Source organism: Nocardia noduli (genome assembly GCF_019038455.1).
GTDB classification, from domain to species: domain Bacteria; phylum Actinomycetota; class Actinomycetes; order Mycobacteriales; family Mycobacteriaceae; genus Nocardia; species Nocardia noduli.
The window spans coordinates 1-114762 of sequence record NZ_JAFMPL010000010.1; the positions used below are offsets into that span (position 1 = coordinate 1).

Annotated in this window: 113 protein-coding genes and 3 pseudogenes (1 of these 116 only partly in view); 63 read left to right on the forward strand and 53 right to left on the reverse strand. The window is 66.8% G+C overall.

The window, feature by feature from the left end:
- Nucleotides 1-223 precede the first annotated feature (223 nt).
- The 4 genes and pseudogenes from JZ792_RS08510 to JZ792_RS08525 form a co-directional block, all read left to right on the forward strand.
- Nucleotides 224-415 (forward strand): hypothetical protein, encoded by a 192-nt coding sequence (locus tag JZ792_RS08510; RefSeq protein WP_216908578.1) that lies wholly within the window; start codon nt 224-226, stop codon nt 413-415.
- 596 nt (nt 416-1011) lie between these two features.
- Nucleotides 1012-3630, forward strand: a complete 2619-nt coding sequence (locus JZ792_RS08515) for an AAA domain-containing protein (protein WP_216908580.1) — start codon at nt 1012-1014, stop codon at nt 3628-3630.
- A 514-nt stretch (nt 3631-4144) separates the two neighbouring features.
- Nucleotides 4145-4603: pseudogene (locus JZ792_RS08520) on the forward strand (transposase); the annotation flags it as partial.
- A 315-nt stretch (nt 4604-4918) separates the two neighbouring features.
- A pseudogene (locus JZ792_RS08525) lies at nt 4919-5267 on the forward strand (transposase); the annotation flags it as partial.
- A 578-nt stretch (nt 5268-5845) separates the two neighbouring features.
- On the opposite strand, the gene JZ792_RS08530 reads toward JZ792_RS08525, so the two are convergent.
- Both JZ792_RS08530 and JZ792_RS08535 read right to left on the reverse strand, forming a co-directional pair.
- Complete coding sequence (locus tag JZ792_RS08530; RefSeq protein ID WP_216908582.1) at nt 5846-6238, reverse strand: hypothetical protein; 393 nt, start codon at nt 6236-6238, stop codon at nt 5846-5848.
- Nucleotides 6235-7137, reverse strand: coding sequence for a sigma-70 family RNA polymerase sigma factor (locus JZ792_RS08535; RefSeq protein ID WP_216908584.1), 903 nt, complete (start codon nt 7135-7137; stop codon nt 6235-6237). The genes JZ792_RS08530 and JZ792_RS08535 overlap by 4 nt, the downstream gene beginning before the upstream one ends.
- Nucleotides 7138-8294: 1157 nt before the next feature.
- Between JZ792_RS08535 and JZ792_RS08540 the strand changes: the two genes are divergently transcribed.
- Entirely contained in the window at nt 8295-8561 is a 267-nt protein-coding gene (locus JZ792_RS08540; protein ID WP_216908857.1) for a hypothetical protein, read from the forward strand.
- A gap of 770 nt (nt 8562-9331) precedes the next feature.
- Here the strand turns inward: JZ792_RS08540 and JZ792_RS08545 are convergent.
- Nucleotides 9332-9529: a hypothetical protein gene (locus JZ792_RS08545; RefSeq protein ID WP_216908586.1), complete on the reverse strand. Its 198-nt coding sequence runs from the start codon at nt 9527-9529 to the stop codon at nt 9332-9334.
- Nucleotides 9530-9659: 130 nt separating this feature from the next.
- Between JZ792_RS08545 and JZ792_RS08550 the strand changes: the two genes are divergently transcribed.
- Nucleotides 9660-12269 carry a hypothetical protein gene (locus JZ792_RS08550; protein WP_216908588.1) on the forward strand — a complete coding sequence of 870 codons (2610 nt, stop codon included), beginning with the start codon at nt 9660-9662 and terminating at the stop codon, nt 12267-12269.
- A 168-nt stretch (nt 12270-12437) separates the two neighbouring features.
- Here JZ792_RS08550 and JZ792_RS08555 read toward each other — a convergent pair whose 3' ends face one another.
- Nucleotides 12438-16691 carry an NACHT domain-containing protein gene (locus JZ792_RS08555; RefSeq protein WP_216908590.1) on the reverse strand — a complete coding sequence of 1418 codons (4254 nt, stop codon included), beginning with the start codon at nt 16689-16691 and terminating at the stop codon, nt 12438-12440.
- 156 nt (nt 16692-16847) lie between these two features.
- Here JZ792_RS08555 and JZ792_RS08560 point away from each other — a divergent pair, with 156 nt between their 5' ends.
- From JZ792_RS08560 to JZ792_RS08570, 3 genes are all read left to right on the forward strand, one after another.
- On the forward strand, nt 16848-17276 hold the full coding sequence (locus tag JZ792_RS08560) for a hypothetical protein (RefSeq protein WP_216908592.1): 429 nt from the start codon (nt 16848-16850) through the stop codon (nt 17274-17276).
- A 233-nt stretch (nt 17277-17509) separates the two neighbouring features.
- Nucleotides 17510-18784 (forward strand): DUF6880 family protein, encoded by a 1275-nt coding sequence (locus tag JZ792_RS08565; protein ID WP_308165208.1) that lies wholly within the window; start codon nt 17510-17512, stop codon nt 18782-18784.
- Between the two features lie 784 nt (nt 18785-19568).
- Complete coding sequence (locus tag JZ792_RS08570) at nt 19569-19991, forward strand: cofilin family protein (RefSeq protein ID WP_216908594.1); 423 nt, start codon at nt 19569-19571, stop codon at nt 19989-19991.
- A gap of 396 nt (nt 19992-20387) precedes the next feature.
- Here the strand turns inward: JZ792_RS08570 and JZ792_RS41895 are convergent, their stop codons facing one another.
- Complete coding sequence (locus tag JZ792_RS41895) at nt 20388-20573, reverse strand: hypothetical protein (protein ID WP_254189516.1); 186 nt, start codon at nt 20571-20573, stop codon at nt 20388-20390.
- A gap of 4 nt (nt 20574-20577) precedes the next feature.
- Between JZ792_RS41895 and JZ792_RS08575 the strand changes: the two genes are divergently transcribed.
- Nucleotides 20578-21072: a hypothetical protein gene (locus JZ792_RS08575; RefSeq protein ID WP_254189517.1), complete on the forward strand. Its 495-nt coding sequence runs from the start codon at nt 20578-20580 to the stop codon at nt 21070-21072.
- A gap of 563 nt (nt 21073-21635) precedes the next feature.
- On the opposite strand, the gene JZ792_RS08580 is transcribed toward JZ792_RS08575, so the two are convergent.
- Nucleotides 21636-21944, reverse strand: a complete 309-nt coding sequence (locus JZ792_RS08580; RefSeq protein WP_216908598.1) for a hypothetical protein — start codon at nt 21942-21944, stop codon at nt 21636-21638.
- A gap of 119 nt (nt 21945-22063) precedes the next feature.
- On the opposite strand from JZ792_RS08580, the gene JZ792_RS08585 reads away from it, so the two are divergent.
- Nucleotides 22064-22420 (forward strand): hypothetical protein, encoded by a 357-nt coding sequence (locus JZ792_RS08585; RefSeq protein ID WP_216908600.1) that lies wholly within the window; start codon nt 22064-22066, stop codon nt 22418-22420.
- A gap of 74 nt (nt 22421-22494) precedes the next feature.
- Here JZ792_RS08585 and JZ792_RS08590 read toward each other — a convergent pair whose 3' ends face one another.
- The 4 genes from JZ792_RS08590 to JZ792_RS08605 form a co-directional block, all read right to left on the reverse strand.
- Entirely contained in the window at nt 22495-22770 is a 276-nt protein-coding gene (locus JZ792_RS08590; RefSeq protein WP_216908602.1) for a GlsB/YeaQ/YmgE family stress response membrane protein, read from the reverse strand.
- A gap of 364 nt (nt 22771-23134) precedes the next feature.
- A complete protein-coding gene (locus JZ792_RS08595) occupies nt 23135-23509 on the reverse strand; it encodes an STAS domain-containing protein (RefSeq protein ID WP_216908604.1) in 375 nt (124 codons plus the stop codon).
- Nucleotides 23506-24816 carry a PP2C family protein-serine/threonine phosphatase gene (locus tag JZ792_RS08600; protein ID WP_254189518.1) on the reverse strand — a complete coding sequence of 437 codons (1311 nt, stop codon included), beginning with the start codon at nt 24814-24816 and terminating at the stop codon, nt 23506-23508. Before JZ792_RS08600 ends, JZ792_RS08595 begins: the two co-directional genes overlap by 4 nt.
- Nucleotides 24816-25613: an alpha/beta fold hydrolase gene (locus tag JZ792_RS08605; protein ID WP_216908606.1), complete on the reverse strand. Its 798-nt coding sequence runs from the start codon at nt 25611-25613 to the stop codon at nt 24816-24818. The genes JZ792_RS08600 and JZ792_RS08605 overlap by 1 nt, the downstream gene beginning before the upstream one ends.
- A 128-nt stretch (nt 25614-25741) precedes the next feature.
- Between JZ792_RS08605 and JZ792_RS08610 the strand changes: the two genes are divergently transcribed.
- The 6 genes from JZ792_RS08610 to JZ792_RS08635 all read left to right on the forward strand — a co-directional run bounded on the left by JZ792_RS08610 (nt 25742) and on the right by JZ792_RS08635 (nt 28295).
- Nucleotides 25742-26146 (forward strand): response regulator, encoded by a 405-nt coding sequence (locus JZ792_RS08610; protein ID WP_308165209.1) that lies wholly within the window; start codon nt 25742-25744, stop codon nt 26144-26146.
- Nucleotides 26147-26305: 159 nt separating this feature from the next.
- A complete protein-coding gene (locus JZ792_RS08615) occupies nt 26306-26740 on the forward strand; it encodes a hypothetical protein (protein WP_216908608.1) in 435 nt (144 codons plus the stop codon).
- A complete protein-coding gene (locus JZ792_RS08620; protein ID WP_216908610.1) occupies nt 26734-26871 on the forward strand; it encodes a hypothetical protein in 138 nt (45 codons plus the stop codon). The genes JZ792_RS08615 and JZ792_RS08620 overlap by 7 nt, the downstream gene beginning before the upstream one ends.
- Before the next feature lie 104 nt (nt 26872-26975).
- On the forward strand, nt 26976-27410 hold the full coding sequence (locus tag JZ792_RS08625) for a hypothetical protein (RefSeq protein ID WP_216908612.1): 435 nt from the start codon (nt 26976-26978) through the stop codon (nt 27408-27410).
- A complete protein-coding gene (locus tag JZ792_RS08630; RefSeq protein WP_216908614.1) occupies nt 27407-27670 on the forward strand; it encodes a DUF4235 domain-containing protein in 264 nt (87 codons plus the stop codon). The genes JZ792_RS08625 and JZ792_RS08630 overlap by 4 nt, the downstream gene beginning before the upstream one ends.
- Nucleotides 27671-27797: 127 nt before the next feature.
- Nucleotides 27798-28295, forward strand: coding sequence for a hypothetical protein (locus JZ792_RS08635; protein WP_216908616.1), 498 nt, complete (start codon nt 27798-27800; stop codon nt 28293-28295).
- Between the two features lie 460 nt (nt 28296-28755).
- Here the strand turns inward: JZ792_RS08635 and JZ792_RS08640 are convergent, their stop codons facing one another.
- The 5 genes from JZ792_RS08640 to JZ792_RS08660 form a co-directional block, all read right to left on the reverse strand.
- Nucleotides 28756-29553 carry a HemK2/MTQ2 family protein methyltransferase gene (locus JZ792_RS08640; protein ID WP_308165210.1) on the reverse strand — a complete coding sequence of 266 codons (798 nt, stop codon included), beginning with the start codon at nt 29551-29553 and terminating at the stop codon, nt 28756-28758.
- A gap of 321 nt (nt 29554-29874) precedes the next feature.
- Nucleotides 29875-30024, reverse strand: a complete 150-nt coding sequence (locus tag JZ792_RS08645; protein ID WP_216908618.1) for a hypothetical protein — start codon at nt 30022-30024, stop codon at nt 29875-29877.
- Nucleotides 30025-30060: 36 nt separating this feature from the next.
- The gene (locus JZ792_RS08650; protein WP_216908620.1) at nt 30061-30903 is read right to left on the reverse strand and encodes an SDR family oxidoreductase; all 843 of its coding nucleotides are present in this window, start codon (nt 30901-30903) and stop codon (nt 30061-30063) included.
- A gap of 112 nt (nt 30904-31015) precedes the next feature.
- On the reverse strand, nt 31016-31354 hold the full coding sequence (locus tag JZ792_RS08655; RefSeq protein ID WP_216908622.1) for a plasmid stabilization protein: 339 nt from the start codon (nt 31352-31354) through the stop codon (nt 31016-31018).
- Between the two features lie 84 nt (nt 31355-31438).
- Nucleotides 31439-32038 carry a flavodoxin family protein gene (locus JZ792_RS08660; protein WP_216908624.1) on the reverse strand — a complete coding sequence of 200 codons (600 nt, stop codon included), beginning with the start codon at nt 32036-32038 and terminating at the stop codon, nt 31439-31441.
- A 259-nt stretch (nt 32039-32297) separates the two neighbouring features.
- On the opposite strand from JZ792_RS08660, the pseudogene JZ792_RS41900 reads away from it, so the two are divergent.
- Together JZ792_RS41900 and JZ792_RS08665 are read left to right on the forward strand one after the other, a co-directional pair.
- Nucleotides 32298-32429 (forward strand): annotated as a pseudogene (locus tag JZ792_RS41900) (microaggregate-binding protein 1); the annotation flags it as partial.
- A 172-nt stretch (nt 32430-32601) separates the two neighbouring features.
- Complete coding sequence (locus tag JZ792_RS08665; protein WP_254189519.1) at nt 32602-32934, forward strand: hypothetical protein; 333 nt, start codon at nt 32602-32604, stop codon at nt 32932-32934.
- A gap of 30 nt (nt 32935-32964) precedes the next feature.
- Here JZ792_RS08665 and JZ792_RS08670 read toward each other — a convergent pair whose 3' ends face one another.
- On the reverse strand, nt 32965-33414 hold the full coding sequence (locus JZ792_RS08670; protein ID WP_216908626.1) for an ATP-binding protein: 450 nt from the start codon (nt 33412-33414) through the stop codon (nt 32965-32967).
- A gap of 352 nt (nt 33415-33766) precedes the next feature.
- On the opposite strand from JZ792_RS08670, the gene JZ792_RS08675 reads away from it, so the two are divergent.
- On the forward strand, nt 33767-34123 hold the full coding sequence (locus tag JZ792_RS08675) for an STAS domain-containing protein (protein WP_216908628.1): 357 nt from the start codon (nt 33767-33769) through the stop codon (nt 34121-34123).
- Nucleotides 34124-34464: 341 nt separating this feature from the next.
- On the opposite strand, the gene JZ792_RS08680 is transcribed toward JZ792_RS08675, so the two are convergent.
- Nucleotides 34465-34749, reverse strand: a complete 285-nt coding sequence (locus tag JZ792_RS08680; RefSeq protein WP_216908630.1) for a hypothetical protein — start codon at nt 34747-34749, stop codon at nt 34465-34467.
- Between the two features lie 316 nt (nt 34750-35065).
- Here JZ792_RS08680 and JZ792_RS08685 point away from each other — a divergent pair, with 316 nt between their 5' ends.
- Nucleotides 35066-35428 (forward strand): VOC family protein, encoded by a 363-nt coding sequence (locus tag JZ792_RS08685; protein WP_254189520.1) that lies wholly within the window; start codon nt 35066-35068, stop codon nt 35426-35428.
- A 7-nt stretch (nt 35429-35435) separates the two neighbouring features.
- On the opposite strand, the gene JZ792_RS08690 is transcribed toward JZ792_RS08685, so the two are convergent.
- Nucleotides 35436-35867, reverse strand: coding sequence for an NAD(P)H-binding protein (locus tag JZ792_RS08690; RefSeq protein ID WP_308165211.1), 432 nt, complete (start codon nt 35865-35867; stop codon nt 35436-35438).
- 52 nt (nt 35868-35919) lie between these two features.
- Here JZ792_RS08690 and JZ792_RS08695 point away from each other — a divergent pair, with 52 nt between their 5' ends.
- Together JZ792_RS08695 and JZ792_RS08700 are read left to right on the forward strand one after the other, a co-directional pair.
- Nucleotides 35920-36831 (forward strand): alpha/beta hydrolase, encoded by a 912-nt coding sequence (locus JZ792_RS08695; RefSeq protein ID WP_216908632.1) that lies wholly within the window; start codon nt 35920-35922, stop codon nt 36829-36831.
- 138 nt (nt 36832-36969) lie between these two features.
- Nucleotides 36970-37377 carry a DUF3592 domain-containing protein gene (locus tag JZ792_RS08700; protein ID WP_216908634.1) on the forward strand — a complete coding sequence of 136 codons (408 nt, stop codon included), beginning with the start codon at nt 36970-36972 and terminating at the stop codon, nt 37375-37377.
- 190 nt (nt 37378-37567) lie between these two features.
- On the opposite strand, the gene JZ792_RS08705 is transcribed toward JZ792_RS08700, so the two are convergent.
- Nucleotides 37568-38662 carry a glycosyltransferase family 4 protein gene (locus JZ792_RS08705; RefSeq protein ID WP_216908636.1) on the reverse strand — a complete coding sequence of 365 codons (1095 nt, stop codon included), beginning with the start codon at nt 38660-38662 and terminating at the stop codon, nt 37568-37570.
- A 244-nt stretch (nt 38663-38906) separates the two neighbouring features.
- Between JZ792_RS08705 and JZ792_RS08710 the strand changes: the two genes are divergently transcribed.
- Genes JZ792_RS08710 through JZ792_RS08720 form a run of 3 tightly spaced genes read left to right on the forward strand, consistent with a single transcriptional unit; the run spans nt 38907 to nt 42402 of the window.
- Nucleotides 38907-40091 (forward strand): glycosyltransferase, encoded by a 1185-nt coding sequence (locus tag JZ792_RS08710; RefSeq protein WP_216908638.1) that lies wholly within the window; start codon nt 38907-38909, stop codon nt 40089-40091.
- A complete protein-coding gene (locus tag JZ792_RS08715) occupies nt 40088-41098 on the forward strand; it encodes a glycosyltransferase (RefSeq protein ID WP_216908640.1) in 1011 nt (336 codons plus the stop codon). The genes JZ792_RS08710 and JZ792_RS08715 overlap by 4 nt, the downstream gene beginning before the upstream one ends.
- Entirely contained in the window at nt 41098-42402 is a 1305-nt protein-coding gene (locus JZ792_RS08720; protein WP_216908642.1) for a glycoside hydrolase family 130 protein, read from the forward strand. The genes JZ792_RS08715 and JZ792_RS08720 overlap by 1 nt, the downstream gene beginning before the upstream one ends.
- 1 nt (nt 42403) lies before the next feature.
- Here JZ792_RS08720 and JZ792_RS08725 read toward each other — a convergent pair whose 3' ends face one another.
- Both JZ792_RS08725 and JZ792_RS41905 read right to left on the reverse strand, forming a co-directional pair.
- Nucleotides 42404-42874: a DUF5994 family protein gene (locus JZ792_RS08725; protein WP_216908644.1), complete on the reverse strand. Its 471-nt coding sequence runs from the start codon at nt 42872-42874 to the stop codon at nt 42404-42406.
- Nucleotides 42871-43275 carry a DUF5994 family protein gene (locus tag JZ792_RS41905; protein ID WP_308165212.1) on the reverse strand — a complete coding sequence of 135 codons (405 nt, stop codon included), beginning with the start codon at nt 43273-43275 and terminating at the stop codon, nt 42871-42873. Before JZ792_RS41905 ends, JZ792_RS08725 begins: the two co-directional genes overlap by 4 nt.
- 631 nt (nt 43276-43906) lie before the next feature.
- Between JZ792_RS41905 and JZ792_RS08730 the strand changes: the two genes are divergently transcribed.
- Nucleotides 43907-44224 (forward strand): ANTAR domain-containing protein, encoded by a 318-nt coding sequence (locus JZ792_RS08730; protein ID WP_216908646.1) that lies wholly within the window; start codon nt 43907-43909, stop codon nt 44222-44224.
- On the opposite strand, the gene JZ792_RS08735 is transcribed toward JZ792_RS08730, so the two are convergent.
- On the reverse strand, nt 44218-44496 hold the full coding sequence (locus JZ792_RS08735; protein ID WP_216908843.1) for a MerR family transcriptional regulator: 279 nt from the start codon (nt 44494-44496) through the stop codon (nt 44218-44220). The two genes, JZ792_RS08730 and JZ792_RS08735, sit on opposite strands and share 7 nt — an antisense overlap.
- Nucleotides 44497-45129: 633 nt before the next feature.
- Between JZ792_RS08735 and JZ792_RS08740 the strand changes: the two genes are divergently transcribed.
- Nucleotides 45130-45573 (forward strand): response regulator, encoded by a 444-nt coding sequence (locus JZ792_RS08740; RefSeq protein WP_216908648.1) that lies wholly within the window; start codon nt 45130-45132, stop codon nt 45571-45573.
- A gap of 467 nt (nt 45574-46040) precedes the next feature.
- Nucleotides 46041-46697 (forward strand): TetR/AcrR family transcriptional regulator, encoded by a 657-nt coding sequence (locus JZ792_RS08745; protein WP_254189521.1) that lies wholly within the window; start codon nt 46041-46043, stop codon nt 46695-46697.
- A 25-nt stretch (nt 46698-46722) separates the two neighbouring features.
- On the opposite strand, the gene JZ792_RS08750 is transcribed toward JZ792_RS08745, so the two are convergent.
- The 5 genes from JZ792_RS08750 to JZ792_RS08770 all read right to left on the reverse strand — a co-directional run bounded on the left by JZ792_RS08750 (nt 46723) and on the right by JZ792_RS08770 (nt 51213).
- Nucleotides 46723-47367, reverse strand: a complete 645-nt coding sequence (locus JZ792_RS08750) for a YdcF family protein (protein WP_216908650.1) — start codon at nt 47365-47367, stop codon at nt 46723-46725.
- Nucleotides 47368-47584: 217 nt separating this feature from the next.
- Nucleotides 47585-48421, reverse strand: a complete 837-nt coding sequence (locus JZ792_RS08755; RefSeq protein ID WP_216908651.1) for a carbonic anhydrase — start codon at nt 48419-48421, stop codon at nt 47585-47587.
- A gap of 455 nt (nt 48422-48876) precedes the next feature.
- A complete protein-coding gene (locus JZ792_RS08760; RefSeq protein ID WP_216908653.1) occupies nt 48877-49173 on the reverse strand; it encodes a hypothetical protein in 297 nt (98 codons plus the stop codon).
- A gap of 109 nt (nt 49174-49282) precedes the next feature.
- A complete protein-coding gene (locus tag JZ792_RS08765) occupies nt 49283-50323 on the reverse strand; it encodes an NAD(P)H-dependent amine dehydrogenase family protein (protein ID WP_216908655.1) in 1041 nt (346 codons plus the stop codon).
- Nucleotides 50324-50475: 152 nt separating this feature from the next.
- Nucleotides 50476-51213, reverse strand: coding sequence for an SDR family oxidoreductase (locus JZ792_RS08770; protein ID WP_216908657.1), 738 nt, complete (start codon nt 51211-51213; stop codon nt 50476-50478).
- Between the two features lie 469 nt (nt 51214-51682).
- Between JZ792_RS08770 and JZ792_RS08775 the strand changes: the two genes are divergently transcribed.
- Nucleotides 51683-53569 carry an AMP-dependent synthetase/ligase gene (locus JZ792_RS08775; RefSeq protein ID WP_216908659.1) on the forward strand — a complete coding sequence of 629 codons (1887 nt, stop codon included), beginning with the start codon at nt 51683-51685 and terminating at the stop codon, nt 53567-53569.
- A 132-nt stretch (nt 53570-53701) separates the two neighbouring features.
- Here the strand turns inward: JZ792_RS08775 and JZ792_RS08780 are convergent, their stop codons facing one another.
- A complete protein-coding gene (locus JZ792_RS08780) occupies nt 53702-54367 on the reverse strand; it encodes a class I SAM-dependent methyltransferase (protein WP_254189522.1) in 666 nt (221 codons plus the stop codon).
- 77 nt (nt 54368-54444) lie between these two features.
- Nucleotides 54445-54648, reverse strand: a complete 204-nt coding sequence (locus JZ792_RS08785; protein ID WP_216908661.1) for a hypothetical protein — start codon at nt 54646-54648, stop codon at nt 54445-54447.
- Here JZ792_RS08785 and JZ792_RS08790 point away from each other — a divergent pair.
- Together JZ792_RS08790 and JZ792_RS08795 are read left to right on the forward strand one after the other, a co-directional pair.
- Entirely contained in the window at nt 54632-55537 is a 906-nt protein-coding gene (locus tag JZ792_RS08790) for an aminoglycoside phosphotransferase family protein (RefSeq protein ID WP_308165213.1), read from the forward strand. The genes JZ792_RS08785 and JZ792_RS08790 overlap by 17 nt on opposite strands.
- A gap of 156 nt (nt 55538-55693) precedes the next feature.
- Complete coding sequence (locus JZ792_RS08795) at nt 55694-56401, forward strand: hypothetical protein (protein ID WP_216908663.1); 708 nt, start codon at nt 55694-55696, stop codon at nt 56399-56401.
- 3 nt (nt 56402-56404) lie between these two features.
- On the opposite strand, the gene JZ792_RS42910 is transcribed toward JZ792_RS08795, so the two are convergent.
- Entirely contained in the window at nt 56405-57190 is a 786-nt protein-coding gene (locus JZ792_RS42910; protein ID WP_216908665.1) for an IclR family transcriptional regulator, read from the reverse strand.
- A 125-nt stretch (nt 57191-57315) separates the two neighbouring features.
- Between JZ792_RS42910 and JZ792_RS08805 the strand changes: the two genes are divergently transcribed.
- The 5 genes from JZ792_RS08805 to JZ792_RS08825 are packed head-to-tail and all read left to right on the forward strand — an operon-like array spanning nt 57316 to nt 63022.
- Nucleotides 57316-57804, forward strand: coding sequence for a flavin reductase family protein (locus tag JZ792_RS08805; RefSeq protein ID WP_157978544.1), 489 nt, complete (start codon nt 57316-57318; stop codon nt 57802-57804).
- Nucleotides 57801-59072: an acyl-CoA dehydrogenase family protein gene (locus tag JZ792_RS08810; RefSeq protein ID WP_254189523.1), complete on the forward strand. Its 1272-nt coding sequence runs from the start codon at nt 57801-57803 to the stop codon at nt 59070-59072. Before JZ792_RS08805 ends, JZ792_RS08810 begins: the two co-directional genes overlap by 4 nt.
- Nucleotides 59072-60460, forward strand: a complete 1389-nt coding sequence (locus tag JZ792_RS08815; RefSeq protein WP_216908667.1) for an aldehyde dehydrogenase family protein — start codon at nt 59072-59074, stop codon at nt 60458-60460. Before JZ792_RS08810 ends, JZ792_RS08815 begins: the two co-directional genes overlap by 1 nt.
- Complete coding sequence (locus JZ792_RS08820) at nt 60457-61596, forward strand: FAD-dependent oxidoreductase (protein WP_216908669.1); 1140 nt, start codon at nt 60457-60459, stop codon at nt 61594-61596. The genes JZ792_RS08815 and JZ792_RS08820 overlap by 4 nt, the downstream gene beginning before the upstream one ends.
- Nucleotides 61597-61609: 13 nt before the next feature.
- Nucleotides 61610-63022, forward strand: coding sequence for an aldehyde dehydrogenase family protein (locus JZ792_RS08825; RefSeq protein WP_216908671.1), 1413 nt, complete (start codon nt 61610-61612; stop codon nt 63020-63022).
- Between the two features lie 15 nt (nt 63023-63037).
- Here the strand turns inward: JZ792_RS08825 and JZ792_RS08830 are convergent, their stop codons facing one another.
- The 3 genes from JZ792_RS08830 to JZ792_RS08840 all read right to left on the reverse strand — a co-directional run bounded on the left by JZ792_RS08830 (nt 63038) and on the right by JZ792_RS08840 (nt 64710).
- On the reverse strand, nt 63038-63331 hold the full coding sequence (locus tag JZ792_RS08830) for a Dabb family protein (RefSeq protein WP_216908673.1): 294 nt from the start codon (nt 63329-63331) through the stop codon (nt 63038-63040).
- Between the two features lie 194 nt (nt 63332-63525).
- Entirely contained in the window at nt 63526-64095 is a 570-nt protein-coding gene (locus tag JZ792_RS08835) for a hemerythrin domain-containing protein (protein ID WP_216908675.1), read from the reverse strand.
- Nucleotides 64096-64251: 156 nt separating this feature from the next.
- Entirely contained in the window at nt 64252-64710 is a 459-nt protein-coding gene (locus JZ792_RS08840; RefSeq protein WP_216908678.1) for a GNAT family N-acetyltransferase, read from the reverse strand.
- Nucleotides 64711-64837: 127 nt separating this feature from the next.
- Here JZ792_RS08840 and ligA point away from each other — a divergent pair, with 127 nt between their 5' ends.
- Entirely contained in the window at nt 64838-66826 is a 1989-nt protein-coding gene (ligA, locus tag JZ792_RS08845) for an NAD-dependent DNA ligase LigA (protein ID WP_216908680.1), read from the forward strand.
- A 221-nt stretch (nt 66827-67047) separates the two neighbouring features.
- On the opposite strand, the gene JZ792_RS08850 is transcribed toward ligA, so the two are convergent.
- The 3 genes from JZ792_RS08850 to JZ792_RS08860 all read right to left on the reverse strand — a co-directional run bounded on the left by JZ792_RS08850 (nt 67048) and on the right by JZ792_RS08860 (nt 68272).
- Nucleotides 67048-67380, reverse strand: a complete 333-nt coding sequence (locus JZ792_RS08850) for a hypothetical protein (protein WP_216908682.1) — start codon at nt 67378-67380, stop codon at nt 67048-67050.
- A gap of 125 nt (nt 67381-67505) precedes the next feature.
- Nucleotides 67506-68009: a hypothetical protein gene (locus JZ792_RS08855; RefSeq protein WP_216908684.1), complete on the reverse strand. Its 504-nt coding sequence runs from the start codon at nt 68007-68009 to the stop codon at nt 67506-67508.
- Between the two features lie 86 nt (nt 68010-68095).
- Nucleotides 68096-68272, reverse strand: coding sequence for a hypothetical protein (locus tag JZ792_RS08860; protein WP_216908686.1), 177 nt, complete (start codon nt 68270-68272; stop codon nt 68096-68098).
- A gap of 177 nt (nt 68273-68449) precedes the next feature.
- Between JZ792_RS08860 and JZ792_RS08865 the strand changes: the two genes are divergently transcribed.
- The 10 genes from JZ792_RS08865 to JZ792_RS08910 all read left to right on the forward strand — a co-directional run bounded on the left by JZ792_RS08865 (nt 68450) and on the right by JZ792_RS08910 (nt 78615).
- The gene (locus JZ792_RS08865; protein ID WP_216908688.1) at nt 68450-70069 is read left to right on the forward strand and encodes a nitrilase-related carbon-nitrogen hydrolase; all 1620 of its coding nucleotides are present in this window, start codon (nt 68450-68452) and stop codon (nt 70067-70069) included.
- Nucleotides 70066-70875 (forward strand): oxidoreductase, encoded by an 810-nt coding sequence (locus JZ792_RS08870; protein ID WP_216908690.1) that lies wholly within the window; start codon nt 70066-70068, stop codon nt 70873-70875. The genes JZ792_RS08865 and JZ792_RS08870 overlap by 4 nt, the downstream gene beginning before the upstream one ends.
- 40 nt (nt 70876-70915) lie before the next feature.
- Nucleotides 70916-71896: a dienelactone hydrolase family protein gene (locus JZ792_RS08875; RefSeq protein WP_216908692.1), complete on the forward strand. Its 981-nt coding sequence runs from the start codon at nt 70916-70918 to the stop codon at nt 71894-71896.
- A gap of 12 nt (nt 71897-71908) precedes the next feature.
- Nucleotides 71909-73051, forward strand: coding sequence for an aromatic ring-hydroxylating dioxygenase subunit alpha (locus JZ792_RS08880; RefSeq protein WP_216908694.1), 1143 nt, complete (start codon nt 71909-71911; stop codon nt 73049-73051).
- Nucleotides 73026-73715 carry a hypothetical protein gene (locus tag JZ792_RS08885; RefSeq protein WP_216908696.1) on the forward strand — a complete coding sequence of 230 codons (690 nt, stop codon included), beginning with the start codon at nt 73026-73028 and terminating at the stop codon, nt 73713-73715. Before JZ792_RS08880 ends, JZ792_RS08885 begins: the two co-directional genes overlap by 26 nt.
- Entirely contained in the window at nt 73712-74629 is a 918-nt protein-coding gene (locus JZ792_RS08890) for a hypothetical protein (protein ID WP_216908698.1), read from the forward strand. The genes JZ792_RS08885 and JZ792_RS08890 overlap by 4 nt, the downstream gene beginning before the upstream one ends.
- Complete coding sequence (locus JZ792_RS08895; RefSeq protein WP_216908700.1) at nt 74626-75420, forward strand: SDR family oxidoreductase; 795 nt, start codon at nt 74626-74628, stop codon at nt 75418-75420. Before JZ792_RS08890 ends, JZ792_RS08895 begins: the two co-directional genes overlap by 4 nt.
- 28 nt (nt 75421-75448) lie before the next feature.
- Nucleotides 75449-76192 carry a maleate cis-trans isomerase family protein gene (locus JZ792_RS08900; protein ID WP_216908702.1) on the forward strand — a complete coding sequence of 248 codons (744 nt, stop codon included), beginning with the start codon at nt 75449-75451 and terminating at the stop codon, nt 76190-76192.
- A 112-nt stretch (nt 76193-76304) separates the two neighbouring features.
- Nucleotides 76305-77372 (forward strand): NAD(P)H-dependent amine dehydrogenase family protein, encoded by a 1068-nt coding sequence (locus tag JZ792_RS08905; RefSeq protein WP_308165214.1) that lies wholly within the window; start codon nt 76305-76307, stop codon nt 77370-77372.
- Between the two features lie 277 nt (nt 77373-77649).
- Entirely contained in the window at nt 77650-78615 is a 966-nt protein-coding gene (locus tag JZ792_RS08910; RefSeq protein ID WP_216908706.1) for an alpha/beta fold hydrolase, read from the forward strand.
- Nucleotides 78616-78655: 40 nt separating this feature from the next.
- Here the strand turns inward: JZ792_RS08910 and JZ792_RS08915 are convergent, their stop codons facing one another.
- A complete protein-coding gene (locus JZ792_RS08915) occupies nt 78656-79300 on the reverse strand; it encodes a hypothetical protein (protein ID WP_216908708.1) in 645 nt (214 codons plus the stop codon).
- Between the two features lie 257 nt (nt 79301-79557).
- Here JZ792_RS08915 and JZ792_RS08920 point away from each other — a divergent pair, with 257 nt between their 5' ends.
- From JZ792_RS08920 to JZ792_RS08935, 4 genes are read left to right on the forward strand one after another with little or no spacing between them, the layout of a single operon-like run.
- Nucleotides 79558-80751 (forward strand): hypothetical protein, encoded by a 1194-nt coding sequence (locus JZ792_RS08920; protein ID WP_216908710.1) that lies wholly within the window; start codon nt 79558-79560, stop codon nt 80749-80751.
- Nucleotides 80748-81374 (forward strand): neocarzinostatin apoprotein domain-containing protein, encoded by a 627-nt coding sequence (locus tag JZ792_RS08925; RefSeq protein ID WP_216908712.1) that lies wholly within the window; start codon nt 80748-80750, stop codon nt 81372-81374. The genes JZ792_RS08920 and JZ792_RS08925 overlap by 4 nt, the downstream gene beginning before the upstream one ends.
- The gene (locus JZ792_RS08930; RefSeq protein ID WP_216908714.1) at nt 81371-81790 is read left to right on the forward strand and encodes a neocarzinostatin apoprotein domain-containing protein; all 420 of its coding nucleotides are present in this window, start codon (nt 81371-81373) and stop codon (nt 81788-81790) included. The genes JZ792_RS08925 and JZ792_RS08930 overlap by 4 nt, the downstream gene beginning before the upstream one ends.
- A gap of 7 nt (nt 81791-81797) precedes the next feature.
- Nucleotides 81798-82364, forward strand: a complete 567-nt coding sequence (locus tag JZ792_RS08935; RefSeq protein ID WP_216908716.1) for a neocarzinostatin apoprotein domain-containing protein — start codon at nt 81798-81800, stop codon at nt 82362-82364.
- 82 nt (nt 82365-82446) lie between these two features.
- Here the strand turns inward: JZ792_RS08935 and JZ792_RS08940 are convergent, their stop codons facing one another.
- The 4 genes from JZ792_RS08940 to JZ792_RS08955 form a co-directional block, all read right to left on the reverse strand.
- Nucleotides 82447-84045, reverse strand: coding sequence for an HD domain-containing phosphohydrolase (locus JZ792_RS08940; RefSeq protein ID WP_216908718.1), 1599 nt, complete (start codon nt 84043-84045; stop codon nt 82447-82449).
- A gap of 69 nt (nt 84046-84114) precedes the next feature.
- Entirely contained in the window at nt 84115-85431 is a 1317-nt protein-coding gene (locus JZ792_RS08945) for a tetratricopeptide repeat protein (RefSeq protein WP_216908720.1), read from the reverse strand.
- Between the two features lie 76 nt (nt 85432-85507).
- Nucleotides 85508-87154 (reverse strand): DUF4331 domain-containing protein, encoded by a 1647-nt coding sequence (locus tag JZ792_RS08950; protein ID WP_216908722.1) that lies wholly within the window; start codon nt 87152-87154, stop codon nt 85508-85510.
- 198 nt (nt 87155-87352) lie between these two features.
- Entirely contained in the window at nt 87353-88138 is a 786-nt protein-coding gene (locus JZ792_RS08955) for a class I SAM-dependent methyltransferase (protein ID WP_216908724.1), read from the reverse strand.
- 309 nt (nt 88139-88447) lie between these two features.
- On the opposite strand from JZ792_RS08955, the gene JZ792_RS08960 reads away from it, so the two are divergent.
- Complete coding sequence (locus tag JZ792_RS08960) at nt 88448-89440, forward strand: fatty acid desaturase (protein WP_308165215.1); 993 nt, start codon at nt 88448-88450, stop codon at nt 89438-89440.
- 12 nt (nt 89441-89452) lie between these two features.
- On the opposite strand, the gene JZ792_RS08965 is transcribed toward JZ792_RS08960, so the two are convergent.
- Nucleotides 89453-89875 (reverse strand): VOC family protein, encoded by a 423-nt coding sequence (locus JZ792_RS08965; RefSeq protein WP_216908726.1) that lies wholly within the window; start codon nt 89873-89875, stop codon nt 89453-89455.
- Nucleotides 89876-90007: 132 nt separating this feature from the next.
- On the opposite strand from JZ792_RS08965, the gene JZ792_RS08970 reads away from it, so the two are divergent.
- Nucleotides 90008-91063, forward strand: a complete 1056-nt coding sequence (locus tag JZ792_RS08970; protein ID WP_216908728.1) for a helix-turn-helix transcriptional regulator — start codon at nt 90008-90010, stop codon at nt 91061-91063.
- Here the strand turns inward: JZ792_RS08970 and JZ792_RS08975 are convergent.
- The 4 genes from JZ792_RS08975 to JZ792_RS08990 form a co-directional block, all read right to left on the reverse strand.
- On the reverse strand, nt 91005-91475 hold the full coding sequence (locus tag JZ792_RS08975) for a YfbM family protein (RefSeq protein WP_216908730.1): 471 nt from the start codon (nt 91473-91475) through the stop codon (nt 91005-91007). The two genes, JZ792_RS08970 and JZ792_RS08975, sit on opposite strands and share 59 nt — an antisense overlap.
- Nucleotides 91476-91659: 184 nt before the next feature.
- Nucleotides 91660-93180 (reverse strand): MFS transporter, encoded by a 1521-nt coding sequence (locus JZ792_RS08980; protein ID WP_216908732.1) that lies wholly within the window; start codon nt 93178-93180, stop codon nt 91660-91662.
- 3 nt (nt 93181-93183) lie between these two features.
- Entirely contained in the window at nt 93184-94647 is a 1464-nt protein-coding gene (locus tag JZ792_RS08985; RefSeq protein ID WP_216908736.1) for a dihydroorotase, read from the reverse strand.
- Nucleotides 94648-94822: 175 nt separating this feature from the next.
- Nucleotides 94823-95716: a DUF4437 domain-containing protein gene (locus tag JZ792_RS08990; protein ID WP_216908738.1), complete on the reverse strand. Its 894-nt coding sequence runs from the start codon at nt 95714-95716 to the stop codon at nt 94823-94825.
- Nucleotides 95717-95801: 85 nt separating this feature from the next.
- Between JZ792_RS08990 and JZ792_RS42825 the strand changes: the two genes are divergently transcribed.
- Both JZ792_RS42825 and JZ792_RS09000 read left to right on the forward strand, forming a co-directional pair.
- Nucleotides 95802-96386 carry a TetR-like C-terminal domain-containing protein gene (locus JZ792_RS42825; RefSeq protein WP_216908740.1) on the forward strand — a complete coding sequence of 195 codons (585 nt, stop codon included), beginning with the start codon at nt 95802-95804 and terminating at the stop codon, nt 96384-96386.
- On the forward strand, nt 96383-97129 hold the full coding sequence (locus tag JZ792_RS09000; protein ID WP_216908742.1) for a maleate cis-trans isomerase family protein: 747 nt from the start codon (nt 96383-96385) through the stop codon (nt 97127-97129). Before JZ792_RS42825 ends, JZ792_RS09000 begins: the two co-directional genes overlap by 4 nt.
- Nucleotides 97130-97271: 142 nt before the next feature.
- Here JZ792_RS09000 and JZ792_RS09005 read toward each other — a convergent pair whose 3' ends face one another.
- Both JZ792_RS09005 and JZ792_RS09010 read right to left on the reverse strand, forming a co-directional pair.
- Nucleotides 97272-98297: an ABC transporter substrate-binding protein gene (locus JZ792_RS09005; protein WP_308165216.1), complete on the reverse strand. Its 1026-nt coding sequence runs from the start codon at nt 98295-98297 to the stop codon at nt 97272-97274.
- Nucleotides 98298-98459: 162 nt separating this feature from the next.
- A complete protein-coding gene (locus tag JZ792_RS09010) occupies nt 98460-101687 on the reverse strand; it encodes an ATP-binding protein (protein WP_216908746.1) in 3228 nt (1075 codons plus the stop codon).
- A gap of 27 nt (nt 101688-101714) precedes the next feature.
- Here JZ792_RS09010 and JZ792_RS09015 point away from each other — a divergent pair, with 27 nt between their 5' ends.
- Nucleotides 101715-102434: a hypothetical protein gene (locus tag JZ792_RS09015; RefSeq protein WP_216908748.1), complete on the forward strand. Its 720-nt coding sequence runs from the start codon at nt 101715-101717 to the stop codon at nt 102432-102434.
- A gap of 18 nt (nt 102435-102452) precedes the next feature.
- Here the strand turns inward: JZ792_RS09015 and JZ792_RS09020 are convergent, their stop codons facing one another.
- A complete protein-coding gene (locus JZ792_RS09020; protein WP_216908750.1) occupies nt 102453-103121 on the reverse strand; it encodes an isochorismatase family protein in 669 nt (222 codons plus the stop codon).
- Nucleotides 103122-103279: 158 nt separating this feature from the next.
- On the opposite strand from JZ792_RS09020, the gene JZ792_RS09025 reads away from it, so the two are divergent.
- Nucleotides 103280-103612, forward strand: coding sequence for a histone-like nucleoid-structuring protein Lsr2 (locus JZ792_RS09025; RefSeq protein ID WP_216908752.1), 333 nt, complete (start codon nt 103280-103282; stop codon nt 103610-103612).
- 22 nt (nt 103613-103634) lie between these two features.
- Here the strand turns inward: JZ792_RS09025 and JZ792_RS09030 are convergent, their stop codons facing one another.
- Together JZ792_RS09030 and JZ792_RS09035 are read right to left on the reverse strand one after the other, a co-directional pair.
- Complete coding sequence (locus JZ792_RS09030; RefSeq protein ID WP_216908754.1) at nt 103635-105332, reverse strand: SulP family inorganic anion transporter; 1698 nt, start codon at nt 105330-105332, stop codon at nt 103635-103637.
- A gap of 48 nt (nt 105333-105380) precedes the next feature.
- Nucleotides 105381-105782, reverse strand: coding sequence for a DUF7144 family membrane protein (locus tag JZ792_RS09035; RefSeq protein ID WP_216908756.1), 402 nt, complete (start codon nt 105780-105782; stop codon nt 105381-105383).
- 215 nt (nt 105783-105997) lie between these two features.
- Here JZ792_RS09035 and JZ792_RS09040 point away from each other — a divergent pair, with 215 nt between their 5' ends.
- Together JZ792_RS09040 and JZ792_RS09045 are read left to right on the forward strand one after the other, a co-directional pair.
- The gene (locus JZ792_RS09040; RefSeq protein ID WP_216908758.1) at nt 105998-106549 is read left to right on the forward strand and encodes a DUF7144 family membrane protein; all 552 of its coding nucleotides are present in this window, start codon (nt 105998-106000) and stop codon (nt 106547-106549) included.
- An 82-nt stretch (nt 106550-106631) separates the two neighbouring features.
- The gene (locus JZ792_RS09045) at nt 106632-108506 is read left to right on the forward strand and encodes an alkyl/aryl-sulfatase (protein WP_438804308.1); all 1875 of its coding nucleotides are present in this window, start codon (nt 106632-106634) and stop codon (nt 108504-108506) included.
- Between the two features lie 51 nt (nt 108507-108557).
- Here JZ792_RS09045 and JZ792_RS09050 read toward each other — a convergent pair whose 3' ends face one another.
- Together JZ792_RS09050 and JZ792_RS09055 are read right to left on the reverse strand one after the other, a co-directional pair.
- Entirely contained in the window at nt 108558-110348 is a 1791-nt protein-coding gene (locus tag JZ792_RS09050; RefSeq protein WP_216908762.1) for an alpha/beta fold hydrolase, read from the reverse strand.
- A 224-nt stretch (nt 110349-110572) separates the two neighbouring features.
- The gene (locus tag JZ792_RS09055; RefSeq protein WP_216908764.1) at nt 110573-111301 is read right to left on the reverse strand and encodes a GNAT family N-acetyltransferase; all 729 of its coding nucleotides are present in this window, start codon (nt 111299-111301) and stop codon (nt 110573-110575) included.
- 366 nt (nt 111302-111667) lie between these two features.
- Between JZ792_RS09055 and JZ792_RS09060 the strand changes: the two genes are divergently transcribed.
- The 3 genes from JZ792_RS09060 to JZ792_RS09070 form a co-directional block, all read left to right on the forward strand.
- A complete protein-coding gene (locus JZ792_RS09060) occupies nt 111668-112882 on the forward strand; it encodes an LLM class flavin-dependent oxidoreductase (protein WP_216908766.1) in 1215 nt (404 codons plus the stop codon).
- Nucleotides 112883-112893: 11 nt separating this feature from the next.
- Nucleotides 112894-114261, forward strand: a complete 1368-nt coding sequence (locus JZ792_RS09065; RefSeq protein ID WP_216908768.1) for an NtaA/DmoA family FMN-dependent monooxygenase — start codon at nt 112894-112896, stop codon at nt 114259-114261.
- Nucleotides 114262-114384: 123 nt separating this feature from the next.
- Nucleotides 114385-114762 carry the 5' end (the start) of an alpha/beta fold hydrolase gene (locus JZ792_RS09070; protein ID WP_216908770.1) on the forward strand. The gene runs 531 nt beyond the window's last position, so the window shows 378 of its 909 coding nt (coding positions 1-378); its start codon is at nt 114385-114387; its stop codon lies off the right edge, out of view.

Consider the following 114762-nt stretch of genomic DNA (forward strand, 5'->3'; position numbering starts at 1 on the left):
CGTCACAACCTCGTCGCCGCCCCCGCCGGTACCGGCCCGATTTCGCCGGGAACACCTGAGCCAAACACCCTCGCCGCCCACGATCACGCCGCTCGCACCGATGCATCGACCGCCACCGGTACCCCCGCAGTACCGGCGCGAACACCTACCGCAATCGCCGCCGCTCCCGGTGCCACCGCAACAGCGGAATGGCCGATCGCGGGCACGCTGGGTGGGGGCGGTAATGCTGCTCGCCCTTATCGGCGCGGGCATCCTGCTATGGGAACGCCACCATTCCGCCACCGAACCGGTCATGTTCCAGAACCTCACGTCCGACCTCACCTGCCCGCTCCTGCCGCACGACACCGGAACAGGTTGCGACATCGATGAGTTTCCTGCACACCGCTGCGGCATCGACCAGTGTCACCCGACATAACTGGCATCACACGGTAGCCCCGACTGTCGCTGTGGTGGGCACCGCTCATACCACTCAGCGGCGACCGATACGACGCGAACACGTGCTGGCTGACGGCGCCTCCACAACTGCGGGCTCTGCAAATCTGCATCCCCGCCGCCGACGGCGTCTCACCGATGCTAAACCTCCAGTGGTGGCACCGATTCGGCTCAGCGAGAGCACCTTCGATCGACTTCAAACCTCAAATGTCCACTGCTTGAACGAAACTACGTCCGATCCTGACACGACCAAGCTCATCGACCACTCCTCCGTCGAGATGACCGGTGAATATACCGTCAGCACAGCGACTTTCGACTGTTGGCGGTAATCTGCGATACGCACGGATGTCGAGCCATCGGCCATAGCCGGAGCGACGCGAGAACCAGATGCGGCACGTTGCCGTGCGGAGGTGAGGGGGTTCGATGTTTGATCCACGGGTTGTCACGGTCGTCATCCGCAGGAAGGAGAACAGCGATCCGGAGGACAAGACCCTGGAGATCACCGAATACGAGCCACAATCCGGACGGGTACGAATACGGTTCGGCAACTCCAAGGACTACCACTTCAGTCGGGAACGAGTGACGATTCTCGACCGCCCCGAACCGATGCCACAGGGATCGCGAACACGCCTCTTCATCGACGGGTCTGTGCACCACGCAAACGAGGCCTACCTGTTCACCGGCCCCGCCGGAGCCGGATCATGGTGGCACGTACTGGACGACAAAGGCGTATGGAAGTCCTACCACGCCAATCGTGTGCAAGCGCAACCGAACGCCCCCATCACCGCCCGCTCCAAGGACGTGCTCAGATACTGGCGCACGGTGGCAGAACGATTGCCCGGCGATTCCGGCGTCCTGCTTCGAAACCATCAGAAGCTGGACTTCATTCACCCCTCCAGCGCATTGGCCCGACTGCTGGAACTAACCCCGATCGAACCCCGACCTGCCGACGATATCCCGCGTCCGGTGTACCCGTTCGGTACCAACATCAGCCAGAGCGAGGCTGTGCTCAACGCATTGCGGTATCCGCTCTCGGTGATCGATGGCCCACCCGGAACCGGGAAGACGCAGACGATACTCAACATCATCGCCTCGTTGATCTGCACACCCGGCACAACTGTGGGGGTGGTCTCGTTCAGCAACTCCGCCGTGGACAACGTCTTCGACAAGCTGACCAAAGAAGGCTTCGGCATGGTGGCCGCCAATCTCGGACGAGCCAAGAAGCGGCAGGAATTCTTCGACAACCAGGGACCACGCAACGCAACGCTCGACGCGATGCTACGCACAAACACCACCCCTACAGAGGATGCCGCACACCAACTCGACAAGGTCAGCCAACGCCTCGTCAGCCTCCTCGAAAAGGATCGCCAGCGCGCCGAACTGCGCCAGCAACTGCACGCCTACGAGCTGGAACAGCAACACTTCCAATCGTTCTTCGACCGACGCGACGTACCGGACCCCGAAGACCTGCCGCTGCTGCGCCGCTACAGCGCCGACAAGCTACTCGACTTCATCGCCGACACCGATCCACTCTGGATACGCGACCACGGCTGGGGGCGCATGGTCGACATGATGAACCGCTACTTCAAGTACCGGGCGCTGCGCAAGGTCGACCCCGACAACATCGACGTCGTGCTACGCATCCAGCGCCTGTATTACCAGAAGAAAATCGGCGAACTCAAGCAGCAAACCGAGAAACTGACAAAAACACTGCAGAGCAAGCAGTTCGACCCGTTGCAGAGCGACCAAGCACGGCTATCTCAACAGCTGCTCCGCGAAACACTACACACCCGATACAGCGCACTGACCCGAACGATCTACACGCCACAATTTCGGCAACAGTTCGAACGGTTCACCCACGACTACCCATTGATCCTGAGCACCTGCCATTCACTCCAAAACAGCATCGCCGCCTCGTCGCTACTGGACTACCTGATCATCGATGAAGCATCACAGGTGGACCTGGTCACAGTGAGCCCAGCACTGGCATGCGCGCGCAACCTCATCGTGGTCGGCGACCTCGAGCAACTCCCACCCGTCACCAAGAACCTCATCGACCCTCCCGCAGCGCCCGATCCGGTCTACGACTACCGACGCAGCGTCCTGTCCTCGATCATCGACCAATACAGCGATCGAGTGCCCCGAGTGATGCTGCGCGAACACTATCGTTGCGATCCGGACATCATCGAGTTCTGCAACCGAAAATTTTACAGTAACAAACTCATTCCCTATACCCACAGCACGCCGGGGTTCGCCCCGATGACAGTGGTTCGGACCGCTCCCGGCAACCACATGCGCCACGTGTACGGCAACGATCCGGAGTCGAAAGGACGGAGCAACCAGCGTGAGATCGACGTAATCCGAAACGAAGTCCTCCCCTGGATATCCGCCGATATCCCGCCGCACGAAGTCGGAATCACCACACCATACCGCCGTCAGGCCAACCGAGTCACCGACGCCCTGATCGAATCCATCGAATCCGACACCGTGCACAAATTCCAAGGAAGAGAGAAGGACGCGGTCGTCATGACCACGGTGCTGGACGACACCCCCAGTGGCAGAGCAGCATTGACCTTCGCCGACGATCCCAAATTGATCAATGTGGCGGTATCTCGGGCCAAACGCTTGTTCGTACTGGTCACACACCCGTCCGAACTCCCGAAAAGCCGACACCTACGCGATCTGATCGGCTACATCCGGTACCGGGACCCGAACACCGCCGTGATCGACAGCGACGTGGTGTCGATCTTCGACCTGCTGTACACCGACTACACGAAACGGCGCACACACCGGCACATCGGATGGGGACGAACCGAGTGGCCGTCGGAGGACATCGCCCTCACAATGTTGGAGGGTTTACTGGCCGAGCCCGACTACAGTCATATGGCGACACACCGGCAGGTGTACCTACAGAACGTATTTCCACACACCCTGGACCCGCTCGATAAACGGCAACGTGAATTCGTCCGACACCGAGCATCGTTCGACTTCGTCATCTACAACCGGATCACCAACGCGAACCTCGGTGCCATCGAAGTCGATGGCCACAGCACTCATGAAGCAAGCCCGAAGCAACTCGCCCGCGACGCATTGAAAAACGAGATCTGCCGACGCTACCACTTCCCCCTACTACGCCTGCCGACCACCGGAAGCAGCGAAGCCACCCATGTTCGCAGATTCCTCGATCGGCTGCCCTGAACACGACTGGGCACTTACCGGCATATCCATCAAGGAGGGACTGCCGTGACGCGAGATTCTCACCTCACAACTGCGCTAACAGTAATTAGCGTAGGTAGCACACTATTCTTCGTAACCCGATGCATGGGCGACGCGCGCATGCACCACAACCGGTGTGGCTGTCTATCACATCTGTTACTGGCGAGGTACTACGGCCTGGTGGATGCCAGCCTGTTTTTGGGGTGTCTGTCACTGTTCTTTCATCTTTGTTGTCACCTATGGACGCCTCCTATCGGACGGACGCCAGGTCACCGGCGCGCGCATGGAGCCCGGCTAACCTGTTCGACATGGTCGACGGTGATGCTGATGCCAATCCGCCACTGGAAGTTCTGCGCTGCACGGAGGGCTGCGCGCACTATCTGGAGTAATGATCAAAACCTGTGAATGACCGGGAGGGAGTACCTTTCCGGATGATCTGGAATCAACGGGTTTGATCAGTCCTGGCGCGCCAACGCCGGGCGGGAAGGTACGTCCCATGCTCAAAATAGTCGACGGCGGCGCCGAGTCCAATCAGGCGGTGCTGCGGTTAGTGGTTCGGGTTCACCAATCGATGAGATCGTGCGTGAGGGCGCCCGGCGGATGCTGGAGGCCGCGTTACGGGCCGAGGTCGCCGCCTATGTCGACCGTTCTCGCCGACCAAGTCGACGAGAACGGTCGAAAGCTCATGGTGCGCAACGGGTAACACAGGGAACGTCAGGTGCTGACCGCCGCCGGTGCGGTGCGGGTGAAAGCGCCCCGGGTCAACGACCGCCGTGTCGATGCCGACTCCGGGACGCAGCAGCGGTTCTCCTCGGCGATCCTGCCCGCCTGGGCACGAATATCACCACAGGTCAGCGAGGTGTTGCCGCTGTTGTATCTGCATGGGCTCTCGACCGGCGATTTCGGGTCCGCGTTGGAGCAGTTCCTCGGCTCTGGGGCGAAGCTCTCGCCGGCACAGCGGAGCTTCGAGATTACCTGCAATACTGTGGGTTTCATGGTCGATCGCGGACCGAGTGGATCGGTGCGGCATCGCCCACGGCGGGCGAAGCCGCCGACGATGCCGCCGTATCCGAGCCGACGCCATTCGTCCGAGCGGATGGCGGTCCGAGCGGATCAGGTGACGCAACACTATTCGCAGCCACCCTGGGCGCGGATGGGACTCGGCGACACCGTCTTTCCGAACCCCGTCATTTCCCACCAAGAAGCCAACCAAACCGACTCCGAAAAACCCGGGGAACATCACCTCTCCGGTTCAGCGGGGGAAGTTCACGCCCGCATCCTGCTCGAAGTCGGAGACGACGCCGCGTTCGACCGCCGGACATCTCGCCTCCTACGCTGGCATCGCCCCGATCACACACCGATCCGGCAGCTCGATCCGTGGCAAGCACCCCCGCCCGATCTAGCAACCACAAACTCAAACGGACGCTGTCCCTTTCGGCCTTCGCGTCGCTGCACGCCCCGGCCAGCCGCGCCTACTACTCGCGGAACGCGACGAAGGCAAGAGGCACAACGCCGCCCTCATCTGCCCGGCACGCCGCCGCTGCGACCTCCTCTACGCCGCGCTCAAAACCAAACAGCCTTACCGAGATTCACACTCCACCACAGCGACCGGTCCCTGAGCCCAATCCTCCCGATCGCCGCGCACCACGATCACCACCGGCCCTTCCGATTGTGGACAGTAGGTGCAACGGCACGGTGAGCACCTTCGACGGCTCTGTACTGACAACGTGACGGTGCTTCGGGCAACAGCGAATTCAACCGGCCTTCGCGACGCCTCTATTCCGGATGTCGTGTATGCGATGGCCTATCACCTCGCCCGCACACCAACCATGCGAGTCCCGACAGGCTCATGGCTTCCGATCGCAACCGAGGGGATCGAGTTATTCATTCCGGCATCGGCGGCGGTCCATCCTTGCCGATACAACGGCTACGGAGTTCCCAACACGTTCCTACAGCTCAAAACAGCCGGACGGCACTCGATCGCGGAAAGCCCGGTGCGATGGACAGGCGCACGCCGAGGGCGGCGAGTGGTCCGGGGAAACAGACCCATTGCCGACACCGTGCCCCGGGCCACATAGACATCGGTGACCGGTCGTGACGTCGGCTGGCCGAATAGCTCGTAAACGCCTTTCCTTCAACGGATCTTTCCTGACCAGCCCTTCCCTCCGCGTATCCGGTACGAATCGCGCACTTCTATTCATGCCAGGCGCCGCAACTCGTCCACGACCCGGGTCAAGGTATCCGAGTCGTTCCGTAGACAGCCGTTGTACCTCGGGTCGGTGATCTCGACCTCGTGGGCGGCGGGCAGCAGCCTGGACGCGACCACTACGGCCCCGTTGTGATCGGGTGTGCGCTTGGGCAGGTCACCAGCCACCTCCGCGATGAGGCGACGCGCGGCCGACTCCGATGGCCCCAGCGCGAGGTTCGTGTGGTTGTGTCGAAGCCTGCGGATGCGTTCGAGCTGGTCGTCGGGAGCCCGGCCGCGCAACAGCCGCGGCCCCTCCTCCCCCAACGACGATCGCTCCAGCAACAGACGTACCAGCGTGATCACCTGCTCGGCATCGGATTCGGCGCGCTCGACCGGGGTCATCCTAGACTCCTCACTGACATTCGCGCACTCTCGCGCAACCGGTACAGACGGCGTTCGACCGCCTTCGTTGTCACCCCCAACAGTTGAGCGATCTCAGCGTGGGAATATCCGTTCACGTTCGCCCACAGAATCAATCGCTCATCGGCGGACAAGGTGGCGAGATAGTCGAACAAAACCACCCGATTCGTCACCACCTCGGCCGGGTCTGCGCCCAGCTGCGTCCCCCACAGCACCGCGCGACCGGACTCGACCAACTCGGTCGCTTCGACGAAGTCCACCGGACCCGCGTGATGGGTGGTCCACCACACCCGCTCCTTATCGAACACCGAGACGAACTCGATCAGACAGCCCGTGATGAAGAACGAACTCAGCGTCGCCCCTTTGCGAGGGTCCCATCCCTGGTCCGTGGACAGGTTGGTGTGCAGCTTTCCCAATGCCCCGACGATGGTGTGGGCGATCATGTCCTGACGGTAATTCCGATCGCCGGCCAACCGTTCGCGTCCAGCCGGCCAATCCGGCAAGCCGATGACCAAGCGCCGCGCCTTCGCATAGATCACACCGTTACGGATCCAAGGATCGAGCACCTGCGAGCCGTAAGCCGACAATTCCTCGACCACCTTCTCCCACACCAGAGCGCTGATGCCATCAGCGGTCAGAAGCTCGTAGAGCTCAAGCTCGGCCTGCATCCGCAGCGCATCCGCAGCAGCGGGACCTGCGCCCCCCATTTCCACCTCGACCATGATGTCGCTGGATTCGGACCGGAGAACAGGCACGTCGATTTCGCCCATCACCGGGTCGAATAGGTCATCGACGGGATTCATCGAAACAGCGGGGCTGACGGACTCAAGATCGGACGACACAGTGTCGCTTGGGAAAACACCGAAGTCCGATGTACCCATCAAAGTTCCTCCTCCATGCACAGAAGCAGCGCGCTGGACCCGCAGCCCAACACCCCCGACGCACAACACCACGCCCGGTCTCGAAGTTATAGGCCCCGCGACGCCCAATCCCCCTGCGGTAACCAAGATTCGAACACCAGCATGCACCCGCACCCACGCGTCCAGGGGGATCTTCCGAACCCGGCCCTATGACTTGGAGCCAGTCTCACTTCCGCACAGCACGAAAGGCCGACGATGCCCGACCTCCCACCGCCGGACCGCACTGCTCGCTCCGTCGCAAACCCACAGCCACAGCGCCCACCGCACTCTGCCTACACGATGATCGCCCTCGGCGCTCTCGCCGGGTGCGTAGTCGCGGCTTTCGTCGACACAATCACCGCGATCAATATTCTCGCCGCGTTGATCGCGGTAACACCTCACCGCCCTGAGCCAGCGAAGTAGGTCTCCGCCAGTAACCGTGCTCGGAGCCGACAACGACGTGATTGGAGTCATGCCCGCTACCGCGTCCCCGTAGTCGCACAAATCATCTGCCAGACGACATCGGAGGACAGTTGGCAGCACGGCGGCGAAGGTCTTGCAATAGGCCCGCAGCCAGTCGACGTCGCACACCGCCAGCAGTATGGACCATCGGTGCGCCCAGGCTGCGACGTGGGGCTGCGGTGACCGAGGCGTGCTCCGGCCGCGCCGTCCGTACCTGCAGTGCACGACCGCTCGACTCGGCTGTGCAGGGGCAGGCGCGAAATCGAGGCGAGCCTGTCTCGCCCGAACGGGCATGTGCAGCAATGTCTGCTGCACATGCCCGTCCAAGTTCTTCACCTCGGCCAAGCGCACAGACTTGTTGTCAACCACCGTCGACGTGGTTGCCTTCTTCAGCCGTGACAGCACAGCCGAATCCGCTCGGGCCGGAATAACCTAGCGCGCTCATCGCGGAATCGCACGCGACCACGATCGCGTTTCCCGCGTGTGACCGTTTGAGCGTGACAGGCTGGTATCTGAGCTGACCTCCAGCGATGACAGAGGCCCCGCACCCGGTATTCCAGGTACTGTCAACAACTCTCGAATCCTGCCCCCGGTCGAACTGACGTGACCCCGGTGGTTCGGTCCGCGTGGTGTGGGAGTCTGAATGCCCCTGTTGTGGGCGGGAAGGCTCGATACTCATGGCAACACGGAAAAGGCATACTCCGGAGCAGGTCGTGCGGAAGCTGACCGAGGCGGACCGGCTGCTGGCCGACGGCCGGGACTATGTCCTCGAAGGTGGAGGGATTGTCGGTGGACTCGACGGTGCGTCGGTGTGGGGCTCGGGACTGATCCGGCTCGATGTGGATCGGCAGTCGATCGAGTTGACATTCCGCGACGCCGAACCAGGGACGTTGGCCGCTATGGTGGCCGCCCACGTCGAGGCCGCAGACGCACCCTATCGATGAGGCTCGACGCACCAGCGCGAAGACAGAGTCCACGCCCTCGGTGCTGGGATTGGATCGGCCCGAAACCTCCTACCGGGGAACTCATAACGGCTGCACACGGTCGAGCTGAACCGTCGGGTGAGGGTGTCGCTTTGGCAGAGCCAGGTGGCCGTGCCCTCGGTACCGGACTATTTCGGGGTGACCCGTTGCCGGAGGTACGTGAGTTGTAGGTTGTCACTGTGGTCAGAGTTGTCTGGCAGTTGGCAGGCGTGCTGACCCGCGTGTTTCTCGACTTCGTCGACACCGGCGGTATCCCGGCCGACGAACGCCAGAACGGTTGGTATGGCATATCCGGGAGGACAACTGCAGCTCCAGGCGACATGCCTCCGCGACCGGAGCAGATCGGGACACCGGTGAGTGGTTCCGGTGACGGCCGATGTCCCCTGTCTCGGCATGGACTGCTGGACTCTGTAACGCTGAGTCGCGATGGGTAGACCGGTGACCGCCCCGAGCTGGTCGGCGATTCGATCGGTACCCACAGGTCCTTTGTGCTCCTCGCTTCCGGCGGTGCCGGAAAGACAATACTGATCGAGGACCTGAAGCGCGGCGAGCCTGGCAGCATTTCCATCGATTTGCGGTTGGACGGCGGGCATGCCTCACCGATCTCCTCAGTTCCCTACGCTCGACTTCGTACTCGGCGTCACCATTCGAGGGGCCTCGAGGCACTGTCTTCATTCCTTCATCGACGCTTCTTGTCGAGGCCACCGAGAAGGCCGGCTTCACGATTCGCTCTACGACAGATCGGTGTCGGTGTCCGCATCGGCCAGGACCGAGGAGGGGTTTTCGATCGCCGCGGCGAGGTCCCGGGTGGCGTGTACTACCGGCAGGCAGGCCCTGATAAGAGCGGCGATGGCGTGTGGGATCTGGGTGGCGTTCTGCAGCATGAGCACGACAAAGGCGATGAGGGCGATGATTTCGGTGGGGCTCATGCTGGTAACTGTTGTTCCCGGAGAGCGTTCGGTGCATCCGGTGCGGAAAATTCCTGCCGGGGCCCAGGTTGGAACACTCGGAAGAGCGAGTTCACCGAACGGTACCGAACAACAGCAGTTGGAGGGGGATGTGTTGGTCGATCCAGACGACATCCACACGCGCGAGGATCTGCAGCGGATGCTGGAGGAGCTCCACACCGCCGCGCGGATCAGCTACGTGAGGCTGGCCGCGCACGAGGGAGTCACCGTTGCCAGCAACACGATCCACGGCTGGATACACGGCGACACGTTCCCGCAATGGGAGAACCTGTCGCCGGTCTTGCGAGCCTGGAGAGTCAGCGACGGTGAGCTGAAGCGATGGAGGAACGCGCACAGGCGCGTCGTCGCCGAGGCCCGGCTCCAGCCAGGATCACCGCTGAACGAGGTGCTCGATCCGTTCGCACTGGGTGTCCACGAACCGATCACCGCTTCTGACAGTGGTGCCGGCACTGTCGAGACTGCGTTGCCGAGGTATGTCCGCCGCGCCCACGACGACCAACTCGCCGAGGCGATACATGAAGCGCTGGCAGGTCACAGCAGAATCGTGGTGCTGATCGGGGGTTCCTCCACCGGCAAGACCCGCGCTTTGTGGCAGGCGTTGGCTCCGTTGCGTCTTCGGCGGGGATGGCGATTGTGGCGTCCCTCGCCCTTCCGCCCGGAGGAGCTGATCGAGCAACTGGACAGGGTCGGACCCCGCACAGTGGTGTGGCTCAACGAAACCCAACGGTACTTCCCACTCGCTGACGAACTCGACCGCGGGCGCATCGCGGAGAAGATCAGCAACGTGCTGGCCGATCCTCGCCGGGCACCGATAGTGGTCCTCGGCAGCTTGTGGCACGAGCACTACGCCGCGCTGAGCGACGACCCCACCTCAGCCACCCGCACGCTACTCGAACCGGTCACTATCACCGTGCCCGATAACTTCACCGGCGCCGCTCTGGACGTCATGCGTGCCGCTGCACGGCAAGATCCGCGCCTACAGATTGCGGTCGAGGGGGCCGAGAACGGTATGATCACCCAATACCTGGCCGGCGGGCCAGAACTGATCCACGTCTACGAAAAGCAGGCGGGGACAGTAGGGCGGGCAGTGATCGAAGCAGCGATGGACCTGGTGCGCATGGGCCATCCCAACGTTCTGCCCTACCTGCTGCTGCGCGATATCGCGGCCGGCTACATCGACGACATCACCTGGGACACCCTGGACGAGAACTGGTTCGAAGCCGCCGTGACTGAGCTCAGCAGAAGATGCAAGGGCGCGCGGGGGCCCGTGACGCCGATCAAAGATCGCCCCCTGTCCCCACACCCCCGCCATGTGAGGGAAGGCCACCGTCGCGGATCGAAGCAACCGGAGTACCAGCTGGCCGAATACCTGGGCCAGCACGGCGGACGTATCCGCGCCGGATCGACTCCACCGCTCGGGTTCTGGACAGCGGCTGCCGCGCATGCAGCACCCGACTCCCAGTACGCACTCGCCGATGCCGCGTCGAAGCGCGGGCACTCCCGTATTGCCGCTCAATTGTGGAAGAACGCCGTCGGCCGCGGGCACGTCCATGCTGCGATCAGACTCGTCAAGGCGCTGTCGACACAGGTCCCCGGTGATCGCCGCCCTGCCGATTGGGCCGTGACCCACGTCCTTCTCGATGCCCCCTTTGGCATCACCAAGCTTGTGAATACCCTGCGGTACCTAGGTGCTCACTCCCAGTTGCAGGTACTCGCCGATCGGGCCGCGGCTCACCTGTCCCCCGACGACCCGCATGGATTGGCTCAGCTGATCGCTGCTCTGCGGGTTGGTGGCGCGCATTCCCAGATGATGGTGCTGGCCGACCGCGTCGTTAGAGATCTCCCGCTCGACCATTGTATCGGCCTGAATTCTCTGATTCACACCCTGTGGACTGTTGGCGCACACACGCACATGCGGGTGCTGGCCGATCGCGCCGCCGAGCATCTCAGCTTGGATCGCGCGACTGAAGTGGCGCTGCTGATCGAGGCATTGTGGGAGGTCGGCGAGGAAACCCCGTTGCAGATATTGGCCGACCGCGCCGCCACAGGTCTCTCTCTCGACAATGCAGGCGAGCTGTTCATCCTGATGCAGGCGTTGTGGAGATTCGGCACCCCCGGCCAGATACAGGTACTGGCAGACCGCGCCGCCGCAGATCCGACCATCAACACCGGTCGTCGCCATTCAGCCGCGCAGCTGATCGAGGTGTTTCGCAAGTCCTTGGCCAGCACCCCGCGGGAGTCACGTGCGAACGCCACCCGAGTCACCTTCGACAGTTCGCCCGAAATCTCCTCGCGGAGCGAGCAGTTGCAGAACCCCGAAGAGCATTCCCAGATACAGGCTCCCCCTCATGGTGATTCCGCCGCGCACATTCCTCTAGACGATGCAGCCGGGATCGCCCTGCTCCTCGGCCGACTGCGGGAAGCTAACGCGTACGCAAAGATACAACAAACTCTCCGACGAGGAATCGCCACGCACGTCTCCCCCGCCGATCCGTTCGGGGCGGCCGAGCTCGTCAGTCAGTTGCGGGCGGTCAACGCACACACCCAAGCTGACATGCTGACCGAACGGCTGTCCGTAGCAGGCTGGTTTTCGATATTGGTTCTTATTTCTGATGATGTGAGAACACGGTTCCGCTTCGGCCGCGAACTGGACGAAGCTCTCACTCCAGCCGAGCCGTGGTACTGGACCGACCTCGAGTAGCTGAAACCGTCACCATCGGCCCCCTGTTTGCCGATTCCGCAGATCTCGGGCGGTGCCCGAGCAGCGCTGATGAATGCCACCGAACAAGGTTGACGTCTAACGGCTTTCAGCGACTCCGGCATATGGCACGACCAGGACGCCTGCTCGTGCAGCGGTCCCAGTCGTACGTCAGTCGAACTCGCTGGGATCCGAGTCGTACATGTCAAGAAGCGCACTCGGGGTAGTTGTCGAGACGGTAAGAACGTACGGGGTGATGGATAGCCCTGTGGTTCGCCTTATTTCGGCCGCCTGCGCCTGCAACGTCGCCAAGAGCTGCGGGGCCGACACATGAGATTCCGTCCTGTTTCGAGAGGCATTGTCTCCGGCCGCGGTCCATTGATCGAGTGGATACCACGCGACCAGGTAGATACCCGAGCTCGAATTTGCCATTCGAAGGTACGGGAGTAGTTGACCTTGCTGTGCAGTGAGAACGTCTTTGTGCCAGATTCCTTTTATCTCGATGGGTGTCGTTATCGTGGCAGCGACCTCGAACTGATGCGAGATGGCATCGACCAGTATGTCGGGGCGTAGTCCTGAGTCTCCCGGACCGGTGGGTTGGATGACGACTTCTCTGTTGACGACTATTGGCCGTTCAGCGAGTCGTAGTTTGAGTTCGTGTGTGATGTACACACCGAAGGACCCTTCCGGTTTCGGACGGAAGCGATCAGTTCGGCTGCCATTTTCGGTCCGTTCCCGTTCACGGTCCCAGAGCAAGAACCCGTGGGTGTGAATGTCTTTTTCTATATCGATGAGGGTCTCGATGACAACGGCTGCGAGTTGTGCTGCGGAGCTGATGATGCGGCGGCGGGGATCAGCCAGTAGGTCTCGTATGTTCAAGGTCGATAGGCTGGCGGTCGCCTTTCTCTGGGCCATTGCTCTCGCGTTGACGAGCGCGGCACGTAGTTCGAGAGCGTCGGGGGCGCTTTCGAGCAGTTCGCGAAGCCCGCGGACGACGGCCGCTGTGCCGCGTCTGGTCGCTTCGGCGAGTACCGCCCTGCGCATGCTGTGCACTTCCTGAACCGGAGTCACTTCCGAGAAACCGACGTGGTGAACCTCGGTGTTCGGCGGATGAACTCGGGCGAGCCACCGGTAGCAGGAAACGATGTCGGAGTCGGAGAGGTGCCGCGCCAGGGCGTCCGCGATGTGGTGCTCAGTACATGCGTAGGCGAGGTCGCGCGCGAACTCGGCCGTCTCGATGATGGCGACGTGAACGAATGGCCATTGACGCCGGGTATCAGTGGCCAGCAGCAAGGCGGCTGACGCGGTGGCGATCTCCTTCGCACGCCCGGTGTTGGATTCTCGTGCAACGGAGAAGACACTGCGTACATGGAGGACAGCTTGTTCATCGTGCAGCTTCAACGACTGTCGTAGCAGCACTGACCAAACCTTCAGTGCGGCAGAGAGATCACTGGCTTGCTCGACCACGCCGCTCCCCTGGTCGCGCTCGGCATCGAAGTCTGGTCCTGCCGCGAACGATCCAGTGCGTTCTTCACTCTGGCGGATCGAGTCAAGGATTGAACATGCCAGAGTGACCATGCGGGGATGTGCCGGGCGGGGAAGTAGAGGCATGGTCTGCACGAAGAACCAGGGCGAGGTCGCATTGTCCAGGGTTGTCCGTGCCCATTCGTCGATGCACTCGGTCAGGGAACTCAGCGCATGCTGGGTCACGAATCCGAGGAGTTCGGTGAACAGATCGGGATCCTGATCGTTGAGTCCCGGCCATCCGGCCAGGATGGCGGCAGTCCACGACGCCCAACTCGTCGGGGACAGGGAGCGAAGGCCACTCGTCCCTTCGGTGCGGTAGAGGAACGCGAGGCCGATCACACCGGCCTCAGCGCGCCGATCGGTTTTATCCAATCCCAACCATGCCTCATGGTGGTCGTGTGCGGACTGGAGGTATGAGATCGAAGCGGTGCGGAAGGACCTGGGAAATTCCGGGGCTGCCCATATCGACACGCCGGGGCTATCAGCCACGTCCAGGGATCGCGCATCCTCGAATCGTCCCGTGGACGGATTGACCCACAGTAGGTACACCAGCGTCCAGAACGCTTCGTTGTCCCCACCGGCCGCTGCTACGAGGCGTTGTCGCTGGGCGGAAACGAAGTCCTCGGCCATGTCCCAGGACGACCTCGTAGTGGTCTGTCTGCGCATTATCCTGGCGTAGTCGTCATCGATCGGCATCCCGTCGAATACCCACCGAAAGTGTTCGCGCTCTGGCGAATTCGGTCGGTCTTCCAGCAGGGCGAAGGTGTCTGGATTGTACGGATCGGCGACAATCGAGACAAGCAGGGCATACGCTTGCACCAGCGAAGGAACGACCATCTCACCGAATGTGTCGATCTGAGCCAGGCACCACACGGTATCGCTGTCATCGAGTAGACGTTGCCGCTCACGCCGCTCGGCTTCGACGGGTGTTCGGATCGGACTCTGCTGGAAGACCTGCTCGTGGCACCACTCCGACACCACAAGGTACGCACCGTAGCGATCGAATGGTTGCTCCGCGGCCGTGAGGCGAAGCACCAACTCGTGAGCCAGTCTCCGACGCAGGTCGGTGGTGGAGGACAGCTCTGTTCCGTTGCGGTCAACGAGTTCCAGCCGAGTGGGCATAGGGATCCTGAACGATGCACGGATCAGCGGAGCGACCATCTCGGCCACCGCAGCGAGCAGCTCATACACTCTGCTCGACGCGAACACTCGATCGAGCACGGGCGCAATGAACTCCCGAAGTCCCCACTCGTCTTCGTCGGAGAGACCGAGCAGCGGAACCCTACGGACAGGATCGGAAACCGTGGTGTCGAGGTCAGCCGTCCCTTCCGGTTCGGCGACAAATGCTCGAACTGCCATGTCGGCGTATACGAGGAATCGATCGAGATCCACGTCGCGAACCTCGCGGGCGAACCGCTCGGCTTCGCCTTGATAGACACCGATGCCCATGGTTTGGCGACGCACGCGGACATGCACGACGGCCTCGTCGAAGCTGAGGTGCTCGGGCCACAACAGCGACAGCAAGGTGCCCACCAGTTCACTCTCGCCCGAGAGATCGTCGAAGTCGTCGTCATTCGGCAGCGCGTGTGCGGACACCTGCGTGATCACCAGCTGCTGAAGCAATCCTCGCAAACGAGGAACAGCGCTGTCAGGCCAGCAATTCATCGCCGCACGCGCTGCACGTTGGCGTACCGACACCGGCAACCCCCGCGACTCGACCAGGTGGAGCAGTGCAGCGGTCGCACCTTCGACCCGTGAGTCATGGGCAATCCGCACAGCCACCCGGACACGAGCCAGGTCAGCCCACTCATACTCGGCATCTTCCGCAGCAGACCGGAGAATGGCCGATAGTTTCGCTGCGATAGCCGGATGATTCAGATCCCACCGGGCCCGCGGCCACTCGGCACCGCCACCGAGTTCGATGCGCTCGGCCAGATTCAGCAATCCCCGCACCAACACCGACCTAATCTCGGAGTCGGGAATCCACATCGAATATCCGGCCAAGGACTGAGGATCAGCTACGGCGAGCCACTCGGCCTGGCGAGGTGCCATACCTGCCATCCAGGCCGCCGTCTCACGCAGGTGTTCGGGAATCTGAGCTGTCGGCTCATCGGGAGCACCGACCAAGAACACACCTGACAGCTGCCGCTCCAGGGCGCGGCTCCCGAGTGATCGCAACCGAGCGACGAGGTATTTGGCGGCGAGGAACGCCGCGACAGAAGAATGAGTGAACTCGGTGCTTTCGGACCCGGGCGCGAACATGTTGGTAGCCAACGTCTCACGGACTTTGACCGGCGTGACGTCGAATTCCCCGAGTCCTGCGGCCTCACGCCCAGAGGCGAGTAGGCCAGGAGTAATCTCTTCGCTGTGCGCCCACGCGCTACTGCCGGTTCGGAGGGTCCGCCGTCCCGACAGCAGCAGGTACGCAGCAATCCGCGACGCGATGGCCATCCGCTCTTCGAGGCTGGACTCCGACAGTCCGATTTCGGCTTCGTGAGGCGAGCTGAGGAGATGACGTGCATTCCGCTCGAAGATGCTCAGCGCAGGGCCGCCACGTTCGGCCCCGGCCGCCCAGTCGCTGATCAACATTCCCAGCGTCAGCGGTGAAGTGGCCAGCGCGCCCGCGCCGCTGCGGCACATCGCTTCGAGGAAGACTTCGGGATCCGAGACATCCTCTGCGGCAACCGCTACTGCTTGATCCCTGGTCAACGGGGCGAGTTCGGCGACAATACACGAACCGAACGATCGCTCGAGTATCGAGGTCACCGACTTCGGATACTCCGCAGCACGACATGCAATGAGCACATTGAGACTACGGGTGTCCTTGCCTTCGAGTGCCGCCCCGAAGTACCGGACAAATTGGTCCAGGTCGGGATGCTCATCGAGCTGATCGATCACTAAGGTGAGAAGCCCAGTGGGCAAAGTTGGGTTGTCGACTACCGATATGCCCTGTAGGTCCGGCAACGCCGAAATATGCTGTCCCACTGCGGAGGTGAATGCTTCGCGATCGATTAGGCCAGGTGCCGATGCCCATACTGTGCCGGGGAACCCGGGATGGTCTGGGGGCGCGCCTCGGTCCTCGACAATGTGACGCAGGGTGGTGGTCTTGCCGATGCCCGGACCTCCGAGCACAACGAGCGCTCGTCCCTGAGCAGCGTCAGCGGGGGTAAGCATCTCCAAGCGGGCTCGGGACCGCTCCAGATCCAAGAATCCGTCGGTATCCAGCACGAATGCCGGATCACGATCAGGCTCTTCAGACAGCACACGCATCCAACGGCCAGATCGCAAGCTCAACTCAACCCCCGTTTCTCAGTTCGAACTCACGCACTTCCGCATGCGCAGCAACTCCCGCAACTCCGCAGACTCGCTGGTGTTGGTTCCCGCCTTTACGCCGTCGTCGACGTCGACCTGGCGCATCCATTTCGTCAGCGTCACCGGATGGATCCCGAAATCCGCTGGATCCCGAAATCCGCCGCGATCTGATCCAGCGTCACGCCTTCGCCGCAGGTTACGGGCGACGCGGACGACATCGTCACGGAACTCGCGAGGGTAGGGCTTGGGCACGATGACATCCTCTCAGGCCTGCTACACGGCAGGCCATCTCGATGACACCTATCCGTGCAGCAGCCCCATTCGCACCGATAAGAACCTTGCTGGCAGTTTCACCTTGCCTTCTTGACTTCTCTACATCGATCCGCTCGAGGCACAATCGCGGGGTGTCCGATCTCGCGAACACCGTATTGCCGTTGATCCGAACTCGTGGCGAGTTGTATCGCCGGGGCGCGGCGAACGCGCACGGCGGGCAGATGCACGAGGCGGTGGACGTCCTCGATGCTGCGGTGGGGACCGAGGATCCCGCGACAGTGTTCGCGGTGACGCAAAAGGCGCTCGCCAGCGCGTTGACCGTCATCGCCCGCGTCGATGATTCCAGCGGCATCATCGGCGACGCTGTTCGTCGACTGCTGTGCTTGCACGCCGCGACGGCCGCCACCGCGAAACCGTCGGTAGCGAGGCTGGTGGCGTGGATGATGAAGTTCCAATTCGACAGCGACGTGGACTATTTCGAACTCGACCCCGTCGCCTACGCTCCCGCGCTCGGCGACGAGGGAATCGCCTTGTACCGCAACGAGCTCGGAAAGGTCGCTGCCGAACTCGGTCTGCGGCCGACGCAGTTCCGGCCGGGCTCGGATGCCGGCCTCCTCGCCGAGGACGAGGACCGACAGCGGCGGGCACACGACCATCACGTCCGATTCACTCTGGGGTGGAACGCTCGCCGGATGGCGGTCCTCGACCGTGACGTGGACGCGATCATCGCCACCCATTCCCGCGACCGGGCGGTCGCGGCGTGGCTCACCGACACCTCCGTGGCCCTGGCCGAGATCGGCGAGTTCAACCTGGCCATCGACTGGGCGAAACAGGCCACCGACTTCGGCACCGGCCACCAGTCGTCGGCCGCCGGTGACCACTGGTGCGCCCTGCTGGCGCGACATCGACCTGACGAGGAACTCGCCGCACGCCTGGAAGTCTTCCGACGCTGGCCTTCCTCGAGCAGCGCCGCGCGCCTCTACGCGTGTGCCGGTGATTCCTGGCCGCAGCATTGTCGGGATGTGCTCGACCGGCTCTCGTCGAATCCCCGAGATGCCGTGCAGTTCACACTATCGACGTTGCGCGATCCAGAACTGGCATGGCAGTTGGCCCACTCGCTCGACCTGCACAGTGCCGATGTCTGGAACCGTCTGGCCACCGCCTACGAGAAGGTCGACCCGCTCGCGGTCTTGCCTGTGCTCACAGACCTGGTCACCACGGAACTCGCCGAAACCGGCGCGGGCCACTATCGGGTCGCCGCGAAATATCTCAAGAGAATGCGTGTACTCGCGGCCGGGACCGAGAAACGGTCCGAGGTCGACCAGTTGGTGATCGAACTCCGCGAGACGCACCATCGCCGCCCCCGTCTCCAGCAGGAATTCGACCGGGCCGGACTGCCACGGTAACCCGACTCGAACGGATGAACCACAAGCCGCTGGTGGTACTACGCATCCCTGACGATCGACCGGCCACTGACCTCGACCCAGATATCAGCACTCTATTTCCGCAGGTCGATCCGTGTGGTTAGCGGATGTGTCCCCCTCCGGACACATTGTTCATATGCTTTGACAGCGGTTGTTCCCTGGCCGCATCAATCACCGTCCATAAAGGACTAGGTCAGGCCGTGGGGGTGCAAGTCCCACCTCGGACACATCCCGAGGGGCTTCGCTATAGGCGAACTCGGCCGCGGAGGTTCACCCGATGACCGGCCCGTTGTTGCCGGGCGGCTCCGGATCGGACCACCCTTCCAAGGTAGGAAGGTGTGGGGTCTGCCGAAGAAGGAGCTTCAACAATGCGTTGGCCGCAGCAGTATTGAGCACAGGCAACTCCGACGGAACCACCACAACGATGCAGGCCCCCGCCCGATAATTCGACGGTTCGTCCTGGTCAGTTTTCGGCCGATGTCCACCAACTGTTCCGAATCGTGGCGCACGACGCGGCTGTGGGCACATCCACTGTGTGCGAACCCGCCACCAGCCGAGGACCGCTCAGGGGTCGACGTCTCGGTCAGCGCTGACGGTTCGACCGTGATCGGGCCGATCTGTTCTACGACACGTGGATGCCCGGTCGACGCCGAAGGCTCCGGGTCGTGACACACCGGGTTCGGCCCGCCTGCGTGCTGGTGCGGTGATGTCGTGTGAGTATGCAGCTCATCCGGTATTTCGAACCGATCCTAAGAGCGGGTGACGGGTGGGATCTACAGCACCGACCCTGGGCGCGACAGCGCGGCGTGCGTGTGTCGATCTCGAATCGCACAGGGCATACCGCTATATCCAGTTACGCCTGTCCGATGACCGGCGGATCGAGGTCGAGCGCACGTGTGTGTCTGCGGACTACGACCAGTTCGTGGCCACCCTTCCACTGAGCCGTTGCCGGTGGGCGATCTACGACGTCCACGACGCGGTGAGCCGGTGCATCGTGCTCATCACCTGGCTTCCGGACCTGGCCACGATCAAGGAACGGCTGCTCTACGCAGCCGCCACACGGCAACTACGCGCCACCCTGCCCGGCATCGACCTGGCCGTGCACGCCGAAACCCACAGAGACCTGTCGCTGGCGACCATCCTGGCTCGCACCGACTGCGCACAGCCGGGACACGGAAAAGATGATTGATCGTTGAACTACGTTTCGATCGAGACGGTCTCACCGACCACACACCGCAAGGAACCGAACTCGATCACCGCCAACACCATGCCCGCCACCGCGCAGGTATCGCATCGAACCCGGTACCGCATGACTGTCGGGCCTGATCATCACACCGCTCACCACCGGCATCGCCGTCCTGTCTGCATCGATCCTGACGGCGGTGTGCGTGGGCATCGCGATCACCGTCGCCCGTGTAATCGGATCGGTCCCACAAGCCCGAGCCCCCCAATCCGGCGAACTCTTGTCCCGCGACGCTTCCCGGCGCCGGTCGAATTCATGCCCAATCTGCATCGTCGCTCGTGACGAACCCCTCTGACAACCAATTCGAAAACAACCACGAAGGGGTTTGAGACTCATGGTCGACTACCGCAAAACCACCGCGATCGTCGCGATCGCCGCCTTGGCGCTGCTGCCGGCGACGGCCTGTTCGAGCGACGACGAATCGAATACCTCCACCACCAGCACGTCTGCCAGCAGTTCGGCTGCCGCCGCTACCAGCACCGCTGTCACGCCTGTCGCGCAGATCGACGGGTTGACCGGCAAAACCACCGCAGTGGCACTGGACAAGGGCTTCACCGACGCATTGAGCACCCTGGGCCTCACGCCGGGTGTGCTGGGCAGCGCCACCCTGGCCGACGGATCGGTCGTCTTCCCCATCACCGGCGGCAACGTGAAGTACTACACCCCCGGCACCGTCAACCCGTATGTGCAGGGCAACATCAAACACACCGGCAGCGGGCTGTCGCTGACCGCTGGATCTACTACGGTCGAGCTGACCGATTTCGATATCGATCCCGGCACCTCGGTTCTCTACGGTGACGTGAAAGTCAACGGCGCCCCCGCCGCGACCCACGCCGTGCTGTTCGACCTCGACGGCAGCACACTGCAACCGCTGCAGAACGGCCCCGAGGACACCGCGGTCCTTCAGGGCACACGGGTGCTGGTGTCGGGCGACGCGGCCGCACTGTTGAACAAGACGTTCAACACCGACGCGGTCAAATCCGGTTTGCTCGTCGGTACCGCCACGATCACCCTCAACACCAAATAGCACTGGTCGCCCCGCCGGGGTTCGGCCGTAACGATCGACCGAGATGTCGGCATCCGTTGCGGTACAACAGGAGTCACCTCGACTCATCCCGGTTCACGTGGTCGATGATCGCGAACAGTCGAAGGCACCCGGCTCACCGCCCCGGGCACCAGCGACGCTTTCAGGTACCGCAGGAGTCACGATGGTTCAACACAGCCAGGACCCGATCGAAGCCAGATACACGAACCCGACCTGCCATCCTCAGCCATGGCCTGCCAACGGCGTCATCTGCGACTACCGGTTCACTGTGACCACCCGTGAGACTGCGGTTGCCCGATGGGAGATGTCCTTTCGGCTCGCGGGAGGCACAGCCCACCTGTATGTCAATCCTGGGGAGAATCCCTGGTACGAGGTCGTCGACACGCGCGATCACGTCGCGGCCGAAGAGGCGGCCGGACGCAGGTTCGTCCTGCGCGCGAAGCCCGGCAATCGGATCGAGCCCGGTCGCGGCCTCCGGGTAGATCTACGACTGCTGTATCGGGGCCCGCAACACACCGATCAGGTCGATCTCCACGAGCTCCACGTCACCGAATGTCGATAGCCGGATTCGGGATCCCGTAGTTGCCGAAGGCAAGAAGAAACCACAGGCCGTGTCGCCCGGTCCTTGAAATCTCATCTGCCGCGACCGGCGAACCGAACATCGAGTGAACGCGGTGCACGACGTCGATGCCGTGACCAGTGGGCACGCCGCCGATGATGATCGACAGGAGCCAGGCCGGTAATTCGATTGACGGACCGGCCCTCCTGCAGCCGGGGTCAGGGACGCGCATCACGCCGGTGGTGGTGATGATGCGGTGACGGCTGCTGAACGGGCGTCCGGTGGCCACGACCATGGCGAGGGTGTCGGCGACCTCGGCGCGGTCGTCGGGATTCGACCGCCGACGCCGGTCGGCCTGCTCAGTGTCGAACCGAACACCGGGCTGGGCTAACTGTCGCGGTGGCGTGCGACGCGGTGGGCCTGGTCGACCTCGAGGTCTTCGCGGAAATCCTCGATCGCGGCGTGGCGGTGCTCGGCACGGCCACCGATCTCAAGATCCTCGTCGCCGATGACGGCGCCGATGGCTTGTTCGGTCTTGGCCTTCGCCTGCGTCACGATGTTCTCGATATCGTCACCGATCCCACTGCCGTGCTCGGACATAGTGACCTCTTCTCCCGGAAAACCGATGTCACCCCCGCTTACCCGCCACCGGGTCGATCAATCCAACGGGGCGTGCGCACCGTTCACGCTGGGTCGGGTCAGTTGCGTTCGCCGGGCGAAAAACAGAAGTGGTCCGAAGCCGACAAGGCTTCGGACCACTTCTCCCCATAGTTCCCGGCGGCTGCTGGAGCTGTAGTCGACCGAAACAACCGGCGACAGTCCCGACCGGGTACGTCTGCGGGCTGTTATCGCAGGGCGTGGTTGCGGCCGGTGACGAGTCGGACCAGGAACAGCAGGATGACAGCGCCACCGAGGCAGGTGAAGAAGCTGAACCACAGCCCACCGCCCTCGACGTCGGTGCCGAGCAACTTCAGCAGGAACCCGCCGAGCAGACCGCCGACGATGCCGACGACGATGTTGAGCAGGATGCCCTGCTGGGCATCGGTTTTCATGAACTTACTCGCGATCCAGCCCGCCAGTCCGCCGATGATGATCCAGCCGATGATTCCCAAACCCAGCATCTCGTTCTCCTCTGCTCACATATCTAGCCGCTCACCGTCCGAGCGTGCTTCGAAGCCCGACATACCCCGTGTTCGCCGGACTAACCGCCACCGCTCGGCAACCCGACCGCTGTGCCGGGTGATCCGCGAGGTCGGGAGCGGGTCTCTCGATGCAGCTCCCGCCAGTAGCTGGCCTACACCGTGAGATAGGCAGCGGTCCCAGCCGGCAGCGGCAGAGCAAGCAGAATCAGCAACAGCGCGATCGGGGAACATCATGGGCCTCAGAGCAGTCGAGGAGGCACGCCGGTCACGATAGCGTTCGGGACCGAGGGTTTCGGGCTGGTCGAGCATGACAGTCATCGCCTGGGCGGTCCCGACCGTGACCTCACGTGCGGGCCTCGGGCGATGCTGCTGCTCTCCAGGCGGTGTGGGCTTGCTCGACGTCGGGGTAGGTGGTGAAGACGCGGTCCAGGCCGATGAGGGTCAGGACCCGCGCCAGGTTCGGCGGTACGGCGACGAGAGCGAACCCGGCGTCGGTGTCGGTAGCGCGATGGCTGGCCGCGATGAGGGCGGAGATGCCGCTGGAGTCGCACAGTCGCAGCCCGGCCAGGTCGATGAGCAGCAGTTGCCCGCGCGACAGTGCCACTCGCTGGATCGCGGCGTAGGCGGTGTGGGCGGTGTGGGCGTCGAGGTCCCCGGTGAAGGCGAGCACCGGCCCCGCCGTGGTGGCGTGGCTGGTGGTGGCGAATTCGGTGTTCACGGTCGCGGGCCTTCGGTCGACGGGATGCTCAGGGCGAGTAGGGCGGTGTCGTCGTCGACTCCGTCGCCGAACGCGGTCAGTAGCTCGGTGAGTGCGGCGATCAGTGTCGACGCGTCCACGGACCCGAGAGTGGTGATGTGGTGGCGGAGTTGTTCCTCGCTGAAGCGTTCCCGCCCGCCGGTGCGGGCTTCGGTGAGTCCGTCGGTGTAGAACAACAGAGTATCGCCCGGTAGTAGCTGTACCTCGACGGTGGTGAAGGTCGCGGTGGGGAACGCACCGACGAGCATCCCGCCCGGCGCCTCGATCAGACTGGTGGTGCCGTCGGCGCGGATCAACACCGCGGGGGTGTGCCCACCGGTCGCCAGGGTGAGCCCGAACCCGGTGTCGGTGGGGGTGAGGGAGCCGTAGACGACGGTGCAGAAGCGGGGCTCGTCACGCCGATACCGGTGGTGCAGCACGGTATTGAGGTTGTCGAGTACCGAGATCGGATCGGGGTCGTAGACCGCGGCCGCACGCAGGGTGTAGCGGGTCAGGGAGGTGACCGCGGCGGCGGTGGCCCCTTTGCCGGACACGTCGCCGAGAAAGAATCCCCAGGCGTCACCGCGCAGCGGGAACAGGTCGTAGAAGTCGCCGCCGACCTCATCGGCGGAGGCGGGGTGGTAGTAGGCGGCGATCTGTAGTCCGGGCACCTGCGGGAGTTCGGGTGGCAGCAGGCTGCGCTGCAAGGTGGTGGCGAGTTTCTGGACCCGGTCGCGTTCACGATCGGCGTCCTCGCGTGCTCGATCCGCGGATTCGCGGGCCTGCTCGGCGTCTCGGCGGGCGCGCAGGAGTTCTTGTTCGTAGGCTCGCCGGTCGGTGGCGTCGAAGAGGGTGGTGCGGATCAGCTGCGCGGTGCCGTCGGGGCCGGTCTTGACCACCGAGGTCACCAGCACGGGGAGCCGAGATCCGTTGGCGCCCCGCAGTTCCAGGGCGAGGCCGCCGACTTCGCCGTGCATGGCCAGCATCGGTGCGAGGTGGGTTTCGTAGTACATTCGCCCGCCGACGCTGAGTAGGTCGGTGACGCGTCGGTGTCCGACGAGTTCCTCGCGTCGGTAGCCGAGCCAGCCCAGCAGGGTGGTGTTGATCTTGGCGATGGTGCCGTCCATCAGGGTGGACAGGTATCCACAGGGAGCGTTCTCGTAGAGGTCTTCGGCGCTGTCCTCGAGCAATGCGGAGAACGCCGGGTTGGTGTCGGTGCCCTCGGGCCGGTGCTCGTCCCCGCAGGAGCCGCCCCCGCCTCCGGTGACGTCACCGGTCGGCGACATCATCACGAGCGCGCGAACGCCGCGATCGCGGCCGCGGTGGCCTGCGGGGCGCTCAACTGTGGGCAGTGCCCGATCGCATCGAGGGTGACCAGCTCACTCCCCGAGATCTGATCGTGCACGAACGCCCCGACCTCGGGTGGGGCGATCGCGTCCTGTGCGGTCTGGATCACCAGCGTCGGGACCGCGACGTCGGGCAGGTCGGCGCGGTTGTCGGACAGGAACGTGGCCTGGGCGAAGACCCGCGCGATCATCGGGTCGGTGCGGCAGAAACTGTCGGTCAACTCCTCACCCAGCTCGGGACGCTCCGGGTTGCCCATGATCACCGGTGCCATCGACGCCGACCACCCCAGATAGTTCGAGTCCAGCGATTCGAGGAGTTCATCGATGTCGGCACGACTGAATCCACCCCGGTAGTCGCCGTCATCGATGTAGCGCGGCGACGGGGTCAGCAGGACGAGTTTCGCGAACCGCTTCGGGGCCTGATTGGCGGCCAGGACCGCGATCATCGCCGAGACCGAATGCCCGACCAGAACCACATCATGGAGATCGAGTTCGTCGCAGATCTCGACGAGGTCCTCGGCATACCCGGTCAGGTCGCTGTAGCGCTCGGGCGTCCACGCCGACAGATCCGATTTACCGGCGCCGACGTGGTCGAACAGCACCACCTGAAACTCTCGTGCCAGTTCCGGGGCCACGAGCCGCCACAGGTTCTGATCACAGCCGAAACCGTGCGCCAGCAGCAACGTAGGCCCGTCCTCGACACCGGTGACGACCACGTTGTTCCTGTCCCGCACGCTCATCGACCTATACTGCCACGTCCGAGAACGACATCGTCCGGTCGCCGGAGCCGCGAAAGTGGGCGTGGAGGCGCGGGTCGGACGGTATTCCGGCATGTCCACCCATCCCGCCGCCGGCCACAACCCGGTCCGTGGTTGCACCGATCACCCGCACCGGCAACACCCTGCACGTCGTGCGCGACGGAGAAGAAGCCATGGACTTCCTCTACCGCGAAGGCGACCACACCGACGCGCGGCGGCCGGGACTGGTGCTGCTCGACCTCAAGCTCCCCAAGTACAGCGGGCGTCAGATCCTCGAACGCGTCGAGTCCGATCCGGATCTGTGCGATATCCTCGTAGTCGTGCTCACAACCACCTCCTCCGCCTCGGAGGACGACATCGTGAGCAGCTACCGCAGCCACGCCAACGCCTACGTCACCAAACCGGTCGACCTGGGACAGTTCCTCGACGCGATCAAGAAGATCGACGACTTCTTCGTCCAGATCGTGCGCCTGCCCGAACAGCCCGGCCACAACCGCAGGCTCGACACGGACTGACGCGCTCACTCGACGGGTCGGCGTTCACACTCGGCGACCTCGGCGGCCAGGCGCAAAGTTCGATATCGAGATCGCGGGCTATTCGGCTGTGCGACAGTCGGTCCCGGCATCCACGGGGATGGATTCGGTAACCGAACCCTCGAAGATGAACTGTGAGATATGAGCACCAACCGAGCACGCTTGCCGATCGCCCTCGCGTCGGCGTTCATCACCACTGTTGCCCTCGGGACACAGCGGGCGGCAGCCGATTCCGGAGTTCCCGCCACGGACTACGGCGAGAACTGTGTCATCGATCCCGGCGACTTCTCGGTCACCCTCGACTCCCTGCGGGCGCGGTGTTCGCTCGAACAGCAGAACGCGATCTTCTCCGACGCGAGCGCCGGTACGGTGCCGAACGGACCCAAGCACGGATGGGTCATCAGTCCCGCCGCGATACAGCCGATCGCCCCGGCGTTCTGGACCGGTAAGACCTTCTACACCGTCCCTGACGGCGGCCATCTGATGAACCAGGTGAGCCCCGCTGGTGCCGAAGGATTCCGCGCCGATGTCAACCTCGCCCCCGCGATCACCGACGGCGCCCCGGCTGGGTGCTGAACTACGACCTGTCGCCGGTCCCGCAGATCTACGACGAGATCCGCGAGATCACTCCCGGTGTGTGGTTCGGCGACTCGTGGCGACGCGACACGGCCCCGCCGACACTGCTGTTGACCTTCGCCCTGGCATGAGCGCCCACAATTGCGCCCGCGCCGCCGGAGTACGGCCAGCGCGCCGGACAGGTCGTTTACCTGCGGTTTCGGCGGGTACGTCGCAGACAGGAAGCGAGGTATCCATGACCCCCGACAAGCACAGCGCCACACCGCGATCCGAGACTCTCGAAGCACCGGAACTGGTCGCCGTCACCACCCCCGAGCTGACCCCGGGCCTGCACGAGGACGAGGCAGTCCACACCGACCCCCGCGCTCACGGTGACAGCTCGCAATCGGAGATTCCTGGCCCCCCGGATCTGGTCGCTGCCACCACCCCGACCATGACTCCCGGTCTGACCGATGAGCGCGACGATCTGCACACCGACCGCGAAATCACCGCGTCGAGGGTGACCGAACTGCCGGGTACCGCGGCGACGCCGTCGTTGTCCGAACCGGTCGAGGACACGGGCAAACATCTCGCCGAATGGACCCGGCGTAACCTCGCTCCGGTCGCCGCGGTCGGCGCGGCGTCGACAGCCCTCCTGACCTGGGCCGCGCTACGAGGGAGGCGATCATGACCACGTCGCTGTACAAACCGTTGGCCATGGTCGCCGGTGTGGCCGGTGGGATCGCGGCCAACGCGGTCTTCACCCGCGTGTGGCGCACCGTCAGCGGCGAAGACCAGGCACCCCGAGCGACCGCGCGGGACTACAGCTGGCGTGAGGTACTGGTTGCGGCAGCCCTCCAGGGGGCGATCTTCGGGCTGGTGAAAGCCGCGATCGACCGAGCCGGAGCCACGGGTTATCAGCAACTGACGGGTAAATGGCCTGACAAGTAGTTCGACCGGATGAGGGCATCGGAGACGGTGTCCTCGTCACCTCCTTGACCTGCACTGTTGTGGGGATCACGCTGGAAGTGCGGGCGGGTCTTCCGCCCTTATTCCCAACGCAGGAGAGGACTCGGTCATGTCTGGCGAACACCTATCCGAGGAGCCGCAATCGCAGCGAGGAGCCCCCGGTTCGCGCGATACCGGCTCCGACGTGCCCGGCGGCGGCACGACCGACCGCCCCGCCGGAACCTTCGACGAGGAAGAAACCACCTCCGCACGCGAGCACAACCCCGAACAGGACAACCTCGGCTCGACCGGCACCCTGCCCCCGGGTGACGCGCAACCGGCCACGCCACCGTATGAAGGCCGCCGCACCCACGCCACGATCGCCACCAGCAGTGCCGGTCAAGGCTCCGGCGCCAACACCGCAGGCGCGGTGCACCCGGTCGCCGATCCGAAGTTCAAAGCCCCCGCTCCCGAAGACACCCCCGCAGGCGCCACCGCCTCCCCCGCCCAGGAGCAGCCCGCAGCCGGAGCCGCTGAGAACGAGTCCAGCGAAGAAGGTGTCGACACCGGCCATCAGCGCGGTGTCCGCCGCGGCGAGGATCGGCCGCGCGAATCGTCTGCGCGATAGGCGCGACCGGCTCATGCCCCACCGGGAGAGACCGAGGGCCGATCCGCGCAGGTCGGTCCTTCGTCCGCACGCCCCTGCCCGATTAGGTCCCTTCACCTGTCTCGGGCCGCCTGTCTATCGACGGGGTCCTCCCTACGCGCATCGGAATCGCTGGCCGCCCTGCCAGTGGGAGCCGATCCTGCTCGGACGAGCCGATCGTCCCGTGCACGCGTTGGCGGACAGATTCATACTCGGCCCCGATACAGACAGGACCTGAAAGCCGCCGATATGCCTTCAGCTTGTTGTGTGACAACGTTTCTGGATCACCAGCCGGGGAAACGGATCGGTCGGTGCCTCACGTCCTTGCCTCGCACAATGACCACCGGGGCGACCGTGTCCGATGAGGCGGGTCCCGGTTCGATCGTCGGTGCGATTGAGCGAGGGCGAGGTTCTTTTTCGTGGTGAAGGTCATCGTCCGAGTTCACCGGTGGCCGCGGTCGCCGCGAATTACGACCAGCTCTTCGGTCTCGGTGGTGGGAGCAATCCGGCCGGTGTGCGCGAGCCAGGCTGCGCGTGCGCGAAGGACCGGGCCGAACGGGACGCTCGCGCGTGCCACGACCGTCGCTTTCAAATTCTGTGCGCGTAACGCGTCGAGGGTGCGGTCGGGATCGGCGAGCGCCGATTGCACGATAAGCGTTGTGCCGCGCGGTGCGAGTGCGGTGGGCACGAGTTCGCACAGTCGGTCCAGCAGGGCGCGCCCGTCGGCGCCCGCGTCCCAGGCGCGGGCGGCGCCGACAGTGGTCTCGTGTGGGGCAGGAACATAGGGGGGATTGGCCACCACCAGGTCGTAGTCGCGGTGGCCGAACACCGAGGCGAAATCACCGCAATGCACCCGCGCGGGCACTCCGCGCAGGCGCAGGTTCAGCCACGCGGCGGCGGCCGCACGCCGTGAGATGTCGACCGCGGTGACGGTGGCCGCTCCGATCCGCGCGGCGGCGATCGCGAGGGCACCGGTCCCGGTAAAGACATCCACAGCGTGCCCACCGCGCGGGATCCCCGCCTCTGTCAGTGCCTCGGCGAGTAGCCAGGTGTCGGCCTGCGGTGCGTACACCCCGGGCGGACGCAATAGTGCCCGGGTGGGGATCCGCAGCCGATTGCGCGGCCCAGCCATCGGCTCAGTTGTTGCCGCCTCATCGACCCTGTCGTGCATGCCCGGCGAGGCCGGATATGCGCCCGGGTGGGTCGACGGCGTCGGTAGCGAGGTGTCGGCAATGGTCACTGAGGTCCCCCGGCAGCGGAAGTTGATCAAGCAAGACGCTGGGGTCATACCCGCCGCGTCCGCTGTAAAACTGTGGGGCAGAGAGGAATTGCGACGTCGCTGTTCCTCACCCCGGAGCAGCGCCCGCTCAGTGGTGGTTCCCCACCTCCGCAGGCGTCGACGGCTCGGTGCCTATGGCGCCCCTCTTGCCGTCCTACGTGACGGACCCGACGTCGTCCTGCCACGGGTCGATATTGAAAGCGTCTGCCGCCGCGCACAACTCGTTCGAGCCCGCGCGGTCGGCTCATTCACTGGCGGCGGGTCGGACCAGTGCGGCCACGCTCAGATGTCGCGGTTGTGTTCGGTAGCCCGCTGCGCATCGACGGCTTCGGCGAGCTCGATGCGCAACCTGTCAGCGGTCGCGTGATCGCCGGCGTCTTCGGCGGTGGTGATGTCCTGATGCAGTTGAGCGATGGTGTCACGGCTGGCCATTGCTGCTCCTGACGGTAGGCGGTGGTATGGACTCGGTCAGAGGATGGGTCGTCCGCCGGTGACGGCCAGGCGCGCGCCGGAGATGTAGCTGCCGTCCTGGCTGGCCAGCAGGACGTAGGCCGCGGCGAGTTCGGCGGGTTGCCCGGCGCGGCCCAATGGGACGTCGTCGCCGAAGTTCGCGACCTTTTCCGGTGGCATGGTCGAAGGGATCAGTGGCGTCCAGATCGGCCCCGGGGCGACGCTGTTGACGCGGATGCCGCGTTCGCCGAGCAGTTGGGCGAGGCTGGCGGAGAAGTTCGCGATCGCGGCCTTGGTCGCGGCATAGGGTGCCAGCGTGGGTGAGGGCATATCGGAATTGACCGAGGAACTGCCGATGATCGAGGAGCCGGGCGGCATGTGCGGCAGCGCCGCTTTCACCAGGGAGAAGTAGGCGCCGACGTTGACCTTGAAGGTGTAGTCGAACTCCTCGTCACTGATCTCTTCGAGCGTTTCGTGGCTCATCTGGTAGGCCGCGTTACTGACCAGCACGTCGATCTTGCCGAACTCCGCCACCGCACGGTCGATCACAGCGCGGCAGTGCGCCGGATCGGCGAGGTCACCCGGCACCAGGACCGCGCGACGACCACAGGCTTGCTCTACCAGGTCGGCGACCTGTTTCGCGTCGTCGTCCTCATCGAGGTAGGAGATCAGTACGTCGGCGCCCTCGCGGGCGAAGGCGATCGCCACCGCGCGGCCGATACCGCTGTCGGCGCCGGTGATCACCGCGGCCTTGCCGATCATTTTGCCCGAGCCGCGGTAACTGTCCTCACCGCAGTCCGGCACCGGCGACATCCGACTCTGCACGCCGGGAACCGGCTGCTGCTGTTCGGGGAAGCCCATGTTCTCCTCCTGTCACTTGCATTCCGACACTGACCAGGGCGCTTGGTCGAACCTGCGACCGCCGGGCCCTCGTGGATCCAGCCGTCCAGTCAGCCTCGTTCGTCGATTCCGTCTACGCGTTCTTCTTGCGGTCCAGAGCGGCGGCGAGCTGGCTCTTGCTCATCTTCGAGCGGCCCTCGATATTGCGTTGGCGCGCTTCGTTGTACAGCTGATCGCGGGTCGGGCCCTTGGGGCCCTTGCGTCCGGAGCGTTGACCGCCGCACTGCTGGGGTGATTTGTCCTCCACCGAACTGCGGCTGGCGGTCTTGGTCTGTCCGGCCCGAGCACGGTTCTTGTTCACCGTGCGGGCAGCCACTTCCTTGGCTCGCTCGGGGCTGGCGCCCTGCTCCTTCTGCGAGTCGGTGATGTGCTCGTACTGACGTTCCTGCTTATCGGTCCATTCCTTGGGCATCTCACACCTCCTGTACCAGCGGATACCCGCACCCGGGGCACACAATCAGCACGCAGCGGCACCGACGGCGGGTGGCCGGGTCATTCATTGGTGGGGCGGGTATTGCGCGGTACGCAGTAGGTGGGCCATGTGGGCGGCGTTACGTGCCAGCGTGGCGGTGGTGGTGGCGACCTGGTCGAGGTCTTTGTAGTGGGTGGATCCCATCGCGTGGTCGTTCCAGTAGGCGCAGCCCTGAGCGGGGACGGTGAAGCCGCTGTCGTTGAGCGCCTGGAACAGGTCAGCGCTGATCTTGTGCGCGCCGTCCTCGTTGCCCACGACCGCGGCCAGCCCGACCTCGCCGACTGTGGACGGGTGCCCGTGTTCATCGGTTTCGGACAGTTCGGCGTCGAGACGTTCGAGTAACCGCTGAGCGACCGAGGACATGTGTCCCAGCCAGGTCGGCGTGGCGATCAGCACGATCTCGGCATCCAGGATCCGCTGCCGCAGGATCGGCCACTGATCACCGTCGCCTTCGTCGGTACTCACCCCCGGATGGACGTCGTAGTCCAGGACACGGACCACCTCCCCCGCGACGTCGTGCGCGGCGAGGTTCTTCAGGACTTGACGGGCGATCAGGTCACTACTGGATTCGGACGGTGATCGACGCAACGTGCACACCGACGCCACAGCGGACAACTCGGACATGAACACAACCCTTCCTCCGACAGCGGTTCGGCAGGGCAGTAGCCCGCTGGAACGGACGGAAACATCGGCGCGCCCCGATGTCGCACCCACCCCCGTCGCACAAGCAAACAGCCGAAACGTCGACAGAGCGTTCGCGGACCAGATCAGCTCGACAACGAGCGGCCCGCCACGATCGCGCCAAGAGGCATCCACCGCCCTTGCGCCCCGAATACGGGCGCGACGGTATCTGGTTGGTCCAGCCGGGCGCGGGTAGGCGACAGAAGACCGAGCCCACCAGAACAAGGCCGAATCCCAACGCGAAGCCGCGAGCAAGGAAGCCGACGCGGAGAAAGCCCGCGCCGAAGCCGACGTCGACGTAGCCCGTCAAGCCGCCCACCAGCAAGGCCGCTGAACGACGCCGCCCGTCAAACCCGACGAAAGGGGCGCGGGGCGACCACTCACCCCGCGCCCCTTTCCCATCGGCGGCGATCGTGAGGAAATTGTTTGGCCGGGACCGGTTTGCCGGCCGGAAAACGGTGAAGTCCGCATCTGCGGGTGGGGAAGATGGACCAAGGAGAACAGCTATGTCGGATCCGGAGATATCCAGTGACCACGGCCGGGCTGCGGCCTATCCGGGCGACGGGAATTTCCCCGACCACGCGCGCACCTCGCGCAGCCACGCCGGTGAAGGAATACAGGACGGTTACAACGTTCCCGGCATCGTGCTGTGGGCGCTGGGCATCGTCGCGTTGGGCCTGGCCCTGACCGCAGCGGCATACGGATTCAACGGGTGGGCGATCATCGCCGCGATCGTGTGCGCGATCGCCTTCCTCACCGGCACAGGATGGCTACTGCTCGAACACCGCCGCATCAAAAACAAAGAAGGACTCGCCCTGACAGACCAAGCAGGGCACTGACCACACCGACCACCGGTCCCCCGCAGAGGCCTATCTACCTGTTGGCGTTGTTTCCGGGTTGGTGAGCGGTGCGATGAGCTCGACCGTGGTGCCCGATTCGATCACGGTGACCGACGTGTCGGGGACCAGTGCCCGGATGATTGCCAAGCCCCGACCTCGGTGTGAATCGGTACGTCCTCGCACGGAATCAGGTTCGTGGTCGCGCGAAAGCCACTGTCCAGTGTCAGCGATAGTGATCCGTACATTTCCGTTTTCCACGGCAGCCTCGAGACGGATCGTCCGTTGATCACCGTGATGGCCGTGTTCGATGGAGTTGCTGCACGCCTCGCCCGCCGCCAGAAGCAGATCGTAGGCTCTGGCAGGATCCGGGATCGTTTGCGCGAGCCACTGCCGCAGCTCGTGCCGAACGGGAGCCAACTCCACAGCAGCCGCGGGGAATTCGGCTACCAGGGCTGCCGGGGTTACACCTACCTCGCCCATGATGTCCTTCGTCTTCGAGGTCGCCGAATACCTCACCCGTAACCTGGGTCGCCAGACCACAAGACCTGGTATCGGACCATGCGTCGGAATAGCACACCACCGGCAACCCAAATAGCCTACGTCATCTGCCGATCCGGACGGCATCGACCTCGGCCGGGTCACGGACAAGCCATCGACGCCGCAAGCACAATCTGGCTGTCCTCTCCGAACGGGGCACCTATCCGGCGGGTCAGCGCGCGGTATCGTGCACCGGCAGATTCGTGGAGACAACTCGTCTTTCGACGCCGATCGAGACACCGACGTGACAATGTCCCCGGGTCCAGACCAGATCACGGAAAGGCGGCGAACATAGATGGCGCAGCAACGGCCCGAGTTCACGGTGCGAGAAGAAGTGACGGACGCCGCCCTCGTTGTCACCGTCATCGGTGAGGTCGATCTCGCGACCGCGCCACAACTGCGCGACGTCCTCGAACACGCCATCACCACCGCGCCAGCTGTCCTGGTGCTCGATATGTCCGAGGTCAGCTACTTCGACTCCACCGGCCTCGACGTCCTCATCCACATCAGCACAGCCCTGGACACCGGGCGCCTGCGCCTGGTTGCCTCTGCCGCGGTCATTCGACCATTGACCCTCACCGGCATCGACAGCCTTATTCCCCCTCACCCCGACCTCGCGTCTGCCCTGGAGCACAATGCGGACAATCGGTGAGGTCCGCGACACGTGAAAGGATCACGCCCGGAACGGATATCGAGCTCGGCGTAAGGCGTTGTCGTTGAGTTACTTTCGTCCGGCGGCTAGGCGGCCGTCGATGGTCGTGTCGAAGGCGTTGAGGGCTTCTTTCCAGCGGTCGGACCAGCGTTTGCGGCCTGCGCCGGTCGAGTCCAGGCTCATGACGGCCTCGTGATCTCCTCCCGGTTCGACGGTTGGGTTCACCCCCTGGTGCAGGGACTATCCGGGGGTAGGCGCGAGGCTGATCCACCCCCTGGACGGCACACTCGGATTTCCAGCGGAAACCGGGAGAGGCTGACAGTGGGGAGAAGACGCGCGAGTCAGCAGGCAAACGGGTAACACGACTGCGGCTGTGTGGTGGCTGCGGGCGCGGCAGGAACCACGGCGGTCTCGGTCGGCTCGTCGGATCCCATGTGGGTCAACGTCAGCACGACCAGCAGCAGGGCCACACCACCGACCAGCGCGCCGAGTACCCACAGGATCACCATGGGCGAGGCACTGGTCTTGCCGTGGAAATTGATGTTGCGGCCACGCCCGCGAACCGGCGCGGGCCGGGCGGGGACACGCCGCCCGCCGATCTTTCTCCCGCGAGAATGCCCCCGCACTTACTCGAACCCCATGGCCTCCAGTATGACCCGTGGGAGCGACGCGACTGGTCGGTCAGCGTGAAGCCGCTGCGCCGTGGGCCTCAGCTCGGCTGCGCGTAACGCTGTTCCAGGTCTACGGGCCGACTCGCCGTCGCCGCGAACCAGCAGGGTCGTCCCTCCGGGGTGGCGGCGCACCAGCGCACACGACCGAGCCCGAGACGAGCGCCGTCCGTCGCCCGAAAAGGAGTGGAGCCGGGCCACGACAGTGCGGTTGGATGACTTACCTGCGCGGCCGCCGCGCGGCCCGCGAATATGGATGACTGAGGAGTGGACGATGCCGATCGCCACGTTGCGAGGCGTGACTCTGGACTGTGCCGATCCCCGGGCTCTGGCTCGGTTCTATCAAGAGCTGACAGGCATGCGGTTCGGCTATGAGTCTGATGAGTTCGTTGCCCTGACCGATGGTTCGGGTTGTGACCTGGGCTTCCAACAGGTCGACCGATACCTGGCGCCGCGGTGGCCCGGTCAGGACGTGCCGCAGCAGTTGCACCTGGACCTCAGGGTCGAGGATCTCGACGCGGCGGAGAAGTTGGCGTTGAGGTTCGGCGCGGTCAGGCCGGACCACCAGCCGGGCGGCGACCGGTGGCGGGTGCTGCTGGATCCGGCCGGTCACCCGTTCTGCCTTGTCGTCGGTTGATAGTCGTTCAGGTCGGCGACGCGAGCAATCCGAACACGGCGACGAACGCGCGGAGTCTGCGGGTGTAGCGATCCTGCCCGTCGAGGGTGATGTGCCAGCCGCACGAGAACACGAGCCGAGCGTCTCGGCGGGCGTGGTCGAGTACCGCTCGGGCGGTTCCCGAGGGATAGTCGCGCATTCCCCACGGGACCAGAACGGTCAGCACGCCGTCGCAGCCCTCGACCGCGTCGGCGATCACGGCCGGGTCGTCGGTCTGGCCGGGCACGATCCTGATCCGGTCGGCGAATCGGTCGAGTTTGGCGACACTGCGTTCCCTGCAGACGCCCACGACGTCGTAGCCGCGGGCGAGTGCGTGTTCGATCATGTACTTCCCGAGTTTTCCCGAGGCTCCGACGATGCAGACCCGCATCGGTCGGGTGGCCACAAGCCGGGCGAACACGACGACCGTTTCCTGCCAGCGTCACTACGTCGCCGGGCACAGACTCGACGTCATGACTACACGCGAGGACTTGACCTTCGCCTCCGGCACCGACCGATGCGCCGCCTGGTGGTATCCCGTGCGCGCCGCGACAACACCCGGCCCCGTGATCGTCATGGCACACGGACTTTCCGGAACCCGCCGCGACCGACTCGGCGCGTTCGCCGAACGCTTCACCGACGCGGGATTCGCCGCGCTGGTGTTCGACCACCGCGGATTCGGCGACAGCGGCGGCGAACCCGACCTGTTCGAGCCCGCCCGCCAACTCCAGGACTGGCGAGCCGCGATCGCCTACGCTCGCACGCGCCCCGACATCGATGCGCGCCGAGTCGTCACCTTCGGCTCCTCGATGGGAGGCGGTAACGCACTGGCCGCCGCCGCCGAAGACCCCCGCATCGCCGCCGCGATCAGCCAGGTACCGTTCCTCGACATCGTCGCCCAAGCCTATCGCGGGCCACTGTCGGTACGACTGCGAACACTGCTGACCGCAGTCAGAGGCGGCTACCTGCCCGCGGTCGGCCAGCCACACGAACCCGCGTTCATCAACGCACCCGACAGTGAGAACGGTTGGCGCCACGTCGTCGCGACCGGCGAAGACTCCCGCTGGCGCAACCGCGTCAGCGCCCGCTGGCTGCTCGGCCGCCCCTTCAGGCCGGCACGCGCGGCGCGAGACCTGCACTGCCCGTGGCTGGTCTGCATCGGCGAACAAGACCAGGTCGCCGCCCCCGGCCCAGCGATCCGCGCCGCCCGCCGCGCGCCACACGCGGAACTCCGTCTCTATCCCGGCGTCGACCACTTCGACATCTACGACGGACCCGAACACGAAGCCCTCGTGACCGACCAGATCACCTTCCTGCACCGCCACCTCGGCGCACACGAGTCGACCTCGACCCGCCACCAATCGCACGACACCGCAACGACATAGACGGCGCCACCTCGAACGGGCTATGGCGCTCGTGGGTCTCGGTTTCGGCGCCGCTGTCGTCGACGAGGCCCCACGCGGGCGGGTCTCGAACTTGTATGCTCTGGTGTGCAACGGTTTTGGGAGGACCACCTCGGGCCGGTGATCGCGATCGGGTTCGGCCTCATCATGATCGCTCTAGGGATCGGAAGCTTCTACCAGACGCTGGGGTGGGTATCGCTGTGGATGCGGGGGCACCGGGCGACCGGAAAGGTCGTGTCGGTCGAGGAGGACGACAGCCCGGTGGAAAACAAGCGCCGCAATTACTGGCTCACTGTCGAGTTCGTCGATGCGACCGGCGAACGCAGGACCTCCCGTTTGGCCTATACGGTGCGCACCGCGCGTAGCTACGGAGACAGTGTGCAGGTGCTGTATCGGCCCGGAGACCACAGCCACGTCGTCGCCCCGGACCTTGCAGGTGGAGTTACCAGCGTGCTGTCATTCCCTCTCCTGGTGGCCGCGGGACTGACGGTCATAGTCATGGCCCTCGGCATCGACCTACCGTTCTAGACCGTCGACTCGACATCCACAGTCAGGCGCGCACCTGATGGCGTGAACTGCGGCAGTGGACAGCCGTCCAACCCCTGCTCGGTCTGCTGAGCCGTTGCATCTTCGTGCGGTCGGGAGCGATGAGGGCGGCCAGCAACCGCTATCCACCAAACCGCTCGAGCCCTTCGGTGAATACTTCGGGTGCCGAGGTTTACATTCCGGCGTGTGAGAACAGTCCAGGTGAACCGATGGACTGTGGCTGCGGCGCGGGCGACGCGGCACCGGTGGATCGTTTCGGTAGGTTCGCGACGTGGTCGAACACGGTCAGGTACGCGTCGATCATTCGGTCGGCGGTGAAGCGTTCGTAGACGTCGTCGCGGCAGGCGGAGCGGTCGAGTCGGTCGAGCGTCGCTACCGCCGCCACCGCGGCCTCGACATCGGAGACGAGGTAACCGGTGGAGCCGTGGCGCAGGATCTCGGGCATCGAACCCAACGGTGTCGCGATCACCGGTGTCCCGGTGGCCATGGATTCGATCACCGACAGACCGAACGGCTCGGCGAATCCGATCAGGTGCAGCAGCGCGCGAGCGCCACCGAGTAGCGCGTCGCGCTGTACCGGATCGACCGCGCCGACGTAGGTGACGTCGGTGCCGGTCAGTTGCGGTTCGACCATGGCGCGGAAGTATTCGCTGTCCTGGATGATGCCGGCGATGATCAATGGCAGTCCGGCCTTTCGGGCCACCTCGATCGCCAAGTGTGTCCCCTTGTCGGGGTGGATTCTCCCCAGGAAGAGTAGGTAATCGCCGATCTCGGGCCTGAATGTGAACTGAGCGAGATCGATACCGTGATGAATCGTCGCGGCATAACGCAGATCCGGGTGTCGATTGGCGTCGCTGATCGCTACATAGTGTCCGATGTCACCGAATTCTCGATACACCGGAACAATATCCTGTGACGAAAAACCGTGAATCGTGGTGACGACCGGAGTAGATACCAGACGACTGTAGGTCAGGGGCATGAAGTCGAAATGGTTGGAGAGTACGTCGAATTCGCCCGCATGCTCGAACGCTGTCGAATTGTGCAGCGCTTCGAACACTTTCGCGTCTGCGCCTGCGGTCTCCTCGTATCCCGACGGGACGGCCGCGACCAGCTGCGCCGATGTCTCGGAGTCCGCCGTGGCGAACAACGTGACATCGTGACCGCGCGCGACGAATCCCTCTGTCAGCGTCGACGCGATTTGTTCCCACGGCCCATAGTTGTTCGGAGGTGAACAGTGGGCGACCGACGCGATAACGCCGATTCTCATAGATTCCTCGATTACTGGCGGTATTGCCGCCGATGGCCCCCCGAGAGACGGGCGAGCAGAATGGAGCGACCATATCACACCAACTGTCGGTGACCTGCGTGTTAGGATCGAGCCTTGGTGGCCGATCCTTCCGTGTATTGATCCGGAGCGGATTCTCAAGCGCTTCAGCGCAACACGATGGCCAATTGAGTGGCCGCAGACAGCGGCACCGGCGGCGCTGACTCGAAGCAGAAAGGCTGACCTCGTGTCAGTTCGGTCCTACGGCGTTCTGAGCACCTATTCTCCGACTCAATGCGGGTTGGCGACCTTCACCGGCGCGCTCGTCGAAGCATTGACCCAGCCCGGCGAAATCGGCCTGGTACCGGTCGATTCCAGCTCTACGGTGGGCAGTGTCGGCGTCGTCGCCGTTGTCGACAGTCCCGACCCGACACCGCCGCCGGAGGTGGCGCATCAGTGGGAGCGCAGCGACCGCGGGGGTGCCACCTCCGCGGCTGCCGCGCTCAACCGCTTCGATATCGCGATCATCCAGCACGAATACGGTATCTACAGCGGACGCGACGGCGTCGATGTCCTGGAAACCGTTCGCGCCCTGCTGATCCCGGCGATCGTCGTCCTGCACACCGTGCTGGTCGCCCCGACTCAGCAACAACGGATGATTCTCGAGCAGCTCACCCGCGCCTGCGCCGCTGTCGTCACCATGACGAGCACAGCTCGCCAGCGACTGATCGACCACTACGCGGTCGACCCGGACAAGATCCGGGTCATTCCGCACGGCGCCACCGACCATCGATCCGGACAGCCCGGTGACCAGCACCAGCCGATCTCTCGGACACCGGTGATCCTGACCTGGGGGCTGCTCGGCGAAGGCAAGGGCATCGAATGGGGCATCGACGCGATGGCGCACCTCGCCGACCTGAGTCCGGCCGTCCAGTATCGCGTGGTCGGCCAGACCCATCCGAGAGTGCTGGCACGACACGGTGAGGCCTACCGCACCGGGCTGCTCGACCGCGCCCGTCGACGCGGGGTGGCTGACGCCGTGCATTTCGACGCCCGCTATCTGTCCAATGTCGAGCTCTACCGGCTGATCCGACAGGCCGACGTGGTGTTGCTGCCCTACGATTCGCGCGAGCAGGTGACCTCCGGAGTGCTGATCGAAGCTGTCGCGGCGGGCAAACCGGTGATATCGACCGCCTTTCCCCACGCCCAGGAACTGTTGTCCAGTGGTGCGGGCCTTCTGGTCGAACGCGAGTCCCCCACCGAGATCGCGTCCGCGCTGCGCCGCGTATTCACCGAGCCCGGCCTCGCGGCACGAATGGGCGCGGAGGCGAAACGCCTCGCCCCCGACCTGCTCTGGACCTCGGTGAGTCGCAAGTACCACGAACTCGCGACCGAAACGCTGCGAGCCGATACGAAGCTGGCCACAGCGTGAACACCGTCACCATTTCCTATACGCACCTGTTCCGGCTCAGCGACACCTGCGGAATCTTCGAACACGCGAAGTTCACCGAGCCTCGTATCGAGAACGGCTACTGCGTCGACGACGTCGCGCGCGCCCTCGTCGTCGCCGTCCGCGAACCCGAGCCGACGCCGCGATTGGTGGACCTCACCCGGGTGTATCTGGACTTCGTCGTCGCGGCGTTCACACCCACCGGCACCTGCCACAATCGTCGGGGGGCGGACCGGAGCTGGCAGGACGAACCGAGTCTCGACGATCATTGGGGCCGTGCGCTGTGGGCGCTGGGCTCCGTCGCGGCCCGCACACCCGAGCACGCGGATATCGCGTTGGCGCAGTTCAGCATCGGGGCACGACAGCGGTCCCGATTCCCCCGTGCGATGGCCTTCGCCGCACTCGGCGCGGCCGAGGTGTTGCGCGCGCACCCCGCGAACCCGGTCGCCGGTGAGCTCTTGTTCGATGCCGCCGCGCTGATCGGAGCGCCGACCCGCCGACTCGACTGGCGCTGGCCCGAACCGCGATTGCGCTACGCCAACGCGGTACTGGCCGAAGCGCTCCTCGCGGCCGGTGCGCTACTGCCCGGCCACGGACGCACACACGCCGACGGACTCGCGATGCTGCGCTGGTTGCTCGATATCGAAACCTCCGGCGACCACCTGTCGGTCACCCCGGTCGACGGCTGGGCCACCGGGGAACCCCGGCCCGGCTTCGACCAGCAACCCATCGAGGTCTCGACCTTGGCCGATGCCTGTGCCCGCGCCTACGACGACACCGGCGACACGGCATGGCAGGACGCGGTACTGCTGTGCGAAGCGTGGTTCCGCGGAACCAACGACATCGACACACCGCTGATCGACCCGATCAGCGGTGGCTGCTGCGACGGACTCGAGCCCAGCGGCCGCAACGAGAACCAAGGCGCGGAATCGACACTTGCGCTGATCTCCACACAGCAGCAGGCCCGCCGACTCACCCGAGCGCCGTAGTGCCCGATCAGGACGTAACGATCTCCGCCGATCTCGTCCGACGAAGCAACGTGGTGCTGTCACCGGACCCACGCCGAGTCCTGGCCAGACTGTTCCTGCCCGGTCAAGAGATTCTCCCGCAAGGCATCTCGCGCGCCGAGGCCATCATCGATCGGGTGATCGGTCTGACCGACGCGGACACTCTCGCCACTCTCGCCACCGTGCGCACCCGATTCGGTGAACGCCACCGCGATATCGACGCCACCTTCGCCGCGCACGCGGCACTCGTCGAGCATCTGCTACCGGTGACGGCGACACCGACACCCGAACGCAGACAACTCATCGGCGCGTGTTTCACCCAGGAGTACGCGATCGAGGCCGCGGCCCTTTTCAATCCATCGATCGTCGCACACCCCGACCAATCCGGTCTGGCCGTAGGCGAATTGCGTTTCGTCATGAGTGTGCGCGCTCTCGGCGAGGGTCACATCTCGAGCATCGAATTCCGGACCGGTGTACTGGGACAACGGGATTCGATCCGAATCGATGATCGATCACCGTTTCTCGAGGTGGGTCGGGTCACCGTCTCGGCGGCGGGAAGCTACACCGTGGCCTTCCCTGCCGATCACCCGATCTCGGAGCGGGTGGTCTTTCCCGCGCACCCCGAGGAGAGCCACGGCATCGAGGACGCGCGCCTGACCCGGTTCACCGAACCGGACGCGACGGTGACCTATTACGCCACCTACACCGCCTTCGACGGCGCCCACGTCGCCCCACGACTGTTGCGCACCACCGATTTCGCCACCTTCGTCAGCACCCGACTGGTCGGCTCCGGCGCCGAAGACAAAGGGATGGCACTGTTTCCACGTCGCGTACACGACCGCTACCTGATGCTGTCGCGATGGGACCGGGAGACCATCAGCGTGGTCAGCTCATCCGACGCACGCGTCTGGCGCGACCCCGTCACCGTGTATCGACCGACCCGGCCATGGGAACTGATCCAACTCGGCAACTGCGGCCCCCCGCTCGAGACAGCCGATGGCTGGCTGGTCCTGACCCACGGCGTCGGTCCGATGCGGACCTACGGAATCGGCGCGATCCTGCTCGACCTGCACGACCCCACACGACTCATCGGCGCCCTGCGCGAGCCATTGCTCAGCCCGAACGATGACGAACGCGACGGATACGTGCCCAACGTCACCTACTCCTGCGGTGCGCTGATCCACCGAGACAACCTCGTACTTCCCTACGGTTGCAGCGACTCCGCCATCAGATTCGCCTTCATCGACCTACCCGCCCTGCTGCGACGGCTGGCCGAGTCCGCGTAGTTCATGGTCGCGGGTGCTCCGCGTCGGCGCTCACGGCCTCGTGCATCTGCGCCTCGGCGTGATCCGCGGTGGTGGAGGGATCGATCACCAACAATCGAAGACGTTCGTGAGAGCCGAAGACATACATCACCTGGGATGGCTGGTCCGGAAGCGGCCCGGTGACCTCGATCCGGTCGGGAGGGTCGATGTCACGTTGGGACACACTCAGCGCGTTCCAGTCGAAGGTGATCCGCGCGGTCGCGCCCAAGCGAGTGGTGAGTGCGGTGATCAGGTCGTGCAGTTCGGTGGTGAGGTTGTCGGTTCTGGGCCACCAAGCACCGTCGATGTCGCCGGATTCCTCATCACGGCCGCGCAGCAGCAGCCGCGGTGTCCTGGTCGGGGTGTCGAACGGTTGCCCACCACCGGCGGTCGCCCGGAATCGGCCCAGGCCGCGATCGGCGGCGCCCCGGTCCTGCGACGGATTTTGTGTCATGCCAGGCCTCCCACAGGAATCGGGGATTTCACGGAGGACGAGCGACAGTCTGCCGGGCGGGTGCGGTCAAGGCCCAGGACGCAGAGTGTGTGGGTCGGCAGATGTCGGTATCCGTCCAGGTGGACCGAACGCCCACCGATCACCGTGCGCCGCGGCGTCGGCTGCCACGCGTCGAGCCTGTACATGATTCGATCGACACCGCCCACCCGACCGGCCAGCAAGACATCCAGGTCAGCGAGTTCGGCGATCAAGTCCGTCGTGCGGGGCCACCACGCCCCATCCACCGCCTCGAGGCGGCGTGCTCGCGGTGTCGGTGACCGCCGGGACATCGACGGAACACCGCTGCGAAGGCAGAAGCGTGAAGACCGGTCCAGCGGGATCGGCTCGAGTTGTCGCGTCATCACGACGCTCCTGACCGGGACCGTGCAGTGGCGGGCCCTGCTCGTTCGCCGGGTGACGACGCGACCACGGATGGTCCCGTACGAAAAGTCCCCGACACGCTCAGCCTACCCGCCGACACCACAGGCCTGAGTTCACGCAAATACCCGGTGACCTGCACCCATTGGGTCAGCGGGCGGCCGAAAGATCAGCTTCTGCGGTCGCGGACTGCCGGGACACCGGAGAAAGTGCGCGCCGGTGAGCCCGCTTGACCGGATGGCTACGGCAGTTGGTCTCCTGCGATCGCCACCGCAGCACAGCGAATGCCTGCTCGGCGGTGTGCCTGTCCGGGATGTGGAGGGGACCGATATCCCGGGCAGGCACACGGTTACCGCGGTGTGGATGCCACGACCAGTCCCATTGCCCGAACACCGGCCGTGACGAGCCGCGACACTACCGGCCCTATCTCTGCGAAGAGAAGATCGCGGCGTCGACGCGGTGTGTCGCGGGCAAGCAGATACCGGTGTCGAAACCCACCGCCGGACCCCGAACGGGCGCGAGGGCGGTGCACGACGATCCCCGCCCACGGCCGATACCGGGATTTTCGGCCTCGTCAGTCGGGTTCGAGTCCGACGCCGGTGGGTAGATGCGGGGATGGACGACACGACACCGCCCGCGGGTATCCCGGCCGATTCCGCCGTGGTCGCCGCCGCGCGAGAGACCATCGAGCAGGCCAAAGGCGCGGTGATGCTCGTCTACAGCGTCGACGCCGATCACGCCTTCGCGATCCTGCGCGCCGCCTCGCAAGCCCTCAACATCGAACTGCGCGTCATCGCGGCCGCGGTCGTGGCCGAACTGCCCGAGATCGGCGGCCCGGAAGACCTCGGCGCGCTACGCGAGGACATGGATCGGGTGCTGTTCGGCACCGACGCACACACCCCCGCGCCTGAATCGGGGATGCGGGGTCAATGATCCGGATGGGCGCCGGTCGGATTCTGTCGGGTCAGTTCGGCGTTGAGTTCCACGGCCACAGCGAGTTGGTCTTCCAACTCGATGATCCGGCACGCCGCTTCCAGTGATGTGCCCCGGTCGAGGAGTTCGCGGGCGCGGGCGGCCAGACGAAGTTGGTAGCGGGAGTAGCGGCGGTGCCCGCCCTCGCAGCGTTGCGGGGCCAGTAGTTCGGCGGCGCCGAGGCTGCGCAGGAACGCCGCGGTGACACCGAGGATCTCCGCGGCCCTGCCCATGCTGTAGGCGCGATAGTGCTCGTCATCGAGCCGATCAGCAGCCGTCGCGCCGCTGTCGGGTTTCGGGTTCGCTGGGTCCACAACACCTCTCGGGGTTTCAACGCCGACGGGCCCCGGCGCACTGTGCGCCGGGGCCCATGAACTTACGAAGGGGGATTCAGGTTTTGCTCTGTTGGCCGACCGGTCGGGTCGGCGTCGAACAAGGTGCCCGATCCTCGGGCACGGAAGAGTCGAGTAACTGATGCAGTAAGCCACCTCCCTGATCGAACCAACCTGCGTCTACGGGGTATTTCCTCATCCCCTCCGGCGGACCGGCCGAGTGCACCGGATTCTCTTCTCCGCCGGAGGGGACGGTCGAACTCTTGGGTCTTCCGGGCAGTTCACCTGCCCGGCCATTCGGCCCTTGTCCTCTGCAACGACAGCGACATTAACCCCCTCCCGGCACAATGTCTACCCTTGCCACTACAGATTTTTTTCGGCTAGTGTGCGCGTTTATCTTCGGGAGTGCTCGGGTGCTTCCGGCTCGATCTACGGGAAGGGAGACCGGTCGATGCGGTACGCACAGCGACAGAATTCGTGTCACGGTAAGCCCGTGATCGGCGGGCTCGGACAACTCGAGCCGGGGTGGTCACCGTGACGGCCCCCGTGCGTCCGATCGTCATCCTGCTCGTCGAGGACGACCCCGGTGATGAGTTGATGACCCTGGAAGCGTTCGCGGACAACACCCACGACAGCACCGTGCACGTGGTGCGCGACGGTGAGCAGGCCCTGGACTTCCTGTTCCGCCGCGGCGAGTACAGCCAGGCGCCGCGCCCGGACCTGGTACTGCTGGATCTGAACCTGCCCAAATACAGTGGCCGCCAAGTCCTGGCCCGGATCCGCGCCGAGGAAGACCTGGCGGATCTTCCGGTGATCATCTTGACCACCTCCTCCTCCGAGGACGACATCATGAGCAGCTACCGACTCTTCGCCAACGCCTACGTCACCAAACCGGTGGACCTGGACCAGTTCACCGACGCCATCAACCAGATCGACACCTTCTTCACCCGCACCGTGCGCCTACCCTCACGGACCTGAGCGGCCACCAGAACCGACAGCACCGCGAAACACCTCGCGGTGTCAGGTGTTGCCCGTCGTGAGGTCAGGTCGGCTGCGGTCCCAGCGCTGTGAGCATGTCCGGGCCGCCCATGATCGAACCGCCGACGGTTCCGCCGACCAGCACACCCAGGGGATGCTGACGCCCCCATCAGGACCAGGCATGCTCCGAGGAGGCCACCCACGATGGCGCCGGGCCCGATCAGACATACAAGTGGATTCAGTCGAGCAGGCCACTCCCGAGCATCACCTCCGCAGAGCCGGTCATTTCCACAGGTCGATCCGTGTGGTTAGCGGATGTAACCCCCTCCGGACACCAGATGGATTTCGGGCAGTGTTCGACCTTCAGAGGTCGGCACTGCCCGAACTCTTTCCGCCGCGGCGCCTGGACTCCGACGATGGCACCCACCCATCCGCGCTCCTGTGGGTAACGCAGTTATCGTAGGGGTATGGAGGGTGAGGCGAGTGTGGATCCGGGTACCAGGATCACCCACGCCGTGTGGGCGTTGCTGGAATCCGACGGGTACGACGCCCTTCAGTTGCGCGACGTCGCACGTGTCGCCCGTGTCTCGATGAGCACCATTTATCAGAGGTATCCGAATCGGGACGAGTTGGTACTCGCGGCGATCACCGAATGGGTGGACGCTCATATCTATCGCGAGCTGGCACCGCCGCATCCGGAAGAGACCCTGGCCGAGGGTTTGATACGGATGCTGCGCTACGTGTTCGAGCCCTGGGAACACAATCCCCACATGCTCGAACCGTATTTCCGGGCCCGGTCGATCCCCGGTGGTCATCGCCTCGACGCGAAGGGTTTCGAAGCGGTATTGCCCGTCGCGGCCCAGATCTTCGCCGGAATTCAGCCCGACTACGCCGCCGACCTCGGCCTCGTGCTCACCAATATGACCTACGCGCTCGTCGGTCGCTGTGCCGCAGGCGATTTGGACAGCGCCGAGATCCTGCCCGCGATGGAACGGATCATCATGCGGATGACGGGCGACAACGTCTCTCTCACCACACCCGTCGCGGAGGCGGCGAACGATCACATCGAGGACTTCCCCGCTTTCGGGATCGGTCCCTCGTTCCATTCGCCGTTCGCCCCCTGACGGCCGCGGACGAAAGGACTCGGGTTCAGAACTGCGACGCGGCCGACTGCGGCATCACGTCGGAGGTGACCGTTCCGATGACGTCGACGCCTGCGGCATGGAAGGTTTCGACGGCACGGTCGAGGTGATCGGCCGAGGTGACCACCACCGCGTCGTGGACGCCGAGTTCGTGCATCAACCGCGCGGAGTGTTCGGCGTTCTGCCGGGTCGAGTCGGCGTCGGGTTCGATGTGCACCCGATCGGCCGGAATGCACTGGCGGCCGAACCAGTCCGCCATCGCCCGCGCCTCGGTGATGCCGTTGTGCGGGTTGCCGCCGGTGACGATGATCGGCGACGCGGGTGCGAGCAGGGCTTGCAGGTATCCCGCCCGGAGCCGGTCGATCAGCTCGGGTCGCATACTCCCGTCCGGGAGCAGACCGTATCCGAGCACCACGATCGCCGTGCGGCTGCCGTGCACGACGGGAAGGGTCTGCGGGGTGACCGTCGCGAGGGAGTGCAGTGCGTCCACGAGGGAACCCACCGTCGTGGGGACCGAACAGGCGTCGTCGGCGAGCGCGGAGGGGGCGTGGACGAGGGTCGCGGTCGTGAGTATCACGGCACCGAGCATGATCTGCGCCGCACCCCGGGGGCGGCGCGCGAGAACGCGGGTGGAGGGCGGCGGTGTCGGCATGGAGCCTCCAGCGATCGGCCACCGGTTGCCCGGTGGCGGGTCCGACGGGTTGATGTCCCATCGTGAGTGCCGCCACCGGCTCCGCTCCAGGGTCCGCACGGTTGTCTGGAGGATCCACTGACGAATGCCGCTACGGTGATTCACAACTCCTGAAAAGCGGACAGGTGCTTGACATGTCGGGCAGAGCCGATCCGTCGGTTCGCTTTTCGGCGCGTCGTCACCCTCCGGCGAGCACTACCGGTCGACCGTTGAGCGCCTGGGCGGGGCGGTTGGTGTGCGGGAATCGCACCAGGTAGCGGTCGAGTTCGTCCTGGGTGACCGTGACCGGGTGACGCAGGACGGTCCAGGCCACCCCTTCGGTACACGGTGGCGTGGTCAGCGAGCCTTCGTAGCGGAACTGGGCGTGGTCGCTCGGCAGGACGGTGCGCAGATCGACGGCGCCGACGGCGCGCGTCGCCCCGGCCTGTGGCAGCTCGGCCAGCACCTCGGTGAAGGCCGATCGCTGCCCCGCTACTTCCAGCAGGACCGCGAGTACGGCGACCGCGCCACTGTCCGCGACGTGGACCAGGTGCAGTTCCATGGCGGCGCCGACTCCGTCGACGATGTGCTCGCTCGGTGCGTGGAAGTGGAACTGGGTCAAGGCGAAACGTCGTCCGTCGACGACGATGTGCCGGCCGGTGCCCGCGGGCAGGTTCGCTTGGATCGTGTGACCGTTGTTGACCAGTTCGAGCGAGGGAACCGATCCGTATTCGATATCGATGTGTTCGGCGGGCTCGACGCGCGTCGGATGGCCGAGGTCGATCGGGGATTGCCTGTCGCCGGAGCCGCAGGCGCTGTATCGGCCGTCGATCACCGGCCAGCGCACGGGACCGTCGGCGTCGTAATCCCAGTGGGGCGCACCGGCTTCGGGATGTCGCTCGATCTCCGGACCGGATCTCGCGCCGATGGCGCCGCAGCCGGGAAGTGCCAGCAGGGCTGCCGCGACGAGTGCGCGGCGGCGGGTGAACCCGGCGCAGGCGCCCGAGGCGGGTGAAGTGTTGGACGGGAGTGACATCGGAGACTCCTAGCGAGGATGCGCGTCGCCGTCTCACGGAGTCGTGGTGTACGTCGGATAGCTCGAGGCGCACGGACGGCACGCGGCGTGACCTGACGCGGATCGCGGAGTCGAATTCTCGAAATCGAGCGAACGAGCTTGCGGAACAAGCTGTTTCGCGATCGCGCCGCAGTCAGATTAACGCGGGGCGCCATGTCTCCGACAGAGGGTCGTAGGGCGACCTACATCACAGCCGATCCCCGTATACCGAATCCTGTCCTCGCGGAAGGCGAGTGGAGTGGCCGCGACGACGTCGGCGCGGCCACCGAGGGCGGGCCACGGTCACAGACCGCCTGTGGCCCGAACTCCATCCGGGAATGCCACGTCGAATTCCCGGGAAATGTTCGATCGGTCACGAGCTCGACGCTTCGCGCGTTCGAGTGCCTCGTCGTACGCACGGCGGTGACCGCACGACGTCAGCTGGGCGGGCCCATCGTGATCGTGCGAATTCTGTTGCGGGCCTGTTCGGCGGCCGCGCTGTTATCGCTGGCGCCGACGACCTCGATGAAGGTCCTCGACCCCTGCGGCAAGCAGGTGACCAGTACCGCGACGCCGGATCCGTCGAGGTCGCCCGCACCGCCGATATGCGGATCGGACGTGAAGGTCACCGCGAGGCCGGTCTCCCGGATCGCGAATTCCGCGTCCCGGAGAGCGTCCGCTTGCGACTTGGCCCGAGTATCGGAACCGACGTGAATAGCTGGAGTTTGCGCCATGATGGTCTCCTCACCAGAGATGTGATCGCTGTTCTTGCGCGAATCCATCGTCCGGTTCGGGGCACAGGTCGAGCTAGGGTATTCCGCTACTCCATTCGCGCTCGTCGTCTCAGTCGTGCTGCCAGATCCCCGCGGGCGCGGTGACCAGGCCGACGTCCTTCAGGCCGAGGATTCCCGCCGGGGCGGCGGCGACATCGAGCACGGCGCTGACCGCGGGCATCGCGGTCATGGTGTCCCACTCGTGGTTGCCCCAGGTGTCGGGCGGGATGAAGCGGATGCGGGTGTCGACTTCGGGTTCGCCCTTGATGACGACGTGGTAGTGATCGTCGAGGAAATCCCAGTCGGCGTTCAGCTGTTTGGTGAGGTACCAGGCGACCTTGGACTGCACCACGGTCTTGCCCTTCACCTTGCCGTTCCATCCGGCGCGGATGGCGGCGATGGTGTCCTTCTCCATGCAGAACCAGCCCAGATCGACCTTTTCCGAGGCGGTCGCGTGCTCGATGAAGAATTCCATGTCGTCGAGTTCGTATCCGAGCGTGACCGCCATCCGTTGGACGGCGTCGTGGAAGGTGCTCAGCCACATCTTGGCGATCTCGATCACCTGGGGTGTCGCCTCGGGCAGCGACATGCCCAGCGCCTGCCAGGTCTCGGCGGATTCGTAGACCGAGACATCGGCGGATTCGGCGATCGAGACCATCTGCACATCGCGGCACACCGCGGTCATCGCGGCGGTCATCGTGTTGATCCACCCGGGGTTGATACCCGAGATGTAGAGCGAACTGTTGCCGCGTTCGCACGCTTGCTCGAGTCGCGCCTTCGTCTCGCCCTGGATCCCGCCGACGTTCAGGAAGAGGTTCGTGCTGATGACGTCGAGACCGCTCTCCAGCAGCCGCACGGCGTGGTCGAGGTCGGCCATGAAGGGGGTGTAAAGGACGGTGTCGGCACCGAGTGCGAGTAGTTCGTCGATATCCCTGGTGGCGAGCACGCCGGTGTCGGGACGACCGCACAGCGGTCCGGCGTCGGTGCCCGCTTTGTCGTCGGAATAGGCGTAGACGCCCGCCAGTTCGAGGCGTGGATCGTCGAGAATCCCCCGCAGACTGAGTTTGCCGACCTTACCGGTGGTCCATTGAATGACGCGTAACGTGCCCATCGATCTCTTTCCGCGCGTTTCGACCGCCTCGATGCGGCCGAGGCCGAGCGGTGACGTAGGTCACCGCTCGCATTCTCGAGCTTTACACATCCGGTCTCATTTGTCACTCCGTGACATTTTTCGACCGATCGCCGGAAACCGCTTCCGCCCGTTCACACTTTCTGGAGCCAGTCCCGGTAGTGGGTGGGTGCCAGGTGGGCGTCCGGGCCCGCGGTGAGCACGTCGCCGGTGACGGCCGCGAACATTCCGGCCTCGTCGTCGGTGACGACGGTCCGGTCGTCGTGGTGCGCCGCCAGGGTGACCCGACCGAGTTCGTCGAGGGGGAAGACGTCGGGGCCCGCGACATTCCTGATTCCCAGCAGCGGCTCGCCCGTCGCGACCTCGATGACCGCGTCGACGATGTCGGCGGCGGCGATCGGCTGGAGGCGGGTGGTCGGCAGGTGGACGGTGTCGCCGTCGGCGGTCCAGTCCATGACCGCGTCGACGAATTCGAAGAATTGGGTGGCGCGGACGATGGAGTACGGGGTCGGCCCCTGTCTGAGCAGTTCCTCCTGCATGGTCTTGGCGCGGTAGTAGTCGAGCTGGGGGACCTGGTCGACCCCGACGATCGACAGGACGACCTGGTGTCGGACTCCGGCCCGCTCCCCCGCCCTGAGCAAATTGTTCATCGAGGTGCGGAAGAAGTCGATGGAGGCCTCGTCGAATGTCGGCGAATTGGCCAGGTCGATCACGACATCCGCGCCGGCCAGCGCCCGGTCCAGCCCCTCGCCGGTGATCAGGTCCACGCCGGTGGACGGCGCCGCGGGGACCGCCTGGTGCCCGGTCTCGGTCAACTTCCGCACCACCTGGGAGCCGATTCGTCCGGTACCGCCGATGACTGTGAGCTTCATGATTCGCACCTTTCACGACGTGCCGCCGGCACGCCGGGGTTCGTGGAGATCGGTTGCGCTGACGTCGGAAGTTCTTTTCGTGGCCCACTCGGACCGAATCCGCTCTCACTCGCCGTCGGGCCCGAGCGGTCGACCACCAGCTGCCGATACAGCATCCCATCGGCCCACCGATGACACCACGGGTCTGCCGGATGGCGACCGGTTCGAGACCTTCCCACCGACCGTCGCACCGCGATCACATCGAGAACCGATCGACGCAGGGCGGGAGCTCCCGAACATCGTTCTGGACATCGGATCAGTAAGTTAATGAAAGTTCACAGCAGGATTACCAATTTCACGCGGCGACACGACGAACCGGACGAACGCTCAAAATGCTCTAAAAGTCGATCTTTCGAGTTCGTTCAGGTCCGGAACGGCCGTCAGTAAGTTACTCTTTGTTCCTTCAAGATTGATCGGACGAAGGGGTGCGATGCGCGGTCGGGAGCGGTTCTTCGCGTTTCAGCACAGCCTGGGTTACCCGGTCTATACGCTCCCGGAGGCCTTCCAGGCCACGCGGTCCGTGCGGCCGGAGGCGATCGCGCTGCGGGTGAGCGGCGGCAGGGAATACAGCTGGCGGGAATACGCGCGCGAGGTCCGGCGGATCACGGCAGGTCTGGCCGCCCTCGATATCCGCTTCGGCGACACCGTGGGCATCATGCTGACCAATCGGCCCGAATTCCACCTCGTCGACACCGCCGCACTCCACGTCGGGGCCACCCCGTTCTCGATCTACAACACACTGCCGCCCGCGCAGATCGCCTACATCTGCGCGAACGCGGGCAACCGGATCATGATCACCGAGCAGCAGTTCCTGCCGAGGCTGCTCCAGTCCGGTGTCGCCTTCGACCACATCGTCTGCGTGGACGGGCTCTCGCCCGGCGTCATGTCACTCGCGCAACTGGTGAGCATGTCGGCCCCAGATTTCGATTTCGAGGCACGCTGGCGTGAGGTCCGCCCCGACGACCTGGCCACCATCAGCTACACCTCGGGAACGACGGGCCCGCCCAAGGGCGTCGAGCTGACCCACGGCAATATCCTCGCCCAGCTCGTCGGCCTCGGCGAACACCTGCCCGCCGATCACGGCGATCGGATCGTGTCCTATCTGCCCGCGGCACATATCGCAGACCGCATCACCGCGCACTACGCCGGAATGGTGCGGGGTATCCAGGTGACCTCGGTCGCCGACCCGCACCTGATGGCCGCCGTCCTCCCGCAAGTGCGTCCCACGGTGCTCTTCGGTGTGCCTAGGGTCTGGCAGAAGGCGCGCGTCGCGATCGAATCGCGTATCGATGCCGAACCGAGTCACGCCAGGAAAGCGCTCGCGCTCTGGGCGTTCGAGATCGGTCGGCGCGCCGCGGACGCGGAAACCCGACGTGTGCCGCGTTACCGGCGGCTGCCGGTCCGCCGCCGGATCGCCGATGCCCTGGTGTTGTCGCGGGTCCGGCGACAGTTGGGTATGGACAGCATTCGGTTCGCGGCATCGGGGGCCGCCCCGGTGTCGGCGGATCTGCTCGCGTATTTCGCGGGTCTGGGCATCCGGCTGACCCAGGTGTGGGGCCTGTCGGAGGCGGCCGGGGTCAGCACGACCACGACACTGGACGATCCGGCCTTCGGCAGCGTCGGCCGACCCGTGCACGGGACCGAGATCGCCCTGGCCGCCGACGGCGAGATCATGGTTCGCGGACCCATGGTCATGCTCGGGTACCACCGCGATCCCGAGACCACCGCGCGCGCGTTCCGCGCCGGGAATTGGCTCGCCACAGGCGATCTCGGATCCGTCGATACCGCGGGGAACCTGTTCGTCGTCGGGCGCAAGAGCGAGATGATCATCAACGACGCGGGAAAGAACATCGCGCCCGCCGCCATCGAGAACGCGATCAAGGCCGCGTCCTTCCTGATCGGGCACGTCATGGTCATCGGCGAGGCCAGACCGTATCTGACCGCGCTGATCACCCTCGATCCGGACGCCATCGCGGCGGACGCGGCCGCCGCGGGCGTGCTCGCCGCCGATATCGACATCCTCGTCCACCGACCCGGAATCCGCGAGAAGGTCGTGGCCGCGGTCCGCGACGGCAACGCCACGGTGTCACGCCCGGAACAGGTGAAGCGGTTCATGCTGCTCGACCACGCCTGGACTCCCGGCGACGAGGAACTCACCCCCAAGATGTCGCTGCGACGCTACGTGGTCGAGCGCAACTACGCCGCCGCGATCGAATCGCTCTACTCGAATCCGCTCGCGCCGGGGGTCGTCAATGTCGCCGTACGACAGTCGATTCCGTCACCTCCCCGTCGGGTCAGGCGTCACAAGCGGCACTGAGGACAGCGTCGCGGGCCGAGTGCGGCCGGTAAGCGAGTTGCGGTGCGACGGATACGGTTCGAGCCACCGCACGTTCGTCCGAGGCGATCGAAAACCCCACCGATGCAAGGGCTGTCGATCGACTCACGCCGATCACCTCGACACGCGCGTGATCATGGCGAGCCAGGCGGGAGCGCCGTTGTCGTGGAATCTGGTGTGGATCCGGTCGCGTTCGATCGTGACGACTTTCCAGCCTCGGTCCTGGGCGAAGGCGGTGTCGAGTTCGTCGCGTCGGACCGGGTGCGGGCCGGTCTCGGGGCCCTCGTCGCTGAAACACAGCACGTACAGCGTGGCGCCCGGTTCGGTCACCGCGGCCAGGCTGTCCACGTACGGCGCGCGCTCGTCCGCGTCGAAGGTGTGGAACAGTCCGGAGTCCAGGACGGTGTCGAAGGTGCGGCCGAGCCGGTGCAGGGCGAACGCGTCAGCGGTCGCGAATTCGACTGCGATACCTCGACTTTCGGCCTGTTCGCGCGCCATCGCCAAGGCGGTTTCGGCGACGTCGACGCCGAGCACCGACAATCCCGAGGCGGCCAGGTGCAGGGCGTTCGCGCCGGTGCCGCAGCCCGCGTCGAGGACGGCGCCGGTGAATCCGCCGTCCGAGGCGATCCGTACCACGGCGGGTTGCGGGCCGCCGATATCCCACGGCGCGGGACCGTCGCGATAGGAGGCGTCCCAGGGCAGGCCGGTCATGCGTTCATGGCCGGTAGGAGTGCGACCGTCGAACGGGTCGTCCGCGAAGGCTCCCGGTTGCTCGGACATCCGACCTCTCTCCGACCGACACCGCCGCCGAATCGCCGGACGCGTATTCGCGGATCTCGGTCTTCTCGTGCACCCGATTATCCACCGCACCCGCTCGGGATCCGTTCGCGGTGGCGGTCACGATCCCGGTGGCTGTCGCGATCCCGGTCGCGGTTCCGATCGCGGTCGCGGTCGCGGTCGCGGTCGCGGTCGCGGTCGCGGTCGCGGTCGCGGTCGCGGTCGCGGTCGCGGTCGCGGTGATCATCGTCTCGGTAGGGTGCCCACGTGGTCGAAATACCCATTCCGCGCGGATTGATCGAGTCCCAGTTCACCTATGCCGGAGCGGGTGGTCGGGCCTTCATCGCGGCGCTGCCGGAACGGATGGACGAATTTCTCCGGCGCTGGGAACTGCGGGTCGACGGTGACCCGATGCACGGAATGGCCGCGCTCGTGTTGCCGGTGGTGCGCCCGGACGGTACCCGCGCGGCGATCAAATTCCAGCACCGCGACGAGGAGAGCGAGGGTGAGCCGGTCGCGCTGCGGGTGTGGGACGGCGACGGAGCGGTCCGGCTTCTCGACTACGACGAGGAGACCGGCACGTTGCTGCTCGAACGCCTCGACTCCGCACGGATGTTGTCGACGATCGCGGCGGGAGGAGCGGCGGATACCCGTCGGGCCGTGCTGATCGTCGCCGAATTGCTCGCACGACTCACCTCGGTCCAGGCGCCGCCGGGAACGCGTCGACTCGGCGACATCGCACGTCGGATGGTGGCGGACCTGCCGAAAGCATTGACCACCGTCGACGACCCCGACGAGCGCCGCCTGCTCGAATCGTGTGGTGGCGCGGTGCGCGAGGTGATGGACGACCCGGGTGATCAACTGCTGCACTGGGATCTGCACTTCGAGAACGTCCTGGCGGGTGATCGCGAACCGTGGCTCGCCATCGATCCGAAACCACTGGCCGGCGATCCAGGATTCGATCTGATGCCCGCGATCGACAACAGTTTCGCTCCCGAGGACGTGCTCTGGCGCTTCGACGCGATGACCGAGATCATCGGGCTCGACCGGGCGCGGGCGAAGGCGTGGACGTTGGGGCGGGTACTCCAGAACTGTCTGTGGGAGATCGAGGACGGGCGGCCGCTCGTGCCGGATCACCTGGAGGTGGCGCGCCGACTTCTGCGATCTCGCTGAGTCCTCGGGTGCGCGGAGACATGCGGCGCACGGCTGGCTCCGGTTGCCGATTGTTTCTTACAGGGATACGTTGTCTCCATTCGGACACCTGCTCCGGCGGACCGGCCTCGTCGCCGCGGCCCCGCCTCACGCCACCTTCGCTCGTAGAGGATTGATATGGGATCGCATCCGCACGGCTGGTGGATCATCGTGCACATCGTGTTGTTCGTCTTCTGGCTCGGCGGCGACCTGGGCGTGTTCTATTCGAGCCGGTATGTCATCGACCCGGCGCTCACGCCAGGCGCTCGGGCGACGGCGCTGCACATCATGAGTGGATTGGATCTCGCGCCCAAGGTCTGCCTGGTGCTGTTCCTGCCGAGCGGGGTCACCCTGATGGCGTTGGACCCGCACGGGGCGACCCTGTTCGGTGTCGCGCTGTTTCCCTGGTGGATCGTGGTCGGCACATGGATATTCGCGGCGGGCTGGCTCACGCTGACCGTCATCCAGCATCGCACGCACGGACGGTTCAGGGCGGTGCTGTGGACCGATCTCGGGATCAGGTACGCGGTGGTGTTCGCGCTCGCCGCGTGCGGTGTCTACACCGTCGCGGTCGACGAACCGTTCGGCGTCACCACCGAGCCGCGCTGGCTCGGCGTGAAGATCCTGCTGTACGCGGCGTCCATCGCCGCCGGACTCGGCATCCGAATAACGTTGCGCCCCTTCGGGCCCGCGTTCGGCGCGCTGATGACGACCGGCTCGACCGACGAGGTGGAACGCGCCATCCGGCGCAGCGTCGACGGCTGCCTGCCCTACGTCTGGACGATCTGGGGCAGTGTGCTCGCCGCCGCCGCCCTCGGCGTGCTCAAACCCGGCGCGAACCTCTGAATATCAACCCGCGTAACCCAATTGCGCCGAGATGGCACGACCGGATTTGAGCAGGATCGGGACGAATTCGTCGATGCGGGGCTCGAAGCGCGACAGCGGGGCACAGACGCTGATGGCCGCCATGACGCCGCCGTCGTGATCCAGGATGGGGGCGGCGATCGACGCCGCGCCGATCTGGCGTTCGCCGAGCGAGATCGCGTATCCGCGTTTGCGGGTCGCGGTCAGTTCGGCGCGCAGAGCGGTGCGGCTGGTGATGGTGTCGTCGGTGAAGGCGACCAGGTCCTGCCTGCGCAGATAATCGTCGATGTCCTGTTTGCCGAGGTAGGCCAGGATCACTTTCGACGAACTGCCCGCGTAGAGCGGATACGGAACACCCAGAGACACTTCCACGCGCAGTTCGTGATCGGGCACCACCTGGTCGACGTACATTCTCGTGTCACCGCGGCGGATCGACAGCGTCACCGTCTCGCCGGTCAGCGACGCCAGGCGACGCAACTCGGGCGCGGCCATGATGCGTAAATCGGTGCGCGCCATGTACGCCCGGCCGAGCGCGATGGCGGCGTGGCCGAGAGTGTAGCGCCGCGTGGACGGTTCGAACGCGATCAGGTCGCGGTTGCGCAGCGCGGTGAGGATGCGATGGACAGCCGCCTTGGTGATGCCGAGTTCGGTGGCGATTTCGGTGACGCCGAGGTCGGCGCGACCGGAGCGGCCGAACAGCAGCAGGACGTCCATGGCGCGCTCGACGGCGGCGATGGATCGACTGGGACTTTCGGATTCACTGACTGCCACCCGGCCAGTGTAAGCAGGAAATTTCCCTATGGGAAACGGACGACACACCCGTTCCCCTTGCACGAACCGGTACCTAGCGTTACGTTGTGGGAGACAGTGTTTCGACTAACGAAACGAGAGACGCGGTGGATCCCACATTCTTCCGGGCGGTCCTGGCACAATGGGCCAGCGGCGTCACCGTGGTGACCACGGTCGGCAACGGTGACGGCCGCAGATACGGCATGACGGCCAGTTCGTTCAGCAGCGTCGCCGTCGACCCGCCGCTGATCTCGGTCTGCCTGGCCTCGGCGGGCACCACGTACCGGATGATCCGGCGCAGCGGCGTCTTCGCCGTGAATATGCTCGGCCACGATCACCGGGATATCAGCGACCGTTTCGCGACCCCGGAAATCGCGGGCAGGGACCGTTTCGCGAACGGCGACTGGGATACCGCCTGGACCGGATCCCCCGTGCTGGCCGATTCGCTGGCCTGGCTGGACTGCGTCGTCACAGCCTGTCATCCGGCCGGTGATCACACCATACTGCTCGGATCGGTGCAGGACGCGGCGACGCCGCGGTCAGCCGCTCCCCTGCTCTACCACGCCCGCACCTACTACGAGGGACTCGTCAGATGATCGGTGAACGACTTGTCGAAGATATGACCGCGGAGGAACGCGACCGCGCGCGGCGGGTGGATTCGATCCTGCCCGTGTTGCGCGCGGCCGCCGACCACGCCGACACCACGGGAACCTTCCCGGCGGGCCACGTCGACCTGCTGCGCGACGCGGGCCTGCTCGGCCTGGTCGTGCCGGAGAAATTCGGCGGACTCGGCGGCGGACTGCGCGACCTGGCCGCCGCCACCTACGCGATGGGCACCGCCTGTCCCTCGACCGCGCTGGCGTACTTCTTCCACAACACCAGCGCCTCGCGCGGCCTGTTACCGCTGGAGGCGATCGACGCCGGACTGTTCGACGCGGACGAGATACCGGTGGTGCGGGCCTTCGCGGAGAAGGTCCTCACGCGTATGGCCGACGGGGTGTGGCTGGCCAATTTCGCCTCCGAATCGGTGAAGACCGAAGCGGCCAACATCACCATCGCCACCACCGCGAGCAAGGTCGACGGCGGCTGGATTCTCAACGGCGAGAAGTCGTTCGGCTGCGCGACCGGCGTCGCCGACTACTACCTCACCTCGGCAAAACTCGACGGCCACGACACCGCCGACGGCATCGCGACGTTCTTCGTTCCGCGCGACGCGCCGGGGGTGAGCGTGCGCGCGCCGTGGAACGGTCTCGGCATGCGGGCAACCGCCAACAACGGCATCCGGCTCACCGATGTGTTCATCGCCGACGACGAGGCGCTCGCGGTGCCGGGCGCGTTTCCCAAGATGCTCACCAGGAGCCGGGGCAGTTTCGTCGGGAATCAGCTCGCGATCGCGGCGGTGTACACCGGCTGCGCGCAGAACGTCTACGACGAGGCATTGGCCGCCGCGACCTCGAAAACCTTCGCCGACACCGGAAAACCGGTGGCTTCCTCACCGGTGCACCAGGTGCTGTTCGGCGAGATGACCCGGCAATTGCAGACCGCCTACCTGTGGCTGCGCTATCAGCTCATGGTCGAGACCGCCGAGCCGGCGTTCAAGTCGAAGCAGGATGTCTTCACCCAGTGGCGCCTGGGCAAGGGCTCGGTCACCGAGGCGTGTTTCCAAGTCGCCCTCGGGGCGCTCAAGGCGGGCGGCACGTCCGCGGCGTCGATGCAGGGTTCGGCCGGACGCGCGCTGCGCGATCTCGCGATGGGCCTGGTCATGACCTTTCCCGCCGAACGCGGCATGCTCGAGGTCGCCAAGATCGCGACCGAGGCGAAGGCCAACGAACTGTTCGCCACCGCACCGGCCGAGGTGGGTTGATGGATACGCGACTGACGCCGATCACGGATTTCGTCGACGGTGAATGGGGCGAGGCGACCACCGATCTCGGCTTCGACCTGGAAGATCCGGCCACCGGCGCGACGACGGTCCGCGCGACGGGCAGTGCGCCCGAGCGGGTCGAGCGCAGTCTCGAAGTGGCCGCGGCGGCGCGCGGGCGGGTCGACCCCGACATGCTCGATGCCATCGCCGACGCACTGGAACCGGAACTGGACGCGATCGCCGCGCTCGACGCGGTGAGCACCGGGGTGCCGTTGCGCCAGACCGCGCCGCTCGGCGTGATCGTCTCCGGATCGTTCCGCCTTGCCGCACAACAGGTTCGAGACGGAATTCTGCGCGCCGATCGCGACGGCGTCGAAGTGCGTCGCCTGCCGCTGGGACCGAGTCTGTGTCTGGTGCCGTGGAACGCGCCCGCGCCGATGGCCGCGCACAAGGTGGCCAACGCGCTGGCGGCGGGGTGTCCGGTGATCCTCAAGGCGAGCGAAGTGAGTCCGTTCAGCTCGGTCACGGTGGCGAGGGCGATCGCCGCGCATGTGCCGCCGGGCATGTTCCAACTGGTGCACGGCGGTCCGGAAACCGGGGAACGGCTGGTCTCCGATCCGAGGATCAAGGCCGTGTCGTTCACCGGCGGTGTCGCGGGCGGACGTGCGGTCGCGACGGCGAGTGCCGCACTCCTGCGGCCGGTGCAACTCGAACTCGGCGGGCACAATCCACTGGTCGTGCTGCCCGACGCCGATATCGACACCGCCGCCCGCATGGCCGCCGAACTGCTCACCACCTTGAACGGGCAGTGGTGCCGCGCGCTGGGACGGTTGATCCTGCCCGCACGGCTGGCCGGGGAGATCATGGAGGCGATCGGGGAACGCCTGGGGAAACTCACCGTCGGGCCGCCGCTGGATCCGGGGACCGATCTCGGGCCGCAGATCCATTCGCGCCAGACGCGAATGCTGCGGGCGGCGATCGCCGATCGTCCCGCCCGGTCGTTCGGTTCGGTGCCCGCGATCGGGAACTACTTCGCGCCCACACTGGTGGAAGAGGATCTTCCCGACGAGGTGTTCGGGCCGGTCGCCGCCGTCGTCACCTACGAGGCGGACGCCGATCCGGCCGAGATCGCCAATGCCGTGCCCTACGGGCTCGAAGGGTATGTCTGCGGCACCGATACCGAGCGGGCGCTGGCGGTGGCGCGCACCATCCGGGCGGGTGAGGTCAAGGTCAACGGTTCGACGATCATGAGTCTGAATCTCATGACTCCGCGTCCGGCGTGGGGACTTTCAGGATTGGGCGAGGAGGGCACGGCGGAAACGCTGCTGTTCTTCACCGGGGCCAGGGTCGTCGGCGTCGAGGGGCGATTCGCCCTGCACACATCATGAGCACGTCCCACGTGGTGGTCGTCGGCGCGGGTCCGGTCGGTCTGACGGCCGCACTCACCCTCGCCCGTCGCGGCGTCACCGTGACGGTTCTCGAAGAGGGCGCGGAGCTGGCGGCGGAGTCGCGGGCATCGACCTTTCATCCGCCCACCCTCGAAATGCTGGACGCGCTCGGCGTCGCGGGCACACTGCTCGAACGCGGTATCGTCGCACCCACCTTCCAGTATCGCGACCGGCGCGGCGGCGAGATCGCGACGTTGGATCTCGCGGTGCTCGCGCAGGACACCGCCTTCCCGTTCCGCGTGCAATGCGAACAGAGCAGGCTCACCCCGATTCTGCTCGCCGCGCTGCCGCCCGAGGTCGAGGTCCGATTCGGACATCGGGTGCGCGATTGCGTCCCCGGCCCGGATTCGGTACGCGTCGACACCGATCACGTTTCGCTGCACGCGGATTGGGTGATCGGCGCGGACGGCGCGCATTCGGCGGTGCGGCGCGCGATCGGCGCGAGATTCGACGGCACCACCTATCCCGAACGGTTCCTCGTCGCCTCGGTGGACGAGGATCTGGACGCGGCACTGCCCGGAATCGCCCCGATCAACTACGTGTTCGATCCGGACGAATGGCTCGTGTTGTTACGGACGCCGCAGCACTGGCGGGTGCTGCTGCCCACACCGGCCGACACTCCCGACGAGGGCGAAGCGGCGAGACTGCCCGAACGGCTGCGCGGGGTCGCCGATCTCGGTCGACCGTGGCGGATTCTGCATTCCTCGCTGTATCGGGTGCACCAGCGGGTCACCGACCGGTTCCGGGTGGGGCGGGTCTTGCTCATGGGCGACGCCGCGCACGTGAACAATCCGCTGGGCGGCCTCGGAATGAACAGCGGCATCCACGACGCGGTCGCCATGTGCACCGCGCTCGCCGATGTCGTCGACGGCGCATCGGACGAGGTGCTGAGCGCGGCGGCGCGGCGACGGCGGGTCGTCGCGGTCGATCATGTGCAACGCACCAGCCACGACAACTGGTCGCGGCTGCGGGCGGATGACGGCGCCGAACACGACAGGCTGCGCGCGCTTGCCGCCGATCCGGTCGCGGCGCGGAGTTATCTGCGGCGCGCGTGCCTGATCGATTCGCTGAGCTGAGCCGGTGCCCGCGATGTGGATCGAACGTGAGAATCCGGCCCGTCCCGGCGAGATCGTCGGATCGGTGCCGGTCACCGAACCGGCGGCGGTGGCGGCCGTTGTGCGAGAGTCGCACGAGGGTTTCCGCGTGTGGTCACGCCGTCCGATGGCCGAACGGCTGACCGTGCTGGGCGAAGCCGCCGACGTGATCGCCTCCCGCATTCCCGAGTTGGCGCTGCTGCTCGCGCGCGAGTCGGGCAAACCGGTGGCCGACTGCCGGGGCGAGATCGGTTTCGCGGTCACCTATCTGCGCTGGGTGTGCGCGAAAGCTCCTGCGGTACTGGTCGGTTCGATGTTCGACGACGATCTGGGCCGTCTGGACCTGGTGGCGCAGCCGTACGGGGTCGTCGCCGCGATCACCCCGTGGAACGCGCCGATCATCCTGTCCATGCTCAAGGTGGCCCCGGCGCTGGCGGCGGGGAATACCGTCGTCCTCAAACCGTCGCCGCTGGCCCCGCTGACCGTGTCGGCGGTGGCGGCACACCTGCCTGAGACCATCGTCGTGCACGGCGGTCCGGACACCGTGCTCGCGCTCGTCGAGCACGAATCGGTCCGCAAGATCGCGTTCACCGGGGGTGAGGCCGCGGGGCGCGATATCGCCGCCGCGGCAGGGCGGGCGCTGACGCCGATCCTGCTGGAACTCGGAGGAAACGACCCGGCGATATTCCTCGACGATTTCGCCCTGACGGACGCCGATTACGAACGGCTCGTGCTCGCGTCGTTCGCGACGGCGGGCCAGGTCTGTATGGCGGCCAAACGCGTCTACGTGCCGCGCGCACGCGGTGACGAATTCGTGCATTCCTATCGGGCGGCGGCAGCACGCATTCTGCGCGTGGGCGATCCGACGTCGGAGGAGGTCACCATGGGGCCGGTGGTCACGCGCGGTGCGGCGGAACGTGTGAGCGGATTGCTCGCCGATGCCGCGCGGCGCGGCGGGCAGCTCGTCCCCTTGGCGTCCGCGCCCGCGGGTGACGGCTATTTCCTCACTCCCACAATGGTTCTCGGCCTTTCCGACGATGCCGACCTGGTCCGGCTCGAACAGTTCGGCCCCGCGTTGCCCGTGCTCACCTATGACAGCGAAGACGAGGTCGTCACCCGCGCCAACGACGGCGAACTCGGACTCGGCGCGTCGGTGTGGTCGGCCGACGAGGACCGGGCCTTCGCCGTCGCCGCGCGCGTCGAGGCGGGTTTCACCTTCGTCAATACGCACAATCGCACCGGTATGTCGCTGCGCGCGCCGTTCGGTGGGATCAAGGGCAGTGGATTCGGGCGCGAATACGCCGAAGAAGGGTTGCGCGAGTACGCGCAGACCGTCGTCCGGCACGCGCCGGCGGCATTCCGGCGGGGCGGGACGGGGGCGGCGGCCAATGCCTATCCGGCGGGCTGAACGGGGCGCACGCGGTCAGCGCCGGTAGTCGACCACGGCACGGTCGGCCAGGCGCGGCACCAGCCAGGCCGCGAGTTCGAGATGCGCGGGGTGGGCCTGATATCCGCGCAGCGCCTCGGCGGAATCGTGCACCGTGGTCATACACAGGTCGTAGGACACGTCCGTGCCCGCTTCGTCGAGTTCGATTGCGATGGTGCTGATCTGGGGCACCGAGTCCGCCATCACCAGCAGTTTGCGCCTGGCCTCGGACGCGTCGGACCGGTCGAGGAATTTCATCAGCACGATGTGGTGCAACGAGGAACTGTCCACCCGGATCACACTCCAAACAAGAAACGTCGTTTCGGCCAGTGGAACGATACGTTAACCGAGATGATCGTCGGGCGCCAGGCGGCGTGCTCGATCGCCCACCGCCCCGGGCGATGACCTGAAAGGTGCGGCCTGGAACTCCGACAAGGACATCGGACGGAAGCCGGGATTATCGCCAACCGGCCCCGTCCGCCGGGTCAGTTCCGCTTCATGGTGCCGACACTCAGCGATCCGCCGGTGTCGGTGCGCATCTTCTTCTCCGCGTCGCGGACGTAGCCGACGGGATCCTTGTCGACGGGCTGGACACCCGCGTAGTTGCGCGCCTCATAGGCGGCGAAAGTGACCGCCAACCGGTGGCGGCGGTCCAGGCTCGCCAGGCGGCGGAAGTCGGTGAGGCCCTCGCGCTCTTCCTCGCCCATGTGGTCACTGTTCGCCGCATTCGCCGCTGCCACAGCCGCATACCAGTCGTCGGTGCCTGCACGATGACGCGCCACTTCGGCGATCGCGTCCCTGATCTCGTTGTGGTCGCCGATGGCGTCGAGTGTCTCGTTCTCCACCCCACTCGCGCGCCGGGCCGCGATACCCGCCTGGAGCAGCGCCGGGTAGAAGATCTCCTCCTCCGCCTGCGCGTGCAATTCGAGGAAGGCCGCCAGTCTGTCCCAGATGACGGAAAGCACGGCGACCTCCGAACGATCGATCTGCTCCAGGATCGCGAACAGCCGCCGTTGCTCGTGGTGGTCGTCGAGAATCAGTTCGGTGATGTCCACAATTCCTCCCTGACAACGTGTTTCAGGTGAGCGATGAACCTCGGTGACTTACCTACCCGGCATACCCTTCGGGGGGCGACGATAACGCATCGGTGAGTAGAAGCACGGCTGCCGCACCGCCCGCAGCACGCTCATCGCCGCAAACGCGGTGTCGCGTCAGAGGGGGCGGCTGACGAGGCTGCGCCCTTCGTCTCGGAAACCGCAGGCGAGGTAGAAGTCGAACAGGTGCCCGACCTCGCCACCGTTGGGCGCGATGACCAACTCGAGGCGTCCGCAGCCTCGCTCGCGCGCCCACCCGGCACTGTCCTCGATAAGTCGGCCCGCCACGCCGTGCCGACGCGCGGACGGGACCACGAAGAGGTCCTCCAGTTCGGCGATCGGACCGTTTTCCAGACCGAAACCGGTGGTGGTGACGGCGAAGCCCACCGGCCGATCGGCCGAGTACGCCAGCGCGACCCGCGCCGCGGACGAGGTCAGCAGCGTCGCGAGATTGCGCCGCAGGGCTTGCTCGCCGGTGGCGAAACCGTCTTCCGCGTAGAACGCGACGGCCAGCGGCAACACGGCGGGCAGATCGACGTCACCGGCGGTGCGCACGGTGACAGATGTGATCGTCATGGTGTCAGTACACCCGGCCGATCTCGATCGGAGAACCGATTTTCGCGGCACCCGCCGCGTGGACGCCGACACCGACGGTGTCCACGGTGCGCGGTGGTGTCGGTGGGTTTCTGTAGCGTCATGGTCTGTGGAAACTGGGGAACACATCCGAGAGCTCGCTGACCGCATCGTGGCGCTGCGCGAGGCCTATTACCAGGGCTCGCCGCTGGTCGCGGACGCCGACTACGACACGGTCGAGGACGAGTTGCGCGCCCTGATCGCGGCGAATCCCGAGCTCGCGCCGGACCTGAATCCGTTGGAGCAGGTCGGCGCGCCCGCGGTGCTGCACGCCCCGATCCGGCATTCGCGGCCGATGCTGTCGTTGGAGAAGTCGACAACGCCCGAGCAGGTGGCGGCGTTCTTCGACCGTTTCCCCGGCCAGCCGGTGGTGGTGATGCCCAAGCTCGACGGCTTGTCGCTGGCGTTGGTCTTCGAGGACGGGGCGCTGGTGCGCGCGATCACCAGGGGTGACGGCACCACCGGTGACGACGTGACGATGCTGGTCCGCGCGTTGGTCGACGGCGTCCCCGAGCGGATCGATTCCCGGGGGCGGGTGGAGGTGCGCGGCGAGGCGGTGATGCTGCGGTCGACCTTCCTCGCCTACAACACCGCACATCCGGACAAACCGCTGATCAATCCGCGCAATGCCGCCGCGGGCACGCTTCGCGCGAAGGACCCGGCCACGGTCGCCGAACGCCGTCTGCAATTCTTCGGTTTCGACCTGGATACCGACGACGACACTGCGGTCGACCTCGGCGAGGGGCTGCGGGCGCTGGGGGTAGCGGGGGCGCAGATGCGGTTGTGCGCCGACGCCGAACAGGCGCAGGCGGCGATCACCGCGATCGAGCGGGATCGCAACGAACTGGACTACGACCTCGACGGCGCGGTACTGCGACTGGCCGACCGTGACGCCTACGCGGCGGCCGGGACCCGGTCGAACTCGCCGCGTGGCGCGCTGGCGTTCAAATTCGCCGCCGAGGAGAAGACCACGCTGCTGCGCGAGGTGATCTGGGATGTCGGCAAGACCGGCAAGATCGTGCCGGTCGCGTGGCTCGAGCCGGTGTTCGTCGGCGGGACGACCGTCACCAAGGCGACGCTGGCCAACCAGGAGGTGATCCGCGCCCGCGATATCAAGGTCGGTGACACCGTCCTGGTACGTCGCGCGGGTGATGTGATCCCGTTCGTGGCGGGCGTACTCGACGCCTCCAAACGCACCGGCGAGGAAGTCGAGATCGTGCCGCCCACCGTCTGTCCCTCGTGCGCGCAGCCGGTGACCGAACAGGGCAACAGCCGAGAACTGTTCTGCACCAATGTCTCCTGTCCCGCGCAGACGGTCCGCAGACTCATCCACTGGGCCTCGCGCGCGGCGGCCGATATCGACGCCATCGGTGGAGTGTGGATCGAACGCCTCGCCGAGGCGGGCATCCTCGAGCACCCGTCGGACTTCTACACGCTCACCAAGGAGCGCCTGCTCGAATTCGATCGCGTCGGTGAGGTCTCGGCCGCGCGGATGATCGACTCGATCGACGCCAGCCGCCAGGTCGGTCTGCGCCGTGCGCTGATCGGGCTGGCGATCCCGATGGCCTCCGACGGCACCGCCGCCCGGCTGGCCCGGGCGGGATTCGGTTCACTGGAGGAGGTCGCCGACGCGGGTGAGGAACGACTCGTCGCGGTGGAAGACATAGGACCGAAGGTCGCTGCCTCGCTGGTCGCGCACCTCACGCGCCTGCGCCCGGAACTGGAACGGCTGCGCGAGCGGGGTGTCAGTCTCGACGTCCGCGCGGAGGACCTACCGCCCGTCGTCGCGGCGGGTGCGCCCCTGGCGGGCAAGACGGTGGTGATCACCGGCGCGCTCAGTGACCCGCGCTCCGGAGAGAAGGTGGCTCGCCCGACGTTCCAGCGTCTGTGCGAGAAGGCGGGCGCGACGGCGGCGTCGTCGGTGTCTGCGAATACCGACATGCTCATCACCGGCGCCGGGGTCGGGGAGAGCAAACTGACCAAGGCGGAGAAGCTCGGCGTCGAAGTCGTCGATCAGGGTGAGATCTGGAACCTGCTGATCGCAGCCAAGGTCGTCTAGACCTTCGACGGATTGCCCGATGTGCCTCGCGGCGATAGACGGCCGGTCTCAACGATCATCGGTCGGCGCCGTCACGGGGCCGCGTTCGGGGTGTCGATTCTTTTCCACGCTCGGTGAGGTTGCGAGAGTCGGGTGTTCGGCTGACAGACAGGATGGGGGTGAGTACCTCCCACCGGGTCCGACCCATCGGCCGACCGACTTCGGGGAACGGAGTTGCCGGATCAGCCGGGCGGGTGCTCACCCGGCGCGCCGGTGGTCCCATCGTCTCCACGCCGCCGAGCCTTGTCGGGGTCGATATGGAGCCGAACACCCTTGTACACCACCGTGTTCGGCGCATCGTCGTCGTTGCCGGGGTCTCCGGAGTCGGCAGGATCCGGCAGTTCGGCGGTCTCCTCGATGACGATCTGTGCTCGCGCGGCGCCGGGATCGAACATCTCCTGAAACGGCCCGACGAACGACCCTCCGAGGCCGCGATGTTTCGCCCGAAGCGCCGCCCACCCGAACACTGCCAACGGGCCGATGGTCGCGATCAGCAGTGGCAAGTCCCCGCCCATGCCACGAGCGTACCGAGCCGGGCCCCTCGCCGATCACGGTCGAAGGTACGGATCGATGTCGAGCGATGTCGTGCGCGGAGTGTGAGGTCATTCGGCAGCAGGCGGATTCGGTGACGACGCAGCACTCACGGCGTCGCGCGCAGGCCGGGCAGTTCGCGGTCGGTGAGGTAGCCGCGGTCGACGAGCCATCGGCCGAATCGCGGATCGGCGATCTCCTCTCGCGGGCGACGTCCCGCGTGCGGGAGGTCCCGCGTCCATCGGCCGATGTAGTCGCGGCCGGTCAGGGCCATGTCGGGATACCATCGCTGCTCGGGTCGCGAAGTGTGGTACGCCAGATGCAGATTCGCCTCGATCGACCAGCCACGGTCCTCCAGGGCGAGTAGTCCGTCGACCACGGTCGGATTCGAATAGAAGGCGGTGTACTGCGGTTTCAGTTCGCCGACCCACGTGCCGAGCCGCACGATGTCTCCCGCCCACCACATGCTCACCCGCTGCGTCGTCGTGACGCCGTGAACGAATTCGACGGTGGCGTACACGTCGTGTTCCGTGGCCGATACCCCCGTGGCCCGTTCGAGGATCGCGCGCAGTCTGCTCCGTTGGTGTTGGATCTCGGCGGTGGACCACGTCATGGGAGCAGAATACGGCGCGGGTGGTGTCTCGGGACCTCGGACGACGCGAACTCCTCTGTACCGCAACGAAGTCACCGCGACAGCGGCTACTCCACGCTGATCCAGTAGCGGCGTGCGGGTCCCCATTCGGCGTGTGCCTGGAGCCAGGCGGTGTGCAGACGCGTGGTGGGAGCGATCAGGGCGGGCATATCGCGACGGTACTGCGGTCCCGCCGAGCCTTCGAATGATTTCGACAGCGCGCCGAACGGTCGGCCGAAGCCCATTCGCGTTTCTCCGAACGAGCCGAACGCCCCTCGGGCGTCGCTCACCGCATGTTACGTCCGGATGAATTGCCTGTTGCCTGCCTGGACACGCGATCGGCAGCGGGACAGAATTCGAGTCGATTGGAAACACTGTTTCGATCTACGGAACACCATCCGCTGCGGAAAGAGGACGATGCCATGAGTCGAGTCGCGGCCGCGCAATTCGCCGCGGGCACGGAGGTGACCGTCAATCTGGCCGCGTGCCTGCGCGCCATCGATGCCGCTGCCGAGGCGAACGCCGAGCTCGTCGTGCTGCCGGAGTTCTGTCACCACCTATCCTGGTACGCCGATCGGGAGCACGCACGGCGCGCGGCCTGCCGGATCGGTGACGAGTTCCTCACCGCGGTCGCCGAACGTGCGGCACGGCACAACCTCTACGTCAAGATCGGCGTCGGCCTCGCCCGCGACGACGGCCGCACGACGGCGACGAGCCTGCTCTACGGACCGGACGGCGCGCTGCTCGGCGAGTCCGACAAACAGGTCCTGATGGGCGCGGAGAACGACTACTTCGATCCGGGCGACACCGATTCGCCCGTCATCGACACCCCGATCGGGCGGCTGGGGATGTACGCGTGCATGGAAGGCGTCATCAACGAGGTCACCCGCTCACTGGCGGTGCGCGGCGCGCAGATCCTGTTGAACAGTCTCAACTCCTTCGCCGTCGACGAGGCGAGTCTGCACGTGCCGGTGCGGGCGGCGGAGAACAAGGTGTGGGTGGTCGCCTCGAACAAGGTCGGGCCGCTGCTGCCGGAAGAACTCGTTCCGGAGATCGCCGCGCGCCTCGGGGTTCCGCCGGACCGGCTGCACGGCGCGGGGGAAAGCCAGATCGTCGCGCCGGACGGCACGGTGGTCGCGATCGCACCGCCGACCGGTGAGGCGATCGTCGTCGCCGATATCGATGTCGCGCGCGCCGATGACAAGATCCGGCCCGACGGCACGGATCTGCTGGCCGCGCGACGTCCCGAGATCTATCACCCGCTCGCCGAACCGTCCGCCCGGACAGCGCCGCCCGGCGCGCCTTCCGTCACGGCCGCGGTGGTGGCCGCCGACGTCGCGCTGGTCCGCGCCGCCGCCGGCTCCGGGGCCGCGCTGATCGTGCTGCCGGAACTGGCCGATATCCCGCTGGGCGATCTCGTCGACGCGCTCGCCGATTCGACCGCGCACGCGGTGGTCTCGGTGCGCGATGGCGCGGCCAACCACGGACTGCTGGTGAACGCGGGAGGCGTGGTGGGGCGTCAGCCGCAACTGCATCCGACGCGTCGGCACCCGTGGCTGACCGAACTCGGCGACGGCCTGCTCGTCTTCGAATTGCCTTGGGGCCGTGTGGCGATCGTGGTCGGCGACGACGCGATCTTCCCCGAGACGTTCCGGCTGGCCGCGGTCGCCGACGCCGATGTCGTCGCGGTCACCCACACGCCGTCCGAGCCGTGGGAATTGCGGCTCGGCCTGGCCGAACGGTCGGCGGAGAACCGGCTCAACATCGTCGCCGCCGGGTACGACGCGGACGGCGAATTCCGTGGCGCGTGTTATGCGCTGAGCCCGGATTTCACGCTGTGGACCGCGTGGCGTGGTCCGTTCACCGGGGTCATCAGCCATCCGGTCGTGAGCGCGACGGTCGCCGGATCGGTGAGTCTCAGCGCCACCGTGCGGCCCGCCCAAGCGGTGAACCGCAATGTCTCCAAGGGCACGAATCTCGTGGACGGGCGTCCGCTGCGGCCGCTCGCCATCGCAACGTCAGGAACGGAAGTGATCAGGTGAGCGAAACGCTGCAACACGTCGAGCAGATGGTCGACGAGAATCCGCGTACCGACGTGAGCGAGACCTTCACCGAATGGCGGGCTCTGCTCACCGAATTGAAGGATCGGCTCGCGGCGCGGTTCGAATTGACGCGCGACCCGTCCACCGTCGATCTGGAACACTACGGCGACCCGGAGACCGGTCCGGCCGGAAGTCTGGCCGCCTACACCGGACCCGAGGTCGACTGGCTGGTGCACTCGTGGATCGGCGACCCGGGCACCGGATTCGTGAATCTGCACCTGACGCTGTGGCTCGGCCCCCAGGCCCGGGTACCGCATCTGGCGATCGCGTTGCTGCTGTGGCCGGAGGGCTGGTTCTACGTCGACGCCGTACCCCGGGGCGATATGGTCGGCGACGGCGACTACTTCGACAGTTACTACGCCGAGAACGACGCCCCCTGGCTGGCATTCAAGGCCGAGCATCCCGATTTCGCGTGGTTCACCAGTCGTACCGGATTCATCAGGGCGAGCCTGTCCCCCACCGCCTACTGCTATTCGTTCCCGTCGACCAGACCCAACCTGGACACGGTCGCCGCCCTGCTGCGCGGTCGCGTCGACCAGTGGCTCGGCTGGGTGGACGCGGCCGAGCCGGTACCCGCCGAACAGCGCGCCGAACTGGCCGGGCGCGATCTGGCGATCCGGCGCAATATCGCCGAACGCGATCCCGCGAATGTCATGGGCGAGCGCATGTTCGGCGCCGAATTGACCGAACGGCTGGTCCGCGCGCTGTGGGGCGGCGACCGCGTCCTAGCACGGCCGGTCGCGTGAGCGCGAGACGCCGACCACCCCGATTCGCCGGAGGACATCCATGAGCATCATCCGTTCCCTGTGGTGGTCGGTACGCACCGACGGGACCGCACCCTTCGATACCGCGCACCTGAAGGTGTACTACCCGGCGGAGGTCCGCGGTGACGACGCCGAACGTCTCACCGGCGTCTTCGGGGCCGATCCGGCGAACGCGCCGTATCCGGTCGTGCTGTTCCTGTCCGGGGTGAACGTCGGCCAGGACGCCTACCGCCGCTTCGCCACCGCCATCGCCGACAGCGGTTTCGTCGTCGTCACTTTCGACAGGGTCGCCGAATTGTTCGGCGGACAGTTCGGGCTCACGCCCGGCGTCGACCTCGCCGCGGCCCGGCCCGACACCTACGGCACCGCGCCCACCTGCCCGACGATCGGCGCGATTCTCTCCTCGCTGACCGAACTGAACACCTCGGGTCCGTTGGCGGGGGCTTTGGATCTCGAGCGGGTCGCGCTCGGCGGGCATTCGGCGGGCGGCACGGTCGCCTTGCAGTCGGCGCGATACTTCCCCGAGATCGCGGCCGTATTCGCCTGGGGTGCGCACAACATGGTGGCGACGATGCTCGGCTGGGCGCCGGGCACGGTGCTGCCCGCACAGGTCACCTGCCCGGTCCTGCTCGGTGTCGGAACCAACGACGGCGTCATCATGGGCAGTGCCGACCGCTACGGCGAGGACGGGCTGGAGCGGCCCGATCCGGTCGCCCGCACCTTCGAGGAGGCGCTGCCCGAAGGCGAGAATCTGCTCGCGATCATCAAGGGCGCCAACCACTTCGCCATCGCCGATGCCGATCCGACCGCCGCGCGGGCATTCCTGGACGGGCCCGCCGACACCGACGCGATGCCCGCGTTCTCCCGGCTGACCGCGCTGTTCCTGCACACCCACGTGTCGGGTTCGGCGCACGCGCGAGCCGAGCTGTCCGCGTTCGGCGACGTCGCCGTATCCGACGACGGCTCCGTTTCCGACGACGGTGTCGTCCTGCACCGCCGATAGGAGCGAGCGCACATGCTGAAGAACTTCTGGTACGCACTGGAATTCGCGGAGAAGGTCACCCGGAAACCGATCAGGGTGACCTGTCTCGGCCAGGATTTCGTCCTCTACCGGGGCGAATCCGGCGCACCGGTCTGCCTGTCGGATCTGTGCGTGCATCGCGGCGGCTCCCTGGCGATGGGCAGTCTCGTCGGTGATCGCATCGCCTGCCCGTATCACGGCTGGCAGTACAACCCGGACGGGGCGTGCGTGAAGATCCCGGCCAATGCGGAGGAGCGAACTATTCCGCGCAAGGCGCGGGTGGATTCCTATCCGGCCGTCGAACGGTACGGCATGGTGTGGGCCTTTCTCGGTGATCTGCCCGAGGACGAGCGCCCCCCGATTCCGGTCATCCCCGAACACGACGATCCGAGTTTCCGGGCCGTGCATTTCGAGATGGAGCTGAACGCCAACTACGAGCGGACCTTCGAGAACGTCGTCGACGCCTCGCACACCCCGTTCGTGCACGGCACCTCCTTCGGCAACCCGGACAAACCCGAGATCCCCGCTTTCGAGATCCGCTCCGACGACTGGTCGGCCGAAGCCGACATCTTCCTGAGCCCACCGCCGCCAAAGGGGTTGTGGGGCCTGCTGGCCAAACGCAAGCCGCGTCCGGAATACGTCACCGTCACCAACGGCTGGTACCTGCCCAATGTGGTGAAACTGCATGTGCGCCTGCCGATCGGCGACATGCTGCTCTACGACTTCAACATCCCGATCACCCAGGACCGGACCATGGTGAAGATCATCGGCTACCGCAATTTCTTCACCGGCGGCTGGGCCGACGAGAACGCCCGCAAACGTATCGAGAAGATCCTGGTCCAGGATCGGCCCGTGGTCGAGTCGCAACGCCCGGAACTGCTGCCCTTCGACCTCGCCGACGAACTGCATGTCCGCAGCGACGCGCTCCAGGTGGCCTACCGCCGTCGCCGCGCCCAGCTGATCGCACAGGGCTGGTGGGTCGGCGGCGACGACATCATCGCCACCGAGGGGCCACGGCGCAACGCGACCGTCATCGCCTCGCCCACTCGCCGCGACCACCCCGAATTGGCCAGTGCGTGGGTGCACAAGGCCCGCAATGGAGGTAAACCCGATGAGCCTGCCCGCCGCGCTCAGTGACCGCACGCTGGCGACACTGTCCGACGCCTTCGATCTGGCGGTGACCCGCGACGTCGCCCTGACCAGTGCGATGTCACCCGAACCGGTCGGCAGGCTGCGCGTGCTGCGCGGCGGACCGATCGACAAGGCGGTGACGGTGTCTCTGGTCGTGCCGCAGATCGGCCTGGACAGCCACATGATCTTCGCGTTCACTGGAAGCGATTCGGCGATACCGCATTTCACCCTGGATTCGGTCGCGTCGGCCGAGTACCACGCGATGCATCTGGATCTGATCCCCCGGGCCGATCTGGCGGTGAATCTGGACTACCTGGACGAGGTGTTCGCACCCCTCACACCGTTACTCGAAATGGCATGGTCGACCGAAGGCATTTCACCAGCCGCAATCGGCCCACGTCAGAGGGCCATGATGTCGCCCTGGATGCTGGTGTGCCGGGTCACACCCGAGGCTTTCGTCGCACTCGACGGCACCGTCGACAGTTATCTCGAACACTGGCTGACCCTGGTGGACAAGGGCATCGGCGAGGTCGCCGCGGACCTGGCGGGCCGTGATCGCGCCAACCGCGCGAATCTCTTCGATCCCCGGGTCGATCCGGTGTGGGATCGGGTCACCCGGCTGATCGGTCCCGAGCAGTGCGATCTGGTGCGTGGGGAGTTGCTGGTATGAGCACCGCGGTCGAACCGAGTCGCTGGCAGCAGCGCATCACCGGCGAATGGGTCGGCAGGCCGTCACTGTTCGACGCGCAGGGCACCTGGTGCGGATTCGAGAACATCCGACGCTCCTCGGTGTTCCGCGACGGTGTCACCACCTACTACATGGACGGCGGCATCGAGGGCGGTGGCGCACTGGCCGGACGTTTCGCGCTGGCCGCGCCGTTCGCGTTCGGCGTCACCGATTCCGACGCCGATCGGCTCTACACCGGTCCCGATTTCTTCGGCGCGGGCCAGCCTTACGGCAGTTTCGTCGACGCCCACTACTACGGACCGGGGTGGCAGGTCAGCCTGAACACCTGGAACCAGACCATCGATGACACCCAGGTGTATTCCTCGGTGCTGCGGCAGGGACCGGCGATGGTCGGGGTTTTCAACGGTCTCTACACGCGGGTCCCGGAACTGGTTCGGGACCATCTCGCGCACGAGACACGCTGCGGTGCGGTGCCTTTCATCCTGCCGTCCAAGGAGGCCAGCCGATACACCGGTGCATGCGAGCTGTGGGGCGCGGACCAGCGACCGCTCGGGCCGGTACGGATGGAACTGGCGATCGACCCGCTGAATCTGCTCACCGCGCGGCACGAGATCACCTGGTCGGGCGCGATCGAGTACGACTACCGCACACTGGCGCGCCGCGACGGCGCCCGGCTGTTCTACGAAGGCCCCGACGGCTGGGGCAACGCGACCGCCTACGGGCGCGCCAACTATCCGCTGATGCATTTCGCCGATGGAAAGCGTCTACAGGGAAGGGAATTCGTCATGAACGCCGAACCGGGCATGGGTGCGGGCACCCGGATCGCCGTGGTCTACGAGATCTTCGAGCACAACCGCCTCGACGCGGTGCTGCACGGCATTCTGGAGCGGTCGTGAACGCCGTCAAGACCGTCGCGGTGACCGGCGGCACCCGCGGTATCGGACTCGGGATCGCGCGCGCCCTGCTCGCGGCGGGTCATCGGGTCGCGGTCTGCGGCACCGATCCCGATCGGATCGAGCGCGTGCGCGCCGAACTGCCCGACGAGGCGCTGGTGATGGCCGCCGATGTCACCGATCGCGACCAGGTCCAGCGGTTCTGGGACGCGGGGTGCGAACTGCTCGGCCCCATCGACATCTGGATCAACAACGCCGGGATCTCGCACGACCGGGAGCGGGCGTGGGCGCTGAGCGCCGCCACCTCGCAGGCGGTGGTGGAGACCAATCTGCTGGGCGCGATCCACGGCTGCGCGGTCGCGATCGCCGGGATGGCCGCGGGCGGCGGCGGACACGTCTGGAATATGGAAGGACTCGGCAGCGACGGGCGGATGGTCGCAGGCCTCGGCGTGTACGGGGCGACCAAACGCGCCGTCACCTATCTGTCGGAGGCGCTCGCGCGGGAGGTGCCCGACGGGGTCTCGGTGGGGCGGCTCAGTCCGGGCATGGTCGTCACCGACCTGCTCACCCACGGCTATACCGAGGACGAACTGGTCAAGGTGCGCAAGGTGATGAACATCCTGGCCGACCACGTCGACACCGTCGCGCCCTGGCTGGCCGAGCGCGCGGTGTCGCAGGCGCGCAACGGCGCTCACGTCCGCTGGCTCACCACCCCGAAGATCGCCGCGCGGTTCGCGCTGGCCCCGGTCCGTCGACGCGACCTGTTCGCGGCGGACACCCCGGTCGGCGCGTGAAGTCGCGCACTGAACAGAGGAGACAACCATGCCCGACGTTCTGGGCTGGCGCCGCAAGTTCGGCGTACTCGCCCCGTCGACCAATACCGTGGTCGAACCGGATTTCGCCCGCATGGGCGTGCCGGGAGTCACCGCCCATTTCGGGCGCATCCACATCCGCGACCAGAACATGGACGACGACGAGGGCATGGGCCGACTGCTCGACCAGATCCGCGCCGAGATGGAAGCCACCTGCGAGCGGGTGCTGACCTGCGAGCCCGATTACATGGTGATGGGTATGTCCGCTGAGACCTTCTGGGAAGGAGTGGAGGGCAACAAGCGGTTCGTCGAACAGATCCGGGGCCTGACCGGGCTCGAGGTCGCCACCGGTGCGGAGGCGTGCCGTCGCGCGCTCGAGCTGTTCGGCGCGCGTCGGATCGGTGTGGTGACGCCCTATCAACCCGTCGGCGACGCCAATGTGGTGCGCTTCTTCGGCGAACTCGGGTTCGAGGTGGCCGCCATCGAGGGGTTGCGGTGCCCGACGGCGGTGTCGATCGCCCATGTCACCGAGGACGTGTTGCGCTCGGCGATACTCCGGGTCGACGGTGAGGACATCGACGCGATCGTGCAGTGCGGCACCAATCTGTCGATGGTCGGCTTGGCCGACGAAGCCGAACGCTGGCTGGGCAAACCGGTGATCGCCATCAATGCCGCGACCTGGTGGATGGCATTACGTGACAACGGCATCCCGGACCGGATCGAGGGCGCGGGAACGCTGTTGCGGGACCACTGACAACGGTCCGAAAGGCGCCGGATATCGCGTTTCGTTGATCGCCGACCATACTGTTTCGAATACAGTATGGTCATCAGCGAAATACCTCGGGCACGATGTGAGGAGCGATGCGGTGCTGCGAACGATTCAATGGGCGACGGGGACGGTCGGGCGGCACGCGGTCGCCGCCGTCCACGATCTGCCGGGCCTCGAACTTGTCGGCGCGTACGCCTACAGCGAGGCGAAAGCGGGCCGTGACGTCGGGGAGATCGCCGGAATCGGCCCCGTCGGCGTCATCGCGACCCACGATATCGAGGAAATCCTCGCGCTGGACGCCGACTGCGTCCTGTACATGCCGCAGGGCGAGATGAATCCGACGGGCGCCGTCGAGGACATCTGCCGACTGCTGGCCTCCGGGAAGAACGTGGTGTCCACCGCGGTGACCGGACTGATCTACCCCCTCAGCCTCGGGCAGGAGGTCGTCGACCGGCTCGAGCGCGCGTGCGCCGAGGGTGCGTCGTCGTTCCACGGCACGGGTATCGAGCCGGGGTGGGCGGCCGAGGTGCTGCCGCTGACCCTGTCCCCGCTGCTGTACCGTACGGATTCCATTCTGGTACAGGAACTTCTGGACTACTCGACCTACGACAGCACCGATATGGTCTTCGGCATCATGGGTTTCGGGAAGCATCCGGACGAGCCGGTGCTGATGGCCGATCCGATCGTGGCGGGCACCGCGTTCCGCGCGCCGCTGATGCTGCTCGCCGAGGGCCTCGGCGCGACCATCGATGATTTCGTCTTCGACCGTCGCGTCACGGTGACGGACGAACCGTTCGAGACCAAGGCGGGACTGATCGAGGCGGGAACGGTGTCGGCGCAACGGTTCTCCTACACCGCGATCATCGACGGCAGGCCGATGCTGACCGTCGAGCACATCACCAGGATGCGGCCGGACCAGGCGCCGGACTGGCCGACCGGGCGTGGCTGGAAGGTGACCGTCGAAGGGGTGCCGTCCATGGTGCTCGAATCCAGGATCGCCACCCACGGCGAGGACGAGGTCGATCAGGGCTGCCTCGGCACCGCCATGCACGCGGTGCACGCGATCGCTCCGGTATGCGCGGCTGCCCCGGGAATCCGGACATTCCTCGATCTCCCGATCATCGCGGGCCGCGATATTCTGCGGCGACACGCGAATCAGCGCTGAGACGGTAGATCATCACCGGGTAACGGGCAAGAGTCGTGGCGTTCGCGCCGACCCGGACCGCCTCGCGCGGATACCGCGGTGCGGCACCGCTTCCGGCGAATGTGCCGACACGGTTTCCACGACGCAAACTCTGCCCCGAATCGGCCGAATCACGGCAGGTCGGAGGCGATGTCGATCACTTTTCCCGCCATTGACACGGGGTCGGGCGTGACCGCTAATTGGTCGAGAAACGCCATTTCGCTCGAGGAAACATCCCAGTCATCGCAGGAGCGCCAGAATGAGTTTTCGACTACCCACCGTGATCACCGCGACCGCGGTCGCCGGGGCGGCCTTCTTCGCCCCGGCGCTCGCGCACGCCGAGTCCGTCACCCACACCGCCCAATCGGTCGACATCGCGTGCGGGTCGGCCGTCCTGCACCAGTCGTCGGACTGGTATTTCCCGTCCGGTCAGCCCCGCGGCCTCGTATGGCTGCAACACGGCTTCGCCCGCAGCAACGCCAATGTGGCGGATCTGGCGACGCGTTTCGCCGAGGCGGGCTATCTGGTCTTCACCCCGGCGCTGCCGTTCATGGACCTCAACGGCTGCACCTTGCAGAACCTGACCGGCAATCGAGATTTCCTCGACAATGTCGCCGGACTGTTCGGCACCGCCGGTGATCCGGCGAGCACACTCGGCGCGAGTCTGACCGAGGCCGCCGAGCGCGTCGGGCGCGGCCCCGTGGCGATGCCACGGCAGATGGTCTTCGTGGGTCATTCGGCGGGCGCGGAAGCGGTCACCTATGTCGCCGACCGCCTGCGCACCACCTACCCCGCGGCCTGGTCGGGTCTGCGCGGCCTGATCCTGCTCGACCCGGTGAAATCGTTCATCGACAACAACACCGATCCGTCGTTGATCAATCTCGACACCACCTCGCTGCCCATCCAGGCGATCTCCGCGGCGCCATCGGCGTGCAACAACCTCGGGACGGGAACGATGTCGATGCAGCAGTATCTGCACCGCCCGTTCCTCGGCGTCCGCCTGACCGGCGGCGTGCACACCGACGCCGAGGGCAGCAGCTCGGATCTGCTCGGCACCCTGCTGTGCGGCGAGCCGCAGACCTCCAACGTGGCCGAACTGGACGCACTCGCCATCGGCTGGGCCGACGATTACCTGTCGGGCACCCCCACTTCGGAGTTCTACCCGGACGAGAGTTTCCGCCGGGTGGCCGCGGCGCCGGGCGCGCAGATCCTGCGCCCGTACTGATCGAGCGGTTCCACCGCGAACCGGTCGGCGTGGCTCGGCGCTACGCCTCGCGCCGACCGGCCGAATCAGCGGTGCGGCGTAGGGAAGTGCCGCGTTCGGCCACCACGATCGCGGCGAGCAACACGGCCTCGCCCAGATTGCCCAGCGGTGGCGCGGCGGCACCGGCGCCTGCCGCGACGAACATCACCAGCGCGCCGATCAGCAACGCGGCGTCGCCGGCGCGGCGCCATCCGATCGCCCCCGCCACGATCAGAACGACCACGACGACGAGGGCGGGCAGCGGGACGGCGGCCTCCTCCGGGGCGTAACGCACCGTGTCCGCCCAGGTGCGCACCGTCAGCCGCAGACCCCACACGTCGGCGACGAGGCCCCAGACGATCAGCGACGCGGTCACCGCCACCGCGCCGCGCCGAATCCCCGGTCGGTCCGCGTATTTCCACGCGGCCCAGACGACGAGCAACGGGGTCAGTACCGCGTGGCCGAGGAACCGGAACCAACTCGCTGTCTCCAGCGCCTGCCCGGCTCCCACCACGGCCCCGAGCCCGAATATCGCCGAATCGTAGGCACATCCGAGGCCGACCGCCCAGATCAGCAGGCGACGGCGCACACCCGTGCCGGGTCGCCCGAGCGCGACCAGTGTCGCGACTTCGACGAGGGACAGCACAACCAGTGCGACGGAGAACATCGCGCCTCCTTCCACAGCGCCGGACACGGCGGCCCGGCATCGAAGCAACGCGATCGACGGCCACGCTACAAGGGAAACGTCCGTTTCTCCAGCCGTACCGACCGGTGTCTGTCGGCTGCGTCACGCCGGTCGCGAAATCCGATGAAACGTTCGTGTTTCGGGACGTTTTCGCACCTTGACACTCTCACTCCGCCACCGATTCAATTGAGCCCATTCCGAAACTGCGTTTCTCATAGCGGAACATGTCAGGAGGCAAGGTGACCGACCACAGCATTGTCCAGCCGTCGATCGACTCGACCGCGCTCGCCTCGGCGTCGGCCACCGATACCGAAGCCACCCGGGGTGACACGCTGCTCGCGTGGGCCCTCGCCGCAGGAGCAGCCGTCACGGGACCGGTGGGCGGCGGGCAGTTGATCCTGATGTCCAAACCGATCGGCGGCGTCCTCGATATCCCGGGCGCGGTCGTCGGATATGTCGTGGTGACGGCGGCGCTGCTCGGATGCCTCACCGCCCTCGCCGTGCCGAGACTGTTCCGCCACACCGCCGCCCGCGCGGGCGCGTGGTCGGGTATCGGCGCGGGGGCGGCGCTGATACTGGTCGCGGTCGCCTCTGAACCGACCCTCTTCACCGCGGCGACACTGGCCGCGGGCGCGCTCACCGGCATCGCCTACACCACCGGCCGAACGGCCTTCGGCGCACTCGGCGCGAACGCGCGCACCACCCGGCACGCGCTGAACTGGCTCGGTCTGCTCGGCGCGGCCACGCTGGCGCGACTGTCCTACGACGACCCGATGTCGGGGCTGATGGTGGCCGGGGTCGTGGCCGCCGGGCTCGGCGTGCTCGCGATACCGCTGGCCATGACCCCCGCGACCGCCGCACCCGTCACCGACGGCACGACGGCGGCGGGTGCGGTCCTGCTCGGCTACGCCGCCGCCGGTCTGGCTCTCGGCGTGACCGTCACTCCCGCACTGCATCTGCTGCTGTTCCGCTGGGAAGTCGTCGGGGTGGATCAGATGCCCGTCGTGGGCGCGACGGCGGTCGCGGCCCTGGTAGCCGTACTCGTGCCGCTGCGGCGGGTCTCGGTGGCGCTGATCCTGGTCGTCGCCGCCGGAGGGCCGCTGCTGGTCGCCCTCGCCCCCGGACCGTCGACCCTCGCGATCGGACTCGCGGTCACCGTGGCGGCCGCCGCGCGCGCGGCACTCGAACTGGACCGGTCCACCGATCCCCGCGCCGTCCGCCCGACCGCCCTCGCCGTGTGCGCGGGCGGGCTCGGCGCCGTCGCCGGGCTCGCGGTCGCCGAGGCACTGGGCGCGATATTCGGCGCGGGGACGGCGCTCACGCTGACCGTCGTTCCCGTTCTGGCGATCGTCGCCGCATCGGTCACCGCCGGGTCCGTCGTAGCGGCGAAACCTCGCACACAGTCCGCCGTTTCGGAAGGAGACCACTCGTGACCACCTCCACGCGCGCCGCGCTGCGCCGTGCCGTCTTCGCTCCCCTGCTCGCCGCCGGGCTCGTCGCCGCGCCCGCGATCGGCCACGCCGCGCCCGCCGACACCGCGACCCTGCACGTCGGGACCGAGGACGGTGTGACCGAAGGTCAGCGGATCACCGTCCGAGGCAGCGGATTCCGGCCCGGTCTCGCCGCTGTCGCGGTCGGGCTCTGCGAGCAGGGCTATACCAACGGGCTCACCGATTGCGACCTGGAGGGCGGCGCGACCTTCGTCAATATCGGCGCCGACGGAACGTTTCCGGAGCTGACGCTCACCGCCCGGTCCAAATTCCGCGATATCGACTGCGCCCAGCGGCAATGCGTCATCGCGGCCGCGCCGCTGCCGGGCAGCGAGCCGGAATCCATTCTCGCCGCCAACTCCGCCGTCGTGCTGATCGGATTCGCCGGAACGCGATTCCACGGCGGCACCGCGCAGACGCCGGTGGCCGCGAGTACGGCCACCGTCGAAGACCTGTCCGGCCCGTCGACACCGCTGTGGTTCGCCACCGCGGCACTGCTGGCGATCATCACGGGCCTGGCGCTGACCATTCCCGCGAATCAGAGAAAAATCCAGGAGGAGAAATGACATTCACGCGAATCCGGTTCGGCGCCATCGCGGCGCTCACCTGCGCGGCGGCATTCGGCGCGACGGGCGTCGCCGCGGCGAGCCCGTATCTGTCGGTCAGTCAGACCGCCGGGGTCTCGCCGGGGCAGGCGGTGTATGTGTCGCTGAGCGGAATCGACGGGATCCAGGGTTCGGTGGCGATCGGGCAGTGCAAGGCGCAGGTCTCGGGACCGGCTGATTGCAATCTGCCGGGCACCCTGCTCGGCAAGGCCGACGACGCGGGCAACTGGACCTCCAATTCCGGTACCGCCATCACTCTCGCGGCCAGTATCGGCGGTGTCGACTGCACCGCGTTCGAGGGCGCCTGCATCGTCGCCGTCACCGCGCTCAACAATCCGTCCGCCATGATGGCGACCGTTCCGTTGAGTTTCGGATAGGCGCGGTATGACGACGACGCGATTACGCGCGGGCGCGGTCGTACTGCTCGGCGCGGGCCTGCTCGCGACGAGTCCGGTGGCGGCGGCCGATCCCGCGCTACAGGTCGAATCGCATACCGGGGTCGCGGTCGGCCAATCGGTCACCGTCAGGCTCGAAGGGCTGCCGGCGAATCTGCCGATGGTGGCCGTCGGCCAGTGCAAACCGCTGGTCAAGGGGCCGACCGACTGCAACCTGCCGACCGCGTTGATGGGTAGCGCCGACGCGGCGGGGGTCTGGAAATCCCAGGGCGGCAGCACATCCATCACGCTGGCCGCCGACGTCGGCGGCGTGGACTGCACGAGTGCGGCGGGCGCCTGCGCGATCGCCGTGACCAGCCTGACCGATCCCACCGCCATTCTGGCCGCGGTCCCGTTGACCTTCGGGAGCCCCGAACCCGCACCGGTCACCCGCGCGGCACCGGCGGCGGCCGAGGACGACTCGGACTACACGATGGTGATCGTCGGCGCGGTGACGGTCGCGGTGCTCGCGGGTCTGGTTCTGCTTGCGGTGCGACGGCGCGCTCGAGCGGAGTGAACGACAGGATCCCCGAGGTGCTCGTATCGCCTCGGGGATCCTGTTCGCATACTACCGGCGCGCGAGGTCCGGCGACGGCGGATCACTCCGGCATCAGACCGTGTTCCATCGCGAAGACTGCGGCGCCCGCGCGGGTACGGCGGCCGGTCTTGTCGTAGATGTGGGCCAGATGGTGGCCCACCGTGCGTTCGGACAGCACGAGTTCCGCCGCGATCAGGCGGTTCGAGAGGCCGCGGGCGGCCAGTCGGAGCACCTCCACCTCGCGTTCGGTGAGTCCGCAGGGATATTCGGTGCGCGGTTTCCGCAGGCCCGCGGCCTCCACGACCGCGGCACAGGCCGCCGTGTCCAGCCGACCCGTCGTCGCCGCGGACATCAGGATCGCGGCCGCGGCGTCGGGCGAATGGGCGGGCCGGTACGGCCGCGCTTCGGTGAGGGCCGCGAAAACATCGGCGGCGGCGAGGATTCGGGCGGATTTGGACAGATCGTGGCCGCGTACGCCCCGGTGATATCCGCTGCCGTCGAGACATTCGTGGTGACCCGAGGCGATCTCACGCAGATCCGCCAGGCCGGGACAGCGTTGCAGTACCCGATCGGTCCAGTAGGTGTGCAGCCGGACACGCTCCCACTCCCCCGCGCCGAGCGGTCCGGGGCGATCCCAGATCGCCGACGACACACCGACCCGGCCGATATCGTGCAGCGTGGCCGCGGCGCTGAGGGTATCGATATCGGCCGCGTTCAGCCCGGACAGTTTCGCCGCGCCGTGCGCGAGGCCCGCGACGTGCGCCGAATGCCCCAGCAGCCAGCGGCCTTTCAGATCGACGACGACGGCGAGCGCCGAACACAGCTCCAGCCGTTCGGCGGGTCTGATGTACACCGGGACACCAGGCTCGGCGCCCATGACCGCGGCGAGCGCGTCCGGCACATCGAGACAATCCCAGATCTCACCCGCGGCGAACGCGGCGACCAGATCCGGATCGAGATGTCCGCCCGCGCGCCGCCGCAGTTCGTCGACCGCCCCGCGCCTGCCCAGGTCCGTCGCGGCGAGCACCGCCTGCTCGGCGACGTGCACGATCCGGCCCGGCAGCGAAATATTCTCTCCCCCGAGGTGTTCGGGCTTTCCCAGACCGTCCCAGCGTTCCTTGACCTCGGTCAGCGCGAGCACCGCGGCGTCGGGCAGACCGAGCCGGGGTCCGAGAGCTCGGCTGACCTCGCACACCGAGCGGACCGCCGCCGAACCCTGCTCCGGCGTCATCTCCACGAGCCGCTCGCGCACCGCGGGCTGGAAACCGGGCGCCCAGGAGCCGAACTGCGCCAACTGGGCGGCGTAGACCGGGGCGTCACCGGGGTCGAGCACGTGATAGGCGCGCTGGAAGGCGATGTCGTCGGCGAAGGACGCGGCGTTCTCCGAGGCCCGGCTGGTGCAGCCGATCGCGCCGAGCAGGGCGGCCTGGAAGACGACGCGCCGGTCGGACTGATCCATGCCGATCCGCTCGGCCAGCGCGGTCGCCACCAGACAGGTCGCCAGCCCCTTCTCGAACGGGACTCCGGTGGCGAGATCGGTCGTCAACGACAGCGCGGCCAGCACTTCGGTGACCCGGATGGACGCGGGTGGGACACCGCCCGACCGAGCCGACCCCCGATGCTCGCTACCGGTGTCGAGATGGGGAGAAGCGCCAGTCACCCCCCTACCGTATCGCGGGCGGGCTCGGCCCGAATCACGCTGGCTGTCAAGCCCGTTGGACGGCCGAGCTCAGCGTCCGGCCAGGGCCGCCAGGGCCTGCCTGGCGCGGGGTGCGTGCAGCGGCGAGAAATGCGGGTTGATCTCCAGTGCGGTGGTCAGCGCGGCGGCGGCCTGATCCGCCCGGCCCAGGGCCGCCAGGATCATGCCTCGGTGATAGGCCAGCGACGCGCTGCGCCACCCGAGCGCCGCCGCCCGGTCCGCGTAGCCGAGCGCCTCGGCGTCGCGGCCCGCCTTGTGCAGCGACCACGCGAGCACATCCGAGGTGATCACGCTCTGCCTGCGGCCGAACTCCAGTTCCGCGAATCGCACCGCCTCGGTGGGATCGCCGTGTTCGGCTGCGAGGTGGGCGGCGTCGATATATTCGGTCACGCCCTGTTCCTCGAGCCGATGGAACCGCTCGGAGATCTCCCGGAAGGCGGCGGCCGCCTCCTCCGGACGTCGCGCCGCTTCGAGCAGTTCACCCATTTCGATCAGGTATTCGGGCAGGGGCGCGGCGGCGGTCAGCGCTTCGTACTGCTCGACGGCCCCGTCGAGATCCCCGCGCGCCGCGGTGACCTTCGCCATCCCCCGGCGCAGTGCCACGTTGTCCTGGGACGCGAGAAGACCTGCGCGGTACTCGCTTTCGGCCTGATCCAGGTTGCCGGTATCGAACGCGAGTTCGCCGAGGTGGTAGCGGCAGAAGGCGATCTGGTCGGCGGTGGTCGCCGCGGTGAGCGCCATGCGCAGTGCCGCCGCGGCGTCGTCGGTCCGGCCGTGCAGTTCCAGGTCGTAGGCGGCGCGGGTGAACGAGGGCACGCCCGGTCGCAGTTCGAGCATCCGCTGGACCGCCGCCGTCGCGGCGTCGGCCTCGCCGAGTTGGGTGAGCGCGTCGATCAGGACACCGTGGGCGTCGGCGCTGTTCGGTCGCAGCGCGAGCGCCTGCGCGCCGTAGTCACGCGCGGCGGTGAAATCGTGCAGGGCGTTGGCGAGCGCGCCGAACCCGATCAGCGCGTCGGCATTGTCCCGCGGTTTCAGCTCGATCGATCGGTCGAGCGCGCGTTGGGCCGCGCCGTAGTGCTCCGGATCCGCGGTTATCCGCGCCAGTTCGACGTAGGCGGCGCCGAGCGTCGCCCATCCGGTCGTATTACCCGGCACCCGATCCAATTGCTGTCTCGCCCGCGCGATCTCCGCGCGCAGGGGGGCACTCGGATCGGCGGCGACGGTTTCGACCGTCGGCGAACCGCCCGGCCACGCGACGGTGACACCGACGGCGGCGCCGATCAACCCGGCGAGCACCAGCAGGGCGAGTAGAGGTGTGCGGAAAGTGCGAAAGAGATTGTCGGACATCATGAGTCCTCGAGTGGCAGGGGTACGGAGAGGTGCGGGCGGCGACATCGGCTCGATGTCACCGCCCGCACCGGAATCAGCCGTTCGACGACGGGCTCGGCGCCCGACGCGACCGACGGCGGATCAGCAGCAGTCCGCCACCCGCGACGAGGACGCCCACACCGACCCCGGCGGCGACGAGCAGCACGGCCGACGTGTCGTCGTCCCCGCCCTGCGGCATCGCGACGGAGGTGTTCGTCGTGTCGGCCGTCGACGAGGTCTGGCCGACAGCCTTGCCCCCGGTGGTCTTACCCGGTGACGGCAGCGCGACATAGGGGAAACTCCCGGAGAACGCCGTGTCGTTGGCGTCCACCTTGTCCCCCGCGGCCAGCGCCTCGACCGGTTTGCCGGTCTGGGCCGCGCCGACCATGGCCTGCAAGGCGATATCGACGACGTCGTCGCTCAAGCGGCGACCGTTGGGGAATCCCTGGAGATCCCCGCCGACCACGCCCAGCCGATTCGGTTTCGCCGTCACCGGCACCGACATGTTCAGTCGTAGCATCTCCGACGGCTGGAACGTCGAGGCCTGCACGTCGGCGTTGAGGATCTGCGAATTCAGATCCGCCTGGATGGGCGGCGCGCTGCCGTCCAATGTCGGCGCCTTCTTGGCGATTCCGGTGAGGAAGATCTCCACCAGGTCGTTGCGCGGGCCCGCGGGGGCGGGCACCTTGTAGAGCGCCTCGATCAATTTCGGCAGTTCGGGATCGGTGACCCGGCGGACCACTTCGGGAATGGTCGCGTCCCTGCTCGGCGACAGGCTGTTGAACGCGTCCTTGAGCGCGACCGGGACGACCACCTCGTTCACGAGCGGGTTGCCCAGTCGCGACACCTGCACGAATTCGCCGACCGACGTGGCCGCGCCCGGGGTGAGTTGCAGTGTTTTGCGTTCGGTGTCGCTCCACACGCCGATCACCGGGTTTCGTGTCGCGTCGTTGCGCAGCGCGAGATCGCTTTTCGGCACTTGCAGCACCACGGTGTTGACGTTGGACGCGGCCAGTGTGTCGGTGCCGACCTCGGACAGGTCCCCGCCGTAGAGCAGGTCGAACACCCGCAGATCGAGGAAGAACGGGTCCTCGGCGGCGCCGACGTAGGCGGTTCCGCCGCCCGGCAGACTCGTCGTCGCCTGTTTGCGCAGCGCGTCGTAGTCGGGCATCGATGCCTGCCCGGTGTAGGACGGCGCCACTCGACCGTGCGCGATCGGACGCCAGTCGTCGGCGCCCTGGCTGACCGACACCGTGTAGTTCTGCCGGAACAGCAGATTCTCGTCGTCGAGACCGGTCACCGGGCCGTTGTTGTAGAGGAAGGTGGTGCCACCGCGCCGATCGTCGGTGGTGAAGTTGACCCGGTAGCTGAGGTTCGGCTTGCCGTTGCCGTCGTTGTCGATATTGATGTCGTAGTTGGCGTCGGTGGCCCAGGGATAGAAGTTCGGCCCGCCGTTGGGCTCCTGGAGCCCGAACCAGTTGGCGACGATCGTCACCGTATCCGGTTTGTCGGGACTGACGAACGCGTATACATCGGTGTTGTCCACCGCCGGATCGGCGGCGACCAGGGGCGCCTCGCGATGGCTGGACGCGCCCGCGACCGGCAGCGCGGGGCCGCCGACGGTCGCGAACGCGATGGCGGCGACACCCACGAGGACGCCGACGGTACGACGACGGGCGCCGTACCGAAGTTGATGAGACATGAGATTCCTTCGATCGGTGCGACAATCCTGCGCGGCGCGCAGTCGAGCACGGTCTGTCGGAAGTGTTGGCGGGCAAGGCTGTCCGCAATTCGCATTGCGTCTTCGAGCCTCGGTGAGCGTTTATGGAGACCGTGTCACCAATGGTGTACGTCGGCCCCGTCCTGTCGCATCGGTCGATCGACCTATCCGGCCGCGGTCTTATTTCGACGGCGTGAGGAGCAGGTAGGCGTAGTTGTGGTCCAGATCGTTGCGCGGTACCAGCGACACCACTTCGGGTTCGAAGCCGTGCGCGACCGCCAGCTGCCAGAACGCGTCGATCGGAAAGATGGTCTGCGATGCCAGGTTTCGGGCGTAGTTGCGTTTGTGCGGTGCGCGGTCGGCGTTGTCGCGGTATTTGATCTGCACGAACATCACCCCCGACGGGCCGAGCAGTTCCGCGGCGATGTCGAGTATGCGGCGCGCGTACTCCTGGGAGGGCAGCAACTCGATCACGTACAGGCACAGGAACAGGTCGCACGATCCGGGGCCGATCCGCTCGATGGCCTCCTCGGGATCGGCGACGTCGATCAGGACCGGCAGGAACGGTGTCTCACACACCGCGCGGGTACGGCTCTCGCATTCGTCCAGGCTGGCCTGCACGACGTCGACGGCGATGAAACGATCCGCGTGCGGTGCGAAGGCGACGGCGTTCGCGCCGCCGCCCGATCCCCATTCCACGACCGTGCCGATCGCCGGTTCCCGATCCAGCACCCGCGCCAGTTTGCCGAACAGGGCGAAATGGTCACGCCCGACCTGTTCCCACTGGTCGGGGATGCCGTCACGCCAATGGGAATTACCTTCCCAGGCCCTGTCCGCCCGCGCCGACCAGTACTTCGCGGCCTCGGCGATCACCCGCTGTTCGGAAAATTTCGGCCCGATCCGGTCGAGCACATCCCGCCCGCGTGCCCGTAACCGCCGAACCGCATCCCCCGACCGGTCCTTCACCGCATACCTCTCAGTTCACTACCTCTTCGATGCGGCGCGTACCCCTCCGGTACCGGAACAAGCGCGTCATCCACCGTGCAGAGGCTGACTGTAGCTCGAGTTCCGCTCCGCGCGGGATTCCCCGGGCAGCCCGCCCGCACCGGTATCCCGCGCGACGGCCCACACGCGCGCGCCGCGGGCAAGCCGGATCTTTTCCGGGCTCCGGGCGAACACCGAGTGGTCTTCGCTGTCCGGTTCGTGACGGTTCGCGGACCGGTAGGTGAAATGGCCGTGCCCGGGGCGGTGGCGGGCCGCGGAGCCGGGTCGGGGGTGGCACCATATGCGTGGATCGACGAGTCCGACCCGGACCAGGGGGCCGACGCGATGGCGCGAACACGTACCGCCGGAACAGTTTCCGTGCCGCGCCGCCCGGTGCGCCCGGACCGGTCGATCAGTGTGTGGCTGACCGCCGTGGCGATCGCGCTCGGGGTGTTCCAGCTGATCGCACTGCCGCTGGGATTGCTGCCGCGCGATGCCGCCTGGGGTTGGACGCTGGTGCCGCTGACGCTGCTGACCACACCGTTCTGGTCGTTGATCCACGAGGCCGTACACGGCACCCTGACCGGGAAGCGCGGCCTCGACGACCGCTGCGGCCGAGTGCTCGCGGTGCTGTACGGCTCGCCGTTCGTCCTGCTCAAGGCGGGCCACCTGCTACACCACCGGTACAGCCGAACCCGGGAGCGCGCCGAGGTCTACGATCCGGCGACGACCACCTGGCTCCGGGCCGCTCTCGGCTACTACCCGCGGCTGTTCGGCGGACTGTATCTGCTCGAGGTCGCCGCGCTGCTGCTCGCGCTGTTGCCCGCCGCGGCGGTGCGCGAACTCGGCCGCCGACTCGACGCACCGGAGACCGTGGCCGGGCCGATATTCGCCCGCGTCGGGCAACCCGGGGTACTGCGCCGCTTCCGCACCGACGCGGCCGCGATCGTGATCCTCTACGCCGCGGCGCTGCTCGCCTACGGCAGCCACTGCTGGATGCTGTTGGCGGCGTTGGGCGGACGAGCGGTGGTCATCTCCTGGTCCGACAACGCCTACCACTACGGCACCGACCTGGACGCGCCCCGCGACGCGCTGAACCTGCGGCTGCCACGACCGCTCGACGCCCTCGCTCTGAATTTCCATCTGCACGGCGTGCACCACCGTCATCCCGGTCTGCGCTGGTACGAACTGCCCGACGCCTTCCGCGACGGAGGCGGGGACTACGACCTCGGCTGGTTCGCCGCGGCGGGACGCCAGATCCGAGGTCCCGTCGCGGCGAAATAGCCGTGCCGTCGATCAGCCGTTGTGGTGGCTCACGACGTCGAGAACCCAGACGACGCCGAAGCGGTCCTTCAGCATTCCGTAGGCGGGCGCCCATTGTGCCGGACCGATCGGGACGACGACGGTCGCCTCCTCGGACAGCCCTTTCCAGTACTCGGTGACCTCCTCGACCGTGTCGCCGCGCACCGAGACGAAGACCGAATTCGCGCCCTGGTCGTAGGGCATCGCGGCAGGAACGTCATAGGCCATGACGTGAAAGCCGTTGTCGGCGAGCACTTGCCCCCACATCACCTGTTCCGCCTCGGGCCCGTCCTGGGCCGCGCCCGCGTCGCCGTAGGTGACGGCGGCGAGGTCGCCACCGAAAACGGACCTGTAGAACTCGAGCGCGGCCCTGGCATCACCGCGGAAGTTGAGGTGTGTGGTGGTGGTGACGGACATCATCGATTCCTGTCGTCGAAGGGATATTTCCCGGCGCGATCACCGGCTCGTGTCGCCGTCGCGGCGACACGGGACAACGGTCGCAGCAGAAGAGGCCAGGGTGTGTCCGCTACTCGGGGCAGTATCGGAGATGTGCCGAAAACGTCCGCGCGACTGCTGTCGCTGCTCTCGCTGCTCCAGATGCGCCGCGACTGGCCGGGGGCAGTGCTGGCCGAACGTCTCGACATCAGTCCGCGCACCGTGCGCCGCGACGTGGACCGGCTTCGGGAACTCGGCTATCCGATCGTGGCGAGCAAAGGCCCGGACGGCGGGTACCGGCTCGCGGCGGGAACGGAACTACCGCCGCTGCTGTTCGACGACGAACAGGCCGTCGCCCTCGCCGTCGCCCTGGGGACCGCGGCTGTCAGTGGTGCCGGTATCGAGGAGGCCGCCGCCCGGGCGCTGGAGACGGTGCGGCAGGTCATGCCCGCGCGGTTGCGCCACCGGATCGACGCGGTCCACTTCGCCACCGTGGATCGCCCGGCCGCCCCGCGCGCCGACGCCACCGTGCTGATGGCGTTGAACGCGGCGGCCCGAGCCCGCGAAGTGCTGCGTTTCGATTACGCTCCCGCGTCCGCGGCGCGCACGGACGACCTCGAGATGGCACCACCGCGTCGAGTGGAACCCCATCGTGTCGTCACCCGGGACGGTCGCTGGTATCTGCTCGCGTGGGATCTCGATCGCGACGACTGGCGTATCTTCCGCGCGGACCGGATCGTGCCGCGGGTTCCCACCGGCCCGCGTTTCACCCCGCGCGAGGTGCCGGGCGGGGATGTCGCCGCGTTCGTGACCGGCAGATTCAAGGGGTCCGACGGCGCGGGTGACTGGCCGTGCCGTGGCGAGGTGATTCTCGAACTGCCCGCGTCCACCGTCCTGGAATTCTCCCGCGAGGCCGTCGTCGATGAACTCGGCCCGCACCGCTGCCGGGTGGTCCTCGGCTCGTGGTCCTGGCCCGGCCTGGCAGCCGAAATCGCCGGGTTCGACGCCGATTTCGAGATCGTCGGTCCGGCCGAACTCACCGCCGCGTTCGCGGATCTGGCTCGCCGCTTCGCCGACGCGGCGGCCGAAAGCCGGGCACCGACCCGGGCGCTCAGCCGAAGCTCATCACGGCCCCCGACCCGGATTTCGCGGCGTGCACGAAGAACCTGACCAGCTCTGTGTAGTTCTCCCCCAGGTAGCCCAGGCCGATATCGTCGCCGTCCCGTTTCCAGATCGGCGGATAGATATCGCGTTCATCCATGTCGACGGCGTCGAAATGCGCGGCGAGCGTGGCGAACGGCGTGGACTTCAATGTCGCGGCGGTGGCACTCACCAGCGCCGGTGACCACGCGTAGAGCTCCCCGTCCTCGCCGAGCGCTTCCCCGTCGACGAACAGATCGACGCCAAGCCCCGCCCGCGTGAACAGGTAGTCCAGCCCGGCCCATGCCTTGTCGATGTATCCGCTGGGTCCGCGCTGACCGGAGTCGCTCTCGTGCAACAGTTCCCACGTCGAATCCGGTGCCGCGACAAGTCGCGCGAGTTGCGCTTCCGCCACCGCTGTGAACGAGACGACCATACCCATGCGACACTTCCGATCTCCGTACTCGAGCCGATACGCCCGCACGGTATCGCCCGCGACCGACAGGTTCTCCAGCACCGGGAACCGGACCCAACTCCCCGGCGATCCGCACCCGCACCGCGCGCCAGGAGCACACCACCGCACATCCGCGACTCGCCGCGATCACGTCGCGGCCCGGTCCTCGGAATCACCGAATGGTGTGCGCGCGTTCCCCGGACGCTCGGTCCACGGAGTCGTCGGCGATCGCGCCGTCCCCCAGCGGATCGAGATTCGGACGTTCGCCGGGCAGGAACCAGCACAGGGCGATGCCGAGCGCGGCGACGGCGGCGAACACCGCGGTGGCCATGCGGAGATTGGCGACGAAATGCGCGAGGTCGACCTGCCCGATCGCGCCGAGGGTTCCGTCGATGGCGGCGCGACGCGCGGATTCGCTCAGGCCCGCGGTGCCGAGGGCCAGGGCAAGGGCCGAACTGACCAGGGTGCCCAGGTTCTGCGATGTCGAGCGCAGGCCGTTGGCGATGCCGCGGCGTGCGGCGGGAGCGGCCAGCATCAGGGCGTTGGTGCTCGGTGTCATGAACAGTCCGTTGCCCGCGCCGATGACGAACAGGAACGGTGTCACCGCCCAGAGCGAATTCGCGTCGTCGGTCATGGTGGCCGCCAGACCGATCAGGCCGATCAGACTGGCCGCCATACCCGTAGCGGTGAGGATTCTCGGGCTGTAGCGCGTGGTCAGGGCGGCGGTCAGCGCGGCGGCGAGCACGGTGCCGAGCGCGACGGGCGCGACCATGACTCCGGCCCGCACGGGTGTCAATCCGCCCGCCTGCCCGTAGAGCGAGACGAGCACGACCACCGCGTTGGTGGCGACGGCGTTGGCGATCACGGCCGTCAGGGCGACGGCGATCGTCGGCAGCCGGAAGAGCCCGATATCGATCAGTGGATGTTCGCGTCGCCTCTGGACGACGACGAACGCCACGAGGAGAACCACCGCCGCGACACCGCACACCCGCACCAGGCGGGGGTCGGCCTCCGCCGTCGTGGTCAGTGCCAGCACGGTCGCGGTCAGCGCGAGTGTGGACAGGGCCGCGCCCGCGAGGTCGAAACGTTCACGCCGCCTGCGAGTCCGGTCCGGGCGCGGAATGAACAGCAGCGACATCACCAGGGCGAGCAGGCCGATCGGCGCGCAGACCAGGAAGAGTCCGCGCCAGCCGAGCAGCGCGGTGGCCGCGCCGCCGACGACCGGACCCGCGACCTGCGCGGTCGCCGCGATGGTGACGTTCCAGCCGAGCGCCCGGCCCAGATCGGCGGCGGGGAAGGTGTCGGTGAGCAGCGCGGTGTTGTTGGTGACGCAGGCCGCCGCGCCCATACCCTGCACTATCCGCGCCGCGATCAACATCTGCGGTGAGACCGACAGCGCGCACAGGCCGGTGGACAGGGTGAACAGTGCCAGGCCCGCCAGGTACAGGCGGTGGCGGCCGATGATGTCGGCGAGTCTGCCGAACACCAGGATCAGCGCCGTGGTGACGAGCAGATAGCTGAGCAGGATCCAATTGGCCTGTGTGGCATCGGCTCCCAGCTCGCGCGCGATGGTCGGCAAGGCCACGCTCAGGCCGCTGATATTGAGGAACACCGCGACGACGCCGACGCTGGTCGCCGCGAAGACACGCCAGGGGCGAGCGGTGGCGGACGCCCCCGGGCTGACGGCCCGCACCGGTCAGGCCCGGTAACGACGGAGGTAGGCGCCGTGCGGTTCGCCGACGACCCGGCCCGCGCGGCAGATGTGATGTCCGCGCAGGAAGACATCGGTCACCCTGGCGCTCATGTCGAAACCCTCGAAGGGGGTGTATTCCTGGGCGGAGTCCGAATCGCCCGCCCGCACGGTCCATTGCGCGTCGGGATCGACGAGCGCGATATCGGCGTCGAATCCGACGGCGATATCGCCCTTGGTGGTCAGGCCGTAGCGTTGCGCGGGAGTCCACGAGGTGAGTTGCGCGATCCGCGACAGTGCGAGACCGCGTTTGCGGCCCTCGCCGATCAGACCGGGCAGCAGATACTCCGCGCCGCCGAAACCGGATCGGGCCGCGAAAACGTCCTCGCGGTCGTCACCGAATTTCTGTTCGTCGCGGCAGCACGCGTGATCGCTGACGACCCAGTCGATCTCGCCCGCGAGCAGATGCCGCCACAGCGCCTCGACATCGGCGCGTTCACGCAGCGGCGGGTTGACCTTGCCGCCGATGCCGTGCGCGGTGTCGACGTCGGCCAGCAGGTGACCGATGGTCACCTCGCGCCGGAAATCCACGTCGGGAAAGGCCGACGCCATCCGCAGCGCGGAGTCGACGGCCTCGGCCGAGGTCAGGTGCAGCAGATTGATGCCGGCGAGTCCGGTCTCGTGGGCGAGGTAGGAGGCCATCGTGATCGCGAGACCTTCCGAATGCGGCGGACGAGACGCGCTGTAGGCGCGCAGCCCCGTCAGTACCCCTTCGCGCTCGACCATTTCGGTGTAGGCGGCCATGATCTCGGCGGTCTCGCAGTGCAGCGACAGCGAGATCCGGTCACCGAAGCGGGCGCGGGCCCGTGCGAGTGCGCGCATGACGAATTCGAAATGCGCGAGGTCGTAGCGTTCGCCGGGGCCGATCATCAGGAATTCGGCCTGGTCGTCGGAGCGCCCGTGTAGGCCGTGGCCGCCGTAGAACATGAAGATCTTGAACGAGGTGATGCCGAATTCCTCGACCAGCGAAGGGATCTCGTCGATGTGTTCGGCGGTCATCGGGGCCAGGTGCAGGGCGTAGTCGACGAAGGAGCGCCCGGCCATCGCCTCGAGTGCGATCGGCACGAAGTCCCGGTAGGGACCGCCTCGGTTCAGGTAGTAGCGCCCGGTCCGCATATAGGTGAGCGAGGTGGTGACCCCGCCCTGCGCGCACGCGCGGCTCTCGCTGTCGGCGTCCTCGGCCAGGTCTCGGTAGATGCCCCAGTGCTGGTGGGCGTCCACGACTCCGGGAAACGCGAGCAATCCCTCGGCGTCGAATTCCCGTGCCGCGTTCGTCGACGGGAGATTCGGGCCGACGGCACTGATGCGGCCGCCGGATACCGCTATGTCGACGGGCACCGGAGCGTCGGTGGTGGGGTCGCCCGGGCGCACCACGCGGGCGTTTCGAATCACCAGATCGGTCTGCGACACCTTGCACTCCGTTTCTCTCTGCGAAACTCGATTTCCGCAACATGATCGTTTCAGTCGAATGAGCAGTTGGTCAATGCCTTATGTCATCGGAATGTTTCGCATTGGGAAACTATTCGGCGAACGGCAGCCACTCCGCTGCCGCCACCGCATGTATCGGGCCGAACGCCCAGCCGCACTACTGACGGGTGGCGTCGGCCCACGCGCCGATCGAACGCGAACGCACCGGCTCGACCAGCTTCGGCCCGACGCTCTGCGGATACCCCGGACCCCAATTGGTGGCATCGCCCGACATGACCACGCGGGCGTTGTCGGTATACCAGTCCACGAGGTCGGCGTCGGACCGCACCAGCCAGGTGCACCCGTGCTCGGCGTCGGCGGTGAAATCTCCGTGCCGGATCAGCGGCGGGCGCCAGAAATAGGCGCCGGGCCACATCTTTCCGTAGTTGTAGTCGAATCCGCCGTCGAGGCAGTACGCCTCCTCGCTGCACGGGTGATGGGCCAGCGGCACTTCCCGCCAGCCGGGTTTGGCCTTGATCAGACGGCTGTAGAACCCGGTCGTCACGTCGCGATGCAGCAGCTTGATGTACAGGCCGGGCACCGGCGTTCCCCCGAGATCGAAGCGCATCGGACTGCCGTCCTCGACATCGATCCACGGCATCTCGGAGGTGTGCAGGACGACGAGTTCCTGGTCGGGGCGGACGAATTCGCGATCCTGTTCGGCGGGGTCGAAATGCCAGTCACCGCCTTCGCGGAACAGCAGGATCTCGGTGCCGTCGGCGACGGTGATCGGGGGTGTCAGCACGCCGATCGGCGCGTTCCAGAAACCCTCCGGCCCGAGTTCGGTGTCTCCGATCGTGACACTGCCGGACAGCACGAACCATTCGGTCCCGGCGTGGTGCACACCGGCGGGCCGAGACCAGTCGCTGGTGAATCGCACCTTGAGCGAGGCCGAACCGTCCTCCTCGTCGTAGCTGAGGTTGCGCTGTTCGGCGGTGCCGTCGGCGTGCTGGAACTCGGCGTTGTGCCAGATCAGATCTTTTTCGTCGATCAGTTCGACATGGGGTCGCATGACGTTCTCCTCGCGGACTGCGTTGCTTTTCCGATACGGAACGTAGCAATTATTATTTTCGGATACAAGATGTATCGTTAATTTCGTGACCAGACCCGGCCGCCCCACCGGCCCTTCCGCCGACACCGAGGAGATCGTGCTCACCGCCGCCCTCGAACTGCTCCTCACCGAGGGCGCCGTCGCCCTGACTCCGGCGCGGCTGCACACCGTCACCGGGGTGGCCAGGACCACGGTCTACCGACACTGGCCGACACCGCGGGATTTCCTCGCCGCGCTCATCGCCGTCGCCCCCCATCCCCCGGTCCGGCCGACCGGCGACCTCGCCGCCGATCTGCACGCCGAAGTGGACGGACTGTGTGATCGCCTGCGCGACAAGCCCGTCGCCGCCTTCCTGCGCGCGCTGGTCACCGCCTCGGCGACCGATCCCTCCTGCGCCGAACTGCGCCGCCGCTACGTCGGTGACCTGTTCGCGCCGTTCCACGCCGCGTTCCACGGGCACGCTGTACTCGACGACGCCGATATCGAGGAAGCCGCCACCACGATCGTGTCGCCGCTGCTGGTCGACGCCCTGCTGCTCGACCACCCGATCGACCGCGAACGCGCACACCGCGCCGTCGAGCGCGCCCTGACCCCGACATCCGTCCGACATCTCGAGGAGACCGGCCCATGACCAACGCGGTAGGCACGCGAGCGGTATTCGGAGTGATCGTGCCGAGCACGAATACCGTGGTGGAACACGACTATTGGCGCGCGGGCCTGGACGGTGTCAGCTACCGCGCCGGTTCGATGTACATCCCGAATCCGGTCATGGGCGACGACGAGGATTTCACCGCCCTGCTCGGACAGATCCGCGGTTCCATCGACACCGCCGTTCGCGATGTGCTCACCGCCGAACCCGACCGCATGGTCATGGGGATGTCGGCGGAGACGTTCTGGGGCGGTGTCGCGGGCAACGAATCGTTCGAACGCAGGCTGCGGGAACGCACCGGACTGCCGGTGACCACCGGCGCCTCGGCCTGCCGGGCGGCGTTGCGCGAACTGGGATGTCGCCGGATCGCGGTGTTCTCGCCCTATCAGCCGATCGCGGACCGGGAAGTCGCCCGGTTCTTCACCGAGGCGGGATTCGAGGTCACCGCGATCACGGGATTGCGGTGCCCGACCGCCCAGGCCATCGCCCGCGTGGACGCGGCACGGATCGCGGAGGTCGTCACCGAGATCGACAGTGCCGACGCCGACGCCGTCGTCCAGGTCGGCACCAATCTGTCCTTCGTCGCGCAGGCCGACCGGCTCGAGGCCGAACTCGGCAAGCCGGTCATCGCCATCAATGCCGCGACGCTGTGGCACGCCCTGCGCGAGCACGGATTCGACGACCGGGTCGCCGAAGGGGCGGGGATGCTGTTGCGGGAACACTGAATTCCGCGCGGCCGGGTGGCCGCGTCGGCCCGGTAGGGCCGAACCGGGTCACCGCCGTCCTCGCGGCGACGCCGGCGAAACGATCCTGAACCGCGTCGGTCGGATCCGGTCCACCTCATCGGTGCCGGATCCGACCGCCGAGCTACTTCACATTCGGATTGAACTTGTTCGTGTAGAGCTTGGCCGGATCGAACGGGCCGGTGATAGCGCCGGTGTCGCGCAGCCAACTCTCCCACCGCAGGAGATCGGCGTCGGCGATGACGCCGTTGACGGCGGGAACGCCGACCGACAGCCAGTACTTCACCGACGCGGTGTCCTCACCCGCACGCTTGCGCTTCTCGATGATCTGAGTGAACCGCGCGATGACCTCCTCGCGCGGGGTCGCCCGCAGCCACTCGATCGCCTTGGCGACCCCACCGACGAATGCCTCGACACTCTTCGGACTCTTACCGATGAAGTCGTTGCGGAAGACGTACTGGCCGCCGTTGAACGCACCGAACAGTTCGTAATCGGTGAACACGGCGCGCAGTCCGCCGTTCGCGACGGCGCGCTGCTGGAACTGTCCCGACAGACCCGCGACATCGACCTGCCCGCGCCGCACCGCGTCCTCGGTGTTGGGCGGCGGCAGCACCACCAGCTGCACCGACTTGATCTGTTCCTCGTCGAGCCCGCTCTTCTTCAGCACATCGTGGACGTCGGCCTCGGCCTGGCCGCCCAGGGTGTTGACCCCGATCTTCTTGCCGAGCAGATCTTTCGGCGTCTTGATCGGGCTGTTCTCGGGCACATAGAAGCCGGTGAAGGTCTTCGCGTCGGAACCGTAGTAGTTGATCACCGCGGTGATCGGAGCGCCCGCCTGACCGAGTTTGGCCACCGCGCCACCGAACGCGCCGCCGAAATCGACCTGACCGGTCGCCGCCGACTGGATGTCCTGCGGTCCGCTGATGGTGTTGCCCTGCCATTCGAGCTTCACCTTGTTCTCGAAGTAACCGAGATCCTCGGCCAGTTCGGGAATGACGACCTGCGAGGCCCAGCCTTGATACCGCAGCACCGGCACACCGCCGGACTCGCGGACCTCGCTCCCGCCGCCGCACGCGGTCAGCAGCATCGCCGCGACGGCGGTGACGACGGTGACGACCCCGGGTGTCAGGAACCTGCTGTGCGCTCTCACTCGAACTCTCCTCGGACTATCGGCGGCGCGCGTTCGCGTCGCGGTACCGAGAGCCTGGGGCACGCGTTCACCCAGGTACAGGGTTGGCATCGGTCCGATTCGAACCACGCGCGACCTCACCGCGCGGGGTTCATCGCTGTGATGGTCCCGGACCCGACTCGGTTATTCGGTGTCGGCGAAGGGCCAGCGCGTCAACCGATCTCGCGCCCGCGATTCGTACGGACGCGCGCCGAGTGCCCGCGCGCGGTGCATCGCGGCGACCACCTCCGCGCGGGCACCCGCGCGACCGAGCATGCCACGGGCAGTGCCTCGGTAGAGGCCCGACGGTCCGAGGCAGACCAGGCCGGGCCACTGCACGATCAATGTCTCGCCCCATCCCGCGGTCAGCGGCGCCAGGACGGCGGCGAATTCGACCACGCGGTCACGACGGTCCGGGGCGTGCTGACCGACCACGAGCAGCGCCTCCAGCAGCAACGGCACCCGAACGACCAGTCGCGGCCCGTGTAACCGCCCCGGCAGGGCGACGACCTGCTCGATCAACCGCATGGCGCGTTCGTGATCGCCGATCTCGGCGGCGGCCATCGCGACGACGATCGCGAAATCCTCGTCGAAATCCTCGGCCATGCGATCGGCGTCGGCCAGCGCCTCGCGCAGGCGGCCCCGATGCCACAGTTCGATCGAACTGCTGGTCAGCAGCGAGGCCTCGGCGAGCAGGCGGGCCGGGCCGTCGACGGCGCCGAGTCCGTCGGCGAAGGTCGTCATCAGCGTGCGCGACTGCTCGTAGTCGCCACGCAGCACGGCGAGCATCACCTGCCACCACAGCTGGGTCGCCGCGAGATCGGTACCGCCGTCGGCGGCGAGCCGGGTGAATTCGGCCGAGAGCCGCCGGACCAGTCGCATATCCCCCGACTCGAGCGCGCAGACGCGGCGCAGATGAATCGCCGTCGCCAGCGCTTCGCGATCATGGCCCGCGAGTTCTTCCAATTCCTCGGCGATCACCCGACGCTCGGCGACCGTGGTCGGCTCCCAGGTGCAGATGAATTCGGCCAGGCGCACCTGCCGCCACGACCGGCGTCCCGGCGCGCTGCGCGAACGCGCGGCGGCCAGCACCTCGAGATCGCCCTCGGCGCCGTGGATCGCGCGGTCCGCCGCTTCGATCGCCTCCACCTCGGCGACGAGATCGGCGTCCAGATCCTGCCGATGGGCCAGCGCTCGCGCCCGCAGCGCCGACGAACCCGTCTGCACCACACCGTATCCGGAGAAGTAGCCCGCGACTCCGCGCGGTGCGGCGAGCAGCGCCGTGCGTGCCAGCGCGGTGCGGTCGTCGCGTTCGGCGCAACGTCTGCCCGCGCGATCGAAGGATTCGGCGGCGGCGTCGTAGTGGCCGAGCCGGTGGTGCGCCTGTCCGGCGAGGCAGTCGAGTTCGACGAGGAGTTCGGCGTCGCCCGGCTCGGCGTGCCGGATGCCGCGCGCCGCGAAATCGGCGCAATCGCTGACCGCGTCGCGACGCAGCGCGTCCCGTGCCGCCGTGGCACATGCCAGCGCGGCGGCGCGGTCGATCGAATCGAGGGCGGCGGCACTGCGGTGCAGCGCGGCGGACGCGGTGTCGTCGGGGCGCGAGACCGCCAGTGTGTCCGCGATCCGCCGGTGCAGCGACGCCTTCCTGACGGCGCCGAGCCCGGAGACGACGACGTCGCGCACCAGTTCGTGTCCGAAGCCGATAGTATTGTCTGTCACCGAGACGATCTGCGCGGCAACGAGTTCGGCCACCCCCTCGTCGAAACGCGGTGTGCCGTCGGCGGCCGCGGCGAGCCCGAGGGAGACGCGAACCCCCAGTACGGCGAGCAGTTCGGCGAGTTCGCGCGCGGCTTCGGTGACGGCGCCCAGTTTCGCCGCGGTGATCGCGGTGACCGCGCCGGTTCCGTGGACGGGGCGACCGGCCCGCACGAGATCGCACAGTTGCGCCGCGATGAACGGACTGCCCAGGCTGTCGCGCACGATATCGGGGTGCGTGGCGGCACCGACCTCGCCGAGTTCGGCGCGGACGAACTCGGCGACGGCCGTGTCGGACAGCGGCGCGAGGTCGACGGTGACATGCGTGCCCGCGGCCCGCAGAGACTGCACCGCGGTGGCCGTTTCGGCGGGCAGCGCTTCGCCGCGGATCGTGAGCAGCAGCAGGATCGGGTGCGCGCGCAGCACCCGCACGGCGGCGGCGATCATCCGCACCGAATCCGGATCGGCCCACTGCACGTCGTCGATGACCGCGACCATCCGGCCGGTCTCGCGGGTGATATCGGCGAACAGGGCCGCGAGCGCGCGCGGGGTCGGGATATCGGGGACCACACGGCCCGCCAGTGCCGCCTGGTCCAGCCACGGTGTCAGGGTCGCCAGCGGCTGGGCGCCGAAACCACCGACGGCGGCGGTGAAATAGGCCGCGCCGCCGTGGCGGCGCACCGCGTCCTCGACCACGGCGGTCTTGCCGATCCCCGGCGCGCCGCGCACCGTCACCACGGTCAGTCCCTGCCGAGACCGCCGCCACGCCCGATCGAGAACCGCCGCGATATCGCCGCGCCCGTACAGCGCCGAGACCGCCTCGACCGTCGGCGCGGCCGGGACCGTGCGGATCTCGGTCTCCACCCGGACGGTGTCGGCGCAGGGGTCGAGTCCGAACTCCGCGCGCAGCGAACGGCGCAGCCGGACCAGCACATCGAGCGCTTCCGAGATCCGGCCGCAGTCGCGCAGCGCGAGCGCGAGCAGCCGGGCCGTGCCTTCCCGGAACGGATGGCGCTCGCGTTCGTCGGCGAGCAAGGTCACCGCGTGCCTGGCGCGGCCGAGCACGATCAGGGCCTCCGCGCACAGCTCGACCAGTTCGGACCGCAACTCGTCGAGGCGGACGCGTTCGGGCGCCAGTTCCGCGACATCGTCGACATCGGACAGGGCGTCACCGCGCCACAGCCCCAGCGCCCGGTCGAGCAGTTCGACCGCGCGCCCGATATCGCCGTCCGCGACGGCGGCCCGCGCGTCGCGCGACCACACATCGAGCAGGTCGAGGTCGGTACCCGATCCGTCGCATCGCAGCACGTAGCCGTTGGTGTCGGTGTCGATGCGCAAGTCGGGCAGCGGTTTCAACGCCCTGCGCAACCGCGAGACATAGCCCTGCAACGTGACAAGCGCGCTGTCGGGCGGATTCCCACGCCACAGCAGTTCGCACAGATACCCGGCGCTGCGCGTGGTGCGCTCGGCGGCGAGGATGACGAGCAGTTCCGCGTGTTTTCGCGCGGGAACCGCGATCCGGACACCGTCGGGGCCGCTCACCTCCAGCGGCCCGAGCACCGCGATCGCGGGCCGGACCCGCGCGACGTCGCCGGACAAGGCACGCACCAGCGTCACACCAGCGCCCTCGCCGATCCTCGGCTCATGACAACCACGAACGAACTCCTGCCGACACCGACCACCACCGACGACCGGGCGCGCACGGGCAGCCCGTCCGGCGAAACTGTACTGCGAATGTGCGGCGGCGCGTTGACCATCGGCGGCGCACTGTGCGTCGCGGGCGGCACCCTGCATCCGATCGTCGCGGGTAAGGGCCATTCCGTCGAGGCGTTGACCAGTCCGGGAACGCCGATCGCGCAGACCCTGCTCGGACTCGGGACCGTGCTGCTCGTGCTCGGCCTGCCCGGTATGTACGCGTGGCTGCGGCCTCGACTCGGCCCGGCCGGTTTCCTCGGCACACTCACCTATCTGGTCGGCAATATCGTCACCGCCACCGGACACCTGACCGTCGAATTGTTCGTCGCCTACCCGTTCGCGTCGGATCCGGACACCGCGCATCTGATCGCCGACAACGACAACATGATCGACTCGACCGCGTTCATGCTGTTCAACACCGTCGGCGGACTGGTGATGCTGGCCGGAATGGGTCTGCTCGGCGCGACCCTGCTGCGCAATCGCGCGGTGCCACGCTGGATCGCGGTGCTGACCCTGCTCGGCATGGTCGGCTTCTTCCTGCCGATTCCCGCGACGGCCGGACTGTCCGGGTTCATCTACGAAGCGCCGCGCGGTATCGCCGTGGCCGCACTCGGTGTCCTGATGATGCGCAGACCGCGCGGCTTGCGCCGGTGGGCCGCGCGTCCGTGACAACCGTGACAGCCGTTCTCATCCCGTGCCGGTGAGAACGGCGTCGGCTCGCGGGCCGAGACCGCCGAGGTAGTCCACCGTGCGATCCAGTGCCCACACCTCGCCGATCTTGTGCGCGATATCGAACAGGTTCGCCTCGTGCACGCGACGGTCCCGATCACCGACCGCGTCTTCGACCACGATGGGCACGAATCCGTGCTGCAACGCGTCCAACGCGGTCGCGCGGACGCATCCGCTGGTGGACAGCCCCGCGATCACCGCCGTGTCGACGCGCTGGGCGGTGAGATAGGAATGCAGGGTGGTGCCGAAGAACGCGCTCGGATAGCTCTTGGTCACCCGGAATTCGTCCGCGTTCGGGGCCAGTCCCTCGATGAAATCGGCGAACGGACTGCCCTCGCAGAACGCGACGAGACCACCGGACTTGCGGAAGAAATGGCCCGCGTCGGCGCCGTCGGCGCGCAACCGGACCTCGGTGACCACGACCGGGATTCCGGCCCGTCGCGCGGCGGCGAGCAGGGCGCGCATCGCACGGACCGGCTCGTCGACCCCGGCGTAGAGCGAGCAGCCGGGATCGACGTAGGCGCGGGCGGGGTCGACGAGAATCAACGCGGGCCTCGTGCCCGGGGTGAGTTCGCCGCCGAATCCGGCGGTGGCGTAGTCGGCGGCGAGGTCGTCGGGAACCGGCATGGCGGATCACTCCTCTCGGATATGCGATGACCTCGAAGGTATGCACGGCATGTTTCCCCCCGGAACCGATCGGGTAACGGACGCTCCGCAGGAGCGAAGTCGGCATTCGGGCTACGATGACGTCTCATCGTTCGGGTCGATCGTCGAAGGAATATGGAATGGCGCGCAAGGTCACCGTTGAGCTGGTCGACGATTACGACGGCAAATCCGAGGCTCAGGAGACCGTGCGTTTCGCCGTGGACGGCGTGGACTACGAGATGGACCTGTCGGTACTCAACGGCGCGCGACTACGCGGCATCTTCGAACAGTGGACGCCCCACGCCCGCAAGGCGGGCCGGGTGCCGCGCGGCGAGAGCGGCTCCGGGCAGGCCACCGATCGCGAGCAGGCCCAGACCATTCGCGAGTGGGCGCGAAGCAACGGCATGGAGGTCTCGAGCCGTGGCCGGATCTCGGCGGAGGTCGTCGAGGCCTACCAGAAGTCGAACGCGTAACCGGGTCGTCGTCGCGGGCGGCTCAGCCGTCGGAGGAGGCCGGGGTTTCCGGTAGGTCGGCGACGGCGTCGGTGACGGTCGCGAAGACCGTGATCGCCATGTCGTGCGGGATCGCGGTCCCCAACTCGTCGCCGAACTGGCCGATGTAGCGGGCGATGCGGAAGTCGATCCTGCGGCGACCGAGACTGTCGCGAAGGTCGGAGAGCATCATCGCGGCGGTCACGTCGATGGTCGGCGAGGTCTCGGCATCGAGCACGACCAATCGTGTCCGGTCGGTGCACAGCTGTTCGACGCGGTCGCGGACGTAGTCGGCGTTGGCGAAGTACAGACCCGACTCCACCCGCACTACCAGCAGGTCCGGGCGCTGGGGCAGGTCGGGATGACGGTCGGCGTCCAGCCACAGGGTGCCGCTGCGGACCACGGGCACGATATGCGGCCGGGAACTGCGGTAGACGAGCAGCAGGATCGAGATCCCGATGCCGATCAACAGACCTGGCAGCGTGTCGAATACGAGGACGCCGATCATGGCCGCCGCCGCGGCGGTGAAATCGGTTCGGGCCGCCTTGCCGTAGATCCCGCCGAGTCGCACCGTCCACACCCGGTACAGCCGTCGCAGCGCGGGGAAATCGACCAGCTCGATCACCGCGGCGATCACCACACCGGCCAGTGTCGCCTCGGGCAGTTTCTCGAACAGGCCGGTGAGGAACAGCAGGGTCAATACCGTGAGTCCGGCCACCACCAGGCCGCTGACCTGTGTCTTGGCACCGGCGGAACCGTTGACCGCGGTTTTGGACAGGCTGCCGTTGACGACCATGCCCGAGGCGAGTCCCGCGCCGAGATTCGCCGCGCCGAGCCCGACGAGTTCCCGGTTGGGGTCGACCTGGTAACCCTGTTTGGCGGCATAGGTTTTCGCGGCTCCCAGGCCCTCGGCGAAACCGATCAGCAGCACCCCCGCCGCGGGCCCGAGCAGATCGAGGTAATCGCCGAAGGCCACGCCGTCGGGCAATCCGACCGAGGGCAGTCCGGCATCGATGTGGCCGACGATGTCGACGCCTCGGTCGTCCAGACCGAAAACCGATGCCGCCGCGATGCCGAGCAGCACCGCGAGCAGCGATCCCGGTATCAGCGGCAGCCAACGTTTCAGGCCGACGACCACGGCGAGACTCAGGAATCCGACGAGGGCGGTCTGCCAGTGCAGGTCGCCGAGCCCCGTCAGCACCCCCCACAGCTGGTCGAAGAAATCACCGGCGGTCTTGTCGATGCCGAGCAGTTTCGGCACCTGGCCGATGATGATGGTCAGCGCCAGTCCGACGATGAAACCCTTGAGGACCGGTTCGGAGATGAAGGCGGCGACGAAACCCAATCGGATCGCGCCCGCCACCAGACCGAGCAGACCGGTGGCGATGGCCAGTCCGGCCGAAAGGGCGATGTAGCGCCCGCCGTCGGCCCCGGCGATCGGGGTGATGATGGCGGCCGACAGCGCGGCGGTCGCCGACATCGGACCGACCACGAGGTGTCGTGAACTGCCCGCGAGCGCGTAGAGCACCAGCGACGGGATCGCGGCGTAGAGACCGACGACCGGCGGCACCCCGGCGATCGAGGCGTAGGCGAGACCTTCGGGCACGAGGACGGCCCATACCGTCAGGCCCGCGAGAATATCGGGGCGCAGCCACTGCCTGCGGTATCCGGCGAGCGATTCGAACACCGTCCAGCGTGCCATCCTCACACCGCCCGTTCGCTGAGTCCGTCACCGATACCGCACGTCACCTCAGCGCTGGGGACGCCAGGTGACCACGGCCCAGATGACGACGACGTCGAGCACGATGAGCAGCACCGACCACAGCGGGTAGTAGGGCAGCCACAGGAAGTTGGCCAGGATCGACAGCGACGCGAATCCGATCGCCGCGCCGCGTCCCCAGGCGGTGCCCGTGACCAGCGCCAACGCGCAGACGATGATGAGCGCGCCGAGCACGATGTGGATCCATCCCCACGTGGTGAGGTCGAATTCGTAGATGTAGTCGATGCCCGTGACGAACACCTCGTCCTCGGCGACGGCCGAAATACCTTGCAGCAGTGACACGATGCCGAGCACCATCAGCAGGATCGCGGCGCCGATGGAGGTACCGGCGGCGAGGCCCTGCCGCACGTGGCGGTTGTCCGGTGCGGTCATCTCCGACTCCTTCCGAGCACGGGTTCGAGGGCGACTATGCCCGCGACGCACGCGCGGGCGCCTCACCCGCTCGGGGTGATCGATCGGTTTCGCCGCCGCCCCGGATCACGATCGTGGTGACCGCCGCGCGCACGTGCGACAACCGTGATCCGGGGCGGCGGTGCTCACCCGAATCGGATGAGGCGCCACGCGCGAGGAAGCCCGACGATGCCGTAATGGTCAACGAGAAACTGTGCCCGGGATGTATGAGCCCGGTGCGCTATTCGGGGATGAATTCGCCTCCGCGACAGCGAATTTACCGCGGCCACCACGCCATGCCGAGCACACCGCGCCCGTCCGTGGCCTCGGTGCCGCCGGTGACCTACGTCGAGGAGGCCGGGCTGTCCTCGCGGCAGGCGGCGGCCTCGGTCGCGGCCATCGCGTGGGCGGTGTTCCTGATCGCGGCGGGCACGATGTCGATCCTGCTCGGCGTGCTCTGCTTCGCGGGCGACCACGTGGTGCTCGCCGATATCGCCGCCGTCTACCGGCTCGGCGCGGGCGCGATGGGATGGATCCACCTCGGTCTCGGCGCCGCGCTGATCCTCTGCGGTGTCGGCTCGGTCGTCGGGCGCACCTGGGCGCGGATCGGCGCGGTGATCTGCGCGATGGCATCGATCGTCGCCGATTTCGCGTGGCTGCCGCACTATCCGGGCTGGGCGGCCGTGGTGATCACGGTGAAGGTGGCCGCCATCTGGGCCATGGCCGTGTGGCATCCGGCCGATATGTGAACCGCTCCTCGAATTCCACCGTCCGGCGTATCACCCATCGGGGGTGATACGCCGGACCCGCCGATTCCCTACCGTGGCCCACATCGCCGTATTCGTCCGCGAGAAGTCGACATATTCGGAAACGAGGAAATATATGAGCGCATCGCTGAACTTCGACGATACGACCGATTTCGACAACGCCACCCGTGGATTGATCGCGGCATTGGAACCGGCGGTGATCAAAGCCTCCGACGGCCGGGTGATCTGGGACGGACAGGCCTACGACTTCCTCGACGGCGAATGCCCCCCGACCGCGAATCCCAGCCTCTGGCGGCAGGGCCAATTGTGCAACAAACAGGGTCTGTTCGAGGTCGCCGAAGGTATCTATCAGGTGCGCAACCTGGATCTGTCGAATATGACGGTGATCGAGGGCGACAAGGGCGTCATCGTCATCGATCCGCTGATCTCCGCGGAGACGGCGGCCGCGGCGCTGGCCCTGTACCGGGAGAATCGCGGTGACCGGCCGGTGACCGGCGTCATCTACACCCACTCGCACGCCGACCATTTCGGCGGTGTCCGCGGTGTCATCCCACCGGGACACGCCGCGGTGCCGGTCCTCGCCCCCGAGGGATTCCTCGAACACGCCGTGAGCGAGAACGTCTACGCGGGTAACGCGATGACCCGGCGCGCGGTTTTCATGTACGGAGCCGGGCTGGGGAAGGGGCCCGACGGACAGATCGGCTGCGGTCTCGGCATGACCACCTCCCTGGGATCCGTCGGCCTGGTCCCGCCGACCGTGGACATCACCCATACCGAGCAGGAGGAAGTGATCGACGGGGTCCGCATCGTCTTCCAGTTGACCCCCGGCACCGAAGCGCCCGCCGAGATGAACTTCCTCTTCCCCGATCGCCGCGCGCTGTGCATGGCCGAGAACGCCACCCACAACATGCACAACATCGTCACGCTGCGCGGCGCGCTCGTGCGTGATTCACGCGTGTGGGCGGAGTATCTCGACGAGACGATCGGAATGTTCGCGGACAAGGCCGATGTCGCGTTCGCCTCGCACCACTGGCCGACCTGGGGGCGGGACAACTGGACGACATGGCTCGCCGGACAGCGCGACATGTACGCCTACATGCACGATCAGACGCTGCGCCTGACGAACAGGGGCCTGACGGGTTCGGAGATCGCCGAGGAACTCACCTTCCCGTCCGCGCTGGAGAATCTGTGGGCCAACCGCGGGTACTACGGATCGGCCAGCCACAACATCAAGGCCATCTATCAGCGCTACATGGGTTGGTTCGACGGCAATCCCGCGCATCTGTGGGAGCATCCCCCGGTTCCGCAGGCGCAGCGCTACGTCGCCGACTACGGCGGGATCGACGCCATCGTCGCCAAGGGCCGCGCCTACGCCGACGACGGTGATCTGCGGTTCGCCGCGACCCTGCTCAACCACGCGGTTTTCGCCGAACCCGGCAACGACGACGCCAAGCGCGCACTGGCCGATGTATACCAGCGCCTCGGCAGCGGGGCCGAGAACGGGACATGGCGGAACTTCTACCTGGTCGGCGCCCACGAACTGCGCAACGGCACGACACCGACCGATATCAACACCACCGGCCCCGAGATGATGGCGGCCCTGCCCGTCGACATGATCATCGATTCCCTCGCCGTCCGCATCGATGGTCCGCGCGCGGCCGATTCGCCGCTGACCATGGATTGGGATCTCGTCGACGAGGGCAAGGTCATCCGGCTCACCCTGTCCAACGGCGCGCTCACCCACCGCGCGCACACCACCGCGGCTCCGCTGCGGGGCGCGGCCGATCTGACGCTGCACCTCACCAAGGAGCAACTGCTCGAACTGCTGGTGGGCAAGGGACTCGACGGCATCGGCGTCGACGGTGATCCGGCGGTGCTGAAAACGCTGGTGGATCTGTTGGATACCCCCGACCCGCAGTTCCCGATCGTCGTTCCCTGACAACGAACGCACCGTGGCCCGGATCCTCGACGGATCCGGGCCACGAGCGTGTCAGCCGAGCGGAATCTCCACGAAACACGCGGCGCCGTCGAAAGATCCGACGGTGATCGTCGCGTCGAGGATGTTGTCGGTCGAGTAGTGCGGGTCCTTGCTGTCCACGACCACCATCAGGCGGTGGCCGGGAGATATGTCGTAGGCCGCGGCCTGCATTTCCCACACGGGGGTGGCGGGCAGCCCCGAGGAGACCGTCATCGGTTCGTGGGTGATCATCCGGCCCACGCCGTCGGCGTCGACGTCGAGCAGATAGGCGATCACCGTCGCCGCGGATTCGGTGCTGTCGATGCCGAGCCGAACCCTCGGGATTCCCCGGATGCGCCGGGAGGAGGCGAACGGTTCGGTCGACCACACCAGGGCGTGGCCGCGGTCGATCTCGTCGACCCGGTAGGGCTTCGGATTGCCCTCCCACTCCCGCTGCCCGGTGCTGAGAATCGCGTCCATGGCGACGATCTCGGGTTCCTTGCCCACCGAGAAACTGCGCCGCCACCCGGTGGTGTCGGCGGTGGCCTCGGGCAGCAGCGCGCCGTCACCGCTGCCGTGCGCACCGGTCAGGATCAGCGTCTCGGTATCGGTGGTGACCGCCGACCACGACCGCTTCTGTTCGCGGCGAGCCGGTTCGATGATGACGTGGTCGCCGTTGTCGCCCGCCGGAGTCGTCACGTAGGTGAACATGACCTGGTTGGTGACCTCCGGCCAGGTGTCGACGCCGTTGTCCTCGTCCATGAGGTAGTGGTCGAGCCAGGCGTAGGCCTCGCGCAGGGCCACGTTCGGGGTGAGGGAGGGCGCGATCAGGCCCGGGCCCTCCGGCACCGCGTGATCGCCGATCCACATGCTCAGATGCTTGGGTCCGGTCAGCTTCTGGAAGGTTCGCAGCATCTGATTCGGCGGGAAGAGGCCCTCGTGCCAGGTGTTGCAGAAGAAGGTCGGCACCGGACCCGCGCCGCCGACGTAGTTCTCCGGCGAGCGTTCCTCGCCCCATTCGACGACCGGATCCATATCGCCGCCCTCTTCGAACCTGGTGAGGATCTCGAGGGTGTCGGCGTCGAATTTGTCCGCACGGTCGCCACCGGTCAGATCGAGCAGCGCGGCGACGGTCCTGGTGTGACGGGTTCCGTTGTCGTAGAGGCTGGTCGCCAGATTGCCCCAGGTGCTCAACGCGACGACCGCGTCGACCCGGTCGTCCTCGGCGGCGACCAACTGGCTGATGCCCGAACCGTAGGACTCGCCGAAGAACGCGACCCTGCTCGGCGCGAGGGCCTCGATCGCGAAGTCGAGCACCTTGCGCCCGTCTTCGCGGTCGAGCGGACCCGCCACGTCGACGGTGCCCTCCGAGGTGCCGATCCACGGCTTGTTCGTCCCGGGGAAGGTGGTCCAGCCGATGCCGCGCGGGGTGTAGGCCACCACGTGGTAGCCCTTCAGCGCGAGGGTGAGATAGGCGTACTCGAACAGCGGCCAGCCCACCGGCGTCCACCCGGCGGGGATGACGACCAGCGGACACGGCCGAGTGGTGATCTGCTGCAACATGTGCGCCGAGAGCCCGACACCGTTCGCGCCGGGGACGCGGTGGAATGTCGGGACGACCATGTTCAGTGCCCGCTCGACGACATCGCCGAGTTCGTCGGGCACCCGCCCCTGGGCACTGCGCGCCCGGACCGCGTCGACCAGGGTCGCGGCCATCCGCACCGCCTCGGGCCGGACCGAACCGTCGGCGTCCCACATGCCGTGTTCGGAGATACGAGCGACCTGTTCGGCGGTGATTCCGATATGGGAATCCTCTTTTGCCAAAACTATCTCCTTCCGTGACGTGCCAGTGTTTTTATCAACGTGCGCCACGCGAAAGCCTGACACGGCTGAGAAAGGAGCGTCCGCTGTTTCGATCGTGGGCGTATAACGATCTCGAATGGCTTTCGCCGGAACAATTTCGATGATTCCGGAGAATTGCCGAACCGACTCGAATTACGGAAATCGGGGGATATGAAACCGACGGCGCGCGCGTGATCCGCGGTGGATCAATTCACGCCGGGCGCGGGCACCGGCGGCCGGACGATCGTCAGTTTCGCGCGGGCACGCACCTTGAATCCCAGGTTCTCGTACAGGCGTATCGCGGTGACATTCGAGGCGAGGGTGTGCAGGAACGGCCGCTCGCCACGTTCCCCGATGCCCGCGCCCACGGCACGGATCAGGCGCGAGGCGAAACCCCTGCCGCGGAATTCGGCGAGGGTGCACACAGCGCTGATCTCGGTCCAGCCCGGTGGGCGCAGTCGCTCCCCCGCCATCGCCACCAGCCTGCCGTCGATCCGCAGGCCCAGGTAAGCGCCCATCTCTATCGTCCGCGGGAAGAACGGACCCGGTTCGGTACGGGCGATCAATTCGAGCATCGCCGGAACGTCGTCGGCGGTGAGCACCTCGAGTTCAGGATCATGGGCTACGCGCAAAGCGGTGCCGTCCATCTGTAGCGAGTCGAGTTCCTGGAGGACGGTCCAATCCGACGGCAGTGCGTAGCTCTCGCCGCGCAGGCCCGCGGTGCCGTCCGGTCCGAGGAATCCGGCCAGATCGGCCCAGTCCTCAGCCTCGGGCACCGGCGGATGGGCGATGAATCCTGCGACCTGCGGGTCGTAGCGGATGATCCGGCCCGCTCGCTCGGCGAATCGGCGGTGCGCGCCGCGGAGCGAGGCCCCGACGGGATCGTCGAGCGGGTGCCCGGTGGTCTCGAGGTGGATGGTCCGCTCAGTGGTCACCGCACTCCTCCACGTCGTCGCCCGAACCTACGAAGCTAGTCGACCTCAGGAACACGGGGCACCGGTTGCGCTCATCGCGATCCGTAGCCGCGGCGAGCACCCATCTCGGGATGGCTACGATCCGATTCTGCTCGGGGACAACGTATTTCCCCGCGATCGACCTGATTTCAACGGTTGACAGCCTCGTCGACGAGAACCGCGCCGGTGTCTTCGTCCGACAAAAGGCCAGGCGGAACAGGTCGACGCGACGCGGCGGCGCGTGCGACGACGCCGACCGCCCGGCAGCGGCCGCGAGCGCGGATCCCGGGAGGCGCGGATTCGCGCGTTGAGTGACACAGCCTTCACGCAGCACAGAAACGGGAGACGATGGCACCGAACCCACTCCATATCGGCGTCGCGCTCGACGGAGCAGGCTGGCATCCGGCCGCCTGGCGAGCGCCGAACTCACGTCCCGCCGAATTGTTCGGTCCCGGCTACTGGACCGACCTGGTCACCACCGCCCAGCGCGGACTGCTCGACTTCGTGACCATCGAGGACACCCTGACGATTCCCGGGCCGCCGCACACTCCGGCCGACGACGCCGTCGACCGGGTGCGGGCCAGGATCGACGCCCACCTGATCGCGGCGCGCGTCGCCCCCGTCACGCGCCGGATCGGCCTGATACCGACGGTGACCACGACCCATACCGAACCGTTCCACGTCTCCAAGGCGCTGGCGACGCTCGACTACACCTCGCTCGGCCGAGCGGGCTGGCAGGTGCGGGTGTCGGGCACCGCGCAGGAGGCCGCGCATTTCGGGCGACGTACCGTGCCCGATCTCAGCGCCGCCGAACTGGGCGAAGCGCTGCGTTCCGGTGTCTATCCCGCCCACGTGCACGATCTGTTCGACGAAGCCGTGGACGCCGTCGAGGTGGTGCGCCGGCTGTGGGACAGCTGGGAGGACGACGCCGAGATCCGCGAGGTGTCGACCCGGCGCTTCATCGACCGCGACAAATTGCACTACATCGACTTCGAAGGCCGCTTCTTCAGCGTGCGCGGCCCCTCCATCACCCCGCGTCCGCCCCAGGGGCAGCCGGTGGTGACGGCGTTGGCCCATTCCCCGCTGGTCTACGAATTCGCCGCCCGCGTCGCGGATGTGGTGTTCGTGACCCCGGGGCGCGGGGCCGGCCCCGGTCCCGTCGTGGAACAGGTCGCGGCGGCCTCGGCACGGGCCGAACGCGGCGGCGAACCGCTGCGGGTCTACCCCGATCTCGTCGTCTTCCTCGACACCGACGACGGGTCGGGAGCGCAGCGCCTGGCACGTCTGGACGAACTCTCCGGAAGCGAATTCTCCTCCGATGCCGCGATTTTCACCGGAAGCGCGGACGATCTCGCCGACCTGCTGCTCGATTGGAGCGCACGGGGCGCCGACGGATTCCGGTTGCGTCCCGGCGTCGCCGTCGACGACCTGACCGCCATCGCCGACCGGCTCGTCCCCGCCCTCCAGCGGCGCGGCGCGTTCCGCGCCGACTACCCGGACGGGTCGCTGCGTTCGCTGCTCGGCCTGTCCGCCACCGCACCCAACCGTTACACGACTGTCTGAGCGAGGTCACCGTGAGCACCCCACGTAAGCAGGTCATCCTCGGCGCCTACCTCGGCGGCGTCAACCATCACACCGCCTGGTGGCATCCCGAGGCGGGCAGCCAGATCGATTTCAGCAGTTTCGAACACACCGCCAGGACCGCCGAACGCGGCAAATTCGATTTCTTCTTCCTGGCCGAGGGCCTCATCCTGCGCGAACGCGCGGGCGAGATCTTCGACCAGGACATCATCGGCAGGCCCGACACCTTCACCGTGCTGGCCTCGATCGCCGCCGTCACCGAACATCTGGGACTCGCGGGCACCATCAACGCCACTTTCAACGAGCCCTACGAGCTGGCGCGCCAGCTCGCGAGCCTGGATCACCTGTCCGGCGGGCGGGCCGCCTGGAACGTGGTGACCTCCTTCGACGCGTTCACCGGCCAGAACTTCCGTCGCGGCGGCTTCCTCGATCCGGCCGACCGCTACGTGCGCGCCGAGGAGACACTCGAGGCTGTTCGCGCCCTGTGGGATTCGTGGGACGCCGACGATATCGTCGCCGACAAGGAATCGGGCCGGTTCCTGGCCCGCGCCGATGCCGGGGCATTCGCCTTCCACGGCAACCAGTTCGACATCTCCGGCCGGTTCACGGTGCCGCGCAGTCCGCAGGGCAGGCCGGTGATCCTCCAGGCGGGCGTCTCGCCGCAGGGCCGCGATTTCGCCGCGGCCAACGCCGACGCCATCTTCTCCCCGTACGGCAAGCTGCCCGAGGCCGCGGACTTCTACCGCGACATCAAGGCGCGCGCCGTCGCCGCCGGACGCGCCGCCGACGACATCAAGATCCTGCCGTCGGCGAGTTTCGTCCTCGGCGACACCGAGGCCGACGCCGTCGAGAAATACCACGCCGTCCGCAACGAGCAGGTCACCGGCCGGACCGCGCTGATCCTGCTGGAGCAGATCTGGAATCGCGACCTGTCCGGCTACGACCCGGAGGGTCCGGTCCCCGATATCGACCCCGATCCCGAAGCCCCGCCGATCATCCGGGGTCGCGCCTTCGTACACCAGGACCGGTTCGCGACGGTCGAGCGACTGCGCCAGGTCGCCGAGACGAAGAAGCTGACCCTGCGCGAGGTGGTGATCGACCAGTTCGAGCGCGGTCCGCTGGTCGGCACCGCAGCCCAGGTGGCCGAGAAGATCGACGCGTTCGTCCAGAACGACGGTTCCGACGGTTTCATTCTCGGATCGCATCTGGTGCCCACCGGGTTGGACGAATTCGTCGACGAGGTGGTGCCGCTGCTCCAGGATCGCGGCGTCCTGCGCGCCGACTACGAGGGAACCACCCTGCGCGACAACCTGGGACTCCCCCGGGTCGGCTCGACGGTCAGCGTCTCGTCCGACGCCTGAGTTCGGCTGCGGCTCCGGGTATTCGGATTCCCCGATGGACGGAGCCGCGACCGTTCGGCCGTTGACCATACAGTTATCCGGACAGGTGTATACAGTCGGCCCGGGTGACACTAACCTGTGGACGTGACAGCAACGACGCCCACGCCGCGGCAGGCCGGGAAGCACCGGTTCACCGTCCACGAGACACCCGCGGGCGACACCTCGGCCTACGCCTTACTGCTCCACGGGTTCCCGCAGAGCGCGGCCTCGTGGACCGACGTGGCGCGACGGCTGGCGGCGGCGGGCATCGCGTCACTGGCCCCGGATCAACGGGGGTATTCGCCGACCGCGCGGCCGTCCGAGGTGGACGCCTACCGCCTCGGCGAATTGGTCGACGACGCGCTCGGGCTGTGCGCGACACTGCCCGCCGGGCGGGTGCACCTGGTCGGACACGACTGGGGCGCCATCGTGGCCTGGGCGGTCGCGGCCGAGCACCCCGAACTCGTCGCGTCGCTGACCGCG

Coding starts and splice junctions, on each gene's coding strand:
- JZ792_RS08510 (WP_216908578.1), top strand. CDS start 224: ATGCTGCTCGCCCTTATCGGCGCGGGCATCCTGCTATGGGAACGCCAC.
- JZ792_RS08530 (WP_216908582.1), bottom strand. CDS start 6,238: ATGACCCCGGTCGAGCGCGCCGAATCCGATGCCGAGCAGGTGATCACG.
- JZ792_RS08535 (WP_216908584.1), bottom strand. CDS start 7,137: ATGGGTACATCGGACTTCGGTGTTTTCCCAAGCGACACTGTGTCGTCC.
- JZ792_RS08540 (WP_216908857.1), top strand. CDS start 8,295: ATGGCAACACGGAAAAGGCATACTCCGGAGCAGGTCGTGCGGAAGCTG.
- JZ792_RS08545 (WP_216908586.1), bottom strand. CDS start 9,529: ATGAGCCCCACCGAAATCATCGCCCTCATCGCCTTTGTCGTGCTCATG.
- JZ792_RS08560 (WP_216908592.1), top strand. CDS start 16,848: ATGGTCTGGGGGCGCGCCTCGGTCCTCGACAATGTGACGCAGGGTGGT.
- JZ792_RS08580 (WP_216908598.1), bottom strand. CDS start 21,944: ATGGTCGTGGCCACCGGACGCCCGTTCAGCAGCCGTCACCGCATCATC.
- JZ792_RS08590 (WP_216908602.1), bottom strand. CDS start 22,770: ATGCTGGGTTTGGGAATCATCGGCTGGATCATCATCGGCGGACTGGCG.
- JZ792_RS08600 (WP_254189518.1), bottom strand. CDS start 24,816: ATGATGTCGCCGACCGGTGACGTCACCGGAGGCGGGGGCGGCTCCTGC.
- JZ792_RS08605 (WP_216908606.1), bottom strand. CDS start 25,613: ATGAGCGTGCGGGACAGGAACAACGTGGTCGTCACCGGTGTCGAGGAC.
- JZ792_RS08615 (WP_216908608.1), top strand. CDS start 26,306: ATGAGCACCAACCGAGCACGCTTGCCGATCGCCCTCGCGTCGGCGTTC.
- JZ792_RS08625 (WP_216908612.1), top strand. CDS start 26,976: ATGACCCCCGACAAGCACAGCGCCACACCGCGATCCGAGACTCTCGAA.
- JZ792_RS08630 (WP_216908614.1), top strand. CDS start 27,407: ATGACCACGTCGCTGTACAAACCGTTGGCCATGGTCGCCGGTGTGGCC.
- JZ792_RS08635 (WP_216908616.1), top strand. CDS start 27,798: ATGTCTGGCGAACACCTATCCGAGGAGCCGCAATCGCAGCGAGGAGCC.
- JZ792_RS08645 (WP_216908618.1), bottom strand. CDS start 30,024: ATGGCCAGCCGTGACACCATCGCTCAACTGCATCAGGACATCACCACC.
- JZ792_RS08650 (WP_216908620.1), bottom strand. CDS start 30,903: ATGGGCTTCCCCGAACAGCAGCAGCCGGTTCCCGGCGTGCAGAGTCGG.
- JZ792_RS08655 (WP_216908622.1), bottom strand. CDS start 31,354: ATGCCCAAGGAATGGACCGATAAGCAGGAACGTCAGTACGAGCACATC.
- JZ792_RS08660 (WP_216908624.1), bottom strand. CDS start 32,038: ATGTCCGAGTTGTCCGCTGTGGCGTCGGTGTGCACGTTGCGTCGATCA.
- JZ792_RS08665 (WP_254189519.1), top strand. CDS start 32,602: ATGTCGGATCCGGAGATATCCAGTGACCACGGCCGGGCTGCGGCCTAT.
- JZ792_RS08670 (WP_216908626.1), bottom strand. CDS start 33,414: ATGGGCGAGGTAGGTGTAACCCCGGCAGCCCTGGTAGCCGAATTCCCC.
- JZ792_RS08675 (WP_216908628.1), top strand. CDS start 33,767: ATGGCGCAGCAACGGCCCGAGTTCACGGTGCGAGAAGAAGTGACGGAC.
- JZ792_RS08685 (WP_254189520.1), top strand. CDS start 35,066: ATGCCGATCGCCACGTTGCGAGGCGTGACTCTGGACTGTGCCGATCCC.
- JZ792_RS08695 (WP_216908632.1), top strand. CDS start 35,920: ATGACTACACGCGAGGACTTGACCTTCGCCTCCGGCACCGACCGATGC.
- JZ792_RS08705 (WP_216908636.1), bottom strand. CDS start 38,662: ATGAGAATCGGCGTTATCGCGTCGGTCGCCCACTGTTCACCTCCGAAC.
- JZ792_RS08725 (WP_216908644.1), bottom strand. CDS start 42,874: ATGACACAAAATCCGTCGCAGGACCGGGGCGCCGCCGATCGCGGCCTG.
- JZ792_RS41905 (WP_308165212.1), bottom strand. CDS start 43,275: ATGACGCGACAACTCGAGCCGATCCCGCTGGACCGGTCTTCACGCTTC.
- JZ792_RS08730 (WP_216908646.1), top strand. CDS start 43,907: ATGGACGACACGACACCGCCCGCGGGTATCCCGGCCGATTCCGCCGTG.
- JZ792_RS08735 (WP_216908843.1), bottom strand. CDS start 44,496: ATGGGCAGGGCCGCGGAGATCCTCGGTGTCACCGCGGCGTTCCTGCGC.
- JZ792_RS08745 (WP_254189521.1), top strand. CDS start 46,041: ATGGAGGGTGAGGCGAGTGTGGATCCGGGTACCAGGATCACCCACGCC.
- JZ792_RS08750 (WP_216908650.1), bottom strand. CDS start 47,367: ATGCCGACACCGCCGCCCTCCACCCGCGTTCTCGCGCGCCGCCCCCGG.
- JZ792_RS08755 (WP_216908651.1), bottom strand. CDS start 48,421: ATGTCACTCCCGTCCAACACTTCACCCGCCTCGGGCGCCTGCGCCGGG.
- JZ792_RS08760 (WP_216908653.1), bottom strand. CDS start 49,173: ATGGCGCAAACTCCAGCTATTCACGTCGGTTCCGATACTCGGGCCAAG.
- JZ792_RS08765 (WP_216908655.1), bottom strand. CDS start 50,323: ATGGGCACGTTACGCGTCATTCAATGGACCACCGGTAAGGTCGGCAAA.
- JZ792_RS08770 (WP_216908657.1), bottom strand. CDS start 51,213: ATGAAGCTCACAGTCATCGGCGGTACCGGACGAATCGGCTCCCAGGTG.
- JZ792_RS08775 (WP_216908659.1), top strand. CDS start 51,683: ATGCGCGGTCGGGAGCGGTTCTTCGCGTTTCAGCACAGCCTGGGTTAC.
- JZ792_RS08780 (WP_254189522.1), bottom strand. CDS start 54,367: ATGTCCGAGCAACCGGGAGCCTTCGCGGACGACCCGTTCGACGGTCGC.
- JZ792_RS08785 (WP_216908661.1), bottom strand. CDS start 54,648: ATGGGTATTTCGACCACGTGGGCACCCTACCGAGACGATGATCACCGC.
- JZ792_RS08795 (WP_216908663.1), top strand. CDS start 55,694: ATGGGATCGCATCCGCACGGCTGGTGGATCATCGTGCACATCGTGTTG.
- JZ792_RS08810 (WP_254189523.1), top strand. CDS start 57,801: ATGATCGGTGAACGACTTGTCGAAGATATGACCGCGGAGGAACGCGAC.
- JZ792_RS08815 (WP_216908667.1), top strand. CDS start 59,072: ATGGATACGCGACTGACGCCGATCACGGATTTCGTCGACGGTGAATGG.
- JZ792_RS08820 (WP_216908669.1), top strand. CDS start 60,457: ATGAGCACGTCCCACGTGGTGGTCGTCGGCGCGGGTCCGGTCGGTCTG.
- JZ792_RS08825 (WP_216908671.1), top strand. CDS start 61,610: ATGTGGATCGAACGTGAGAATCCGGCCCGTCCCGGCGAGATCGTCGGA.
- JZ792_RS08840 (WP_216908678.1), bottom strand. CDS start 64,710: ATGACGATCACATCTGTCACCGTGCGCACCGCCGGTGACGTCGATCTG.
- JZ792_RS08850 (WP_216908682.1), bottom strand. CDS start 67,380: ATGGGCGGGGACTTGCCACTGCTGATCGCGACCATCGGCCCGTTGGCA.
- JZ792_RS08855 (WP_216908684.1), bottom strand. CDS start 68,009: ATGACGTGGTCCACCGCCGAGATCCAACACCAACGGAGCAGACTGCGC.
- JZ792_RS08860 (WP_216908686.1), bottom strand. CDS start 68,272: ATGGGCTTCGGCCGACCGTTCGGCGCGCTGTCGAAATCATTCGAAGGC.
- JZ792_RS08865 (WP_216908688.1), top strand. CDS start 68,450: ATGAGTCGAGTCGCGGCCGCGCAATTCGCCGCGGGCACGGAGGTGACC.
- JZ792_RS08875 (WP_216908692.1), top strand. CDS start 70,916: ATGAGCATCATCCGTTCCCTGTGGTGGTCGGTACGCACCGACGGGACC.
- JZ792_RS08880 (WP_216908694.1), top strand. CDS start 71,909: ATGCTGAAGAACTTCTGGTACGCACTGGAATTCGCGGAGAAGGTCACC.
- JZ792_RS08885 (WP_216908696.1), top strand. CDS start 73,026: ATGAGCCTGCCCGCCGCGCTCAGTGACCGCACGCTGGCGACACTGTCC.
- JZ792_RS08890 (WP_216908698.1), top strand. CDS start 73,712: ATGAGCACCGCGGTCGAACCGAGTCGCTGGCAGCAGCGCATCACCGGC.
- JZ792_RS08900 (WP_216908702.1), top strand. CDS start 75,449: ATGCCCGACGTTCTGGGCTGGCGCCGCAAGTTCGGCGTACTCGCCCCG.
- JZ792_RS08910 (WP_216908706.1), top strand. CDS start 77,650: ATGAGTTTTCGACTACCCACCGTGATCACCGCGACCGCGGTCGCCGGG.
- JZ792_RS08915 (WP_216908708.1), bottom strand. CDS start 79,300: ATGTTCTCCGTCGCACTGGTTGTGCTGTCCCTCGTCGAAGTCGCGACA.
- JZ792_RS08930 (WP_216908714.1), top strand. CDS start 81,371: ATGACATTCACGCGAATCCGGTTCGGCGCCATCGCGGCGCTCACCTGC.
- JZ792_RS08935 (WP_216908716.1), top strand. CDS start 81,798: ATGACGACGACGCGATTACGCGCGGGCGCGGTCGTACTGCTCGGCGCG.
- JZ792_RS08945 (WP_216908720.1), bottom strand. CDS start 85,431: ATGTCCGACAATCTCTTTCGCACTTTCCGCACACCTCTACTCGCCCTG.
- JZ792_RS08950 (WP_216908722.1), bottom strand. CDS start 87,154: ATGTCTCATCAACTTCGGTACGGCGCCCGTCGTCGTACCGTCGGCGTC.
- JZ792_RS08965 (WP_216908726.1), bottom strand. CDS start 89,875: ATGTCCGTCACCACCACCACACACCTCAACTTCCGCGGTGATGCCAGG.
- JZ792_RS08975 (WP_216908730.1), bottom strand. CDS start 91,475: ATGGGTATGGTCGTCTCGTTCACAGCGGTGGCGGAAGCGCAACTCGCG.
- JZ792_RS08990 (WP_216908738.1), bottom strand. CDS start 95,716: ATGCGACCCCATGTCGAACTGATCGACGAAAAAGATCTGATCTGGCAC.
- JZ792_RS09000 (WP_216908742.1), top strand. CDS start 96,383: ATGACCAACGCGGTAGGCACGCGAGCGGTATTCGGAGTGATCGTGCCG.
- JZ792_RS09015 (WP_216908748.1), top strand. CDS start 101,715: ATGACAACCACGAACGAACTCCTGCCGACACCGACCACCACCGACGAC.
- JZ792_RS09020 (WP_216908750.1), bottom strand. CDS start 103,121: ATGCCGGTTCCCGACGACCTCGCCGCCGACTACGCCACCGCCGGATTC.
- JZ792_RS09025 (WP_216908752.1), top strand. CDS start 103,280: ATGGCGCGCAAGGTCACCGTTGAGCTGGTCGACGATTACGACGGCAAA.
- JZ792_RS09030 (WP_216908754.1), bottom strand. CDS start 105,332: ATGGCACGCTGGACGGTGTTCGAATCGCTCGCCGGATACCGCAGGCAG.
- JZ792_RS09035 (WP_216908756.1), bottom strand. CDS start 105,782: ATGACCGCACCGGACAACCGCCACGTGCGGCAGGGCCTCGCCGCCGGT.
- JZ792_RS09040 (WP_216908758.1), top strand. CDS start 105,998: ATGGTCAACGAGAAACTGTGCCCGGGATGTATGAGCCCGGTGCGCTAT.
- JZ792_RS09060 (WP_216908766.1), top strand. CDS start 111,668: ATGGCACCGAACCCACTCCATATCGGCGTCGCGCTCGACGGAGCAGGC.